Annotated in this window: 102 protein-coding genes and 1 pseudogene (2 of these 103 cut by a window edge); 57 read left to right on the top strand and 46 right to left on the bottom strand. The window is 62.9% G+C overall.

The genetic code is table 11. The features are described from left to right. On the bottom strand, positions 1-764 hold the 5' portion of the coding sequence (gene bioB, locus INS93_RS13415) for a biotin synthase BioB (RefSeq protein WP_192982715.1). Its footprint begins 295 nt before the window's first position; only the first 764 of its 1059 coding nucleotides appear in the window; its start codon is at positions 762-764; its stop codon lies off the left edge, out of view. Positions 765-960: 196 nt separating this feature from the next. On the opposite strand from bioB, the gene INS93_RS13410 reads away from it, so the two are divergent. The 5 genes from INS93_RS13410 (at position 961) to rarD (ending at position 5102) form a co-directional block, all read left to right on the top strand. Beyond that, positions 961-1254: a hypothetical protein gene (locus INS93_RS13410; protein WP_192982711.1), complete on the top strand. Its 294-nt coding sequence runs from the start codon at positions 961-963 to the stop codon at positions 1252-1254. A gap of 43 nt (positions 1255-1297) precedes the next feature. Further along, positions 1298-2038, top strand: a complete 741-nt coding sequence (locus tag INS93_RS13405) for a ComF family protein (protein ID WP_192982708.1) — start codon at positions 1298-1300, stop codon at positions 2036-2038. Between the two features lie 61 nt (positions 2039-2099). Beyond that, a complete protein-coding gene (locus tag INS93_RS13400) occupies positions 2100-2864 on the top strand; it encodes a TOBE domain-containing protein (protein ID WP_192982705.1) in 765 nt (254 codons plus the stop codon). A gap of 98 nt (positions 2865-2962) precedes the next feature. Then, entirely contained in the window at positions 2963-3937 is a 975-nt protein-coding gene (locus tag INS93_RS13395; protein ID WP_192982702.1) for a serine/threonine protein kinase, read from the top strand. A 271-nt stretch (positions 3938-4208) separates the two neighbouring features. Beyond that, positions 4209-5102, top strand: a complete 894-nt coding sequence (gene rarD / locus INS93_RS13390) for an EamA family transporter RarD (protein WP_160019992.1) — start codon at positions 4209-4211, stop codon at positions 5100-5102. A gap of 313 nt (positions 5103-5415) precedes the next feature. Here rarD and INS93_RS13385 read toward each other — a convergent pair whose 3' ends face one another. Further along, a complete protein-coding gene (locus tag INS93_RS13385) occupies positions 5416-5934 on the bottom strand; it encodes a glycine cleavage system protein R (RefSeq protein ID WP_192982700.1) in 519 nt (172 codons plus the stop codon). A 33-nt stretch (positions 5935-5967) separates the two neighbouring features. Then, positions 5968-6417 (bottom strand): GNAT family N-acetyltransferase, encoded by a 450-nt coding sequence (locus tag INS93_RS13380; protein WP_160019993.1) that lies wholly within the window; start codon positions 6415-6417, stop codon positions 5968-5970. 304 nt (positions 6418-6721) lie between these two features. Between INS93_RS13380 and INS93_RS13375 the strand changes: the two genes are divergently transcribed. The 3 genes from INS93_RS13375 (at position 6722) to INS93_RS13365 (ending at position 11811) form a co-directional block, all read left to right on the top strand. Beyond that, complete coding sequence (locus tag INS93_RS13375) at positions 6722-8899, top strand: malate synthase G (RefSeq protein ID WP_192982697.1); 2178 nt, start codon at positions 6722-6724, stop codon at positions 8897-8899. Between the two features lie 282 nt (positions 8900-9181). Next, positions 9182-11113: a putative nucleotidyltransferase substrate binding domain-containing protein gene (locus INS93_RS13370; RefSeq protein ID WP_192982695.1), complete on the top strand. Its 1932-nt coding sequence runs from the start codon at positions 9182-9184 to the stop codon at positions 11111-11113. After that, complete coding sequence (locus INS93_RS13365; protein WP_192982693.1) at positions 11110-11811, top strand: PolC-type DNA polymerase III; 702 nt, start codon at positions 11110-11112, stop codon at positions 11809-11811. Before INS93_RS13370 ends, INS93_RS13365 begins: the two co-directional genes overlap by 4 nt. A gap of 477 nt (positions 11812-12288) precedes the next feature. On the opposite strand, the gene yegQ is transcribed toward INS93_RS13365, so the two are convergent. The 4 genes from yegQ to INS93_RS13345 all read right to left on the bottom strand — a co-directional run bounded on the left by yegQ (position 12289) and on the right by INS93_RS13345 (position 16481). Then, entirely contained in the window at positions 12289-13596 is a 1308-nt protein-coding gene (yegQ, locus tag INS93_RS13360) for a tRNA 5-hydroxyuridine modification protein YegQ (protein WP_192982691.1), read from the bottom strand. A gap of 250 nt (positions 13597-13846) precedes the next feature. Beyond that, positions 13847-14353: a hypothetical protein gene (locus INS93_RS13355; RefSeq protein ID WP_099525892.1), complete on the bottom strand. Its 507-nt coding sequence runs from the start codon at positions 14351-14353 to the stop codon at positions 13847-13849. A gap of 91 nt (positions 14354-14444) precedes the next feature. Continuing rightward, on the bottom strand, positions 14445-16214 hold the full coding sequence (locus INS93_RS13350; protein ID WP_192982689.1) for a sodium:solute symporter family protein: 1770 nt from the start codon (positions 16212-16214) through the stop codon (positions 14445-14447). 6 nt (positions 16215-16220) lie between these two features. Further along, complete coding sequence (locus tag INS93_RS13345) at positions 16221-16481, bottom strand: DUF4212 domain-containing protein (protein ID WP_192982687.1); 261 nt, start codon at positions 16479-16481, stop codon at positions 16221-16223. Positions 16482-16727: 246 nt separating this feature from the next. Between INS93_RS13345 and INS93_RS13340 the strand changes: the two genes are divergently transcribed. Then, the gene (locus tag INS93_RS13340; protein ID WP_192982685.1) at positions 16728-18860 is read left to right on the top strand and encodes a TonB-dependent siderophore receptor; all 2133 of its coding nucleotides are present in this window, start codon (positions 16728-16730) and stop codon (positions 18858-18860) included. 110 nt (positions 18861-18970) lie between these two features. Here INS93_RS13340 and INS93_RS13335 read toward each other — a convergent pair whose 3' ends face one another. From INS93_RS13335 to INS93_RS13320, 4 genes are all read right to left on the bottom strand, one after another. Further along, positions 18971-19759: a hypothetical protein gene (locus tag INS93_RS13335; protein WP_192982683.1), complete on the bottom strand. Its 789-nt coding sequence runs from the start codon at positions 19757-19759 to the stop codon at positions 18971-18973. Between the two features lie 144 nt (positions 19760-19903). Further along, positions 19904-20206 (bottom strand): hypothetical protein, encoded by a 303-nt coding sequence (locus INS93_RS13330; RefSeq protein WP_192982679.1) that lies wholly within the window; start codon positions 20204-20206, stop codon positions 19904-19906. Positions 20207-20254: 48 nt separating this feature from the next. Further along, a complete protein-coding gene (gene creD / locus INS93_RS13325) occupies positions 20255-21598 on the bottom strand; it encodes a cell envelope integrity protein CreD (RefSeq protein ID WP_192982676.1) in 1344 nt (447 codons plus the stop codon). 179 nt (positions 21599-21777) lie between these two features. Next, a complete protein-coding gene (locus INS93_RS13320) occupies positions 21778-22353 on the bottom strand; it encodes a phage infection protein (protein ID WP_192982673.1) in 576 nt (191 codons plus the stop codon). Positions 22354-22601: 248 nt separating this feature from the next. On the opposite strand from INS93_RS13320, the gene INS93_RS13315 reads away from it, so the two are divergent. Both INS93_RS13315 and INS93_RS13310 read left to right on the top strand, forming a co-directional pair. Beyond that, positions 22602-24233 (top strand): VRR-NUC domain-containing protein, encoded by a 1632-nt coding sequence (locus INS93_RS13315; protein WP_192982670.1) that lies wholly within the window; start codon positions 22602-22604, stop codon positions 24231-24233. Continuing rightward, a complete protein-coding gene (locus INS93_RS13310) occupies positions 24230-26518 on the top strand; it encodes an ATP-dependent DNA helicase (RefSeq protein ID WP_192982667.1) in 2289 nt (762 codons plus the stop codon). Before INS93_RS13315 ends, INS93_RS13310 begins: the two co-directional genes overlap by 4 nt. Positions 26519-26589: 71 nt before the next feature. Here the strand turns inward: INS93_RS13310 and creC are convergent, their stop codons facing one another. The 6 genes from creC to INS93_RS13280 form a co-directional block, all read right to left on the bottom strand. Then, the gene (creC, locus tag INS93_RS13305; RefSeq protein WP_192982665.1) at positions 26590-28014 is read right to left on the bottom strand and encodes a two-component system sensor histidine kinase CreC; all 1425 of its coding nucleotides are present in this window, start codon (positions 28012-28014) and stop codon (positions 26590-26592) included. Positions 28015-28017: 3 nt separating this feature from the next. Continuing rightward, entirely contained in the window at positions 28018-28698 is a 681-nt protein-coding gene (creB, locus tag INS93_RS13300; protein WP_192982662.1) for a two-component system response regulator CreB, read from the bottom strand. A 282-nt stretch (positions 28699-28980) separates the two neighbouring features. After that, entirely contained in the window at positions 28981-29421 is a 441-nt protein-coding gene (locus tag INS93_RS13295) for a CBS domain-containing protein (protein WP_017675802.1), read from the bottom strand. A 58-nt stretch (positions 29422-29479) separates the two neighbouring features. Continuing rightward, a complete protein-coding gene (locus INS93_RS13290; RefSeq protein WP_192982659.1) occupies positions 29480-31510 on the bottom strand; it encodes a methyl-accepting chemotaxis protein in 2031 nt (676 codons plus the stop codon). 162 nt (positions 31511-31672) lie between these two features. Next, positions 31673-32182, bottom strand: coding sequence for an ATP-dependent zinc protease (locus INS93_RS13285; RefSeq protein WP_192982657.1), 510 nt, complete (start codon positions 32180-32182; stop codon positions 31673-31675). An 88-nt stretch (positions 32183-32270) separates the two neighbouring features. Then, on the bottom strand, positions 32271-33509 hold the full coding sequence (locus INS93_RS13280) for an HD-GYP domain-containing protein (protein WP_192982654.1): 1239 nt from the start codon (positions 33507-33509) through the stop codon (positions 32271-32273). A 162-nt stretch (positions 33510-33671) separates the two neighbouring features. Here INS93_RS13280 and INS93_RS13275 point away from each other — a divergent pair, with 162 nt between their 5' ends. The 7 genes from INS93_RS13275 to INS93_RS13245 all read left to right on the top strand — a co-directional run bounded on the left by INS93_RS13275 (position 33672) and on the right by INS93_RS13245 (position 41602). Then, on the top strand, positions 33672-34565 hold the full coding sequence (locus INS93_RS13275) for an acyltransferase (RefSeq protein WP_192982652.1): 894 nt from the start codon (positions 33672-33674) through the stop codon (positions 34563-34565). A 283-nt stretch (positions 34566-34848) separates the two neighbouring features. After that, a complete protein-coding gene (locus tag INS93_RS13270; protein WP_192982649.1) occupies positions 34849-35757 on the top strand; it encodes a glutamate/aspartate ABC transporter substrate-binding protein in 909 nt (302 codons plus the stop codon). A gap of 406 nt (positions 35758-36163) precedes the next feature. Next, on the top strand, positions 36164-36910 hold the full coding sequence (locus tag INS93_RS13265; RefSeq protein WP_079782594.1) for an amino acid ABC transporter permease: 747 nt from the start codon (positions 36164-36166) through the stop codon (positions 36908-36910). After that, positions 36907-37575 carry an amino acid ABC transporter permease gene (locus tag INS93_RS13260; RefSeq protein ID WP_192982646.1) on the top strand — a complete coding sequence of 223 codons (669 nt, stop codon included), beginning with the start codon at positions 36907-36909 and terminating at the stop codon, positions 37573-37575. The genes INS93_RS13265 and INS93_RS13260 overlap by 4 nt, the downstream gene beginning before the upstream one ends. Then, on the top strand, positions 37572-38306 hold the full coding sequence (locus INS93_RS13255; protein WP_017675811.1) for an amino acid ABC transporter ATP-binding protein: 735 nt from the start codon (positions 37572-37574) through the stop codon (positions 38304-38306). The genes INS93_RS13260 and INS93_RS13255 overlap by 4 nt, the downstream gene beginning before the upstream one ends. 108 nt (positions 38307-38414) lie before the next feature. Next, on the top strand, positions 38415-40283 hold the full coding sequence (locus INS93_RS13250; protein ID WP_192982643.1) for an ATP-binding protein: 1869 nt from the start codon (positions 38415-38417) through the stop codon (positions 40281-40283). Continuing rightward, complete coding sequence (locus INS93_RS13245) at positions 40280-41602, top strand: sigma-54-dependent transcriptional regulator (protein ID WP_192982641.1); 1323 nt, start codon at positions 40280-40282, stop codon at positions 41600-41602. The genes INS93_RS13250 and INS93_RS13245 overlap by 4 nt, the downstream gene beginning before the upstream one ends. 328 nt (positions 41603-41930) lie before the next feature. Here INS93_RS13245 and fdhA read toward each other — a convergent pair whose 3' ends face one another. The 8 genes from fdhA to INS93_RS13205 form a co-directional block, all read right to left on the bottom strand. Then, positions 41931-43130: a formaldehyde dehydrogenase, glutathione-independent gene (fdhA, locus tag INS93_RS13240; protein ID WP_160020018.1), complete on the bottom strand. Its 1200-nt coding sequence runs from the start codon at positions 43128-43130 to the stop codon at positions 41931-41933. 261 nt (positions 43131-43391) lie between these two features. Then, a complete protein-coding gene (gene purU, locus INS93_RS13235) occupies positions 43392-44255 on the bottom strand; it encodes a formyltetrahydrofolate deformylase (RefSeq protein WP_192982638.1) in 864 nt (287 codons plus the stop codon). 393 nt (positions 44256-44648) lie between these two features. Further along, positions 44649-45278 carry a sarcosine oxidase subunit gamma gene (locus INS93_RS13230; RefSeq protein ID WP_192982635.1) on the bottom strand — a complete coding sequence of 210 codons (630 nt, stop codon included), beginning with the start codon at positions 45276-45278 and terminating at the stop codon, positions 44649-44651. Beyond that, complete coding sequence (locus INS93_RS13225; protein ID WP_192982633.1) at positions 45271-48294, bottom strand: sarcosine oxidase subunit alpha; 3024 nt, start codon at positions 48292-48294, stop codon at positions 45271-45273. Before INS93_RS13225 ends, INS93_RS13230 begins: the two co-directional genes overlap by 8 nt. Next, entirely contained in the window at positions 48291-48617 is a 327-nt protein-coding gene (locus INS93_RS13220) for a sarcosine oxidase subunit delta (RefSeq protein ID WP_160020022.1), read from the bottom strand. Before INS93_RS13220 ends, INS93_RS13225 begins: the two co-directional genes overlap by 4 nt. A gap of 196 nt (positions 48618-48813) precedes the next feature. After that, positions 48814-50064, bottom strand: a complete 1251-nt coding sequence (locus tag INS93_RS13215) for a sarcosine oxidase subunit beta family protein (protein WP_021490391.1) — start codon at positions 50062-50064, stop codon at positions 48814-48816. A gap of 60 nt (positions 50065-50124) precedes the next feature. Continuing rightward, positions 50125-51378 carry a serine hydroxymethyltransferase gene (glyA, locus tag INS93_RS13210; protein WP_192982631.1) on the bottom strand — a complete coding sequence of 418 codons (1254 nt, stop codon included), beginning with the start codon at positions 51376-51378 and terminating at the stop codon, positions 50125-50127. 693 nt (positions 51379-52071) lie between these two features. Next, entirely contained in the window at positions 52072-52371 is a 300-nt protein-coding gene (locus INS93_RS13205) for a hypothetical protein (RefSeq protein ID WP_192982629.1), read from the bottom strand. Between the two features lie 238 nt (positions 52372-52609). On the opposite strand from INS93_RS13205, the gene INS93_RS13200 reads away from it, so the two are divergent. After that, positions 52610-53650 (top strand): low specificity L-threonine aldolase, encoded by a 1041-nt coding sequence (locus INS93_RS13200; RefSeq protein ID WP_192982627.1) that lies wholly within the window; start codon positions 52610-52612, stop codon positions 53648-53650. Positions 53651-53743: 93 nt separating this feature from the next. Here the strand turns inward: INS93_RS13200 and gbcB are convergent, their stop codons facing one another. Then, positions 53744-54847: a glycine-betaine demethylase subunit GbcB gene (gbcB, locus tag INS93_RS13195; RefSeq protein ID WP_074679901.1), complete on the bottom strand. Its 1104-nt coding sequence runs from the start codon at positions 54845-54847 to the stop codon at positions 53744-53746. Between the two features lie 313 nt (positions 54848-55160). On the opposite strand from gbcB, the gene gbcA reads away from it, so the two are divergent. The 5 genes from gbcA (at position 55161) to INS93_RS13170 (ending at position 62565) form a co-directional block, all read left to right on the top strand. Beyond that, positions 55161-56453 carry a glycine-betaine demethylase subunit GbcA gene (gene gbcA / locus INS93_RS13190; protein ID WP_192982625.1) on the top strand — a complete coding sequence of 431 codons (1293 nt, stop codon included), beginning with the start codon at positions 55161-55163 and terminating at the stop codon, positions 56451-56453. A 365-nt stretch (positions 56454-56818) separates the two neighbouring features. Then, positions 56819-57823, top strand: a complete 1005-nt coding sequence (locus tag INS93_RS13185) for a helix-turn-helix transcriptional regulator (RefSeq protein ID WP_192982623.1) — start codon at positions 56819-56821, stop codon at positions 57821-57823. Between the two features lie 146 nt (positions 57824-57969). Beyond that, positions 57970-60087, top strand: coding sequence for a hypothetical protein (locus INS93_RS13180; RefSeq protein ID WP_160020029.1), 2118 nt, complete (start codon positions 57970-57972; stop codon positions 60085-60087). Next, positions 60062-61930, top strand: a complete 1869-nt coding sequence (locus INS93_RS13175) for a dynamin family protein (protein ID WP_192982621.1) — start codon at positions 60062-60064, stop codon at positions 61928-61930. Before INS93_RS13180 ends, INS93_RS13175 begins: the two co-directional genes overlap by 26 nt. Then, entirely contained in the window at positions 61930-62565 is a 636-nt protein-coding gene (locus tag INS93_RS13170) for a hypothetical protein (RefSeq protein WP_192982619.1), read from the top strand. The genes INS93_RS13175 and INS93_RS13170 overlap by 1 nt, the downstream gene beginning before the upstream one ends. A gap of 280 nt (positions 62566-62845) precedes the next feature. Here the strand turns inward: INS93_RS13170 and INS93_RS13165 are convergent, their stop codons facing one another. Continuing rightward, the gene (locus INS93_RS13165) at positions 62846-63496 is read right to left on the bottom strand and encodes a HEPN domain-containing protein (RefSeq protein ID WP_192982616.1); all 651 of its coding nucleotides are present in this window, start codon (positions 63494-63496) and stop codon (positions 62846-62848) included. A 380-nt stretch (positions 63497-63876) separates the two neighbouring features. Here INS93_RS13165 and INS93_RS13160 point away from each other — a divergent pair, with 380 nt between their 5' ends. After that, on the top strand, positions 63877-64338 hold the full coding sequence (locus INS93_RS13160) for a hypothetical protein (protein ID WP_192982613.1): 462 nt from the start codon (positions 63877-63879) through the stop codon (positions 64336-64338). A gap of 67 nt (positions 64339-64405) precedes the next feature. Then, positions 64406-64528 carry a hypothetical protein gene (locus INS93_RS24810; protein ID WP_264294427.1) on the top strand — a complete coding sequence of 41 codons (123 nt, stop codon included), beginning with the start codon at positions 64406-64408 and terminating at the stop codon, positions 64526-64528. Between the two features lie 188 nt (positions 64529-64716). Here the strand turns inward: INS93_RS24810 and typA are convergent, their stop codons facing one another. Both typA and thiI read right to left on the bottom strand, forming a co-directional pair. Next, the gene (gene typA / locus INS93_RS13155; RefSeq protein WP_192982608.1) at positions 64717-66540 is read right to left on the bottom strand and encodes a translational GTPase TypA; all 1824 of its coding nucleotides are present in this window, start codon (positions 66538-66540) and stop codon (positions 64717-64719) included. A 284-nt stretch (positions 66541-66824) separates the two neighbouring features. After that, entirely contained in the window at positions 66825-68279 is a 1455-nt protein-coding gene (thiI, locus tag INS93_RS13150; protein ID WP_192982605.1) for a tRNA uracil 4-sulfurtransferase ThiI, read from the bottom strand. 328 nt (positions 68280-68607) lie between these two features. Here thiI and glnA point away from each other — a divergent pair, with 328 nt between their 5' ends. The 5 genes from glnA to ntrC all read left to right on the top strand — a co-directional run bounded on the left by glnA (position 68608) and on the right by ntrC (position 74266). Further along, on the top strand, positions 68608-70014 hold the full coding sequence (gene glnA / locus INS93_RS13145; RefSeq protein ID WP_037005283.1) for a glutamate--ammonia ligase: 1407 nt from the start codon (positions 68608-68610) through the stop codon (positions 70012-70014). Between the two features lie 281 nt (positions 70015-70295). Next, the gene (locus tag INS93_RS13140; protein ID WP_192982602.1) at positions 70296-70862 is read left to right on the top strand and encodes a DUF4124 domain-containing protein; all 567 of its coding nucleotides are present in this window, start codon (positions 70296-70298) and stop codon (positions 70860-70862) included. A 5-nt stretch (positions 70863-70867) separates the two neighbouring features. After that, positions 70868-71485 carry a DUF4124 domain-containing protein gene (locus tag INS93_RS13135; protein WP_192982953.1) on the top strand — a complete coding sequence of 206 codons (618 nt, stop codon included), beginning with the start codon at positions 70868-70870 and terminating at the stop codon, positions 71483-71485. Between the two features lie 262 nt (positions 71486-71747). After that, on the top strand, positions 71748-72836 hold the full coding sequence (glnL, locus tag INS93_RS13130) for a nitrogen regulation protein NR(II) (RefSeq protein WP_017675830.1): 1089 nt from the start codon (positions 71748-71750) through the stop codon (positions 72834-72836). Then, positions 72833-74266 carry a nitrogen regulation protein NR(I) gene (gene ntrC, locus INS93_RS13125; protein ID WP_003463926.1) on the top strand — a complete coding sequence of 478 codons (1434 nt, stop codon included), beginning with the start codon at positions 72833-72835 and terminating at the stop codon, positions 74264-74266. Before glnL ends, ntrC begins: the two co-directional genes overlap by 4 nt. 123 nt (positions 74267-74389) lie before the next feature. Here ntrC and INS93_RS13120 read toward each other — a convergent pair whose 3' ends face one another. Next, the gene (locus INS93_RS13120; RefSeq protein ID WP_021490398.1) at positions 74390-74788 is read right to left on the bottom strand and encodes an NINE protein; all 399 of its coding nucleotides are present in this window, start codon (positions 74786-74788) and stop codon (positions 74390-74392) included. A gap of 147 nt (positions 74789-74935) precedes the next feature. Between INS93_RS13120 and INS93_RS13115 the strand changes: the two genes are divergently transcribed. Beyond that, positions 74936-76147, top strand: coding sequence for a putative DNA modification/repair radical SAM protein (locus tag INS93_RS13115; protein WP_192982599.1), 1212 nt, complete (start codon positions 74936-74938; stop codon positions 76145-76147). After that, positions 76147-77034, top strand: a complete 888-nt coding sequence (locus INS93_RS13110) for a TIGR03915 family putative DNA repair protein (protein ID WP_192982597.1) — start codon at positions 76147-76149, stop codon at positions 77032-77034. The genes INS93_RS13115 and INS93_RS13110 overlap by 1 nt, the downstream gene beginning before the upstream one ends. On the opposite strand, the gene INS93_RS13105 is transcribed toward INS93_RS13110, so the two are convergent. Both INS93_RS13105 and INS93_RS13100 read right to left on the bottom strand, forming a co-directional pair. After that, positions 77000-78145 carry a PilT/PilU family type 4a pilus ATPase gene (locus tag INS93_RS13105; protein WP_160020041.1) on the bottom strand — a complete coding sequence of 382 codons (1146 nt, stop codon included), beginning with the start codon at positions 78143-78145 and terminating at the stop codon, positions 77000-77002. The two genes, INS93_RS13110 and INS93_RS13105, sit on opposite strands and share 35 nt — an antisense overlap. 115 nt (positions 78146-78260) lie before the next feature. Next, positions 78261-79295, bottom strand: coding sequence for a type IV pilus twitching motility protein PilT (locus tag INS93_RS13100; RefSeq protein WP_160020042.1), 1035 nt, complete (start codon positions 79293-79295; stop codon positions 78261-78263). A gap of 217 nt (positions 79296-79512) precedes the next feature. On the opposite strand from INS93_RS13100, the gene INS93_RS13095 reads away from it, so the two are divergent. The 11 genes from INS93_RS13095 to INS93_RS13045 all read left to right on the top strand — a co-directional run bounded on the left by INS93_RS13095 (position 79513) and on the right by INS93_RS13045 (position 88761). Further along, positions 79513-80205 (top strand): YggS family pyridoxal phosphate-dependent enzyme, encoded by a 693-nt coding sequence (locus INS93_RS13095; RefSeq protein WP_192982594.1) that lies wholly within the window; start codon positions 79513-79515, stop codon positions 80203-80205. Positions 80206-80222: 17 nt separating this feature from the next. Next, complete coding sequence (gene proC, locus INS93_RS13090; protein WP_192982591.1) at positions 80223-81041, top strand: pyrroline-5-carboxylate reductase; 819 nt, start codon at positions 80223-80225, stop codon at positions 81039-81041. Positions 81042-81052: 11 nt separating this feature from the next. After that, positions 81053-81646, top strand: coding sequence for a YggT family protein (locus INS93_RS13085; RefSeq protein ID WP_192982589.1), 594 nt, complete (start codon positions 81053-81055; stop codon positions 81644-81646). Positions 81647-81724: 78 nt separating this feature from the next. Continuing rightward, complete coding sequence (locus tag INS93_RS13080; protein ID WP_160020046.1) at positions 81725-82030, top strand: DUF167 domain-containing protein; 306 nt, start codon at positions 81725-81727, stop codon at positions 82028-82030. A 181-nt stretch (positions 82031-82211) separates the two neighbouring features. After that, the gene (locus INS93_RS13075; protein ID WP_192982586.1) at positions 82212-84188 is read left to right on the top strand and encodes a dynamin-like GTPase family protein; all 1977 of its coding nucleotides are present in this window, start codon (positions 82212-82214) and stop codon (positions 84186-84188) included. A gap of 85 nt (positions 84189-84273) precedes the next feature. Beyond that, positions 84274-85413, top strand: coding sequence for a homoserine O-succinyltransferase MetX (gene metX, locus INS93_RS13070; RefSeq protein ID WP_192982583.1), 1140 nt, complete (start codon positions 84274-84276; stop codon positions 85411-85413). Between the two features lie 2 nt (positions 85414-85415). Then, positions 85416-86036 carry a methionine biosynthesis protein MetW gene (gene metW / locus INS93_RS13065; RefSeq protein ID WP_160020049.1) on the top strand — a complete coding sequence of 207 codons (621 nt, stop codon included), beginning with the start codon at positions 85416-85418 and terminating at the stop codon, positions 86034-86036. A 14-nt stretch (positions 86037-86050) separates the two neighbouring features. Beyond that, positions 86051-86467 (top strand): DUF4426 domain-containing protein, encoded by a 417-nt coding sequence (locus tag INS93_RS13060; protein ID WP_192982580.1) that lies wholly within the window; start codon positions 86051-86053, stop codon positions 86465-86467. Positions 86468-86585: 118 nt separating this feature from the next. After that, positions 86586-87182, top strand: coding sequence for an RdgB/HAM1 family non-canonical purine NTP pyrophosphatase (gene rdgB / locus INS93_RS13055; protein ID WP_192982577.1), 597 nt, complete (start codon positions 86586-86588; stop codon positions 87180-87182). After that, positions 87179-88339, top strand: coding sequence for a radical SAM family heme chaperone HemW (gene hemW, locus INS93_RS13050; protein WP_192982574.1), 1161 nt, complete (start codon positions 87179-87181; stop codon positions 88337-88339). Before rdgB ends, hemW begins: the two co-directional genes overlap by 4 nt. Positions 88340-88437: 98 nt before the next feature. Continuing rightward, a complete protein-coding gene (locus INS93_RS13045) occupies positions 88438-88761 on the top strand; it encodes a DUF3392 domain-containing protein (protein WP_017675845.1) in 324 nt (107 codons plus the stop codon). Positions 88762-88903: 142 nt separating this feature from the next. Here the strand turns inward: INS93_RS13045 and INS93_RS25115 are convergent, their stop codons facing one another. The 7 genes and pseudogenes from INS93_RS25115 to INS93_RS13015 form a co-directional block, all read right to left on the bottom strand. Further along, positions 88904-89629, bottom strand: coding sequence for a methyl-accepting chemotaxis protein (locus tag INS93_RS25115; protein ID WP_371929168.1), 726 nt, complete (start codon positions 89627-89629; stop codon positions 88904-88906). A 132-nt stretch (positions 89630-89761) separates the two neighbouring features. Continuing rightward, positions 89762-90730: pseudogene (locus tag INS93_RS25110) on the bottom strand (cache domain-containing protein); the annotation flags it as partial. 539 nt (positions 90731-91269) lie between these two features. Further along, entirely contained in the window at positions 91270-92613 is a 1344-nt protein-coding gene (locus INS93_RS13035; RefSeq protein ID WP_192982568.1) for a DUF1329 domain-containing protein, read from the bottom strand. A 398-nt stretch (positions 92614-93011) separates the two neighbouring features. Next, positions 93012-93728 carry a tRNA (guanosine(46)-N7)-methyltransferase TrmB gene (gene trmB / locus INS93_RS13030; protein ID WP_192982566.1) on the bottom strand — a complete coding sequence of 239 codons (717 nt, stop codon included), beginning with the start codon at positions 93726-93728 and terminating at the stop codon, positions 93012-93014. Between the two features lie 88 nt (positions 93729-93816). Beyond that, positions 93817-94611, bottom strand: coding sequence for a thiazole synthase (locus tag INS93_RS13025; RefSeq protein ID WP_192982564.1), 795 nt, complete (start codon positions 94609-94611; stop codon positions 93817-93819). Between the two features lie 18 nt (positions 94612-94629). Beyond that, positions 94630-94830 (bottom strand): sulfur carrier protein ThiS, encoded by a 201-nt coding sequence (gene thiS, locus INS93_RS13020; protein ID WP_061240208.1) that lies wholly within the window; start codon positions 94828-94830, stop codon positions 94630-94632. Between the two features lie 180 nt (positions 94831-95010). Next, the gene (locus INS93_RS13015) at positions 95011-95382 is read right to left on the bottom strand and encodes a DUF423 domain-containing protein (protein WP_192982562.1); all 372 of its coding nucleotides are present in this window, start codon (positions 95380-95382) and stop codon (positions 95011-95013) included. A 234-nt stretch (positions 95383-95616) separates the two neighbouring features. On the opposite strand from INS93_RS13015, the gene mtgA reads away from it, so the two are divergent. Then, entirely contained in the window at positions 95617-96345 is a 729-nt protein-coding gene (mtgA, locus tag INS93_RS13010) for a monofunctional biosynthetic peptidoglycan transglycosylase (protein WP_160020058.1), read from the top strand. 102 nt (positions 96346-96447) lie between these two features. Here mtgA and INS93_RS13005 read toward each other — a convergent pair whose 3' ends face one another. From INS93_RS13005 to ftsY, 5 genes are all read right to left on the bottom strand, one after another. Next, positions 96448-97059, bottom strand: a complete 612-nt coding sequence (locus INS93_RS13005) for a hypothetical protein (RefSeq protein WP_192982560.1) — start codon at positions 97057-97059, stop codon at positions 96448-96450. 61 nt (positions 97060-97120) lie between these two features. Beyond that, positions 97121-97975: an RNA polymerase sigma factor RpoH gene (rpoH, locus tag INS93_RS13000; RefSeq protein WP_192982558.1), complete on the bottom strand. Its 855-nt coding sequence runs from the start codon at positions 97973-97975 to the stop codon at positions 97121-97123. Positions 97976-98118: 143 nt separating this feature from the next. Beyond that, positions 98119-99135 carry a permease-like cell division protein FtsX gene (gene ftsX / locus INS93_RS12995; RefSeq protein ID WP_160020061.1) on the bottom strand — a complete coding sequence of 339 codons (1017 nt, stop codon included), beginning with the start codon at positions 99133-99135 and terminating at the stop codon, positions 98119-98121. Beyond that, on the bottom strand, positions 99135-99803 hold the full coding sequence (gene ftsE, locus INS93_RS12990) for a cell division ATP-binding protein FtsE (RefSeq protein WP_017675858.1): 669 nt from the start codon (positions 99801-99803) through the stop codon (positions 99135-99137). Before ftsE ends, ftsX begins: the two co-directional genes overlap by 1 nt. Beyond that, positions 99800-101134 carry a signal recognition particle-docking protein FtsY gene (gene ftsY / locus INS93_RS12985; protein ID WP_192982557.1) on the bottom strand — a complete coding sequence of 445 codons (1335 nt, stop codon included), beginning with the start codon at positions 101132-101134 and terminating at the stop codon, positions 99800-99802. Before ftsY ends, ftsE begins: the two co-directional genes overlap by 4 nt. Before the next feature lie 340 nt (positions 101135-101474). On the opposite strand from ftsY, the gene INS93_RS12980 reads away from it, so the two are divergent. From INS93_RS12980 to INS93_RS12955, 6 genes are all read left to right on the top strand, one after another. Next, entirely contained in the window at positions 101475-101909 is a 435-nt protein-coding gene (locus INS93_RS12980; protein ID WP_160020063.1) for a BLUF domain-containing protein, read from the top strand. Positions 101910-102053: 144 nt separating this feature from the next. Beyond that, positions 102054-103421, top strand: coding sequence for a M16 family metallopeptidase (locus INS93_RS12975; RefSeq protein ID WP_192982555.1), 1368 nt, complete (start codon positions 102054-102056; stop codon positions 103419-103421). After that, entirely contained in the window at positions 103418-104878 is a 1461-nt protein-coding gene (locus INS93_RS12970) for a M16 family metallopeptidase (RefSeq protein ID WP_192982553.1), read from the top strand. The genes INS93_RS12975 and INS93_RS12970 overlap by 4 nt, the downstream gene beginning before the upstream one ends. Continuing rightward, entirely contained in the window at positions 104878-105477 is a 600-nt protein-coding gene (gene rsmD / locus INS93_RS12965; RefSeq protein WP_192982551.1) for a 16S rRNA (guanine(966)-N(2))-methyltransferase RsmD, read from the top strand. The genes INS93_RS12970 and rsmD overlap by 1 nt, the downstream gene beginning before the upstream one ends. Next, on the top strand, positions 105474-105692 hold the full coding sequence (locus tag INS93_RS12960; RefSeq protein ID WP_192982549.1) for a hypothetical protein: 219 nt from the start codon (positions 105474-105476) through the stop codon (positions 105690-105692). Before rsmD ends, INS93_RS12960 begins: the two co-directional genes overlap by 4 nt. A 218-nt stretch (positions 105693-105910) precedes the next feature. Then, the gene (locus tag INS93_RS12955; RefSeq protein ID WP_192982547.1) at positions 105911-106894 is read left to right on the top strand and encodes a hydrolase; all 984 of its coding nucleotides are present in this window, start codon (positions 105911-105913) and stop codon (positions 106892-106894) included. Between the two features lie 164 nt (positions 106895-107058). Here the strand turns inward: INS93_RS12955 and INS93_RS12950 are convergent, their stop codons facing one another. Further along, positions 107059-107718 carry a TetR/AcrR family transcriptional regulator gene (locus INS93_RS12950; protein WP_192982545.1) on the bottom strand — a complete coding sequence of 220 codons (660 nt, stop codon included), beginning with the start codon at positions 107716-107718 and terminating at the stop codon, positions 107059-107061. Between the two features lie 210 nt (positions 107719-107928). Here INS93_RS12950 and INS93_RS12945 point away from each other — a divergent pair, with 210 nt between their 5' ends. The 6 genes from INS93_RS12945 to ggt all read left to right on the top strand — a co-directional run bounded on the left by INS93_RS12945 (position 107929) and on the right by ggt (position 114401). Further along, positions 107929-109359, top strand: a complete 1431-nt coding sequence (locus INS93_RS12945) for a coniferyl aldehyde dehydrogenase (RefSeq protein ID WP_192982542.1) — start codon at positions 107929-107931, stop codon at positions 109357-109359. A 42-nt stretch (positions 109360-109401) separates the two neighbouring features. Beyond that, positions 109402-109947, top strand: a complete 546-nt coding sequence (locus INS93_RS12940; protein WP_192982539.1) for a twin-arginine translocation pathway signal protein — start codon at positions 109402-109404, stop codon at positions 109945-109947. 106 nt (positions 109948-110053) lie between these two features. Further along, positions 110054-111652 carry a GMC family oxidoreductase gene (locus INS93_RS12935; RefSeq protein WP_192982537.1) on the top strand — a complete coding sequence of 533 codons (1599 nt, stop codon included), beginning with the start codon at positions 110054-110056 and terminating at the stop codon, positions 111650-111652. Positions 111653-111756: 104 nt separating this feature from the next. Continuing rightward, a complete protein-coding gene (gene coaD / locus INS93_RS12930) occupies positions 111757-112239 on the top strand; it encodes a pantetheine-phosphate adenylyltransferase (RefSeq protein ID WP_160020073.1) in 483 nt (160 codons plus the stop codon). 143 nt (positions 112240-112382) lie between these two features. Next, on the top strand, positions 112383-112634 hold the full coding sequence (locus tag INS93_RS12925; protein WP_192982534.1) for a YfhL family 4Fe-4S dicluster ferredoxin: 252 nt from the start codon (positions 112383-112385) through the stop codon (positions 112632-112634). Positions 112635-112742: 108 nt separating this feature from the next. Further along, positions 112743-114401, top strand: a complete 1659-nt coding sequence (gene ggt, locus INS93_RS12920; protein WP_192982531.1) for a gamma-glutamyltransferase — start codon at positions 112743-112745, stop codon at positions 114399-114401. An 89-nt stretch (positions 114402-114490) separates the two neighbouring features. Here the strand turns inward: ggt and INS93_RS12915 are convergent, their stop codons facing one another. Continuing rightward, positions 114491-114836: the final stretch of a Na/Pi cotransporter family protein gene (locus tag INS93_RS12915; RefSeq protein WP_192982528.1), read on the bottom strand. 1490 nt of this gene lie beyond the right edge of the window; the window shows 346 of its 1836 coding nt (coding positions 1491-1836); the start codon falls outside the window, past its right edge; its stop codon occupies positions 114491-114493.

Below are 114836 nucleotides of genomic sequence, written 5' to 3'. Positions count from 1 at the left end.
ACGGCCAGGGTGCGGATGAAGTCGAACGGATCGACGTCCTTCTCCTCGGCCAGCGGCGTGCCCTTGACCTTGACCAGCATGTTGATCGGCACGCTTTCCGGGTGCTCCGGCAGATTCGCCAGCTGGATCAGCAGCCCAGCGCGGTCGTCAACCGACTCGCCCATGCCGAGGATGCCGCCGGAACAGATCTTCATCCCCGCCTCGCGCACGTAGGCCAGGGTCTGCAGGCGCTCGCCGTAGGTGCGGGTGGTGATGATGTTGCCGTAGAACTCCGGCGAGGTATCGAGGTTGTGGTTGTAGTAGTCCAGCCCTGCTTCGGCCAGCGCCTGGGTCTGCTCCTGATCGAGTCGACCGAGGGTCATGCAGGTTTCCAGGCCGAGCTTCTTCACGCCCTTCACCATCTCCAACACGTAGGGCATGTCCTTGGCGGATGGATGTTTCCACGCCGCGCCCATGCAGAAGCGCGTGGAACCGATGGCCTTGGCCTCGGCGGCGGCCTCCAGCACCTTCTGCACTTCCATCAGCTTTTCCTTGTCCAGGCCGGTGTTGTAGTGGCCGGACTGCGGGCAGTACTTGCAGTCTTCCGGGCAGGCGCCGGTCTTGATCGACAGCAGGGTCGAGACCTGTACGCGGTTGGCATCGAAGTGCTGGCGGTGGACGCTTTGCGCCTGGAACAGCAGGTCGTTGAAAGGCTGCTCGAACAGCGCGCGAACCTCGGCGAGGCTCCAGTCGTGGCGGGTGGTGATTGCAGCGGTTGCGCTCATCTGAGAAGTCCTTCGACGCTTGGTGGCATCTGTTGTCAGGCCCACACGGGGCATTCAGGCTTTGGCCATCATAAGTGGCGATTGGATGCTGTCAACCACAACAAAGACACAGGTTTACGTATGATCAATTATTGACCAATAGAACTTATATCATGGCACAAGGCCAAATGCTTACCCCTCCCACAGGATGTTCTGCATGCAGGTTGAAGGTTTCTTCGAAGGGCTCGGCGAAGCGCTGGGTCGCGCCATCCGTTTCATCGTCGACATGCTGTCCGGCGTGTTGGGTGCCATGGCCGATGCCATCGACGACTTTCTCCATGGCCTGGCCAGGGCCATTGGCATGGACGTGTCGATCTTCAGCATCATCCTGCTGATCATCGGCCTGCTGCTTTTGTTCAGCGGCGCTCGTTCGCTATTACGTGGCTCGATCATCGGCGGTGTGATCTGGCTATTTCTCGGTCTGGTCGTGATGGGCTGGCTCATCCGCTGACGCTGACTAAACTCCAGGCACCACTGCTCATGGACGAGCTGCCATGTCGCCATTCGATCTCGCCTCACTGTCACGCCTTGCCTGGCTACGCCAACGGCGTCATTGCCAGCTTTGCGACGAAGCCACCGACCACCCCACGCACAACATCTGCACCGCCTGCGAGACCGAGTTGCCCTGGCTCGGAGCGCAATGTCAGATCTGTGCGGTGCCATTGCCGGCACACGGCATGATCTGCGGCACCTGCCAGAACAAGCCGCCGAGTTTCAGCCGTGTGGAAGCGCCCTGGCGCTATGCCTTTCCCGTCGACAACCTGATCACCCGCTTCAAGCACCAGGCGCAATGGCCATACGGCCGTCTGCTCGTCGAACTACTGGCCGAACACCTGCGCCATGCCTTCGATGAAGGGCTGCCCCGCCCCCAGGCGCTGCTGCCGGTGCCGCTGGCCCGCAAGCGCCAGCGACGACGCGGCTTCAATCAGGCACAGATGCTCGCCGACTGGCTGGGTGCCAGCCTAAAGCTGCCGGTGCAAAATGACTGGCTCCAGCGCCGCGTCGATACACCCGCACAGCAAGGGTTGGATGCCGCAACGCGCAAGCGCAATCTGCGTCAGGCCTTCAGCCTGGAACTGCAAGCCAAGGTCGCCGGCGCTCATCTGGCGCTGGTCGACGACGTGCTCACCACAGGCGCCACGGCGGGCGTGCTCGCCCACCTGCTGCGTCGCGCCGGCGCCCTGCGCGTCGATGTGTATTGCCTGGCACGTACGCCACGGCCGGGCGATGGCTGACTTGACGCGCCTGGCACAGTCACGCACCGTGCCCGACATCCTCCCTGGCAACGCCTGAACCATGTCGCAGCTCGATTCCATCGCCCAATTGCTCAGCCGCCGCCCGAAACGCCTGGCCCTGCTCGAGCAGATCGCCGAACAAGGCTCCATCACCCGCGCCGCCAAAGCCGTCGGGCTGAGCTACAAGGCGGCCTGGGATGCCATCGACGAGCTGAACAACCTGTCCGAGCAGCCCCTGGTCAGCCGCAGCGTCGGAGGCAAGGGCGGCGGTGGTGCGCGCCTGACACCCGCTGGCGAACACCTGCTGGCGCTGCAGCAACGCCTGCAGGTATTGCAGACGCAATACCTGCAGGCCGCCGGTGACGATGCCGATCTGGAGCTACTCGGCCGCCTGATGCTGCGCACCAGTGCGCGCAACCAACTGACCGGTCGTGTACGCGCGATTCACGCCCACGGGCACAACGACCTGATCGATATCGAACTGCCAGGCGGCGACCACCTGCAGGCGCAGATCACCCATGACAGCACGGAAAACCTGCAACTGAGCGAAGGCAGTAACGTGGTAGCCCTGATCAAGGCCGGCTGGCTGGAATTGCAGCCACTACAGGCTCCTCGTGCCGAACAACACAACGCACTCGAAGGCCGCATCGAACAGATTCTGCCGGCCAACGACGGCCCCAGCGACGTGCGCATCAGTCTACCCGGCGGCCAGACCCTGTGCGCCCTGATCGAATCCGCTCGGCTGGCCGAGCTGGGCCTGCGCGTCGGCGATCCGGTGCTCGCGCAGTTCGCCGCCAGCCAGGTGCTGCTGGGTACGCAACTGTAGGCCGGCTGCAACTCGCTAATAACGCCAACGGCGGGTTACACCCGCCCTACGTCGAGCGCAAGCCGGTAGACTGGGCGCCCACTCACGCGGAGCCGCTCATGAGCCATCCTTTTTCCACCCTCACCCCGGATCTGGTACTCGATGCAGTGGAGAGCATCGGCTACCTCAGCGACGCCCGCGTATTGGCACTCAACAGCTACGAGAACCGCGTCTATCAGGTAGGCATTGAGGGCGAAACGCCGCTGATCGCCAAGTTCTATCGCCCGGATCGCTGGAGCGATGCGGCGATCCGCGAGGAGCACAGTTTCAGTGCCGAGCTGGCCGAGCATGAGGTCCCGGTGGTGGCGCCACTCACGCGCAACGGCGAGACGCTGTTCGAACACGGCGGCTTCCGCTTCGCCCTGTTTCCCCGCCGTGGTGGCCGCGCACCGGAGCCGGGCAATCTCGAGCAGCTGTATCGCCTCGGCCAGTTGCTCGGACGCATGCACGCCATCGGCGCCAGCCGTCCTTTCGCTCATCGTGAAACCCTGGCAGTGGACAACTTCGGCCATGCAGCCCTGGCCTCCCTGCTCGACGGCGGCTTCGTGCCGCGCAGCCTGCTGCCCGCGTACGAGTCGGTAGCGCGCGACCTGCTCGCCCGCCTCGATGAACTGTTCTCCCGCGTGCGTTACACGCCGATTCGCCTGCATGGCGACTGCCACCCCGGCAACCTGCTACACCGCGATGACGCCTTCCATGTCGTCGACCTCGATGACTGCCGCATGGGCCCGGCTGTGCAGGACCTGTGGATGATGCTGGCCGGCGAGCGTCATGAGCGCCTCGGCCAGCTGGCCGAACTGGTCGACGGCTACCAGGAATTCCACGACTTCGCCGCCCGCGAGCTGCCGTTGATCGAAGGCCTGCGCGCCCTGCGCCTGATGCATCACAGCGCCTGGATCGCCCGACGCTGGGACGACCCGGCGTTCCCTCTGGCCTTCCCCTGGTTTGCCGGCGAGCGCTACTGGGGCGACCAGATTCTCTCTCTGCGCGAACAGATGGCCGCACTGGATGAAGAGCCACTGCGACTGTTCTAAGGCGCTATCTCGATGCCGTCAGGTAGGGTGCGCCGCGCGCACCGCGGACTGCCCGAGCGGCGGCAAGGGTCAGCCAACGCCCAGATCATCGCGGGACTGATCATCAGCCCGCACAGCGCGCAGACCGATACAGTTGCACACGCCGCGTAAAGTTTGCCTTACGACTTTGCCGACGCGGCGGTGTACGGAAAAAACTGAACGAACAGACAAGGCAGAGGCCAGAGCGCTAGAATTTCGCGGCAACCGTTAGTTGCCTAACCAAGGATTCTCGATGGCCACCGCCAATCCGCAACGCGGGTACATTCTGGGTCTCACCGCCTACATCATCTGGGGCCTGTTCCCGCTCTACTTCAAAGCCCTGCAAAGCGTGCCGGCGATGGAGATCATCGTGCACCGCGTGCTCTGGTCCGCGCTGTTCGGCGGCCTGCTGCTGCTCGTCTGGAAGCACCCTGGCTGGTGGCGCGAGCTGCGCGACAATCCCAAACGCCTGGCAGTGCTGGCCGGCTGCGGCCTGCTGATCGCCACCAACTGGCTGGTGTACGTGTGGGCGGTGAACAACGACCGCATGATCGAAGCCAGCCTGGGCTACTACATCAACCCGTTGATCAACGTGTTGCTCGGTCTGCTGATTCTCGGCGAGCGCCTGCGTCGCCTGCAGTGGCTGGCCGTCGCACTGGCCGCACTGGGCGTGCTGCAGCAGCTATGGCAGGTCGGCAGCCTGCCCTGGGTGTCGCTGGTGCTGGCGCTGACCTTCGGTTTCTATGGATTGATCCGCAAACAAGCGCCCGTGGCGGCACTGCCCGGGCTGGTGGTGGAAACCTGGCTGCTGGTGCCGGTGGCGCTGGCCTGGTTGGTTCTGCACCCTACAGCGATGAGCAGCCAGGCCAGCTTCTGGACCAGCAGCGAGGCACTCTGGCTGGCCGCCGCCGGGCCGATCACACTGGTGCCGCTGGTGTGCTTCAACGCCGCGGCGCGGCATCTGCCTTACACCACGCTAGGCTTCCTGCAATATCTGGCTCCGACCCTGGTGCTGCTGCAGGCCATCCTGCTGTTCGATGAGCACTTCTCGCCGAGCACCCTGCTGGCGTTCGCCTGCATCTGGGCCGGACTTTTTGTATACAGCCTGGACATCTGGCTGAACCTGCGCAAGCGCTCGAACGCTTAACCCGGCGGTGCGCACGGCGCACCCTACGGGGGTTCGCGAACACCGTAGGGTGTCGCGGGCCCACCTAGGCCGTGTGCACCGGTTTTCCTGCTAGCGCTCGCTGAACAGAAAACATCCACCCAGCGCCAAGCCTCGCCAGCCCTGGCGCGGCGCCTTTCACCCCCGGCTTATCCACAGATCCATCCCCGATATTTGTGCACAAGCCATTGATCCTGCTGATTTTTTAGCCAGCCAATGAAAAGCCCCGGGGCACTAGGTAGTGCGCCGGGGCTCCCCAGTTTATCCACAGGCTGATCCACCTATGCCGTGGATATCAATCCTCGGCGCGCAGATTCAGCTCCACCATCAGGTCATCGGCCAGGGTTTCCAGGCGTGCCTGCAATTGCTCCAGCGCCAGCGTCTCCGGCACGGCCAGCAGCGCTTCGGCGGTGAACAGCAGCTCGCCGCTCATTGGCGCTGGCGCCACCTCGGTCAGCAGGCTCTCCAGGTTGACGCCCTGCTCGGCCAGCACACGGGTGATATCGCGGACGATACCGGGCCGGTCGTTACCCACCAATTCCAGACGAATCGCGGTGAAGCGCCCGCCCGGTTCGCTGCCGCTCGCTGCCAGTTGCACACGAATGCCCTGTGCACCGAGGGCTTCGAGCTCCTTGATCAGGCCACCATGGGCCTCGGCCGGCACATCCACCCGCACGATTCCGGCGAACTGCCCGGCCATGCGCGCCATGCGGCTCTCCAGCCAGTTGCCGCCATGGTTGGCCACGCAGCCGGCCAGACGCTCGACCAGACCCGGTTGATCCTCGGCAATCACCGTCAGTACCAGATGGTCCATGTACTACCTCACTCGTTCACAGGATTAGGAAGGTCAGCCGCGTAGCGACAACCAATAGGTGAAGAACTGCTCGTCACGCACATAGCCAAGCCGCTGGTAAAGGCTCTGACCGGCCAGATTGGTCTTCGCCGTCTCCAGTTGCAGACCGCAGGCGCCGGTCGCCTCGGCATGCGCGCGAGCGGCATTCATCAGCGCCTCGCCAACACCCGAACGGCGCGCGCTTTCGTCGACATACAGATCGCTGAGCAACCAGGCCGGTTCCAGCGCCAACGAAGAATGAAAGGGATAAAGCTGCACGAAGCCCTGCGCGGCGCCCTGCTCGTCGCGGGCGATGAACAACTGTGAATCCCCACGCTGCAGGCGCAGGTCAAGGAAAGCGGCGATCTCCGCCTCGTCGCGCGGCACTTGATAGAAGCGCAGATAGCCAGCAAACAGACGGGTGAGATCGCCAAGGTCGGCAGCAACAGCAGCAGATACCGTCATGGCGGGCTCCAGGATGCTCGAAAAAACAGTATAGGCGAGGAGGCGTAGGCCATATTGGCGCTGTTGTCAGTAGTCAGCCCAATTAATCGTGTACGGTTTTGATTATTTTATGGAACAATAGCGCACTTTTTTGCACACATAGCGTATTGATCGTGACCATAAATAGTCTTTTGGTCGCAGACTGACGCTACCCCGCTGCATTTACCCAGGTTCTTGATGTAGTATGCCGCGCTTTGGACTACAAGACGGAAAACCCGTCGCCAAAGCGGCTATTGAGTAGAGCTCAGAGAGAGTGAGGCAAGTGATGACTGAACGCGTTCAAGTCGGCGGCCTGCAGGTCGCCAAAGCCCTGTACGACTTCGTGAACAACGAAGCCATTCCCGGTACCGGCATCGCTGCCGACAAGTTCTGGGCCGGTGCCGCTGCGGTCATCAAGGACCTGGCGCCGAAGAACCGTGCCCTGCTGGCCAAGCGCGACGAACTGCAGGCGCAGATCGATGCCTGGCACCAGGCGCGCAAGGGTCAGGCCCATGACGCCGCTGCTTACAAGGCCTTCCTCCAGGAAATCGGCTATCTGCTGCCGGAGCCGGAAGACTTCCACGCCACCACCACCAACGTCGACGAAGAAATCGCCCGCCTGGCCGGCCCACAGCTGGTGGTACCGGTGATGAACGCGCGCTTCGCCCTGAACGCCTCCAACGCCCGCTGGGGCTCGCTGTACGACGCGCTGTACGGCACCGACGTGATCAGCGAAGAAGGTGGCGCCGAGAAAGGCAAGGGCTACAACAAGGTCCGCGGCGACAAGGTCATCGCCTTCGCCCGCGCCTTCCTCGACGAGGCCGCACCGCTGGCTGCCGGCTCGCATGTCGACTCCACTGGCTACGCCATCGTCGACGGCAAACTGGTCGTCGCCCTCAAGGGTGGTAGCAACAGCGGCCTGCGTGACGACGCGCAACTGGTCGGTTTCCAGGGCGAGGCCAGCGCGCCGATCGCCGTGCTGCTCAAGCACAACGGCCTGCACTTCGAGATCCAGATCGACGCCTCCAGCCCCATCGGCAGCACCGACGCCGCTGGCGTGAAAGATGTACTGATGGAAGCGGCGCTGACCACCATCATGGACTGCGAAGACTCCGTCGCGGCCGTCGATGCCGATGACAAGGTGGTGGTCTACAAGAACTGGCTGGGCCTGATGAAGGGCGACCTGGCCGAGCAAGTATCCAAGGGCGGCCAGACCTTCACCCGCACCATGAACCCGGATCGCGTCTACACCCAGCCGGACGGCTCCGAGCTGACCCTGCACGGCCGTTCGCTGCTGTTCGTGCGCAACGTCGGTCACCTGATGACCAACCCGGCCATCCTCGACGCCGAAGGCAACGAGATCCCGGAGGGAATCCAGGACGCGCTGTTCACCAGCCTGATCGCGGTGCACAACCTGATCGGCAACACCAGCCGCAAGAACACCCGCACCGGCAGCGTGTACATCGTCAAACCGAAGATGCACGGCCCGGAAGAAGTCGCCTTCACCAGCGAGATCTTCGCCCGCGTCGAGGATGTGCTGGGCCTGGCCCGCAACACCCTGAAAGTCGGCATCATGGACGAAGAGCGCCGCACCACCGTCAACCTCAAGGCGTGCATCAAGGCCGCCAGCGAGCGCGTGGTGTTCATCAACACCGGCTTCCTCGACCGTACCGGTGACGAGATCCACACCTCCATGGAAGCCGGCGCCGTGGTGCGCAAGGCCGCCATGAAGAGCGAAGCCTGGATCGGCGCCTACGAGAACAACAACGTCGACGTCGGTCTGGCCACCGGCCTGCAGGGTCGTGCACAGATCGGTAAGGGCATGTGGGCCATGCCGGACCTGATGGCGGCTATGCTCGAGCAGAAAGTCGCGCACCCGCTGTCCGGCGCCAACACCGCCTGGGTTCCGTCGCCGACCGCCGCTGCCCTGCACGCACTGCATTACCACAAGGTCGACGTGTTCGCCCGTCAGGCCGAACTGGCCAAGCGCGCCCCGGCTTCGGTTGACGACATCCTGACCATTCCACTGGCCAAGGACACCAACTGGAGCGCAGAGGAAATCCGTAACGAGCTGGACAACAACTCGCAAGGCATCCTCGGCTACGTGGTGCGCTGGATCGACCAGGGCGTCGGCTGCTCCAAGGTGCCGGACATCAACGACGTTGGCCTGATGGAAGACCGCGCCACCCTGCGCATTTCCAGCCAGCTGCTAGCCAACTGGCTGCGCCACGGCATCGTCAGCGAAGCGCAGGTGGTGGAAAGCCTCAAGCGCATGGCGCCGGTGGTGGATCGTCAGAACGCCAATGACCCGCTGTATCGCCCGATGGCCCCGGACTTCGACAACAACGTCGCCTTCCAGGCCGCGCTGGAGCTGGTGATCGAAGGCACCAAGCAGCCCAACGGCTACACCGAGCCGGTGCTGCACCGCCGCCGTCGCGAGTTCAAGGCCAAGAACGGCCTTTAAGTCGCGCATCCTGTAGGAGCGGATTTATCCGCGAAAGCTGCACCTACGAGCCAAYAAAAAACCGCCTGCGAGGGCGGTTTTTTATTGGTTGCGGCGCCGCCTTGTGGGAGGCGCTTTAGCGGCGACTTTGGTGTACAACGTCGCGGCTAAAGCCCCTCCCACAGCCCCGTAGCCCGGATGCAATCCGGGGATGCCCGCCTCCTCCCCCTACTTAGGTGCAATGGGCAAGCCGACCAGCCAGGGCCACACTGACAACATCCCGAAACTGCGAGGCGCACGCCCATGAGCAAGGCCGACGCGATGGCCGATGCGGGCAAGACAGCGGTGCTGCAGAACATCCACGGCACCATGGAGTTCCTGCAGAAGTTCCCGCCTTTCAACCAGATGGACACCGCCCATCTGGCGTTTCTGGTCGAGCACTGTCAGCTGCGCTTCTATGCCGAGGGCGATTCGATCATCAAACCCAGCGATGGCCCGGTCGAGCACTTCTACATCGTCAAGCAAGGCCGTGTGCATGGCGAGCGCCCGCACAGCGCCCGGCGTGGCACGGAAACCACTTTCGAGATCACCGCCGGCGAGTGCTTCCCGCTGGCTGCGCTGATCGGCGAGCGCGCCACGCGCACCGAGCACCTGGCCGCCGAAGATACCTTCTGTTTGCTGCTGTCCAAGCTTGCCTTCGTCAAACTCTTCGCCGTTTCCAACCCGCTGCGCGACTTCGCCCTGCGTGGGGTCAGCAGTCTGCTCGATCAGGTCAACCAGCAGGTGCAGTTGCGCGCGGTGGAAACCCTCGGCGCACAGTATTCGCTGGATACCCGCCTGGGCGAACTGGCCATGCGCCAACCCATCGGCTGCGCCCCTGACACGCCGCTGCGTGATGCCGTGCGAATGATGCACGAGCAGCATGTGGGCAGCATCGTGGTGCTCGACCCAGCCGACAAACCGCTGGGTATTTTCACCCTGCGTGACCTGCGCAGGGTGGTGGCCGATGGTGTCGACCTGGCCCAGCCCATCGACAACCTGATGACGCCCAACCCTTTTCACCTGGCGCCTGATGCCAGCGCCTTCGACGCCGCTATCGCCATGACCGAGCGGCATATTGCCCATGTCTGCCTGGTGGAGCACGAAAAGCTGTGCGGGGTGATTTCCGAGCGCGATCTGTTCAGCCTGCAGCGTGTCGACCTGGTGCACCTGGCACGCACCATCCGCCATGCCGGCAAGGTCGAGACCCTGGCCGGACTGCGCAGCGACATCCGCCTGCTGGTCGACCGCATGCTCGCCCACGGCGCCAGCTCGACGCAGATCACCCATATCGTCACCCTGCTCAACGACCACACCGTATGCCGAGTGATCGAGCTGACCCTCGAGGACATGGGCGATCCAGGCATACCCTTCACCTGGCTGTGCTTCGGCAGCGAAGGCCGCCGCGAGCAGACCCTGCACACAGATCAGGACAACGGCATTCTCTTCGAGGCCGAAAATGCCAGCGAGGCCGCCGCCACCCGTGAGCGCCTGCTGCCGATCGCCCGCGAGATCAACCAGCGCCTGGCGCAGTGCGGCTTTACCCTGTGCAAGGGCAACATCATGGCCGGCAACCCCGAGCTGTGCCTGTCGCGCGAGGAGTGGTCGCGGCGCTTCGCCGGCTTCGTCCTCGAAGCCACGCCGGAAAATCTGCTGGGCTCGACCATCTATTTCGACCTGCGCGCGATCTGGGGCCCGGACGAAGGCTGCGAACAGCTACGCGAGGAGCTGCTCGGACGCATCGCCAACAACAGCCTGTTCCAGCGCATGATGGCGGAGAACGCCCTGCGCCACCGCCCGCCGGTTGGACGCTTCCGCGACTTCGTGGTGGCCCGTTCGGGCGCCGACAAGGACACCCTCGACCTCAAGGTGCAGGGCCTTACGCCATTCGTCGACGGAGCCCGTTTGCTCGCGTTGGCCAACGGCATCAGCGCGGTCGGCACCCTGGAGCGCCTGCGCGCGCTGATCACCAAGGGCGTGATCGAGGCCCTGGACGGCGCCGCCTATGAAGAGGCCTACCACTTCATTCAGCAGACGCGCATGCAGCAGCATCAACTGCAGGCACGCGACGAGCTGCCCTACTCCAACCGGGTCGACCCCGACCACCTCAACCACCTGGACCGGCGCATTCTGCGCGAGTCGTTCCGCCAGGCGCAGCGCCTGCAGAGCAGCCTGGCCATGAGGTATCAGCTATGAGCAAGTTCACCTGGTTCACCGGCCGTGGTCCGGCCCTGCCCCAGCAGCAGCTGCAACGCCGCGTTGCTCTGAGTGCGCCGGCGCCGCTCGACGAACGCCCGCTGCACCAGCAGCGCTTCGTCGTCCTCGATCTGGAAACCACCGGCCTGAATATGCGCCGCGATCAGGTACTGGCCATCGGCGCAGTGGTGATCGATAACGGCGCCATCGACTTCGCTGAGCAGTTCGAATGCACGCTGCACCGCGCCGATCACCAGGCCAGCGCCAGCACCCTGATCCACGGCATCGCCCCCAGCGAAGTGGCCCGCGGCGTGGAACCGGCAGAGGCACTGCTGGATTTCATGGAGTTCGTCGGCAGCAGTCCGCTGCTGGCGTTTCATGCCGAGTTCGACCAGCGTATGCTGGCCCGCGCACTGCGCCAGAGCTTGGGCTATCGCCTGCAGCACAGCTTCTTCGATGTCGCCGAAATCGCTCCGCTGCTATGCCCACAATCGCGCATTCGCCAAGGCGGGCTCGATGAATGGGTCGCCGAATTCGGCCTGCAGGTGCACCAGCGTCACAACGCCAGCGCCGACGCCCTGGTCACCGCCGAGCTGGCACTGATGCTGTTTAGCAAGGCGCGCCGTCAGGGCATCGACAGCCTCTGCGAACTGGAGCGCCAACTGGCCAGCCAGCGTCGGCGCCAGCACGCCATGTGACCACCATGCACCACGGCGCAATCGCAACGTTTCCTCGGCCCTGACCTCTTCTGCAGCAAAACAGTTCACCAGCCCCAGGTGCGCACCGCGCACCCTACGGATTGGCGTCACGTAGGGTGCGCCGCGCGCACCAAGACTTTCGGCACCGTCCCTCCTGGTGGATGGGTGAAGCGTCATCCACCCTGAGAAAAGCCTACAGGCCGCGTCTCGGCACGTAGGGTGGATGGCGCTCTTTCATCCACCATGGGCACTCCGGCAATACTGGCCAGCCGGCACACCATGTGACCACCGTGCACCACGGCGCAATCGCAATGCATCCTTGGCCCTGATCTCTCCTGCAGCAAAGCAGTTCACCAACCCCAGGTGCGCACGGCGCACCCTACGGATTGGCGTCCACGTAGGGTGCCCGCGCGCACCGACACTTCGGTACCGTCCCTCCTGGTGGATGGGGGAAGCGTCATCCACCCTGCGAAAAGCCTAAAGATCCCGCATCAGCAGCCCGTACTCCAATTGCACATCTGCCGGCAACGGCAGGTACAGCACATGGCCGTCGCCCGGCGCCACTTGCTGCGCCTGCCCCTGTGCGCTCTCCAGTTGCTTCAGGGTGAAGTGCAGGTTGCCCTGCGGCGTCATCAACTCCAGCTCATCACCCACAGTGAAGCGATTCTTCACCCTGACCTCGACCAGTTCGCCACGGCGCTCGCCGGTCAGCTCACCGACGAATTGCTGACGCTCCGCAAGCGAGCTGCCGCGCTCGTAGTTCTGGTATTCGTCATGTACGTGGCGACGCAGGAAGCCCTCGGTGTATCCACGATGCGCCAATGACTCCAGGCTCCCAAGCAGGCTCGGATCGAAAGGCTTGCCCGCCAGTGCATCGTCGATAGCGCGGCGATAGACCTGCGCGGTGCGTGCCACGTAGAAGTGGCTCTTGGTGCGCCCCTCGATTTTCAGTGAATGCACGCCCATGCGCACCAGCCGCTCGACGTGCTGCACCGCGCGCAGGTCCTTGGAGTTCATGATGTAGGTGCCGTGCTCGTCTTCGAAGGCAGCCATCTCCTCGCCCGGACGACCGGCCTCTTCCAGCACGAAAGCCTGGGTCGTCGGTGCGCCCTGACCGAGGGTTGGGTCAACCACACGGACGATCTCGCCCAACTCGTTCTCGGCCGCAGGCGTGGCCTGGTACTGCCAGCGGCAAGCGTTGGTGCAGGTTCCCTGGTTAGGGTCGCGGCGATTGATGTAGCCCGACAGCAGGCAGCGCCCGGAATAGGCCATGCACAGCGCGCCGTGGACGAATACCTCCAGCTCCATGCCTGGCACCTGCCTACGGATCTCCTCGATCTCTTCCAACGACAGCTCACGCGACAGGATCACCCGCGTCAGCCCCTGCTGGCGCCAGAACTCGACACTGGCCCAGTTCACCGCATTGGCCTGCACCGAGAGGTGAATCGGCATCTGCGGGAAGTGCTGGCGTACCAGCATGATCAGGCCCGGATCGGACATGATCAGCGCATCCGGCGCCATCTCGATCACCGGCGCCAGGTCCTTGAGGAAGGTCTTCAGCTTGGCGTTGTGCGGGGCGATGTTGACCACCACGTAAAACTGCTTGCCCTGGGCGTGCGCCTCATCGATGCCGAGCGCCAGGTTGGCATGGTCGAATTCGTTGTTGCGTACCCGCAGGCTGTAACGCGGCTGCCCGGCATACACCGCGTCGGCGCCGTAGGCGAAGGCGTAGCGCATGTTCTTCAGGGTGCCGGCTGGCGACAACAGTTCGGGGAAACGGGGCATGACCGCAAGCTCGAAAAATCAGGGGCTGGCGATTCTATGCAGGTGGCAGGCGTGAATATTGATCTGAGTCTATCGGACCCGGAAAAGCGCCCGAGTCCGGCACCATCGGTGGAGGGTCGGTGCGCACGGCGCACCCTAAAGTGAGAGGAATCCGCAAATAGGGGCTGGTCGCCCAGGTCGCGTGCACCGATGCTGCGCTTTCGGGTAGGGTGCGCCGTGCGCACCGCTGCCGCGACGCAAGAATGGCGCGCTAGCGACACACCTGACGATACAGCGCGTCATCCTTGTCGATTCGCTTGAGCTGTGCCAGCTGAGGCTGTTTCTTCTCGTCCAGCGGCAACAACTCGCCGGTTGCGCAATTGAGCAGGTGGGCGCGGTGCGAAACGTGGTCGATGTGCTGCTTCTCGAAGCGATAGAGCATGAACTCGGCCACTTGGGCGTCCGCCACCTGCTCGCGCACAACGCTCTTGCTGTCGAGTACGGTGAAGGCGGTGACCATCGGTACGAAGTAGCTCCACGGGCGCCAGAACACGTGGCCCGCTTCTGTCGCGACCACGACTGACTCCTTGGGCTGGCGCGCCTGCTGATGCTCGAACCAGGAATACTCGTAGAACACCTGATAACCCAGCATCCCCAGACCACCGAACAGCGGCACGATCCACTTCGGCAGTTTGTTACGCGTCAGTTTGCGCAGCAGCAGAGCGATACCGGCAGCGCCGAGCCCCGCCACCACGATGGCAAGCAAAGTCCACAACATATGGTTGTTCCCGAAAAAAGACGGGCCTCCAGTGGAGGCCCGTCTGTCAGACCCTGGACCATCGACAGATGGCGTCAGGCCAGGATTATGCTTAGTGGCTCAGAGCGGCACCAGCACCTTTGGGGGTACGTACGCTTTCCACCAGATCCTGGATCTCCTGCGGCGGTGCGGCGGTGACCATCGATACGCCGTAGGCCACGGCGAAGTTGATCAGGGCGCCGACGGTACCGAAGGAAGCCGGGGAGATACCCATGAACCACTGGTCCGGGGTATTGGGCAGCATGTTGGTCTCCGGAATGAAGAACCAGCCCAGGTAGGTGAAGATGTACAGCAGGGTGATCACCAGGCCGGCGACCATACCGCAGATCGCACCCTTGTCGTTCATGCGCTTGGAGAAGATCCCCATCATCAGCACCGGGAACAGGGTCGCCGCGGCGATACCGAAGGCCAACGCCACCACCTGCGCGGCGAACCCTGGTGGATTCAAGCCCAGATAGGTCGCCAGCAGAATCGCTGCAGCCATCGATATCCGCGCCGCCATCATCTCGTTCTTCTCGCTGATCTTCGGGTTGATCAGGGTCTTGATCAGGTCATGACTGATCGCCGAAGAAATCGCCAGCAACAATCCCGCCGCCGTCGACAGTGCCGCCGCAATGGCGCCCGCCGCGATCAGACCGACCACCCATGCAGGCAGGTTGGCGATCTCCGGGTTGGCCAGAACCAGGATGTCGTTGTTCACGGTCAGCTCGTTACCGTTCCAGCCACGCTCTTGAGCAGTTGCGGTAAAGGCCGGTGCGGCATCGTTGTACATCTGGATGCGGCCGTCGCCGTTCTTGTCTTCCCACTTGATCAGGCCGGTCTGTTCCCAGTTTTTGACCCACTCAGGACGCTCTTCGTAGGACAGGGCCGGGGCCGAAGCGCCTTCCGGATAGATGGTGGTCATCAGGTTCAGACGTGCCATGGAGGCCACGGCCGGAGCAGTCAGGTAGAGCATGGCGATGAAGATCAGAGTCCAGCCAGCCGACCAACGTGCATCGGAAACCTTCGGCACAGTGAAGAAACGGATGATCACGTGCGGCAGACCGGCAGTACCAATCATCAGCGACATGGTGAACAGCACCATGTTCAGCTTGTTGTCGACATCGGCGGTATAAGCAGCGAAGCCCAGGTCACGCACCACTTCATCGAGCTTCTGCAGCAGTGGCAAGCCAGACTCGACATGGTCACCGAACAGGCCCAGCGGCGGGATCGGGTTACCGGTCAGCTGCAGGGAGATGAAGATAGCCGGGATGGTGTAGGCCACGATCAGTACCACGTACTGCGCGACCTGGGTGTAGGTGATGCCCTTCATGCCGCCGAATACGGCGTAGGCGAACACCACGGCCGCAGCGATCCAGATACCGGTGGAGTTGCTCACTTCGAGGAAGCGCGAGAAGGCAACGCCGGCACCGGCCATCTGACCGATCACGTAGGTCACGGAGATGATCACTAGGCAGATCACTGCAGTCAGGCGCGCGCCACGACTGTAGAAGCGATCACCGATGAAGTCCGGTACGGTGAACTTGCCGAACTTGCGCAGGTAGGGCGCCAGCAGCATCGCCAGCAGCACGTAGCCACCGGTCCAGCCCATGAGGAAGGTGGAGTTGGCATAACCGCCGGCGGCAATCAGGCCCGCCATGGAGATGAAGGATGCAGCGGACATCCAGTCAGCGGCAGTCGCCATGCCGTTGGTGACCGGATGCACACCACCGCCAGCGACGTAGAACTCTTTGGTGGAGCCGGCACGCGCCCAAATGGCGATGCCGATGTAGAGCGCGAAGGACGCGCCTACGAACAACATGTTGATGACGAATTGGCTCATGACCACTTACTCCTCGACGCCATATTCTTTATCGAGTTTGTTCAGTCTCCACGCGTAGTGAAAAATGAGCCCGATGAAGAAGAGGATGGAGCCTTGCTGTGCAAACCAGAATCCGAGGTCGGAACCGCCGACGGAGATTCCCGCGACCATCGGACGCAGAATCATGGCGAATCCGTAGGAAACCAGCGCCCAGATAATCAGGCTCCAGGTGATGAGCCGCACATTGGCCTTCCAATAGGCCGCAGCATTTGTTTGTTCAGAAGTCATAGACGCCTCCGGTTATTGTTATTCTGATGCAGCTTCAAGCTAGCAGCAGGCCAGTACCGGCCGACAGATAGACATTGGTATTAGCCGCATCGCGACGTTTCGTGGATTCATTGCAAACGCTAAAAACGCTAGTAGAGAAGCGGCATCTTTCAAGTGATTCACTGCGACAAAACCGCATTTGATAATGATTCTCTAAGGCAATAGAATCCCGGGCCCTCCCCCTCCCCCGCCCCAAGGATTCACACCATGCGACGCCTGGTCGTACCGCTGCTCGCCCTTCCCGTCCTCGCCTGTCACAACGCCTTCGCCAGCTCGGACAACGACACGCCACTGGCGCTTGAAGAAATGCAGATCACCGCCCCCAGCGAGCGGGCCGACGGCCCGGTGGATGGTTACCGTGCCAGCCGCTCGGCCAGTGCCACCCGAACCGACACGCCAATCCACGAGATCCCACAGTCGATCAGCGTCGTCCCCGCGCAGGTGGTGCAGGACATCGGCGCGGTGCGCCTGGAAGATGCGCTGGACTATGCCGGCGGCGTGGAGCGCGGCAACAACTTCGGCGGCCAGGGTCTGACCGAATTTCTGATTCGCGGCTTCAACAGCCAGGAGTTCTACCGCAACGGTTTCGCCGTCAACCGTGGCTACCCGAACATGCCCGACGCCAGCACCATCGAGCGCATCGAAGTGCTACGCGGCCCGGCCGCCATGCTCTATGGCCGCAGCGATCCGGGCGGCACCTTCAACATCGTCAGCAAGCAGCCGCAGGCCGAGCGCCGCACCGTGCTCGGTAGCCAGGGCAACAGCGAGGGCCTGCGCCGTGGCACCCTCGACACCACCGGTGCGCTGGATGAGCAAACCGCCTTCACCTACCGCCTGAATTTGGTGGCCGAGGGCGGCGACAGCTTCCGCGATGACGTCGAGAGCGAGCGCTACAACGTCGCCCCGGTACTGCGCTGGCAGCTCAATGAAGACAGCGCTGTCACCCTCGAGGGCGACTACCTGCACAACCGCCACCCGCTCGACCGTGGCGTCACCCGCTACGCCAACCAGCAGGGCAAGCTGCCGCGCGACCGCTTCCTCGGCGAAGAAGCCGCCGGCAAGCTGACCAACGAGAACGCCAGCACGCAACTGCGCATCGAGCATCTGCTCAACGACAGCTGGACCCTGCGCGGCGGCGTACAGTACCTCGATGGCAAGATCTACGGCGGCGCCGTGGAGAACAACAGCAACGCCTACACCGGCTTGGCAGCAGGTGCCAGCACCATCGGGCGCAACTACAACGAGCGCTGGCTGAACTGGAACGACGTCAACGCCCAGGCCAACGCCGAAGGCAACTTCGATCTCGCCGGCTTCGCTCACACCCTGCTGGTGGGCGTGGAGTACGACAAGTTCAACTACAACTCGCTGATCATCCGCTCGCCGGGCGGCGGCGCTTACCCCATCGACCTGTACAACCCGGTGCATGGCCAACCGCTGCCGGCGCTGACCCGCACCACCACCCACGACGCCGAAACGCTGAAGTCCTACGCCTTCTACCTGCAGGACCAGATCGCCCTGACCGAACGCCTCAAGGCGCAGGTGGGTGCGCGTATCGAGCGCTTCGAGCAGAGTTATGCGGACAAGCTCAACGCTGGCGGCAACTGGGATCAGGCGCATAACGCCGTCACCCCGCGCTTCGGCCTGATCTACGACCTCACCGACGAACTGGCGGTGTTCGCCAACACCTCGCGCTCGTTCAAGCCCAACCGCGGCGCGGACCGCTTCGGCAACGCCTTCGATCCGGAAAAAGGAATCGCCCATGAAGTCGGCATCAAGTACGACATGGCCGACCGCGACCTCAGCCTGACCGCCGCCCTGTTCCATATCGTCAAGGAAAACGTGCTGACCAGCGATCCGCTCGACAGCACCCGCAGCATCGCCGCCGGCGAAGTGCGCAGCCGTGGTTTCGACATCAACCTGGCCGGCAACATCACCCCACAATGGCGTGTGATCGGCGGCTATGCCTACGTCGACGCCGAAGTCAGCGAAAGCACCAGCACCACCATGCCGGTGGGCTCGCGCCTGGCCAACGTGCCACGCCACAGCTTCAACCTGCTCGACACCTACGAGTTCGACAGCGGAGCCCTGACCGGCCTGGGCCTGGGCGTTGGCCTGAAATACGTCAGCGAGCGTCAGGGCCAGACCAGCAATAACACCTTCGACATGGACGGCTATGGCCTGGTCGACCTGTTGGCCTACTACCCGCTGACCGAGAACGTGCGCCTGAACCTCAACCTGAACAACGTCTTCGACAAGCACTACGAAGAACGCGCCTGGAACGTCTGGAGTTATCCGGGTGAGCCGCGCACGCTGCAGGCGGGGATTTCGGTCAGCCTGTAACCATGAGCGCCAGGTGGGCGGCGCTCACCTGGCGCTCAGCGTTGTAGCCCGGATGCAATCCGGGGATGGTCTGTTGCGCTGTTCTCGGACTGCACCCGGGCTACGGGCCTTCAGAGCGGGTCGGAGGCCAGTTCGATCGGCAGCAGATAGCGCTCCTCGTCGTACTCGATGGGCAACTGGTAGCGGTGCGTGCTCTCTTCGACGGTCTGGCATTGACCATCGACCAGCGCCATGCGTCGTTCGACACGGGTGTCCTTGAGCCACAGATCGCGATAGCCCTCGTTACCGATACGCTCGGTGATGATGACCACCCCCTTGGTTTCGCTGAACTCTCCCGTGCAATTGGTATCCCACTCGCCCCATGACAGCGCGACCGGCAACTCCCCGAGCAGCGGTCGAAGGCGCTGTGCCTCCAGCTCATACAGATGCAGCTGCGTTTCACTGAAGGGATTTGCCCGCGAACTGTTCTCGCGCGAGATTCGCAGACCAAAAGCCAGATCATCTCCACGCAGACGATAAGGCGCGGTATCGAAGGCCAACCTGGTCACGTAGATCGCATCCCAGTCCAGCCGATTGGGCTCCACCAGCCGTGCCACGACATGGTGCTTGACGCTATCGAGCAGCAGCACTTCAAGATCCGTCTCGCCATGACTTTCGTGCTCTGCGCGCACCAGTGGCATCGCGATCAGGGTCAGCTCAGGCCGCGCCGGCCAGACCTTGCAAATGCTCTGTTCGGCATCCACCCGATAGCGCCCGCGCTCATCCTCGAGCACCTGACTGGCTGTATGGCCCGGGTGGGCAATCTCGATCCAGGTGGGCAACTGCTGCCGACAATCATCGGCCTGTGCCAGGCTCGCCAACAGCAGACAACCAAGCGCGGTGGTCAGTCTCTTTTTCATCCTTGAAGCACTCCCGTTCAACGAACCGCGAGTCTACGCGGCTGCCCGCCCACTGCCCATGATGAACATCGCGAAACAACCAGGCGATACGCAGCGCCAAGAGATGCCCGGCGCGCGCCTCCTCGCGCAAACCGACATGCCCACTCATGCCCGATACCACAGGCGCATGAAGCCCAGCGCGAGCAGCAGGCCGACCTGACCCAGCGCCGCACACAGCGACAGGAAAGAGCGCAGCGTGCTGTTTTGCGCCGCGTCCTGTATGCCGGTCAGAGCACTCCAGAGGCTCTCTGGCAGCACCATCAGACTCAGACTTGCCAGCGGTTTGCCAGTCAGCAGCAGGCCGTCGATCAGGTTGAACCAGCCGCAGAACATCAGGCCGATGAGGATCATCACCGCCACCACCAGGCCGAGGCCCAGGCAGGCGGAAAACTGCATGAGAAGACGCATGGGATTCCCTCCAGAGACAGGGCGCGGCCTGCACCGCGCCGATCAGGTTCAGGCTTGCGGAGCGCTGCGGGCGACGCCGTACCAGTCCAGTTTCCGGGTCAGTACCATCACGCTGCCGAGTACGCCGAACACCAGCAGCGAGCCCATCAGCAGGGCGTAGTCCTCGGCGTTGAGCAGGCCGTAGAGCATGGCGTACAGGGCTGCCAGCAAGGCGCCGAAGCCCATGCCACGCCGCCAGCTGTGCAACACGAAGCTGACGTAGAAGCCGATCAGGCCGACGCAGGCGCTGGCGGACAGGCCGTAGGCCAGGGCGAACTCCAGATGCTCGGAGAGCGACAAGAGCAGCAGGTAGAACAGCGCCAGCGACAGGCCGACCAAGGCGTACTGCACCGGGTGCACGGCCAGGCGCTTGAGCACCTCGAAGAGGAAGAAGGTGGCGAAGGTCAGGGCGATGAACAGCAGCGCATATTTGATCGCACGGTCGGTCTTCAGGTACTGATCCACCGGGTCGACGAAACTCACCCCGAAGTTGCGGCCGAACAGCCCCTGGCAACGATCACCGCCTACGCAGTCGCGCAATGCTTCTTCCAGGTTGGTGGCGAAGAAACTGGTCTGCCACTCGGCGATAAAGCCTGCAGCGCTGATCTCGCGGCGGCTCGGCAGGTATTCACCGACAAAGCTCGGATGCGGCCAGTCGGAGCTCAGCTTGACCCGGCTATCGCGCCCGACCGGCACCACCGAGAGCTGCTCGGTGCCCTGCAGCTTGAGGTCGAAGGCGAACTCGAGGGTTTGCCCGCCCTGCGCATCCAGGGCCGGGATCGGTGCATGCACGCCGGCGCCGAAGTTATCGTCAGCACTGCCTGGCGCGAAGCTCAGGGTCTGGCCATTGAGGCGCAGTTGCAGGTCGTTGCTGATGCCGCGGATATCGCTGATACCGACCGAGAGGAAGGGTTTCTCGAAGCGGTAGAAGCCCAGCTCGTCACCCAGTCCCAGGCGCGCCGGCAGGCGGAATTGGCCGCTGACCTGACTGTCGCTGCGGTACAGGCGCGCCTCGTAGATGCCACGGGCACGCAGCTCGGTGCCAACTGTCCCTTCGAGCACGAAGCGCTCCGGCAGGAAGTACAGGCGACCACGCCGCTGACGCTCTTCGCTGTAGCGCTCGCCAGTCTTCTCGTTGGTCTTCCACTCGTGGGTGGTCTTGATATAGGGCAGCACCAGGATCGGCCCGGTGATCTGCTGGCGGTAGCTGGAACTGCGCGCGATATCCTGCAGCACCTCATGGCGCAGGCCTTGGCGCTCGTCGACCAGGCCATCGATCATCAGCAGGGGAATCATCAGCAGCAGAATCAGCAGGGCGATGGCGCCCAGCTTGAAGCCCAGGGAACGGCTCATGGTACGGCTCTCCGTAGCGAGTGAAGGTACGGCAGAGTCTGGGCAACGGCGGTGGGAGGCGTATGGGGCGAGCGTGGAGATTGTGTGGAGAATGGGTGAAAGAGAAAGGGCGCCGATTCAGGGCGCCCTTTCTAACTGCAATGCGGCATGAGACTGCTCCCGCGTGATGGATATCCGGATCAGCTGATACGGCCGGCACCTACGCGGTCGGCACCATCTTCGGCTACGCGGTTCAGGCCCACGCGGTCAGCACCACCTTCGGCTACGCGGTTCAGGCCAACACGATCAGCGCCACCTTCAGCTACACGGTTCAGGCCAACGCGGTCAGCACCACCTTCAGCTACGCGGTTCAGGCCTACGCGGTCAGCGCCACCTTCGGCTACGCGGTTCAGCCCCACGCGGTCGGCACCACCTTCGGCTACACGGTTCAGGCCCACGCGGTCAGCACCACCTTCGGCTACACGGTTCAGGCCTACGCGGTCAGCGCCACCTTCGGCTACACGGTCCAGGCCCACGCGGTCAGCACCACCTTCGGCTACACGGTTCAGGCCCACGCGGTCAGCACCACCTTCGGCTACACGGTTCAGGCCCACGCGGTCAGCACCACCTTCGGCGACACGGTTCAGGCCTACGCGGTCAGCGCCACCTTCAGCGACTACAGGGGCTGCGGACTGTTGAGCGTTGATCTGCGGCAGGGCGAAAGCACTGGCGGACAGGGCGGCGATAACGAAGCTGGCGAGGATTTGCTTTTTCATGTTCGTTCTCCTGAGAGGGGGTGATTAACTGGCTACGGTTGCCATGTTACGCACGCCCCAGAACGGCAAAAGGCACATCTCGGGATAGTGACAATCGACGCCATCGATACCTGAGAAATCGCTTATCGATCAGACAGATAGTTGCCACGAACAGTAGCCCAGCGCCGTCCTCGCCTTCAGTCCTATTCGGCACGGCAGCGGGTGAACGGCACTGGCATCTGTATAAAAAACCAGTAAAACTTCGCACCATGCTCAGCCTCGACGCCCCCGAACTCTATTACCTGGCCAACTTCCGCAAGGCCCTCGCCTGGCTCGATACCCATCACCGCGACCTGATGGATGACGCCGAGCGCGCTTTCGTAGCGGATTTCCCCCAGTTGTCACTGCCAGCCCAGGCGCTGCTGGTGCGCCTGGTGATGCGCAAAGGCGTGCACTTTCGTGTCAGCAAACTGCGCTATGCCGAGATCGGCGATATTCCGACCGCTGCCGCTCCCTTGCTGGAACTGGGCTGGCTGATCGACTGCGCCGCACTGAGCTTCGACGAACTCGGCACCCTGCTGCTCAAGGACGAGCTGGCCGCACATTTCGCCAGCGACCTGCCAGGCGGCAACCTGAAGAAAAGCGCAGTGCTCGACCATCTGCGCGAGCGACACACAGAGCCGCGCAGCCTGGCCGACTGGTGCCCGCAGTTGGACGAGCGCCTGCTGAGCCTGGCCATCGGGCCGCTGTGCGACCGCCTGCGCCTGATGTTCTTCGGCAACCTGGCGCAGGACTGGTCGGAATTCGTACTCGCCGACCTGGGGATATTCCGCTACGAGCAGGTGCCGATCACCCCAGGTTCGCGCGGTTTTCGCCACCGCCAGGACGTCGACGACTACTTGCACTTGCGCGCCTGCCGCGAGGCTTTCGAGGCCGGCATGGCGGTAAACGAGGTACTGCAGCAGCTCGGCGATTTCAGCAGCGACAGCGCCCACATCGGCGAACGCCACCAGCGCCTGCTGCTGCAACTGGCGCAGCATCTAGAGCGCACTGGCGAGCTGGACTCGGCGCTTGCGCTGTACCGCGACACCCGCGCGGTGGGCTCGCGGCAACGGCAGATCCGCGTGCTGGAGCGTCTGGGTCAGGATGCCGAAGCCCTGGCGCTGGCCGAACAGGTAATTGCAGCGCCGCATAATGCCGAAGAAGCGCAACTGGCCGAGCGAGCACGCACACGACTGAGCAAACGCCTCGGCCTGCCGCCGGCGGCCAAGGTGGCGAAACTCATCGAGGATCGCCTCGACCTGCGCCTGCCGCGCGCCGCCAGCGTCGAGCTGGCCGTGGCCATGCACCTGGCCGAGCCGGACGCGCCGGTGCATTACGTGGAGAACACGCTGATCTGTGGGCTGTTCGGCCTGCTCTGCTGGGAGGCGATTTTCGCCCCGCTGCCCGGCGCCTTCTTCCACCCCTTCCACACCGGTCCGGTGGACCTGCACCGCGCCGATTTCCATACACGCCGTAGCGAGCTGTTCGCCGCCTGCCTGGCGCGCCTGGAGGATGGAAGTTACATCGAGGCCATGCGTCGCACCCACGCCGAGAAGTTCGGTATCCAGTCGCCCTTCGTGTTCTGGGAGCTGCTCGGCGCCGAGCGCCTGGAACAGGCGCTGGTCTGCCTGCCGCCGGCGCACCTGGCCGCCTGGTTCCGCCGCCTGCTGGCCGACATCCGCGAGAACCGTGCCGGCATGCCCGACCTGATCCAGTTCTGGCCGGCCGAGGGGCGCTACCGAATGATCGAGGTAAAAGGCCCCGGTGACCGCCTGCAGGACAACCAGAAACGCTGGCTGGCCTTCTGCGCCGAGCACGGCATGCCGGTCAGCGTCTGCTACGTGGAGTGGAGCGATTGAGCCTGCGCATCGCCGTGCGCGAGCTGTGCGAGTTCACCGCCAAGGAAGGTGACCTCGACCTGCGCTTCACCCCCTCGCCCACTGCCGCCGAAGGCATGGCCGGGCACGCCACGGTGGTGGCCCGGCGCGGCCCGGATTACGTCTCCGAGCTGCCGCTGATCGGCGCGTTCGAGGGACTGACGGTCAGTGGCCGCGCCGATGGCTTCGACCCCGAGTTTCGCCTGCTGGAAGAGATCAAGACCCATCGCGGCGACATCTCACGCATCCCCGCCAACCACCGTTTGCTGCACTGGGCGCAGGTCAAGATCTACGGCTGGCTGCTGTGCCAGGAACTGGGCTTCGAGGAACTGGATCTGGCGGTGGTCTACTTCAACGTCATGACCCAACAGGAAACGGTGTTCCGCGAGCGCCATAGCGCCGCCTCACTGGGCGAGTTCTTCGCCCTGCACTGCCGCCGTTACATCCACTGGGCGCGCCAGGAACAGGCCCACCAGCATGCGCGTAACCAGGCGCTAGACACTCTCAGCTTCCCCTATGACGAGTTTCGCCATGGCCAACGGCAACTGGCCGAAGCGGTGTACCGCGCCGCGCGCGACGGCCACTACCTGCTGGCACAGGCCACCACCGGCATCGGCAAGACCCTCGGCACCCTGTTCCCGCAGCTCAAGGCCATGCCCGGCCAGCAGCTCGACCGCCTGTTTTTCTTGAGCGCCAAGACACCCGGCCGACGCCTGGCACTGGATGCCCTGCAGCGCCTGCACGAGCCGGACACACCGCTGCGCGTGCTCGAACACGTGGCCCGTGACAAGGCCTGTGAACACCCGAGCAAAGCCTGCCATGGCGACTCCTGTCCGTTGGCCAAGGGCTTCTACGACCGTCTGCCGGCGGCACGCAGCGCGGCGCTGAAGGAGCGCTGGCTGGATCAGAAGGCCGTGCGCAACATCGCCATCGCCCACGGCGTATGCCCCTACTACCTGAGCCAGGAGCTGTGCCGTTGGAGCGACGTGGTGGTGTGCGACTACAACTACTACTTCGACCTCGGCGCCCTGCTGCACAGCCTGACCCAGATCAACCAGTGGCGCATCTGCCTGCTGGTGGACGAGGCGCACAATCTGGTGGAGCGCGGGCGCGGCATGTACAGCGCCGAGCTGGATCAGGCGCGCTTCAAGGCCCTGTGCCGCGACGCGCCGAAGCGACTGAAGAGCGTGCTGGAACGGGTCGACCGCCACTGGGATCAGCTGCACCGCGAGCAAGAGGTGCCCTATCAGGTCTACCCGCTGGCGCCGGACTTGCTGCTGGCCGCGCTGGGCAAAGCCGTTAGCGCCATCACCGACCTGCTCACCGACCAGCCGGAGGGCAATGCCGGCGAACTGCTCAGCTTCTATCTCGATGCAATGCTGTTCTGCCGCCTGGCGGAAAGCTTCGGCTCGCACTCGCTGTTCGACATCAACCGCGTCGAGGCCGGCAATGGCCGCAGCTACTCGACCCTGTGCATCCGCAATATCCTGCCTGCACCCTTCCTCGGCCCGCGCTTCGAAGACGCCCACAGCGCCACGCTGTTCTCCGCCACCCTCAGCCCCAGCCACTACTACCTCGACCTGCTCGGCCTACCGGAAGAGACCCAGTGCCTGGACGTCGCCTCGCCGTTCAGCGCCGAGCAACTGCACGTGCAGGTAGTGCGCAACCTGTCGACCCGCTACCAGCACCGCGACGCGTCGCTGGCACCGATCTGCCAATTGATGGCGCGCCAGTACGCCGAACGCCCCGGCAACTACCTGGCCTTCTTCAGCAGCTATCAGTACCTGGAACAGGTGCTGCAACAGCTGCGCCGTGATCACCCGCAGATCCCGCTATGGACGCAATCACGGCAGATGGACGAGGCGGCGCGCCAGGGCTTTATCGAACGCTTCCAGATCGGCGGGCGCGGCATCGGCTTCGCCGTGCTTGGCGGTGTGTTCGGCGAGGGCGTCGACCTGCCCGGCGAACGCCTGATCGGCGCCTTCGTCGCCACCCTCGGCCTGGCCCAACTCAACCCGATCAATGAAGAAATCCGCCAGCGCATGGACGCCCTGTTCGGCAATGGCTACGACTACACCTACCTCTACCCCGGCTTGCAGAAAGTGGTGCAGGCCGCCGGCCGAGTGATCCGCACCCCGGAAGACCAGGGCGTGCTCTACCTGATCGACGACCGCTTCGCCCGCCCGGAAGTCCGCCGCCTGCTGCCGACCTGGTGGCAGGTGGAGCTGCTGCGCTTGCCCGTCACGCTGCCCTTGCTGGAAAGCTGAAAAAGCGCGGTGCGCGCGGCGCACCCTACGGGAATGGCGGCGCTTTTGCAGGATGCGCTGCGCGCACCGAATCAGGCGCCCGGCAACTGCAGTATGACTTCCACGCCGCCCTCGATATTGCCGATGCGCAACTCACCACCATGCAGCTCGGCCACTTCCTGGACGAAGTTCAGGCCCAGGCCGGTGCTCTTGCGGCCGCCGTTGGGGCGCGGTAGGGAGTAGAAGCGTTCGGTCAGGCGCGCCAGCGCGTAGTCGGGGATGGCTTCGCCCTGGTTGAACAGGCGCAGCGCGATGCGCTCGCCATCGCGCTCGGCGGCGATGCGGATATGCCCGCCGGGCGGAGTGAAGTCCAGGGCGTTGTCCAGCATGTTGGCCAGTGCCTGGCGCAGCAGGAAGCGCTCGCCGCGCAGGCTGAGGCCTGCTGGCACAACCTGTTCGATCTGCAGGTTGGCGGCGGTGATACGCGCCTGTTGAGCCTGCAGCAGTTCCTCCACCAATGGCGCCAAAGGCACCGGCACGCGCTCCTCCAGACCCTGGCGTTGCTCCACCTGTGCCAGGTGCAGCAGGCGTTCGATAAGGTTCTGCAGGCGCGCGCTTTCCTGCTGGATATTGGCCACGAAACGCTGGCGCTGCTCGGCCGGCATGTCGCCGTCAAGCAGTTCGGCGGCGCCACGGATGGCCGCCAGCGGGCTTTTCAGCTCGTGGGTCAGGGTGTGCACGTAGCGCTCGACGTAGGCCTTGCCCTCCAGCTCGGTGCGCATGCGCTCCACCGCCTTGGCCAACTGACCCAGTTCGCCGCCACGCACAGTGGGCATCTCGGCGCGTTGGCCCTCGCTGACGGCCTGGGCGTAGCGAGTGAGCTTGCCCAGCGCCGCGCTGAGCCACCAGGACAGCCCCGCGCCGATCAACAGGCCGAGGCCGATCAGCCCTGCGCCGAGCCAGCCAAGGCGCGTTTGCGAGCGCTCGATATAGGGCTGCAGGGTGCGGTTGGGTTTGGCCACCGAGACCACGCCGATGATCTGCTCGCCATCCCTGATCGGCGCGGCGACGTACATCACCGAGGAGTCAGGATCTTCCGGGTCTTCACGGGTCGAGCGCGCGCCGTACTGGCCGCGCAGGGTCAGCAGCACATCGTTCCAGCGCGAATAATCCTGGCCGACCGCCAGGCCGGTGGAGTCGAGCAGGACGATGCCCTTGTCGTCGGTGACATAGATGCGGTGGTTGACCTCGGCCTTGGTCAGCCCCCAGATGCTCGCCTGCGGCTGGCGCCGGCCATAGGCTTCCAGCGCTTGGTGCAGACGGCCTTGGCCGAGGGTGCCGGCCTTGACCTCGTCGCGCAATATCTCGGCCAGCAGGTTGGCGGTATCGACCAGGGTTTCCTCGGTGCTCTGGCGCACGCCGGGGCGAATCTCGTCCATCACCGTGCTCAGCACGAACCAGCCGGCCAGGCCAACGAAGAGGAAGTAGACGAGGAAGATGCGCACGCCAAGTGGCATGACTCAGGCCTCCGGCTCGAAACTGTAGCCCAGGCCGCGATGGGTCTGGATCGGCTCTTCGCTCGGGGCGATGGCGCGCAGTTTGGCGCGTACGCTCTTGATATGGCTGTCGATGTTGCGCTCGTAGCCGGCCTCGCTGGCCACGCCGAGGGCATCGAGCAATTGCTCGCGCGAATAGACCCGGCATGGCTGACCGAGCAGCGTGCGCAGCAGGCGAAATTCGTGGCGGGTCAGGCTCAGGGCCTGGCCATGGTAGTGAATGCGAAAGGCGGCATCATCGATCTGGAAAACGCTCGGCGCGCTGGCTGCTGGTGCTTCACGCGGCGCCACGCGCTTGAGGATGGCCTTGACCCTGGCCGCGACTTCGCGCGGGCTGAAAGGCTTGACCACGTAGTCGTCGGCGCCGATTTCCAGGCCAACCACACGGTCGATCTCCTCGCTGCGGGCAGTGAGGAAGATCACCGGCAGCTCGGAGAAACGGCGCAGGCGCTTGCACACCTCGAAGCCGCTGATATCGGGTAGGCCGACATCGAGAATGGCCAGGTCGAAGGTGCCGTTTTCCAGCAGCGTCAGCGCCTCGCCACCCAGGCTCGACCACTGCGTGGCGAAGCCTTCGGCCTGCAGGGCATAGACCAGCGTATCGGCAATCGCGGCTTCATCTTCGACTATGAGTATCTGCGGCATCGGGCGTCCTGCACCTGTGGGGCAACGGCGGCAGACTGCCGGGGGCCGGATCATGCGTCAAGCGGGCGATAGCGTAGGACTGGGGCAAGCCGTCAAAGGTGGTTGGCGGGTTACACCCGCCCTACGTGACAAGCGCCGCTGCGACTGCATGGATGCAGGAGGTAGAACGAAGCAGGACGCCAGAGCCGAAAGCGCCTCCCACGAGGTTTCGCTCACCCGTAGCCCGGATGCAATCCGGGAAATCGTGCCATTCGTTCCCCGGATTGCATCCGGGCTACGCGCTCAGGGAATCTCACCGCGGATGTACTGCTCCAGCTGACGGATCAGGTCGGCCTGTTCGGCAATGGTTTCCTTGACCAGGTCACCGATGGACAGCAGGCCGATCAACTCGCCCTCGGCCAGCACCGGCAGGTGACGCAGACGGCGCTCGGTCATCAGCTCCATGCAGTACTGCACGCTGTCACGTGGACCGACGCTGATGACGTCGCTGGTCATGATTTCACTGATCTTGGTGTTGAGCAGCGAACGCTCGGCCAGCGCTACCTTGCGCACGTAGTCACGCTCGCTGACGATGCCTACCAGGCGCCCGCCGGAGAGCACCACCAGTGCCCCGACACCCTTTTCGGCCAGCACACGCAAACCGTCGAGCAGCGAATCCTCACGGTCGACGCTGTAAACGTAGGCATGGGCTTTATTGCGAAGAACTTCTGCGGCGGTTTTCATGCTGGCGACTCCTTTTGTTGTTATCCGTTTTTAGCAGAGTTGGCCGCCGCGGTCAGCCTCACTGGAGGCTGAATCGTCCAGTATTCTGCGCCAGCCCTTCGCTGCCTCTGCGCAGTTGCTCGGCGGCGCTGCTCACGGCCTGGGCGCCATCGAGTAGTTGTCCGGCGGCCTGATCGACCTGCTGGATATTGCCACTGACCTCATCGGCGGTGGCCGCCTGCTGCTCGGCAGCCGTGGCGATCTGCGCCAGGCGGTCGCTGACGCGCTGCACCGAGTCGACGATGTTCTGCAGTTCATCGCCCATGGCCAGCACGCTGCCGATATCGCCGTCGGCCTGGCTGCAGGCTTCTTCCATCAGAGTGACCGACTGACCAACCACGCGCTGCAGGTTGTCCACGGTCTGGGCGATTTCCTGGGTCGAGTCCTGGGTGCGCTTGGACAGCGAGCGCACTTCGTCGGCGACCACGGCGAAGCCTCGACCAGCCTCACCCGCGCGCGCCGCCTCGATAGCGGCATTGAGCGCCAGCAGGTTGGTCTGCTCGGCAATACCCTTGATCACCTCGACCACACGGTTGATCTGCTGGGTCTGATCGCGCAGTTGCTGCAACGCTGCAGCGCTGTCACCGAGACGGCTGCTGAGATGGCGCATGCTGGCGCTGGTGCGCTCACTGCGCTGGTTGCTGCTCAGCGCCACTTCACGGGTCTGCTGCGCTTCCACTGCGGCCTGCTCGCAGCTTTGCGCCACGCTCTGTGCGGTGGCGGCCATCTGCGTTGCCGCGGTGGCGATCTGACTCATCTGCGCCTGCTGCTGCTCGACGGCATCCAGAGCATCACGCGCCTGGCCACCGAGCAGTTGCACCGTGCTGTCCAGTTGCTGGCTTTCGCGGTTGACGCCTTGCAGCGAGTCGCGCATCTGTTCGACTGCGGTATTCAGCGCCTGGGCGATGGCGGCCAGGTCGTCACGACCGTTGACCTCCATGCGCACGCGCAGGTCGCCGTCACGCAAACTACGCGCGGCCTCGATGATGTTGCTGGTGCTGATGCGGATCGAGGCGTTCAGGCACATCAGCACGTACATCGCCAGCAGGGTCAGCACGCTGAAGGCGCCGATCACCTCGATCATCGAGTGCAGCGCCTGCTGCCGGTAATGGCCGAGGCTGGCGGTGAACTGCTGATAGAGCGCTTGCTGCAGGCCCTGCAGCTGGGTTTCCAGCGTTTCGACACGCTGCACGAACTGCTCGGGCGTGAGCGCCATGGGGCTGGCCTCGAACATGTCGCGGTCGATCTGGGTGAGGAAGTCGTCGAACGCCTTGAGCGAGGCGTCAAAGGGCGCGCTCAGTTGGCGCATGGCCTGCGGCGCCTCGCGCGACAGGGTGATCTGCGCCTTGACCAGTTGCGCCCGTTGCTCGTCCAGGCTGCGGCGCAGATCGCGGATCAGCACCCGGCTCTGCAGGGTGAAATGCTGGGAGACCACAGCGCCATGGCCCTGAGCGGCAAAGGTGCCGAGCTGCTCGAGCAGTCGCGGCATGATGTAGGTGATCTGCTCCATCATCAGGTAGGTGTCGAGGCGTGGATCGAGAATCAGGGTACTGTCCGTCGCCACCTGCTCACGCAAGGCGATCAGCGACAAAAGTGCCTTCTGGTAGCGTTCCAGCGCATCGGGCAGGGCAACCTTGGTCAGCCCTGCAGCTCGCAAACCATCGCGTTCGCCCTGCAGGGCCTGGAAATGCTCGCGCGCCTGATCGCTGATCAGGTCGCTCTGCAGCGGTTCAGCAGCCTGCTGCAGGGCCTCGTCGAGCTTGGCCTCGCGCTGCTGCAGCAGCCCCTGCGCAGCATTCTCGGTGCCCTTCCAACGCGCCAGCAGGGTGCGCTGGGCAATCAGCTCATGCTGCACCTGCGCCATGCGTTCCAATGCTTGCGCGCCTTCCACCTCGAAATCAATGGACTGCAGGCGTGACTGGTAGTCACTGCTGATGATCCACAGCGCGTAACCGAGCGGAAGCGCGAACAACAGGAACACCAGCTGAAACTTGTGGGCAAAACTGAAACGCTGCAGAAGCCGTACACCCGGCTTGAGTACTCCCGTCATAGCGACACCTCAACGACCTAAAGGGCCTACAGGCCTGGCAAAGAATTGCATATAGCAAAAAGCAGGCCCGCCGCCCCTTGGGGCAAGGAAGTCGATACTGGGCACTCTCGACGAGTGTAATGGCCAATGACTATCAGCCTTTTCCGAAATGCGACAATTAACTCAGCATTGGGGACGATCGCGGGTATATCGCTCGGCCGGGTCCACCGCTGCACCAAGATCGCGCATGGCGCTGGCACCGATCAGCAACGGATAGCTGAAGGTGCTGCGATCCGTCAGGTTGACCTCGATGGTGCGCTCTTCTTCGCCCAGGCAGATCGGCATCTCGATCACCGGGCGCTGCGAGTAGGCGACTTCCTTGATCTCGGCGTCACCCTCTTCGGCGCGCTTCTTGATCTCGGCGATGCGCACCAGCGGGTGTTCGTAAATCGTATCTTCGGCGCCATCGACAGCCAGGCGGAAGCGTACCCAGTCTTCGCCGTCGCGCTTGAAGGGTTCGATGTCCTTGGCCGACAGCGAGGCAGTCATCGCGCCGGTATCCATTTTGGCCTTGAGGGTCTGGCCCAGAGCAGGGAGCTTGATCAGTTCGTAGCGGCCGTAAAGGTCCGGTTGTTCATCGGCCATGGTCGGCAGACTGATGGCGGCGGCCAGCAGGAGCAGAGCGTATTTCAAGGTTGAGTCCTCTCGTTTGCGGTGACCGAACCTAGGACTGCCCTGCACCCGGCATGTTCCCTCTGAAAGCGTTACAACGTGCTGCAAACTAGCGTCCGCGCCCCTCCAGATCCATCCCACTCCACAGCTCGTCAAGCCGCTCGAAACCCCAGTCTTCAGCCGACTCACGGCCGACGATGCGGTCCTGATCGGTGATCTTGCTCAGATCGACAACGCTCTGCGGCAACGGCAAACGCGACTTGGCCGAGAAGAACACCTTGACTCTGGGCGCCAGCAGCGCCTTGGGATTCTGCTCCATGACTACCGCCAGGCGTCCACTCTGCAAACGCACCAGCGCGCCGACCGGGTAAATGCCGACGGTCTTGACGAAGGACTGGAACACCAGCTCGTCGAAATGCCCCTTCCACTCGGCCATCTTGCGGATCGACTCGGCCGGGTCCCAGCCCTGCTTGTACGGACGGTTGGACGTGATGGCATCGTACACGTCGCAGACCGCGCCCATCTTCGCCATCAGGCTAATCTGCTCGCCCTGCAGACGGTGTGGATAACCGCTGCCATCGACCTTCTCGTGGTGATGCAGGCACACATCAAGGACCAACGCACTGACCTGCTTGCTGGCGATCAGAATGCCGCCACCCTCCTCCGGATGCTTGCGCACCTTGGCGAACTCGTTGTCGGTGAGCTTGCCGGGCTTGTCCAGCAGCTCCTGCGGTACGGCCATCTTGCCGATATCGTGCAGCAAACCGGCCAGCCCGGCCTCGCGCACGGCCGCTTCGGGCAGACCGAGCTGGCGCGCCAGAGCGATCATCAGCGCACACACGGCGACCGAGTGCATGTAGGTGTATTCATTGCTGTGCTTGAGCCGCGCCAGGCTGATCAGGGCGTTGGGGTGGCGCATCACCGACTCCGAAATTTCCTCGACCAGTGATTCGGCCTGCTCGAACTGCAGCGCCTGGCCCATGCGCGCATCGCTGAACATGTCCATCACCGCCTGCTTGGAGCGCGCGCAGAGCTTCACGGCCTGCTCCAGTTCCTGCTCCATCGACAGCATCTTGACCTTGGGCGGCTCGATAGCGGCGAGCAACCGCGCCTCGGCTTCGCACTGGACCTCGGCCTCTGTCGCGGCTCTCACACCAACGGCGACATCGGCGCCCTTGCTGACGTCGATCCACAACTCGGTGATCGCACTGTCGCGAATACGAGCGAGGTCTTTTTCGGAGTTGAGGACAAACTTGGACTTCCAGAAGGGATGATCCATCCAGGAACCACAGAACTCCTGGATGAACATTCCGACGCGTAGATCAGCGACGGCGATCCGTTTGAGCATGATGCATACCGGCAGGTTGAAGCGCCTTCCGTGGGCGGGATGTCCCTTGGTGACGATCATTGGTTTATAGACGCTGACCTGGCAATAGGCCAGTGGGTGATGCTTTGAGCAAAATGCCGGGCTTGCATAAGATGGCCGCTCACTGCACGCCATGGAGTCGACATGCGCCCTCTGCTGACCGGCCTCGCCAACATCGTCCTGCTGCTCGCCAATACCCTGACCCTGATCGGCCCACTGCTGCTGATCGCCCTGGCCAAGTTCGTCTTGCCCGGGCAAAGCGCCCGCGATACCTGTTCGCGAGGGGTGATGTGGGTGGCCGAATTCTGGGCAGAGAACTGCAAACGCATCTTCGCCCTGCTGACACCGACGCACTGGGACATTCGCGGCAATGCGGAGCTGCGCAGAGACCGCTCCTACCTGGTGATCAGCAATCACCAATCCTGGGTCGACATTCCCGCCCTGGTGCAGGCGTTCAACCGCAGAACGCCCTACTTCAAGTTCTTCCTCAAGCAGCAACTGATCTGGGTGCCCTTCCTCGGCCTGGCGTTCTGGGCGCTCGATTACCCCTTCATGAAGCGCTACTCCAAGGCATTTCTGGACAAGAACCCGCATATGAAGGGCAAGGATCTGGAGATCACCAAGGCCGCTTGCGAGAAGTTCAAGCGCCTGCCGGTGACCGTGGTCAACTACCTGGAAGGCACCCGATTCACGCCGGCCAAGCAGGCCCAGCAGCAGTCGCCCTACCGCTACCTGCTCAAGCCCAAGGCCGGCGGCGTAGCGTTCGTCCTCGCCACCCTCGGCGAGCAGATCGATGCCGTGTTGGACGTGACGCTGGTGTATCCCGGCCAGCAGGTTCCGGGCTTCTGGGCCTTACTCAGCGGCCAGGTGCCGAAGGTGATCATCGATATCCAGACCCTCGAACTGGACCCGGCGCTGTACCAGGGCGATTACGAGAACGACGCCGAATTCCGCCAGTACCTGCAGGAGTGGGTGAGCCAGCTGTGGCGGGACAAGGATGCCCGTATCGAGCGCCTGCGCGAGCGCGACACATCGTAGGGTGCGCCGTGCGCACCGATCTTCCAAAGCCATTGGTGCGCGCGACCTCAGCAGCCCCTCGACGCCCTGTCGTTCGGCTTTCCGAACGAGCCACCCCGACTTATTCGCCAAGCCGAACGCATTACGTCATCGAATAAAAATAAAAACCTTTAAATTCAAGCAGTTACTTGATTAACAGGCACTGGCACATATCCTGCTCCGTCCTCCTCAGGAATGCGATAGACCTTCCCTGAGCAAAGTGGCGTACCGCGCCATCACAACAACAACATCGAGGACTCGATTCATGCGTACCTTCCACCGTGTACTGAGCGTGGCCATTGCCGCCGCCGTCCTTTCCATCCCGGTGACCGCTGCGGAACTGACCGGCACCCTGAAGAAAATCAAGGACAGCGGCACCATCACCCTGGGCCACCGCGACTCGTCCATTCCCTTCTCCTACTTCGGCGACAACTCGCGCCAGCCGATCGGCTACTCTCATGACCTGCAGCTGCAAGTGGTCGAGGCGATCAAGCAGGAACTGGGCATGCCGGACCTGAAGGTACGCTACAACCTGGTCACTTCGCAGACCCGCATCCCGCTGGTGCAGAACGGCACCGTCGACCTGGAGTGCGGCTCCACCACCAACAACATCGAACGTCAGCAGCAGGTCGACTTCTCCGTCGGCATCTTCGAGGTGGGCACCCGCCTGCTGGCCAAGAAGACCAGCGGCATCAACGATTTCGAAGACCTCAAGGGCAAGAACGTGGTGACCACCGCCGGTACCACCTCCGAGCGCCTGATCAAGTCGATGAATGCCGAGAAGAAGATGGGCATGAACGTGATTTCCGCCAAGGATCACGGCGAGTCCTTCCTGATGCTCGAATCCAACCGCGCCGTCGCCTTCATGATGGACGACGCCCTGCTCGCCGGCGAAATGGCCAAGGCCAAGAAGCCGGACGACTGGGCCGTGGTCGGCACCCCGCAATCCTTCGAGATCTACGGCTGCATGGTGCGCAAGGGTGACGCTGGCTTCAAGCAAGTGGTCGACAAGGCCATCAGCGACACCTTCGCCTCCGGCGAGATCAACGACATCTACGCCAAATGGTTCCTCCAGCCGGTGCCGCCGAAGGGTCTGAACCTGAATTTCCCCATGAGCGACGAGCTGAAGAAGCTGATCGCCAACCCGACCGACAAGTCTGCAGAACAGATCTGACGGTGATGCGCCGCAACGCTCACAAGGCGTGACGGCGCGGGGACTCCGGGGAAGCCAGCGGCTTCCCCAACCTAATTCCTGACGAAGCCGAGACCGTCCGCCCAGGCGGATACGGGCAACTCTTGCCTTCGTCAAAGTAGAAACATATCCACGATCTCGCGAGCTAGAGCTATGCAAGGCGCAACGACCAACGGGAGTAACAGCCAAAGGCTGGCCCGAAGGGCGAGCGCCAGCGAGTAAAACAGATGAGGAAGCGGAGTGTGCTGTAGCACATGAGCATGACTCACTTCGTTCGCCCCTTCGGGGCCGCACTGAAGTGCGTTAGTCGCAAGCGACTTCCGAATCTGCTTTTAACGCAGCAGAGCCGACGCGCAGCAGATCGTTTCCTCACAAGAGGGAATCTGCAATGAATTACAACTGGGACTGGGGCATCTACTTCAAGTCCACCGGCATTGGCAGCGAGACCTACCTGGACTGGTTCATCACCGGTCTGGGCTGGACCATCGCCATCGCCCTGGCCGGCTGGATCATCGCCCTGGCGCTGGGCTCTCTGCTCGGCGTGATGCGTACCCTGCCAAACCGCTGGCTGTCCGGCCTGGCCACTGCGTACGTGGAAATTTTCCGCAACGTGCCGCTGCTGGTGCAGCTGTTCCTCTGGTACTTCCTGGTGCCGGACCTGCTACCCGAGCCGCTGGAGCTGTGGTTCAAGCAGGACCTCAACCCTGCCACCTCGGCCTACCTCTCGGTGGTGGTGTGCCTCGGCCTGTTTACCGCCGCGCGGGTCTGCGAACAGGTACGCACCGGCATCGAGGCGCTGCCCAAGGGCCAGACCGCCGCAGCCTACGCCATGGGTTTTCGCCTGCCGCAGATCTACCGCAACGTGCTGCTGCCGCAGGCCTACCGCATCATCATTCCGCCGCTCACCAGCGAGTTTCTCAACATCTTCAAGAACTCCTCGGTGGCGTCGCTGATCGGCCTGATGGAGCTGCTGGCACAGACCAAGCAGACCGCCGAATTCAGCGCCAACCTGTTCGAAGCCTTCACCCTGGCCACGCTGATCTACTTCACCCTGAACATGAGTCTGATGATGATCATGCGCATGATCGAGAAGAAAGTTGCCGTGCCTGGCCTGATCTCCGTAGGGGGTAAATGATGGATTTCAGCGAAATCATCCCCGCCCTGCCAGGCCTGTGGGATGGCATGGCGATGACCCTGCAACTGATGGCCCTGGGCATCATTGGCGGGGTGGCACTTGGCACTCTGCTGGCCCTGATGCGCTTGTCGCACAACAAGCTGCTGGCGAATATCGCTGCCACCTACGTCAACTACTTCCGCTCGATCCCGCTGCTGCTGGTGATCACCTGGTTCTACTTCGCGGTGCCGTTCATCCTGCGCTGGATCACCGGCGAAGATACCCCGATAGGTGCGTTCAGCTCGTGCCTGGTGGCCTTCGTGATGTTCGAGGCCGCGTACTTCTGCGAGATCGTGCGTGCCGGTATCCAGGCCATTCCCAAGGGTCAGATGGGTGCCTCCCAGGCGCTCGGCATGAGCTACGGCCAGAGCATGCGCCTGATCATCCTGCCGCAGGCCTTCCGCAAGATGACGCCGCTGCTGCTGCAGCAGAGCATCATCCTCTTTCAGGACACCTCGCTGGTGTACACCGTGGGCCTGATGGACTTCCTCAACGCCGCTCGTTCGCGTGGCGACATCATTGGCCAGCCCCATGAGTTCCTGATCTTCGCCGGCCTGGTCTACTTCACCATCAGCTTCGCCGCCTCGCGCCTGGTCAAGCTTCTGCAAAAAAGGTTAGCCGTATGATTTCCATCCAGAACGTCAACAAGTGGTACGGGGACTTCCAGGTGCTGACCGATTGCAGCACCGAGGTGAAGAAGGGCGAAGTGGTTGTGGTGTGCGGGCCGTCCGGCTCGGGCAAGTCGACACTGATCAAGTGCGTCAACGCGCTGGAGCCGTTCCAGAAGGGTGACATCAACGTCGACGGCACCTCCATCGCCGACAAGAAGACCAACCTGCCCAAGCTACGCTCGCGCGTCGGCATGGTGTTCCAGCATTTCGAGCTGTTCCCGCACCTGACCATCACCGAGAACCTGACCATCGCGCAGATCAAGGTGCTCGGCCGCAGCAAGGAGGAAGCCACCAAGAAGGGGCTGGCCCTGCTCGATCGTGTCGGTCTGGCTGCCCATGCGCACAAGCATCCTGGTCAGCTCTCCGGTGGCCAGCAACAGCGCGTGGCCATTGCCCGTGCCCTGGCCATGGACCCGGTGGTGATGTTGTTCGACGAGCCGACCTCGGCGCTCGACCCGGAGATGGTCAACGAGGTGCTGGATGTGATGGTGCAACTGGCCCAGGAAGGCATGACCATGATGTGCGTGACCCACGAGATGGGCTTCGCACGCAAGGTCGCCGACCGGGTGATCTTCATGGACGCTGGGCAGATCGTCGAGGATTGCCCGAAGGAGGAGTTCTTCGGCGACATCAACGCCCGCTCCGAGCGCGCCCAGCAGTTTCTGGCGAAAATCCTTCAGCACTGACCTGTCGCGCCTGACGTAGCCCGGATGCAATCCGGGGATGACCGTTCACGGCTTCCCGGATTGCATCCGGGCTACACATCCACATATCTGGCCAGTCTGGGGAGGACTATGATGCAATGCCTGCCCGCCCTTACTCGCGCCGATCTGACCGTGAAACCGCGCCTGATCCGTCACCTGTCGCTGATTCTGCTGTTCCTGCTGCTGGTGCTCGGCTGCGGCTACGCCGCCTATCACATCAGCGACCGTGCCGGCATCCGCGCGCTGGCCGAAGACGGCGAGCGCCAGCTGGAACTCAACGCCCGCGCGGTGGAAAGCGAAATCACCAAATACACCTACCTGCCCAGCCTGCTGGAACTGGAAGGCAACGTCTCGCGCCTGCTGCTGGCGCCTACGGCCTATCGCCGTCATCACGTCAACATGTACCTGCAGGGCCTCAACGAACGTAGCGGCAGCCTGGCCATCTACGTGCTCGACCCGGACGGCCGGGTGATCGCCACCAGCAACTGGGACGAGGCCGACAGCTACCTCGGTGAGGACCTGTCGTTCCGTGCCTACTACCAGGACGCCATCAAAGGCCGCCCCGGCCGCTTCTACGGCATCGGCAGCACCACCGGTGAGCCTGGTTACTACCTGGCCCATGGCCTGCGCGAGGGCAATCGCATCATCGGCGTGGCGGTGGTCAAGGTGCGCCTCGACACCCTCGAAGAGCGCTGGCAACGCGCGCTGCTGGAAGCCTACGTCAGCGACGAGAACGGCATCATCATCCTCGCCAGTGATCCGATGGTGCGCCTGAAGTCCGTACGCCCGCTCGACGAAGCCACCAAGGAGCGCCTGGCGCGCAGCCTGCAATATCACTGGGCGGCGCTGGAAGAACTGCAGCTATTCAACCGTTCGCCTCTGGACGAAGGCATCGAACAGGTCAGCTTCGCCACCGCCGGCACGCCCGCCAACTACCTGCTGCAGACGCGTCGTCTGGAAGATACGCCGTGGCACCTGACACTGCTCAGCCCACTTCAGGAGCAACGCAGCGCGGCCATGAGCCACGGCATGCTGGCGGCCGTGGCGGCGGCTCTGCTGGCCTTTCTGCTGATCGCCTGGAACGAGCGGCGCAAGGTCATCGCCACGCGTTTGGCTGCTCGCGAGGCATTGCAGGCAGCCAACGACGAACTGGAACGCAAGATCACCGAACGCACCGCCGACCTGCAGGCCAGTAATGAACGCCTGCAAGCCGAGGTGCGTGAACGCCAGCAGGCCGAGACCACCCTGCGCCAGGCCCAGGACGAACTGGTGCAGGCCGGCAAGCTGGCGGTGATCGGGCAGATGTCCACCAGCATCGCCCACGAACTGAACCAGCCGCTGGCAGCGCTGCGCACCCTGTCCGCCAATGCAGTGCGCTTTCTCCAGCGCGGCGCGCTGGATGTCGCCAGCAGCAACCTGCAGAACATCGCCGAGCTGGTCGATCGCATGGGCAAGATCACCGCCAGCCTGCGCGCCTTCGCCCGTCGTACCGGCGACCAGGGCGAGGCTTCGCTGCAACAGGCAGTGGACGCCGCGCTGCTGCTGTTGCACCCGCGCCTGCAGCGCACCCGTGTACAGATCCACCACGCGTTCACCGAGACGCGCCTGAACATCGAGCAGATTCGCCTGGAGCAGATTCTGGTCAACCTGATCAGCAACGCCCTCGATGCCCTGCAGCCACAGACCGACAGGCAGATCTGGCTGAGCGGCGCCAGCGAGGCCGGGCATTATCAGTTGGAAGTGCGCGACAATGGCCCCGGCATCGCTCCGGAAGCCCGCGCGCACCTGTTCGAGCCCTTCTTCACCACCAAACCCGGCGAGCTGGGCCTGGGCCTCGGCTTGACTCTTTCCGCCAGCCTCGCCGCCGCTGCCGGCGGCAGCCTCAGCGTGCGCCACCCCGAAGAGGGCGGCACCGCCTTCGTCCTCAGCCTGCCCTACCCGCGAGAGCCACAAGCATGAGCGACCGCCTGACCGTCCTGATCGTCGAAGACGATCCCCATGTGCTGCTCGGCTGCCAGCAGGCCCTGGCGCTGGAAGATATCCCCAGCATCGGCGTTAGCAGCGCCGAAGAAGCGCTGGCGCAGGTCGACGCGGACTTCGCCGGCATCGTCGTCAGTGACATTCGCCTGCCCGGTATCGATGGCCTGGAACTGCTCACCCGCCTCAAGCAGCGTGACCCGAGCCTGCCGGTGGTGCTGATCACCGGCCACGGCGATATCGGTATGGCGGTCAGCGCGATGCGCGACGGCGCCTATGACTTCGTCGAAAAACCTTTCTCCCCCGAGCGCCTGGTAGACGTCGCCCGCCGCGCTCTGGAGCAGCGCAGCCTGGCCCGCGAGGTCAGCGCCCTTCGCCGCCAGTTGGCCGGGCGCCAGGCGCTGGAGCAGCGCATCATCGGCCGCTCGCCAGCCATACAGCAGTTGCGCGAACTGATCGCCAACGTCGCCGACACCAACGCCAACGTGCTGATCGAGGGTGAGACCGGCACCGGCAAGGAGCTGATCGCCCGCTGCCTGCACGACTTCAGCCGACGCCAGCACAAGCAGTTCGTCGCGCTCAATTGCGGCGGCCTGCCGGAAAGCCTGTTCGAGAGCGAGATTTTCGGTCACGAAGCGCATGCCTTCACCGGCGCCGGCAAGCGCCGCATCGGCAAGATCGAGCACGCCGACGGCGGCAGCCTGTTCCTCGACGAGATCGAGAGCATGCCGATCAACCTGCAGATCAAGCTGCTGCGCGTGCTGCAGGAGCACAGCCTGGAGCGGCTTGGCTCGAACCAGTCGATCAGGGTCGACTGTCGGGTGATCGCCGCGACCAAGGCGGATCTCGGCGAGCTGGGCAAGCGCGGCGAGTTTCGCAGTGACCTGTATTACCGCCTCAACGTGGTGACCCTGGAGCTGCCACCGCTACGCGAGCGGCGTGAGGACATCGCCTTGCTGTTCGAACACTTCCTGCAACTGGCGGCGCTGCGCTTCGACCGCGGCGTGCCGGAGCTGGATCGACACACCCTGGCGGCGCTGACCGCCCACGACTGGCCGGGCAACGTGCGCGAACTGCGTAACGTTGCCGAGCGCTTCGCCCTCGGCCTGCCCGTGTTCAAGAAAAGCGGCCTGGCCGACAGCAACGCGCTGGGCTTCAACGAAGCCGTGGAAGCCTTCGAACGCAACCTGCTGGCCGGCGCGCTGGAGCGCCACGCCGGCAACCTCAGCCAGGCGGCACAGGCACTCGGCCTGGCCAAGACCACGCTGTTCGACAAGGTGAAAAAATACGGGCTGCAATAATTAAAAAAGGAGCCCGCAGGCTAATGCCTGTCAGTTAAGCCGTTGCCCTGGATCTTTGTAGGAGCCGGCTTGCCGGCGATTCGCCATAAAAAGCATCGCCAGCAAGCTGGCTCCTACAAAAACGCCCCTTCTACTGCACGTAAGAGAGGGTAATAAAAACTTATCTGACCAGCATCAGCTCATAGGCTCCCAAAGGAAGGCGCAGGCCTATGCGCCTTGGCCGTGAAAACAGCTGGGTGGCGCCATGCGCAGCACCACCCCACGTAGCCCGGATGCAATCCGGGACAACGCGTGTTACTCCCTCCCGAATTGCATCCGGGCTACGCCATCACGCCGCGCTGAAGCTCTTGTGCGGATCGATGACGAATTTCTTCGGCACGCCGGCATCGAACTCGCCGTAGCCACGCGGCGCATCGTCCAGGCTGATGACCTGCACACCGACCACTTCAGCGATGTTGATGCGATCCCACATGATCGCCTGCATCAGCGCGCGGTTGTACTTCATCACCGGCGTCTGACCGGTGTGGAAGCTGTGCGACTTGGCCCAACCGAGGCCGAAGCGAATGCTTAAGGAGCCGATCTTCGCCGCGGCATCCACCGCGCCCGGATCCTCGGTGACGTAGAGGCCGGGGATGCCGATCTTGCCGGCTACACGCACGACCCCCATCAGCGAGTTGAGCACAGTGGCCGGCGCCTCCTGCTGAGCGCCCGCATGGCCATGGCCACGCGCTTCGAAGCCCACGGCATCGACCGCGCAATCCACTTCCGGCTCGCCCAGCAGATCGGCGATCTGTTCATGCAACGGCGTGTCCTTGGACAGGTCGGCGATTTCGAATCCCTGGGCCTTGGCATGCGCCAGGCGCGTTGGGTTGACGTCACCGACGATGACGACGGCAGCACCCAGCAGCCGAGCCGAAGCGGCAGCGGCCAAACCGACCGGGCCGGCCCCCGCGACGTAAACGGTGGAGCCCGGGCCAACGCCCGCAGTGACCGCGCCGTGGTAGCCGGTGGGCAGGATGTCGGATAGGCAGGTCAGGTCGCGGATCTTCTCCATGGCCTTGTCGCGATCCGGCAACTTGAGCAGGTTGAAGTCGGCGTAAGGCACCAGCACGTACTCGGCCTGACCGCCGGTCCAATCGCCCATGTCGACGTAGCCGTAGGCGCCGCCGGCACGCGCCGGGTTGACGGTCAGGCACACGCCGGTGTGCTGCTCCTTGCAGGAGCGGCAACGGCCGCAAGCGACGTTGAAGGGCACGGACACCAGATCACCGATCTGCAAACGCTCGACGTCGCGGCCCTTCTCGATCACCTCGCCGGTGATCTCGTGGCCCAGCACCAGGCCGACCTGGGCAGTGGTACGGCCACGCACCATGTGCTGGTCGGAGCCGCAGATGTTGGTGGAAACGACTTTGAGGATGACCCCGTGCTCGATCTTCTTGCCGCGCGGGTCCTGCATTTTCGGGTAGTCGATCTTCTGTACTTCGACCTTGCCCGTACCGAGATAAACCACACCACGATTACCAGACATGCGTAACTCTCCTTTCTTGTTGTGGACACAAGACGCGACCGACGGGTCGCGCGGCCTTGCACTGGAGCTTGTTGCGTCTGTTGCCGGTCACCGCCGGTAAAGCCTGGCAGGGCGGATTCCGTAGGGTGGGCCGAGCGGCGATCCGCTTTAGCCCACCAATAACTTTCTTCGTTGCGCCTGGTGGGCTAAAGCCCACCCTACAAGTGGCATCGTTACCGTAGGGTGGGCTTTAGCTCACCAATATTCGGGTTGGCGATGCGTTCAGGCGTTGAGCACCACCGTACGGTTGGCGTTGAGGAACACACGGCGGTCGATGTGATAACCGACGGCGCGGGCCAGGGTCAGGCATTCGATGTCGCGGCCCTTGGCGATGAGGTCTTCCGGGTAATGCGCGTGATCCACCGCCTCTACGCCCTGGGCGATGATCGGCCCCTCGTCGAGGTCGTTGTTGATGTAGTGCGCCGTGGCGCCGACCAGCTTGACGCCCTTCTGGTAGGCCTGGTGGTAGGGCTTGGCGCCCTTGAAACCCGGCAGCAGCGAGTGGTGAATGTTGATCGCCCAGCCGTCCAGCTTGCGACACAGCTCGGGCGACAGCACCTGCATGTAGCGGGCGAGCACCACCAGCTCCGCACCGGTGTCCTCGATCACCTTCATTACCTTGCGCTCTTGCGCCGGCTTGTCGGCTGGATCGAGCGGGAAATGGTGATAGGGAATGTCATGCCAACGCGCCAGCGGTTCCAGGTCGGGATGGTTGGAAACCACCGCCACCACGTCCATGGCCAACTGACCGATGCGCTGGCGATAGAGCAGATCGTTGAGGCAGTGGTCGGCCTTGGACACCATCAGCAGCACCTTGGCCCGGTAGCCCGGCGGAGTCAGCTCTACCTGCATGCCGAAGGGCGCCAGACGCTCGGCTACACCGGCGCGAAAGGCAGCCTCGTCGAAATCCTGCGGCTGGCGGAACTCGACGCGAATGAAGAAGCGCGACGACAGTCGATCATCGAAGCTGTGATGCTCGGTGACGTAGCAGCGCTGCTCGAAGAGAAAGCGCGTCACCGCGTCCACGGTGCCGAGCACGCTCGGACAATGGGCGGTGAGAATCCAGGTGTCAGGGGTGCGACTCATAACAAACTCCTATGATTTTCACCCCTCTCCCTTGGGAGAGGGGCCGGGGGTGAGGGCTATCCGACACAACGCGGTCTGCCTTCCCCTCACCCCTCTCCCCCGGGAGAGGGAGCCGTTCGTGGCTACATCTGATCCTGCCGTCAGTCCCGCGGTGGACGAAAAAAGCGTCGTCCACCCTACGAAAAAACTCCATTGCTGTTCACCCCTCTCCCTCCGGGAGAGGGGGCTGTTCGTGGCTGCTTGTGAGACCGACGCCAAGCACGCGGCGTAGCGACCTACCCTTCCCTCACTCCAACCCTCGGCTTTGGCATCCTGCTTCGCCCTACCTCCTGCATCCATGCAGTCGTCTCCCGGAGGGAGAGGGGGCTGTCCGCGTATGCCTCAGGTTCAGCTTCAGGCCTCGACCGCCAACCCATACTCGGCGCTGGCGTCCTGCAGCCACAGCCAGAAGTAGTCGGCGAAGCTGCGGCGGATCACCAGCTCCCAGGTTTCCTCGCCGGTGTGGCGGATCACCAGCTGAGACTTGGCGAAAACCGTGCCTACCGCCTTGCCGACCGGGAAGTTGCTCGGATGCACGTCGTAGCTGGTGGACTTCATCAGCAGCTCGCGCACCTTGGGCCCGGACAGCTCCAGCAGGGTCTGCCCGCCGCTCACGTTAACCACCGAGAAATGCTGACCGTCCAGCGCCGTGCGCAGCTTGCGCTCGACCTCGAACTCGCTGCCGCCAGGCACGATCAGCAGCCACTCGTCCGGGCCCAGCCACTGCAGCGAGGTGTCGCCGTCGGCGACCAGGGTCAGCGCCACCGGCAGCTCCAGGCCCAGGGCCTTGTGCACACCGCCGGAGAAACCGGCGTCCTTGGCATCCCCACGAATGACCAGATGCCCACGCAGTTTCTTCTCGCGCAGAGTGATGCCGGCGTTCTTGCGGCCCTTGCCGACCAGCTCATGCAGGCCGGCGTGATGCAGCGGCGACTGCCCGGCGATGTCGGCGGGACGTTGTTGGTAGACGTTGACGTTAGACATTCTGGCGATCCCCTTTCGGGTCATAGAACACGGAGCTGCAGATTTCGGCTTCGATCAGACTGCCATCGGCCAGCGGCGCGAATACGCGCTCGCCCATGCGCTTGAGGCCACCCTTGACCACCGCCATGGCGAAGCTGTAGCCCATGGCCGCGCTCATGTAGCTGGAGGTGACGTGGCCGACCATCTGCATCGGGATCGACTGTTTCGGGTCGAACACCAGTTGCGCACCTTCCGGCAGCACCTGATTCGGATCGACCGGTTTCAGCCCGACCAGTTGCTTGCGGTCTTCGCGCAAGCAGTCGTCACGGTTCATGCCGCGCTTGCCGATCCAGGAGAACGGTTTAGTGCGGCCGACGCACCAGCCCATGTTGAGATCGTCCGGGGTTACCGAGGCGTCGGTGTCCTGACCGACGATGATGAAGCCCTTCTCCGCACGCAGCACGTGCATGGTCTCGGTGCCGTAAGGGGTCAGGTCGAATTCCTTGCCCGCCTCGATGATCTGTTCCCACACGCCCAGGGCGTAGTCGGCCTGCACGTTGACTTCGTAGCTCAGCTCACCGGTGAAGGAGATGCGGAACACCCGCGCCGGCACGCCGCCGACCAGGCCTTCCTTCCAGCTCATGAAGGGGAAGGCGTCCTTGTCCAGGTCGATGTCGGTGACCTTGGCCAGCAGCTTGCGGCTGTTGGGGCCGGACAGGGTCATGGTCGCCCAGTGGTCGGTGACCGAGGTGAAGTACACCTTCAGCTCCGGCCATTCGGTCTGGTGGTAGATCTCCAGCCACTCCATCACCCGCGCCGCGCCGCCAGTGGTGGTGGTCATGACGAAATGGTTGTCGGCCAGGCAGGCGGTAACGCCGTCATCGAAGACCATGCCGTCTTCTTTGCACATCAGACCGTAGCGCGCCTTGCCCACGTCCAGCTTGGTCCAGGCGTTGGTGTAGACGCGGTTGAGGAACTCGCGCGCGTCCGGGCCCTGGATGTCGATCTTGCCCAGGGTGGAGGCATCGAGGATGCCCACGCTGTTGCGCACAGCCAGGCACTCACGGGCCACGGCGGCGTGCAGATCCTCGCCATTTTTCGGGAAGTACCAGGGGCGCTTCCACTGGCCGACGTCCTCGAACTCGGCGCCGCTCTTCACGTGCCAGGCCTGCATCGCGGTGTAGCGCTTGGCATCGAACAGTTCGCCACAATGACGACCTGCCACGGCGCCGAAAGTCACCGGCGTGTAGTTCGGGCGGAACATGGTGGTGCCCATCTGCACGATGCTGATGCCCATCGAACGCGCGGCGATGGCCAGGCCGTTGATGTTGCCCAGCTTGCCCTGGTCAGTGCCGAAGCCCAGTGCGGTGTAGCGCTTGACGTGCTCGACCGACTCGAAGCCTTCACGCGTCGCCAGCTCGATACCGGCCGCGGTGACGTCGTTCTGCAGGTCGACGAACTGCTTGGGGGCACGTGCCGTGGACTTGTCGTGCGGCACCTGGAACAGCGCCAGCATCGGTTCTTCCTGACGCACCTCGGCCTGTGGCAGGCTGCCACTGACGGCCTTGTAGCCGGTATCGGCAGCCGCCTTGGCGCCCGCCTCGAAGCCATTGGCAAGCACGTCGCCGAGGGCGAACACGCCATTCACCGCACCGGCGTCGATGCGCTGCTGGATGCCGTTGCCCGGCCCCGGCACGAAGCCGAGGATGTCTTCGCGCCACTCGGGACGACCGCCCAGGTGCGAGGCCAGGTGCACCACCGGGCTGTAGCCGCCGGAGCTGACGATCAGGTCGCAGTCCAGTACTTCGCCGGGGCTGGTGACCTTGTGCGCCTTCGCATCGATGGCGCAGATACGCGCACCGGTCACCCGCTTGCTACCGCGTGCCTCGACCACTGCGCTGCCGGTGAGGATGCGCACACCACGCGCACGCGCTTCCTCGACCCAGCTGCCACGCGGGTTGCTGCGCGCATCGGCCACCGCCACGACCTTGCGCCCGGCATCGAGCCAGTCGAGCACCACGCGGTAGGCGTAATCGTTGTTGGTCGACAGCACCAGTTCCTGCCCTGGCGCCACGCCGTAACGACGCACGTAGGTGGACACGGCGCCGGCCAGCATGTTGCCGGGCACATCGTTATTGGCGTACACCAGCGGCCGCTCATGGGCACCACTGGCCAGCACCACGCGCTTGGCACGCACGCGGTGCATGCGCTGACGGGCCTGCCCCATCGGCGCGATTTCACCGAGGTGATCGGTCAGGCGCTGATGGATGGTGAGGAAGTTGTGGTCGTGATAGCCGTTGACCGTGGCGCGTGGCAGCAAGGTCACTTCCGGCATTGCCTGCAACTCGGCGATGGCCTGCGCCACCCAGTCGGCGGCGGGCTTGCCGTCGAGGGTTTCGCGGGTGTCGAGCAGGCTGCCGCCGAACTCTTCCTGTTCATCGGCGAGGATCACCCGCGCGCCGCTACGGCCAGCAGACAGCGCGGCGGCGAGACCGGCAGGGCCGGCGCCGACGATCAGCACATCGCAGTGCTGGTTGAGCTGGTCGTAGATGTCCGGGTCGACTTCGGTGGGCGAGCGACCTAAGCCTGCGGCCTTGCGGATGTACTTCTCATAGGTCATCCACAGGTTCTGCGGATACATGAAGGTCTTGTAGTAGAACCCGGGCGGCATCATGCCGCCGCCGACCTTGCCGAGGATGCCCATCAGATCGGTATTGACGCTCGGCCAGCCGTTGGTGCTGTTGGCCACCAGACCGCTGTACAGCGCCTGCTGGGTGGCGCGCACGTTGGGGATCTGCGCGGCCTCGGTGGAGCCGATCTGCAGCACGGCGTTGGGCTCTTCCGCGCCCGCAGCGACGATGCCGCGTGGGCGCGAGTACTTGAAGCTGCGGCCGACGATGTCGACGCCGTTGGCCAGCAGCGCGGCGGCCAGGCTGTCGCCAGCGTAGCCCTGGTAGTCCTGGCCATTGAAGGTGAAGCTCAGCGCCTGGCTACGGTCGATGCGACCACCCTTGGCAAGACGATTGACCTGGCTCATGCCGTTACTCCTTCTGCCACGGCTTGCTTGTCGGTGGCCCCGGTTGCGGTGACCGAAGGCTTCTCGCCGACCTTGTAGGTCTCGAGGATCTCGTAGGTCACGGTGTGGCGGGTGACGTTGAAATACTTGCGGCAACCGGCCGCGTGCACCCACAGCTCGTGGTGGATACCGCGCGGGTTGTCACGGAAGAACATGTATTCGCCCCACTCTGCATCCGTGCAGGCATCAGGATCGAGAGGGCGGGCGATGTGCGCCTGGCCCTTGGCATGGAATTCCTCTTCGGAGCGCAGTTCGCCACAGTAAGGGCAGAAGATGTGCAGCATGCTCGGTACCTCCAGAAAATCTTCAAACCCGCTCGTATAACCATGCGGGACAAGCTTGTCTCCCCTCTCCCCCTGGGAGAGGGGCCGGGGGTGAGGGAGTGAGGGGACCGCGATCAGTCGAACCACCCTCTCCCGCCCTTCGGGCACCCTCTCCCGGAGGGAGAGGGTCATCAGATGTCGCGCTGCGCGCGAACTTTTAATGAGCCACGGCAGCAGCGCCGTGCTCGTCGATCAGTGCGCCGGTATGGAAACGGTCGATGGAGAACGGCTTGGCCAGCGGGTGCATTTCGCCCTTGGCCAGGCTGGCGGCGAACACGTGACCCGAACCCGGCGTGGCCTTGAAGCCACCGGTACCCCAACCGCAGTTGAAGAACAGGTTGTCCACCGGAGTCTTGGAGATGATCGGGCAGGCATCGGGGCTGGTATCGACGATGCCGCCCCACTGACGGTTCATGCGCACGCGCGAGAGCACCGGGAACATCTCGACGATGGCCTGCAGGGTGTGTTCGATGGTGCCGTAGGAGCCGCGCTGGCCGTAGCCGTTGTAACCGTCGATGCCGGCACCGATGACCAGGTCGCCCTTGTCCGACTGACTGATGTAACCGTGCACGGCGTTGGACATGATCACGCTGTCGATGATCGGCTTGATCGGCTCGGATACCAGCGCCTGCAGCGGGTGCGATTCCAGCGGCAGACGGAAGCCAGCGAGCCCCGCCATGTGCCCCGAATTGCCGGCGGTGACCACACCGACACGCTTGGCACCAATGAAGCCCTTGTTGGTCTCGACGCCGATCACCGCACCGTTCTGCTTGCGGAAACCGGTCACCTCGGTGTTCTGGATCAGGTCAACGCCCAGGGCATCGGCGGCACGCGCGTAGCCCCAGGCCACGGCGTCATGACGGGCGACGCCGCCGCGACGCTGCACGGTGGAGCCCATCACCGGATAACGGGTGTTCTTGCTGCAGTCGAGGTAGGGAATCTCCTCGGCCACCTGCTTGGCATCCAGCAACTCGCCATCCACGCCGTTGAGGCGGTTGGCGCTGACGCGGCGCTCGGCGTCGCGCATGTCCTGCAGGGTGTGGCAGAGGTTGTAGACGCCACGCTGGGAGAACATGACGTTGTAGTTGATGTCCTGCGACAGCCCTTCCCACAGCTTCATGGCGTGCTCGTAGAGCTGCGCGGACTCGTCCCACAGGTAGTTGGACCGCACGATGGTGGTGTTGCGCGCGGTGTTGCCGCCACCGAGCCAGCCCTTCTCGACCACGGCGACGTTCTTCACGCCAAATTCCTTGGCCAGGTAATAGGCCGTGGCCAGGCCGTGGCCGCCACCGCCGACGATGACCACGTCGTACACCGGCTTGGGCGTCGGGTTGCGCCACATGCGCTGCCAGTTCTCATGGTGGCTGAACGAGTGCTTGAACAGGCCGAAGCCGGAATAACGTTGCATGAAGATGCTCCTTGAATCTGTTCTCGAACGCCTGACCTGTAGGAGCCAGCGCAGAAGGCTTTAGCGATAAACCGGGTAATCCGCGCACAGCCCGGCCACCAGTTTGGCCACCTGCGCCTCGACGTCGGCATCGCCGAGGTGATCGAGGATGTCGCAGATCCAACCGGCCAGCGCCTCGCACTGGGCGACCTTGAAGCCACGGGTGGTGACCGCCGGCGTACCGATGCGGATGCCCGAGGTGACGAAGGGCGATTGCGGATCGTTGGGCACGGCGTTCTTGTTCACGGTGATGCCGGCACGGCCGAGGGCGGCGTCGGCCTCCTTGCCGGTCAGGCCCTGTTTGATCAGGCTGAGCAGGAACAGATGGTTGTCGGTGCCGCCGGAGACCACCTCGTAGCCGCGCTCGATGAACACCCGCGCCATGGCCTGGGCGTTGTCGATGACCTGCTGCTGGTAGGCCTTGAACTCGGGCTCCATGGCTTCCTTGAAGCACACCGCCTTGGCCGCAATGACGTGCATCAGCGGCCCACCCTGGGCACCCGGGAACACCGCAGAGTTGAGTTTCTTCTCGATTTCTTCGTTCTTGCGCGCCAGGATCAGGCCGCCACGCGGACCGCGCAGGGTCTTGTGCGTAGTGGTGGTGACCACGTCGGCGAAGGGAATCGGGTTCGGGTACAGACCGGCGGCGACCAGACCGGCAACGTGGGCCATGTCGACGAACAGCAGCGCCCCGACCTTGTCGGCGATGGCGCGAAAACGCGGGAAATCCAGGGTCTTGGAATAGGCGGAGAAGCCGGCGACGATGATCTTCGGCTTGTGCTCGACGGCCAGGCGCTCGACCTCGTGATAGTCGATCAACCCGGTGGCGGTATCCAGACCGTATTGCACAGCGTTGTACAGTTTGCCCGAGGACGACACCTTGGCGCCGTGGGTCAGGTGGCCGCCGTGGGCCAGGCTCATGCCAAGGATGGTGTCGCCAGCGTTGAGCAACGCCAGGTAGACAGCGCTGTTGGCCGAGGAACCGGAGTGCGGCTGGACGTTGGCGTAGTCGGCGCCGAACAGGGCCTTGGCGCGGTCGATGGCGAGCTGCTCGACCTTGTCGACGTACTCGCAGCCACCGTAATAGCGCTTGCCCGGATAACCTTCGGCGTACTTGTTGGTCAGGCCGCTGCCCTGCGCTTCCATCACACGCTGGCTGCAGTAGTTTTCCGAGGCGATCAGCTCGATGTGCTCTTCCTGACGGCGTTCTTCCTGATCGATCGCCGCGAGCAACTCGTCGTCGTAACCCTGAATCTGATCCTGCTTGCTGAACATCTCGACTCTCCTGCGGCGCCTGTGGGCGGCGGTCGTGGACGGGCGGGCCGGCAAGGCCCTGTGCAGCGATGGTAGGGCCGCCCCTGCCCCCTCAAATGCCTGCCAACGCCGCGAGAGCATTCGTTTGCGACATGCCCTTGTCGCAATCAGGCGCGTCGGGATCAGTTCGTTGTTTTGCGCACAAATAACGGGGATCAAGCTGTGGATAAACCGTGCATAGCACGCGTCGCCTCAGCACCCGCAAGGGTTTCCGGGCAAAGGTCATTTCCTGATCGATATCAAGCAGTTAACAACGCAGAGCATGCACAGAAAGCGTGGACTAGCCTGTGGAAAAGCTGTCAGCAGATGCCTGCAGGCCCTGTACGCGCTGAGTTCTGGAGCGCTGCTCGCTATCCGTACGCCCAGGCAGGCAGCCTGGCTTATCCACCAGCGACAGAGGCGAGAGAGGGGGAACGACTGGGGATATGCACAGAAGATGTGGATGAAACTGTGCATAGGCTGTTCGACCAGGGCTCGCGGCCAGCGCTGCCGCGGCCTGCCGGAAACGGATAAAAAACGAACAGGATCAAGGAGATAGATCAGGCTTGTGCACAAATACTGTGGGCGCTGCTGTGCACTGCCTGTGGACACTCGGCGCCAGGCCAGAGCCTGCGGGGCTCCGGCGCCAGCGCGCGCTATTTGCTCAACAAAGCATCATGGCTTGAGCTTGCCACTGCAGCTGCTGGACGCATTCACCAGGCGCTGCTGCATGGCAGGGTCGGGTGGAGATTGGCGGCTCATGGCCTGCAATTCAGCTTCGCTGAATTCCTGACTGACCTTGGTCGCAGCGCAGTCGCAATACGCTCGCAGCTGTGGCTCCTCGTAGCCTGCCGGTGCGCCAGCGATGCACTGCTGAACGAACTCGGTCTTGGCGTTATCCGACCACTCGGCGGCGGAAACGGGCAGCGCCACGGCCAGCGGCAGGGCAAGGGCGAGCAGGTGACGATAAGTCATAGGAAACTCCTTCTCTTGATTGCGGAGGGCGGATCGACTGCCGCCCTCTGGTAGGTGTGAACCCTGCAGCAAGCCTCAAGTTCCATCCCCGAGCCGAACGGTGGGCCACGAACCGACTCAGCAGTACGCTTCAGCGCAACAACTCGTCGCCGCGACGGACGCCTGACAAACATCCTCAGGGTAAAGTGAGCGCTTTGTCGGCAGACCCGCCGGCAGGTTTTTCAGAAGGAACGCGCCAATGCCCGACAATGCCCAGCAATTCGCCAGTGACAACTACTCCGGCATCTGTCCCGAAGCCTGGGCCGCCATGGCCGAGGCCAACCAGGGCCACCAGCGCGCCTATGGCGATGACGAGTGGACCGCGCGCGCTGCCGACCACTTCCGCCGTCTGTTCGAGACCGACTGCGAAGTGTTCTTTGCCTTCAACGGCACCGCCGCCAACTCCCTGGCCCTGGCTTCGTTGTGCCAGAGCTATCACAGCGTGATCTGCTCGGAAACCGCCCACGTCGAGACCGACGAATGCGGCGCGCCGGAGTTCTTCTCCAACGGCTCCAAGCTGCTGCTGGCCAACACCGACAATGGCAAGCTGACGCCGCAAGCGATCCGCGAAATCGCCCTCAAGCGCCAGGACATCCACTACCCGAAGCCGCGCGTGGTCACCCTCACCCAGGCCACCGAAGTCGGCACCGTGTACCGCCCGGAAGAAGTCCGCGCCATCAGCCAGACCTGCAAGGAGCTGAATCTCAACCTGCACATGGACGGCGCGCGCTTCTCCAATGCCTGCGCCTTCCTTGGCTGCAGCCCGGCGGAGCTGACCTGGAAGGCTGGCGTCGATGTGTTGTGCTTCGGCGGCACCAAGAATGGCATGGCGGTGGGTGAAGCCATTGTCTTCTTCAACAAGGATCTGGCCGAAGACTTCGACTACCGCTGCAAGCAGGCCGGCCAGTTGGCCTCGAAGATGCGCTACCTGTCGGCCCCCTGGGTCGGCATCCTGCAGGACGATGCCTGGCTGAAATACGCCAACCATGCCAACCGCTGCGCGCAGTTGCTCGCCGAACTGGTGGCCGATGTACCCGGCGTCAGCCTGATGTTCCCCGTGGAAGCCAACGGCGTGTTCCTGCAACTGTCGGAGCCGGCCATCGCCGCTCTCACCGCCCGCGGCTGGCGTTTCTACACCTTCATCGGCGCCGGTGGCGCGCGCTTCATGTGCAGTTGGGATACCGACGAAGCCCGCGTGCGCCAGCTGGCCGCCGATATCCGTGAAGTGATGAGCGCCTGAGTCCGGCAGCCCTGAAGTAGCCCGGATTTCATCCGGGCTACAGACCCGTAGGGTGCGCTGCGCGCACCAGCGCCCTGCGAGCCAACGTGACGATCAATAGTCGATCGCCACATCCCCTTTCGGCACGCTGCAGCACGACAGGATGTAGCCCTCGGCCACATCCTCGTCGGTGATGCCGCCGTTGTGCTCCATCTCCACTTCGCCTGCCGTCTTCATCACCTTGCAGGTGCCGCAAATGCCCATGCCGCAGGCCTTGGGAATGTGCAGGCCGAGCTTGGCGGCGGCGGCGTGAACGGTCTCGCCGGGAGCAACGCGGATGCTCTTGCCGGTGCTGACGAACTCCACCTGGTGCAGATCGGCAAGTGGCACATCCGGCGCGTCGGCGGCTTCGGCCGCCAACTCCTTGACCTCGGCGCGAATCTCCGGCGGTGTCGGGCCGAAGGCCTCTTCGTGGTAACGGCTCATATCGTAGCCGTTGCCTTGCAGCAGGTGCTTGATGGCACTCATGTAGGGCGTCGGACCGCAGCAGAAGATCTCGCGCTCGAGGTAATCCGGGGCGATCAGTTCCAGCATCGGCTTGTTCAGATAACCGCGATAACCGGCCCAGGATTCGCCCAGGCCGTGTTTCTCGCAGATAACGTGCAGGCTGAAGTTGTTGATGCGCGCCGCCATGTGCTCCAGCTCGCGCTGATAGATGATGTCCTTCGGCGAACGGGCGCTGTGCACGAAGACCATGTCGACATTGGCGTTGGTGTCGTAGAACCAGCGCGCCATCGACATCACCGGGGTGATGCCGACACCGCCGGAAAGAAACAGCACCCTTTCGGTGGGAAAATCGATGGCGTTGAACAGGCCCACCGGCCCATGCACCGGCACTTCGTCGCCTTCCTTGAGGTTGTCGTGCAGCCAGTTCGACACCTTGCCGCCCGGCACCCGCTTGATGGTGATGGAGAAGCTGTAAGGCACCGAAGGCGAGCTGGAGATGGTGTAGGAACGCATGATCGGCTGGCCGTCGATCTCCAGTTCGAGGGTGACGAACTGCCCCGGCTTGAAGAAGAACAGCACTGGCTGATCAGCCATGAAGCAGAAGGTGCGTACGTCCCAGGTTTCCTGGATCACCTTGACGCAACGCACCAGATGGCGGCCGTTGGTCCAGGTCTGCGTCGTAACTGGATTGAGGAAGGCGTTGGTGCTCATGAACGGCTCTCCACGCGACCGGATATCGGCCCATATGCGGCGGATTGTGCGAAAGGCCGCTGGCCGTCATTTATCTGCCAGCGACATCCGCATGCTTATCGCGACCTGGCCGATAGCACGGGGCCTGGCGCGTCGGAAACAAATCCGGCCATGTCGCCCATGGATAAGGTTTTACCTGTTGCCGGCTCCACACTCCGCCTCACCAGCATGCACGCCCATCGCAGGCAGCAGCGATTGATCGAGACCTTGCGGCACACACCGTATCAGCCACTATTTCCGGCAGGCGCAAAGCGCCCGCCAATGAGGAGCCACCATGGACTGCACCCAAAATCTGAGCCTGGGCGACCCGCTGGAGCCCGTCCGCAAGGCCACCGCACAGATGCTGAACGAGCGCGACCACAGTTTCTCCCTGCCGCAGCCGTTCTACAGCGACGAACGCCTGTTCCAGGTCGACATGCAGGAGATCTTCCACAAGGAATGGCTGATCGCCGGTATGACCTGCGAAATCCCGGCCAAGGGCAACTTCCTGACCCTGCAGATCGGCGACAACCCGATCCTGGTCATCCGCGGTGCTGAAGGACAGATCCATGCCTTCCACAACGTCTGCCGTCACCGTGGCTCGCGTCTGTGCGTATCGGACAAGGGCAAGGTCGCCAAGCTCGTGTGTCCCTACCACCAGTGGACCTACGAGCTGGATGGCCGCCTGCTGTTCGCCGGCAGCGAAATGGGCGCCGACTTCGACCTCAAGGACTACAGCCTGAAACCGGTGCAGTGCAAGACCGCCGGCGGCTACATCTTCATCTCCCTGGCGGAAAACCCGCCGGCCATCGACGAGTTCCTCGCCACCCTGGCGCACTACATGGAACCCTACGACATGGAGAACGCCAAGGTGGCCGTGCAGACCACCCTGATGGAAAAAGCCAACTGGAAACTGGTGCTCGAGAACAACCGCGAGTGCTACCACTGCAATGGCTCGCACCCGGAACTGCTCAACACCCTGCTGGAATGGGATGACGTCACCGACCCGCGCGCCAGCCAGGCGTTCAAGGATCAGGTCGCCGAATGCACCGCTCGCTGGGACAAGGACAACATCCCCTACGCCCACGCCAGCTTCGGCCTGCGCAACCGCATCGTGCGCATGCCCCTGCTCAAGGGCACCGTGTCCATGACCATGGATGGCAAGCAGGGCTGCAAGAAACTGATGGGCCGCATCACCGACCCGGACCTGGGCTCCATGCGCATCCTGCACCTGCCGCATTCGTGGAACCACTGCATGGGCGACCACATGATCGTCTTCACCGTGTGGCCGATCAGCGCGCAGCAAACCATGGTCACCACCAAGTGGCTGGTGCACAAGGACGCCGTAGAAGGTGTCGACTACGACGTCGCCCGCCTGCGCCAGGTGTGGGACGCCACCAACGACCAGGATCGCCGCCTGGCCGAGGAAAACCAGCGCGGCATCAACTCCACTGCCTACCAGCCGGGCCCGTACTCCAAGACCTACGAGTTCGGCGTGATCAACTTCATCGACTGGTACAGCGAGCGCATGCTCAACAACCTCGGCGACACCCCAGCGCAATCGCTGCGCCAGGTAGCGGGCGAGTGATGACGCTCAGCCTGCTGCTGGTGATCGGGCTGGCAGCCTATAGCCTGCTGGCCTGTCGGCCAGAGCACGACTGATTTTGCATGCCCCCGGCATCCTCGCGGATGCCGGGTCTTACATGCCACTGCAAACTGCAGGAGCGGCTTTAGCCGCGAAACTTACCGCCCTTCCAGTAGAACTCGAATCATTCTCTCGGAATGTTCATTCAGCACGACACAGCTTGTCGCGCCCCTGTCACAGACTCAGCCCTGACTATCCACCGATCCAGTGCCGATTTTAGCTAGCACAAAGCCATCAAAGATGGTTAAAGTGCCATCAGCATGACGCCGGTAAACCGGCGAAAGGATCAACGAGACAAGGCTGTTGTCATGCCCGAAGCGAAAGACACATTGCTCAGGCTTTTTAGTCTGCTGCGCCTGATACCTGAGTACCCTCGCTACAGCACCACCCCAACGCTTCACGAAAAACTTCGTGACCGCGGCTTCTACGTTGATCTACGCACCGTACAGCGCGACCTGCAGCGGCTCTCCGGGCCGTTCTCGCTGATCGACGAGGAAGAAGGCGGCCGCAAACAGTGGAGCCACGCCAAGAACGCCCCGCTGGATCTGCGCGACATGGAGCCGGCCACTGCCCTGGCGCTCTACCTCGCCGAAGGGCACCTGAAGAACCTGCTGCCGCAAAGCGTACTCGACCTGCTCGGTCCGCAGTTCAACAAGGCGCGCAGCTACCTGGGCGAACTTGGCGAGAACAGCCTGGCGCAGTGGGCGCAATGCGTACGCACGCTACCCAACGGCAAGGCCCTACAGCCCGCAGAAGTGAGCCCGGCGGTGTGGCAAGAAACCTCCACCGCCCTGCTCGAACGCAAGCAATTGCTCGTCAGCTACCTGAGCCGCAGCAAAGCCGAAGCCAAACAACTGCTCATTCACCCTGCTGGCATGGTTTCGCGTCATTCAATCAGCTACCTGATCGCAAGCGTCGACGGCTACCAAGACCTGCGCCAGTTCGCCTTGCACCGAATCCAACAAGCCGAATGCCTGAGCAAACCCGCCCGCGAACGCCCCGACTTCGAGATCAACAACTACATCCGCCAGGACCTCAACACCGCAGCCCCCATCGAACAGGTGGAACTGGTCGCCGACGTCGCTCCCCAAATCGCCTGGCTACTCGGCGAAACCCCGCTGAGCCCGGAGCAAAGCTTGGAACCGCTGCCCGATAGCGACTGGCAACGCCTGCGCGCCAAGGTTCCAGATGATCAGGAGACGCTGTGGTGGGTGTTTGGGTTGGGGGAGAACGTGAGGGTGCTGGAACCTTCGCACTGGGCCACGAACGTTCAGAGCAGGGCCGCCAAAGTGAAGGCGCTATATGCACGCTAAGGCCCCCGACAAACAAACTGGACAGCAGAAACATCATAAAGACGACTTGAACCAATAGCATCGCGGCAGCGGTTAAGTAATCAAAAGATCCATTCCCAGACCAATATATCAGCCAGACATTGAGCAAATTCCGGTAGGAGTAGTTAATGAAAGCCCCTCTAATCAAAGACATGGAAAACGCTGTAGCAGGCGTGCTCAAGATCTCAGCCGAGCTGAAAACCCGTAGCAATCCCCGTCCAGCCTTGGTCTCGATACTCCGCAAACTGCGAATCGCTCGCGAGCTCTCTTCGGTGTACTACATCTGCGTAGCGGGCAGCCAAAGTGCCGGCAAAACCCGCCTGATCCGCGAACTCTACGAACTGGGCGAAGGCTGGCTCGCAGACAACCAAGGCCGCGGCGAGCGCATCCCAGTGTTCATCCTCGAAAAGGACTGCGACACCCCCTACGCCGTAGTCGTCAAATACGATACCCAAGGCAACGAACAGGAAGAAAAGATCTCCCAGGACGCGTTCCGAGCGCTGATCAGCGGCTACGACAGCTCCGGTGACCTCGACTGTCTGTTCCCCAAACTCTACGTTCCACGCCGCTACTTCGACGGCCAGCGCTGCGGCTTCGTTCTGCTCCCAGGCTACGAAATGTTGAACCCGGACAACGTTGAGTGGCAGGGTCTAATGAGACACACCCTGGTTCACTCCCTGGGTAGCATCCTGGTCACCGACCGCACCCGTGTCGCCGACAACAGCCAGAAGCAGATCCTCAACGACCTGGTTGCCCGCTACTTCCCCGATCGCAAACCTGCCATCGCCGTTACCAAGACCGAAACGCTCACCCCAGGGCAGATGGATGAACTGGCAGGCACCGTGACTGAAGTCTTCCAGATCCGCTCCGATGAGCAAGATCGTATAATCTTCACTGGCGTCGGCGACAAAGCCTACCGCTCCGCCTGGACCAGCCAACTCATTCAGGTCATCAACAAATACGCGCTGTCCGCCGGTGGCTCGGACGCAGGCCGTCTGCGTGAACTGGAAAGGCTGCTGGACACGGAATTGGCAACGGTCAAGGCAGCTCTGGAAGTCGAACTGGACGCACAGAGCATCAGTGAACACCTGACCGAGCGCCAGGCCGAGCGCATGCGAGAGGCGTTCACCAAGGCGTCAGAGCGCTATCGGAACCGTTATGCCAAACGGCTTCGCGAGCACACCTATAGCTATCTTGGTCAGGTCAAGGACATCGCAGAGAAGAAGTACAACGACGAAGAAGAGGGCTTTACCAACAAACTCAAGCACGCAGCGAATTTCCTCACGCTGCAGTCCGGTGAAAACGAGACCCGCTTCAGGTCGCGAATCATCGACTGCTGGTGCAACGGCACAAGCACTCTGCAATCCCCACTGGAATCCGACTACCTAGCCATCTCCGACATGTCCGCGAAAGAGCTTGGCATTCAAGAGATCAAGCCCTCGGAGCTCGCCGCGATCAAACATGAGGGCTTGGACAAACTGCTGGGTTACGAGGGGGCTTCTCTCGAGGTGCCTGCGGTGGTGCCCGAGGAACTGCAACACGATCTGCGCCTGCTGCTTTCCAAGGGTGTTGCTACCACCAATGACGTATCGCGGTTCAAGGCGGAGCATGTCGAGGAGGTGCTCAAAGCACTGCCCGCAATGACCATGGAATACTTTCGCCTCAATCAGGCAGTTGCTATTCGCACCCCTGAATTGGCCCGCACCGAACTAGAAACCTTCGACTTCGGCAAGCTGGCCTCGTCGATCCAGCAAGACCTACCCAAGGTAACCGCCTCAGCCAAACCGCTGCTCAGTACCCTGGCGGCGATCCTGGCAGTGGACGTGGCTATCGACGGTTCCATCGATACCATTCCGGCCATCGCGGGCACGCTGACGGGCGGCCAGACCGCCGCTGCTTCACTGGGTGCTTCGTTGTCGATGGCAGCAGCCGGCGCAATCACCCTGGGCTTCATTGCCTATCGCGGTGCCACCGAAATTCAGCGCTACGACGCCGCCCGCAAAGGTTTCATCGCCGAGAGCCTCAATCAATTCGCCGAAGCCCACATTCAGAAAGGCCTGGAGCTCTACGACGATCTGATGGAAACCCTCGAAGAGCGCCTGGTACGCAACCTGCGAGTGGCCTATGGCCTCGGTGCCGACCTAACGGTAAAAGACGCGCTGGCGCGGGGATTGACGCGCCTAGAGCACGCTCGGGTGAACCTGGTCAAAGCCATCGACGATGCGCAAAGTCGCCATGTGGCTTGAGAAATACGGCAACCGCTATCGCTGGGCCTATGACGCGTATCAGCGCTTTATCGACGAGGTGGATCCAAGCCTGGCTGGCGACTTCAACCGCTCCAGCCATGTGACGGTCGCCGTCTATGGCGCCACCCAGGTCGGCAAGACCACGCTGATTCTGGACTTGCTAGGCGTGACCGGTGAGGCACTGGAGCGCGCTTCCAGCGTTTTGCGGGGCGATCAACGCATGGGCAAGTCTTCGACGGCCTGTGCGATTCGTTATGGTCGATCCAAGGATGATTACTGGTACATCGGCGACAATAGCAACGCACTGGATGACAAGGCCGCAAGGGCACAGTTTTCCACGATACGAACAGAGCTGGAGAAAGGCCGGGCGCACTCCGTGGACGTATTGTCCGTGCGGCTGCCGTCGATGTTCTTCGAGCAAGTGGGAGGGGATGCGCTGAGCCTGGATCTGCGCATTCTCGACATCCCGGGCATCAATGCGGTCAACGAGGCTGAACAGGCCCAGGTTGCGCGAGTGGCTGAGAAGTATGTGGCCACGGCTGATCTGATCTTGTTGGTCGGGCGTGCGGATGACCTGGGTTTCCTTCATCCCAACAAGCTGAAGTTAACGGCACTGGGTGACTGGATGTTGCAGCCCAACCGCTTCCGGGTGGTGCTCTCCTATACGTTCTCGCCTGCCAGCTTCAAGGCCTGGTTCGACCAGGACGAGCGCACTCTGGAGCAGGTCCGGGCGAAGCTCTACCAGGAGCTGAGCACCCATGACTACAAGCCGCCGAAGTCCGTCGAAACCATGTTGTACCCACTGGAGTTCGGCGACTCGTTGCACAGCCTTGGCGCGGACACTGAGTACCATGGTGCTGCCGTCGATCTGATCCGTACCTTGCGGCGCGAGCTGCTGGCAAGCATCACCGAATCGGCCAGCCCCTACGGTCGACTCACCTCTGCGTTCAAGATGAAAACCTTGATCGATGCCAGGCTCGAGCGAGAGCAGGCTGATTACCTCGAACAGCGCAAGGTACTCGAGCTAGACCTGACGCATGCGCAGGGCGCGCTAAAACAGGCTAACCAGCTTCTGGCCGAGTGTGTAGAGGAACGCGGCCTGCTCAGCCATCAGGCGCGTCGCTTGCACCGCTACATCAAACTGCACGATCGTAGTGACATTCGCCGCTTCTTTACCCAGCCTTTGCGTCCTACCAAGGAATCTGTCAGCGAACTGAAGTCGGCAGCCGTGGAGTTCGAGAAAGGTATCCAGGCAAAGTGGCGGGCGCTTTGCGAGCGGCACGCCCATCGCTTGACCAGCTCCCGGTTGGCTGAGCTGGCGCCACCGAAAACCAGCGCGCTGAACAGCGTCTATCAAAAGCTGAACGGCTACCTCACTGATGGCTATTGGTGGTCCAGTGAGAACTACCGCAACGATCGCAGCATGTTGTATCAGGCTGCCGAAAAAATCGTCGACGCCTACAGCGACGCCGCCACCGTTACAATCCACAAGTATCTGGAAGAGCAGGCCGATAGCTTCAAACGCAATCACCGCGGCTTACAACAGCGGCTCAGTGTGATGCAGGCAACGGTTGCCGAGCGTCAGCAGACCTTGCTGGACGCGAAAGCTAAGTGCAACGACCTTGAACGCGCCCATGAGCAATTCGAGAAGCGCATGCATTCCAGCATGGAGCACTCGCACAAGTTCGAACAATATATCCTCGAAGCTTTCAAGGCCGAGCTCAATCGTGTCAGGGAAGCCATCCGCCGTCCGGTCAGAGCGGTAGAACAGGTCTACGACATGTTCTACCTCCACGTGCTGCTGGGCGAACTCGACAAAATGCTGGAAGGGAAGAAGTTCTGATGGAACGATCCGATTTGGATGCCGAAATCACTGCCGCTAATCAAGAGCTGTCAGCGCTGCTGGAAAAGCACATCAATGTGCCGATGAAAAGAAGCATTGAAGAGGTGAGCGGTGGCCTATCGCTCACACTTAAGGGCGACTTCGAGTCCAGCGTACTCAGCCTGCGGTCGGAGCTGAAAAAGCTGAACAACACATTCGAGGAACTGGGTGAAGATCTTGGCAGTGTCCTTCAGGTGTCCAAGCGAATCGAGACAATGGTTCAGCAGGCTGAGTCTGCACTGGATGGTCGGTTCGGGAAGGCTGGTGCGCAGGTTGTCGAAAGCGCTCGTCTGGTTTCAGAAGGGATCGCCGGTATCGAGGAGCGCCTGAGCAAGCTTGGCGCCGCCCAACTGCAGCACCTGAACTCAGCGTTAAAAGCGCTGGCTGCGGACATTCAAGTTCAGCGCACGGAAAGCCGCGATGACCACCAAAAGTCATTGGCCAAACTGGATGAAATCGCCTCCGTAGTTGCAACGCAGCAGGCCCAGGCACAGGCGATACAACATTTGTCCAAGCGGCGCTTTATCTGGGGGGCTGTGGCACTAGGCGTGAATTTTGGTGTTCTCGCAGGCCTGCTGGTCAAAGCATTCCTGTAGAGGCTTTTCCAGGATCCCGGCACTATTGTGGCACCTGAACATTGCCATCGGATCATCACGTTTCTTTTTGGAACCGCCCCAGAACAGCTCGTCTGTGCCCCCTTCAAAGGCACTTTCCTCCCCTGATAACACCGTAAAACGCTGCACCTCATTCAAGCAGGCCAAGTTCCGGTGCTCGGCAATCAAACCGAACGGACCAGAGCCACCGAAAAAATCGACCCAAACGTTCTGAGCGAACTGCTGGATATTTCGCGGGAACATAGATGCAGAAAACCGTCCATCACACCCTCACCACCGGATAACAAGCATCCCCCCACAAGGTATCCGCGCTATCCATCATCAACTCGATAATCAGCGGTACGAGCTTGCCTAGCAAGCTCGTACAGTCGCGTAGCTGCTCACGATTGACTGAACCGTTCCAGGTGGCGCCACCGTGGATAAGCTGGTTACGCAGGGTGTAAAGGCGGTTGAATAGCACGCCGAGCAGTGCCGGTGTGTTGCCGCTGGCCAGTGCCTGTTGCGCTGCACGTTTGCCGGTTGCGAAACGGTTCTTCCAGGTAGCCTCATCGATCTTGCCGCTCTGGTGCTCCCAAAAGCTCTGGAACACGTAGGGGTTGTCCAGCAACACGCGGATGCTGCCGGAAAACTCCTGCCAGACCAGATCGTCGATGCGCTTGGCCTTGTCCAGCGTGCAAAGCTTCTGCAGGAAGACCTTGAAGGTTTCCTGCTCGGAGAGTCGCAGGTGATCATCGATCTCAGTGGCGTAAGCCGCGTTAAAGGCGATCCACAGGAAGATGAAGCGGCCATCGAGATCGTCAGCCTGTTCGGCGCGGTCGAGCCAACTCAAGGCACGATGTACGCGCAGACGCAGGTTGGAATGTTGAGCGTCACGCTCCTGGCGATGGCGCTTTTTAAGCTCCTGAAACGACATGTTGCCTCCTTTGACTGATGGCCAAACCATATCAAAGGAAGCCATGCAGGCGGCACTGATTTCAGCGAGGCGACAACAGCGACACAATCTGTCGCGCCCCTCCCGCAAAGTACCTGCATACCGAGCAAGGGAGATCTCGTTCATGCCAATACCACCTCAGCCACGCACATTCCGTTGCCCAGCCTGCAACTGGCAAGGCACCACGATTCCATTGAGCGATTGCCTCATGATCGGCATCGACTGGCACAGCACCTGCCCCCAGTGCCATAGCGACGCTCTGGACTGCCGGCTCGCGACACGCAGCGAAGTCATGAAGAAGCGCCTGAGCGATTTTCTGCGTCCCCGCCACACCTGACACCAGCACAATGGAGAGAACCATCATGCAAGGGAAGATCACATGGCTGCTATGCAGCCTACTCGCCTGCAGCACTGCCAGCGCCGGCACCTATGAATGGACCAGCGGCTGGGGCATGGGCGTCAGCGAGCACCTGGTCGATGACGGCAATGGCAACGAGCTGAACATTTCCTGCCCGGACCATGAGGAAGATGGCGCCGTGCGCGCCTATGCCACCATCGCCGGCAAACAGTACAGTTCGGAAGAAGGTGTGATGTCAGGTGAGCGCAGCTTCGACGTGATCGTCGACGGCGAGCATTTCAGCAATCCGTTTTTCACCGATTGCCGCGCTTGTGGCGCCAACTTTCCCGCGTTCTGGCAAGCGCTGCGCCAGGCCAACCGCCTGCAACTGGTGGCTGGCGGACACACGATCAATCTGCCGACAACCAATATCAGCAACGTTCTAGCGCCACTCGGCCCGGAAAACAGCTGTCGTTCGGCATGGTAGGAACAGCAATGGAAAAGGCATGGGATGGAAATAAGCCCATCCTGCCTGACGATAACTGGAGAGTCTTATGCTGAAAAACATCCTCGCCACCATTGGCCTCGTGGTCGTGACCAAAGCTGCCTATGAACACTATTGCGAATATCGCGAGCTGAAGCGCGAACGGGAGGAACGCGAGGGCAGACCGGCATAGCAGATGTAGTTGTTGTGGGGGCTAGATCTATCGCCTTTCCGGGTATCGATACGCTCAGCCCATGCTACGGCCTATCAGCATCGCACCGGCAGGATCGCCCGCAAGCGGGCTCCTACACGAAACAAAAAAGCCCCGCCAGATCGCTCTGGCGGGGCTTTTCATTTACAGCCGAGGCTAGTCGCTAAGCGTCAGGCCTTGTTGGCTTTCTTGGCAGCGCGGGTGCGCTCGCCTTCGTCGAGGATCTYCTTGCGCAGACGGATCGACTTCGGCGTCACTTCGCAGAGCTCGTCGTCCTGGATGAACTCCAGAGCCTGCTCCAGGGTGAAGCGAACCGGCGGTACCAGGGCGATGGTTTCGTCCTTGCCCGAAGCACGCATGTTGTCGAGCTTCTTGCCCTTGGTCGGGTTGACGCCCAGGTCGTTGTCGCGGCTGTTCAGGCCGACGATCTGACCGTTGTAGATTTCCTGGCCGTGCTCGACGAACAGCTTGCCGCGCGCCTGCAGGGTTTCCAGGGAGTAGGTCAGCGCCTTGCCGGTGTCGATCGACACCAGTACGCCGTTCTGACGGCCAGACATGGTGCCAGCCTTCACGGTGTCGTAACGGTCGAAGATCGAGGTCAGGATGCCGGCGCCGTTGGTCAGGGTCAGGAACTGGTTACGGAAACCGATCAGACCGCGAGCCGGGATGTTGTATTCCAGACGCACGCGACCTTTTCCGTCCGGCGACATGTTGGTCAGGTCGCCCTTACGCAGGCCCATTTCTTCCATGACCTTGCCCTGGGATTCTTCAGGGATGTCGATGGTGACGTTCTCGAACGGCTCCTGCTTGACGCCGTTGACTTCACGGATGATCACTTCCGGACGGCCAACGCCCATTTCGAAGCCTTCGCGACGCATGGTTTCGATCAGTACCGAGAGGTGCAGCTCACCACGGCCGGAGACCTTGAACTTGTCGGCGCTGTCGCCTTCTTCAACGCGCAGGGCCACGTTGTACAGCAGCTCCTTGTCCAGACGCTCTTTGATGTTGCGGCTGGTGACGAACTTGCCTTCTTTACCGCAGAACGGCGAGTCGTTGACCTGGAAGGTCATCGAGACGGTCGGCTCGTCAACGGTCAGCGGCTTCATCGCCTCGACGTGGTTGATGTCGCACAGGGTGTCGGAGATGAACAGCTGATCCATACCGCTGACGCAGACGATGTCACCGGCGGTGGCTTCTTCAACGTCTACGCGGTGCAGGCCGTGGTGGCCCATCAGCTTGAGGACACGGCCGTTACGCTTCTTACCGTCGACGTCGATGGCGACGACCGGGGTGTTCGGCTTGATCTTGCCACGGGCAATACGGCCAACACCGATGATGCCGAGGAAGCTGTTGTAGTCCAGAGCGGAAATCTGCATCTGGAACGGGCCGTCGAGGTCGACGTTCGGCGCCGGCACGTGGTCGACGATGGCCTGGTACAGCGGGGTCAGGTCTTCAGCCATGTCAGCGTGGTCGAGACCGGCGATGCCGTTCAGGGCGCTGGCGTAAACGACCTGGAAGTCGAGCTGCTCATCGGTGGCGCCGAGGTTGTCGAACAGGTCGAAAATCTGGTCCATGACCCAATCCGGACGCGCGCCCGGACGGTCGATCTTGTTGATCACGACGATCGGCTTGAGGCCGGCTTCGAAGGCCTTCTTGGTCACGAAGCGGGTTTGCGGCATCGGGCCGTCCTGGGCGTCAACGACCAGCAGCACGGAGTCGACCATGGACATCACGCGCTCGACTTCACCACCGAAGTCGGCGTGGCCGGGGGTGTCGACGATGTTGATGCGGTAGTCGTTCCACTTGATGGCGGTGTTCTTGGCCAGAATGGTGATGCCGCGCTCTTTTTCCTGGTCATTGCTGTCCATCACGCGCTCGTCGTTGAGCTCGTTGCGTTCCAGGGTGCCGGACTGACGCAGCAGGGCGTCGACGAGGGTGGTTTTGCCATGGTCGACGTGGGCGATGATGGCGATGTTGCGCAGATTTTCGATCACTGTGTGTATCTCGATCAGAGGATTCGGTGTGTCGCCCAGCCTGGACGACGAATATGAAGAAAAAGGGATCAGCGAGCTGATCGGGGTACCTCTAAAAACGTAGGCGAGGCAGTCAGTACAAGGCAGAAACAAGCGAAAAACGGTCGGAGTCGCGCTCGACTTTACGAGCTATGTGAGCATTTTGAGCTTGTTTTTAACGCAGCAATGACAACGCAGGTAGTTTTTAGAGGTGCCCCGGGTCGGGAGGGCGATGGCGGATACTTCCGCCATTAAGCCCCGGCGTTCTATGCCGGACGATAAACGCGCACATTGGCATGTCCCTCGCTCAGCAGATGGTGGGCGTGCAGGCGACTCATGACGCCCTTGTCGCAATACAGCAGGTACTGGCGGTTCTCATCCAGCTCCTTGAATTTGTTGTTCAGCGCATAGAATGGCAGCGCCTGCACTTCGATGCCCGGCACGTCCAGCGGCTCGTCTTCGGCGGCGTCGGGATGGCGGATGTCGATGACGATCTGTCCGGCCAGCGCTTCACCGACCTCCTCGACTTGCACGTCCTTGCCCAACTCGTCGATCACGCGGTCGATGGGCAACTGGGTGGCGCGTTCGAGGGCGCGCTCGAGGATGGCCATGTCGAACTGGGCCTCCTCGTGCTCGATGCGGTAACCACGGGCCTTGGTGGTCGGGTTGACCGAGATCACGCCGCAATACTCGGGCATGTTCTTGGCGAACTCGGCGGTGCCGATCTGCGTGGCGGTATTGATGATGTCCTGCTTGTGGCTGGCGATCAGCGGGCGCATGACCAGCATGTCGGTGGCCGAATCGATCACTGCAAGGTTGGTCAGGGTCTGGCTGGAGACCTGACTGATCGCCTCGCCGGTGACCAGCGCCTCGATCTGCAGGTTCTCGGCGATACGGGTGGCAGCACGCAGCATCATGCGCTTGAGGATAACGCCCATCTGGCTGTTGTCGACCTTGCCGAGAATCTCGCCGACCACTTCCTCGAACGGCACACTGATGAACAGCACGCGCTGCGAGCGGCCGAACTTCTGCCAGATGTAGTGCGCCACTTCCATCACGCCCAACTCGTGGGCACGCCCGCCGAGATTGAAGAAGCAGAAGTGGCTGACCAGGCCGCGCCGCATCATCTGGTAGGCCGCCACGGTGGAGTCGAAACCGCCACTCATCAGCACCAGGGTCTGCTCCAGCGAACCCAGCGGGTAACCACCGAGACCTTCGTGGCGGTTGTGCACCACGAACAGGCGCTGGTCGCGAATCTCCATGCGCACTTCGACTTCCGGCTTTTTCAGGTCGATGCCAGCCGCATCGCACTCACGACGCAGGCGCGAACCGACATGCCGCTCGACATCGATGGAAGAAAACTCATGCTTGCCGCCGCGCTTGCAACGCACCGCGAAGATCTTGCCCGGCAACTGATCGGCATAGTGACGCTTGCAATGCTCGGTGATGTCGTCGAGATCGCCCAGCGGGTATTCATTGACCTCGAGGAACAGGCCGATGCCCGGCGTATTGCGCAGGCGTTCGGTCATCTCGGCGAGCAGCTTGGGATCGTCCAGATCGGTTTCGACTTCGAGGTTGTCCCAGACACCGGTCACCCGCAGTTCGGGGTCAAGATCGCGCAGCACGGAGCGAATGTTCTTCCCCAACTGGCGGATGAACTGCTTGCGCACCGGGCGGCTCTTGATGGTGATTTCCGGGAAAACTTTGACGATGAGCTTCATGAATAGGCCGCCCGCTTGGGGGACGAAAAAACAGGGGCGCGGATTATAGCGGAAATTGTTCAAGCTTTGACCAAAAATACTGCATCACTCACGCAGCGCACCAAAATGGATCTTTCTTGAAATTAAAGGCCCTTAAATGGTGCAAATATTTCTGGCGAATTAGCGCGCAGACGGCGCGGTACCTGAGTTTCGTGGCTTCTGCCCAATAAAGGGCACTGGCATGCAATTTGCTCCCTTGTGAGGCAGGTCGCCCTGGAGGACTATCCCGCCGGGCTTCACCGCATCTTCAAGGCTTATCGATAAGAGCCTTTTCCACCTGGAGGACAACATGTCTAAGGCTGTTCAACTGATCAAAGAACACGACGTGAAGTGGGTAGACCTGCGCTTCACCGACACCAAGGGCAAGCAGCACCACGTGACCATGCCGGCCCGTGACGCCCTGGACGAAGATTTCTTCGAGCACGGCAAAATGTTCGACGGCTCGTCCATCCATGGCTGGAAAGGCATCGAAGCCTCCGACATGATCCTGATGCCGGTCGATGACACCGCTGTTCTGGACCCGTTCACCGAAGAGCCGACCCTGATCCTGGTCTGCGACATCATCGAGCCGAGCACCATGCAAGGCTACGATCGCGACCCGCGCTCCATCGCCAAGCGCGCTGAAGAGTTCCTCAAAGGCACCGGCATCGGTGACACCGTATTCGTTGGCCCGGAGCCCGAGTTCTTCATCTTCGACGAAGTGAAGTTCAAGTCCGACATCTCCGGTTCGATGTTCAAGATCTACTCCGAACAAGGCTCCTGGATGACCGACCAGGACGTGGAAGGCGGCAACAAAGGCCACCGTCCAGCCGTCAAAGGCGGTTACTTCCCGGTTCCGCCGTGCGACCACGACCACGAAATCCGTACTGCCATGTGTAATGCCATGGAAGAAATGGGCCTGGTCATCGAAGTTCACCACCACGAAGTGGCGACTGCCGGTCAGAACGAAATCGGCGTGAAGTTCAACACCCTGGTAGCCAAGGCTGACGAAGTTCAGACCCTGAAGTACTGCGTGCACAACGTAGCCGACGCCTACGGCAAAACCGCTACCTTCATGCCGAAGCCCCTGTACGGCGACAACGGCTCGGGTATGCACGTGCACATGTCCATCTCCAAAGATGGCAAGAACACCTTCTCCGGCGAAGGCTATGCCGGCCTGTCCGATACCGCTCTGTACTTCATCGGCGGCATCATCAAGCACGGCAAGGCTCTGAACGGCTTCACCAACCCGTCGACCAACTCCTACAAGCGTCTGGTCCCAGGTTTCGAAGCTCCGGTAATGCTGGCCTACTCGGCGCGTAACCGCTCGGCCTCGATCCGTATTCCTTACGTTTCCAGCCCGAAAGCCCGCCGTATCGAAGCGCGCTTCCCGGACCCGGCTGCCAACCCGTACCTGGCCTTCGCAGCTCTGCTGATGGCCGGTATCGACGGTATCCAGAACAAGATCCACCCTGGCGATGCGGCCGACAAGAACCTGTACGACCTGCCACCAGAAGAAGGCAAGCTGATCCCGCAAGTCTGCGGCAGCCTGAAAGAAGCCCTGGAAGAGCTGGACAAGGGCCGCGCGTTCCTGACCAAGGGCGGCGTGTTCTCCGACGACTTCATCGATGCCTACATCGAGCTGAAATCCGAAGAAGAAATCAAGGTGCGTACCTTCGTACACCCGCTGGAATACGACCTGTACTACAGCGTCTAAACCAGTCTCGCGCCGCCTCGTGCAGCGCGCTCGAAAGCCCCGCCCGGCTCTGCCTGGCGGGGCTTTTTCATTTTCCACCGGCAGGGTGCGCCGCGCGCACCGAAAGCCCGAGACTATGCAGCAGATGCTGCGCACAGCTCAGTACTCCACGACGCCCTAAGTAATCCGCGCCCACGGCCCGCGTCGATTTGTAGCCAAACATCACAGCCATGGCGCCCTGCGCTTGCCAGGAACCGCCAGCAGTGCAAGGCTTAGCGCATCATCCGTGGAAGGATCGGCCCATGCGCCCATTACTCGCCTGCCTGCTGCTTGCCCTGGCCTTGCCGGCCAGTGCGCAGATCTACAAATACATCGACGCCAACGGCAACACGGTTTTCACCAATCAGCCGCCCGATGGCGCAGCAGCCGAGAGCGTCAACCTGCCACCAACCAATACGGTAGAGACGCAGAAACCCAGCATTCCCGCAGACATCAGCGGCGACACCTCAGCACAGAGTGCGGCACCCTATTCCACACTGAGCCTGACCGGTATCCCTGATGATGAAGCCATGCGCGCCAACAACGGCACCTTCGTCGTTGGAGTGGACATCCAGCCACGTCTGCAGCCCGGCCACCAACTCCGACTGATTCTCGATGGCAAGCCATACGGTCAGGCCGGCAACGTGCCGAGCCTGCAGCTGACCGATGTCGAGCGCGGCGAACACAGCCTGGCGGTAGCGGTCGTCGCTGGCGAACGCATCGTCCAGCAGAGCGCCACCGAAACTTTCACCGTGCAGCGCATCAGCACCAACAGCCCTGCCCGTCCACCTGTAACGCCACCGCGCCCGACTCCGAGACCTACGAACTGATCATGATGCGTACACTGCTGCTCTGCCTGTTGCTCATCAGCCAGGCAGCCTCGGCTCAGGTCTATACCTACGTCGATGCTGAAGGTAACCGCGTATTCACTGACAAGCCGCGCAGCAGCACTGCCGAACGGGTGATGCTGGCGCCGTCCAACAGCGCGGAAATGAGCCAACCCCAAGCCACGGTGCGCATGGCCCCGCCACCTGCGGTAAGCAAACCGACCGTGCACTATCAGGTGCTGCGCATTCTCGTGCCTGAACCGGACGCCTCGATCCACAACGGTTCCGGCGACATGATCGTCACCCTCACCAGCGAGCCAGGCCTGCTGCCCGGCCACAGCTACCGGTTGCGGCTCGACGGCGAACCCCAGGGCGAGACAAGCCGCAGCCCGGTGTTCTCCCTGCAGCACGTCGACCGTGGTACGCACCAACTGGTGGCAGAAATCATCGATTCCGCCGGACTCATCGTCGAGCGCACACCGGCGCAGCCCTTCCACATGCACCGCATGACCCTGGCACAGAAGCGCAAGATCAATCCGTGCAAGAAGGATGAATACGGCGTTCGCCCCGAATGCCCACTCAAAGACAAGCCCAAGGAAGAGGCCAGCATCCTTCCCTTCTTCTGAATTCGATTGCACCTTAATAGTGCAATCGAACGCACCACCTCCTAAGCTCTCCCTGTTTTGGGTCGTTTTTCTCAACCCAACCTCGCTACCACGCCACCAGACCTCGGGTGGATCGCACAAAAATTGCCGGAAGCCATTTTTGACCTCGCTTGCGACGGCCCAAATGGGGGCCACCAGGGATGGCAGGCCATAAAAAATGCGTCTTTTCGGGGCCTTGGTTTGCTTCTTGCATTTTCCTGCCCATTGCCGGAATGCGCTGCCTATGACCATCAACGACGCTCTGCACCGACTGCTACTCGATAACCTGACAACCGCCACCCTGTTGCTCAACAGCCAGCTGTGCCTTGAGTACATGAACCCGGCGGCGGAGATGCTCCTGGCCGTCAGCGGCCAGCGCAGTCATGGTCAATTCATCAGCGACCTGTTCACCGAATCGCCAGAGGCGCTGTCATCGCTGCGCCAGGCGGTGGAACAGGCTCATCCGTTCAACAAGCGTGAAGCCGTGCTGACCTCGGTCACTGGCCAGACCCTGACCGTGGACTACGCCGTCACCCCGCTGTTCAGCAAGGGCGAAACCCTTCTGTTGCTGGAAGTGCACCCGCGCGACCGACTGCTGCGTATCACCAAGGAAGAGGCGCAGCTGTCCAAGCAGGAGACCACCAAACTGCTGGTGCGCGGCCTCGCCCACGAAATCAAGAATCCGCTCGGCGGCATTCGCGGTGCAGCGCAACTGCTGTCGCGCGAACTGCCCAACGAAGAGCTCAAGGACTACACCAACGTCATCATCGAAGAGGCCGACCGCCTGCGTAACCTGGTCGACCGCATGCTCGGCTCGAACAAGTTGCCGTCGCTGGCGATGACCAACGTGCACGAGGTGCTGGAGCGCGTCGCCAACCTGATCGAAGCGGAAAGCCAGGGCAGCATCACCTTGGTGCGCGACTACGACCCGAGCATTCCGGACCTGCTGATTGACCGCGAGCAGATGATCCAGGCCGTGCTCAATATCGTGCGCAATGCCATGCAGGCCATCGCCGGACAGAAACACGACATGGGTCTCGGGCGCATCAGCCTGCGTACCCGCACCCTGCGCCAGTTCACCATCGGCCACACGCGCCACCGCCTGGTGGTCAAGGTCGAGATCATCGACAACGGCCCAGGCATCCCGCCTGAGCTGCAGGAAACCATCTTCTATCCCATGGTCAGCGGGCGTGCCGACGGCACCGGCCTGGGCCTGGCCATCACCCAGAACATCATCAGTCAGCACCAGGGTCTGATCGAGTGCGAGAGCTATCCCGGCCACACCGTATTCTCGATCTTCCTACCGCTGGAACAAGGAGCGCCCACGCCATGAGCCGCAGTGAAACCGTCTGGATTGTCGACGACGATCGTTCCATCCGCTGGGTACTGGAAAAGGCCCTGCAACAGGAAGGCATGACCACCCAGAGTTTCGACAGTGCCGACGGTGTACTCGCCCGCCTGACCCGCCAGCAGCCGGACGTGATCATCTCCGATATCCGCATGCCCGGCGCCAGCGGCCTCGACCTGCTGGCCCGCATCCGCGAGCTGTACCCGCGCCTGCCGGTGATCATCATGACCGCGCATTCCGACCTGGACAGCGCGGTGGCCAGCTATCAGGGCGGCGCCTTCGAATACCTGCCCAAACCGTTCGACGTCGACGAGGCCGTGTCGCTGGTCAAGCGCGCCTTCCAGCACGCTCAGGAACAACAAAGCCTGGCCGCGCCCGCAGCGCAGGCACGCACCCCGGAAATCATCGGCGAGGCGCCGGCGATGCAGGAGGTGTTCCGCGCTATCGGCCGCCTCAGCCATTCCAATATCACCGTGCTGATCAATGGTGAATCCGGTACCGGCAAGGAGCTGGTGGCCCACGCCCTGCACCGCCACAGCCCACGCGCGGCAGCGCCGTTCATTGCGCTGAACATGGCGGCGATCCCCAAGGATCTGATGGAGTCCGAGCTGTTCGGCCACGAGAAAGGTGCCTTCACCGGTGCAGCCAACCAGCGTCGCGGCCGCTTCGAACAGGCCGATGGCGGCACCCTGTTCCTCGACGAGATTGGCGACATGCCGGCCGACACCCAGACACGTTTGCTGCGCGTATTGGCCGATGGCGAGTTCTACCGTGTCGGCGGCCACACCCCGGTGAAGGTGGACGTGCGCATCATCGCCGCCACCCACCAGAACCTGGAAACCCTGGTACAGGCCGGCAAGTTCCGTGAAGACCTGTTCCACCGCCTCAACGTCATCCGCATCCATATCCCACGTCTGGCTGATCGCCGCGAAGATATCCCGACCCTCGCTCACCACTTCCTCGCCCGTGCTGCGCAGGAGCTGGCGGTGGAGCCGAAGCTGCTCAAGAGCGAAACCGAGGATTACCTCAAGCACCTGCCCTGGCCGGGCAACGTGCGCCAGCTGGAGAACACCTGCCGCTGGATCACCGTCATGGCCTCGGGCCGTGAGGTCCATGTCGACGACCTGCCGCCGGAGCTGCTGACTCAGCCGCAGGACGCCGCACCGGTGACCAACTGGGAGCAGGCGCTGCGCCTGTGGGCCGACCAAGCCCTGGCGCGTGGCCAGTCCAACCTGCTCGACAGCGCCGTGCCGGCTTTCGAGCGCATCATGATCGAGACCGCACTCAAGCACACCGCCGGCCGCCGCCGCGACGCCGCCCTGCTGCTGGGTTGGGGTCGCAACACCCTGACGCGCAAGATCAAGGAACTGGGCATGAAGGTCGACGGCGGGGATGACGACGACAGCGACGACTGATCCCGCCAGCATTACGAAAAAGGGCATCCCATGGGATGCCCTTTTCATTTTCCCCGGATTGCATCCGGGCTACGACACGAAGATCGTAGGGTGCGCCGCGCACCGCCAATTGTCGCCGCCCGCTCAACCGCGCTGCGCGTTCTTGATCGAGATCTGCGTGTTCAGGGTCCAGAAGTCATAGAGCACACCGATCAGGAACAGGCCGCCGGTGAACAGGTAGATGATCCCGGTGATCCACTTGCCCTGATACATGCGGTGCACACCGAACACACCCAGGAAGGTCAGCAGGATCCACGCCACGTTGTAGTCCGTATCCCCCGCGGTAAAGCGCAGGTCGGCCTCGCGATCCATCGAGGGAATCAGGAACAGGTCGATGATCCAGCCGATGAAGAACAATCCCAGGGTGAAGAACCAGATGGTGCCGGTGACCGGCTTGCCATAGTAGAAGCGATGGGAACCGAGAAAACCGAAAATCCACAGCAGATAGCCGATCAGCTTGCTGTGCGTATCCTGTCGTTGCATGACGAACTCCTTGTACGAGGTGCAGCTATGACGCTGCGCGCCGAGTGAAGGTTTCATTTTCGCAGAAACGATGCAACACAACGAATGACTTGATAGCTGTACGACGCCCATATACTGTATAAAAAAACAGTATATATATCGCCTGCCATGCAACTGATCGAAAAGCTCACCATCCTCGCCGACGCAGCCAAGTACGACGCTTCCTGCGCCAGCAGTGGCGCGCCAAAGCGCAGCTCCAAGGGCAAGGACGGCGTCGGTTCGACCAACGGCATGGGCATCTGCCACAGCTACACGCCGGATGGTCGCTGCGTGGCGCTGCTCAAAGTCCTGCTGACCAACTTCTGCCTGTACGACTGCCAGTACTGCATCAACCGACGCTCCAGCGACGTGCCGCGTGCGCGCTTCACCCCCGAAGAAGTGGTGACGCTGACCTTGGACTTCTACAAGCGCAACTGCATCAGCGGCCTGTTCCTCAGCTCCGGCATCATCCGCTCGGCCGACTACACCATGGAGCAGTTGATCCGAGTCGCCAAGCTGTTGCGCCAGGAGCACCAGTTTCGCGGCTACATCCACCTCAAGACTATCCCCGATGCCGCACCAGAGCTGATCGCCGAAGCCGGCCTGTACGCCGATCGCCTCAGCGTCAACATCGAACTGCCCACCGAGACCAGCCTGGTGCGCCTGGCGCCGGAAAAGAACGTCGGCAGCATCCACAAGGCCATGCACAACATTCATCTCGGCGAACGCGAGGCCAAGGAAGAGCGCCGCGCGCCGCGCTTTGCACCGGCCGGACAAAGCACGCAGATGATCGTCGGCGCCGATGCCACCGATGACAGCACCATCCTGCACAACGCCCAGAGCCTGTATCACGACTATCGCCTGCGCCGTGTCTACTACTCGGCGTTCAGCCCGATTCCGCAGAGCCCGAAGACCGTGCCCTTCGAGGCGCCGCCGCTGCTGCGCGAGCACCGCCTGTACCAGGCCGACTTCCTCATGCGCGGCTACGGTTTCAGCGCCACGGAGCTGTTGGCCGGCCCTGGCAACCTGGCACTGGACATCGACCCCAAGCTGGCCTGGGCGCTGGCCAATCGCGAGCAGTTTCCGGTGGACCTCAATCGCGCCGACGAGTCGCTGATTGCCCGCGTGCCCGGCATCGGCGTGCTCAGCGCGCGGCGCCTGGGTGCGCTGCGGCGGGAACGACGCATCCGCTACGAGGATCTGACCCGCCTGCGCTGCGTACTGGAAAAGGCCAAGCCCTTCATCATCACTCAGGATTACCGGCCGCCACGTGCCGAACATGAGTCAGTGGTACTGCGCCAGCAACTGCGCGACACACCGGCACAGATGGCGTTGTGGTGATGCACAGCCTGCGCTTCGACGGCACCTTCGCCACCTGGCGCCAGGCCGCGCGCCGTGCACTGCTGCAAGGCTTGGCACCACACCAGTTGCAATGGCTGGACGAAGAAGCGGCGCCTGGCCTGTTCGACCAGCCCGCCGAACAAACGCCGGAGCCCAATGGCCGCCTGCGGGTATCGCCCGAACTGCTCGATTTGCTGGAAAGCGCCGCACAGTACCGGGGCGACGAGCGCTGGAGCCTGCTTTACCGTGTGCTCTGGCGTTTCGTGCAAGGCGAACGCAGCGCCGTACTGGCCGGTGACCCCGACGGCAGTGAGCTGCATCGTCGGCTCAAGGCCGTGCGCCGTGAGGCCCATCACTTGCACGCCTTCGTGCGCTTTCAGCCGAGCAAGGCTGCGGGCGCGCCGGACTTCGTCGCCTGGTTCGAACCGGCGCACGACATTCTCGCCTCGGCCAGCGGCCACTTCGCCGAGCGTCTGGGCAAACATAGCTGGCTGATCGCAACGTCGCGTGATGGCGTTTACTGGGATGGCCAACGCCTGCAGCATGAGCGCCGCTGCCCAGTGCAGTGGCAAGCCTGGGCGCAGCAGCCCGAGGATGACGGCCAGGCCCTGTGGCGTGCCTACTACGGCAGCACCTTCAATCCGGCACGGCTCAACCGCACGGTGATGCAGCAGCATCTGCCGCTGAGATTCTGGAAACACCTGCCGGAAGGCCCGCTGATTCCGCAACTGATGAGCGAGGCACGCGCCGGCGCGCAGCGCGATGGCCAGGCATTGGTGCTGGCAGGCAGGAAGGGCAAACGCATTGCTCGGATAAACGAAGGGGACGCTTCGCGTCCCCTGTCTGCTGGCCTCAGCGGAAGCGACGCCCCGGATCTTCCTCGCTGACCTCCAGCGCCAGGCCCTGGGCCATGCTGGTCAGGTGATCGCCGTCGGTTTCCGAACCGAGCTTGATCATCAGACGCAGGTCGTTGGCCGAGTCGGCGTAGAGCAACGCATCTTCGTAAGTGATCTCGCCCTGGGTGTAGAGGTTGTACAGCGCCTGATCGAAGGTCTGCATGCCCTGCTCGGTCGAGCGTTTCATCAGCCCCTTGAGTTCGTGCACCTCGCCCTTGCGGATCAGGTCAGCAGCCAATGGGGTGTTGATCAGCACCTCGATGACCGCGCGGCGACCCTTGCCATCCGGGGTCGGTATCAGTTGCTGGGCAACGATGGCCTTGAGGTTGAGCGACAGATCCATCCACACCTGGTTCTGCCTGTCCGCCGGGAAGAAGTTGATGATGCGGTCCAGCGCCTGGTTGGCGTTGTTGGCGTGCAGGGTGGCCAGGCACAGGTGGCCGGTTTCGGCGAAGGCCACGGCATGATCCATGGTCTCGCGGGTCCGCACCTCACCGATGAGAATCACGTCCGGCGCCTGACGCAGGGTGTTCTTCAGCGCCACTTCGAACGACTCGGTGTCGATGCCCACTTCACGCTGCGTGACGATGCAGCTCTGGTGCTGGTGGATGTACTCGATCGGGTCTTCGATGGAGATGATGTGGCCGCTGCTGTTTTTGTTGCGGTAACCGATCATCGCCGCCAGCGAGGTGGACTTACCGGTACCGGTGGCACCGACGAACAGCACCAGGCCGCGCTTGGTCAGCGCCAGCTTCTTTAGGATTTCCGGCAGTTTGAGGTCGTCGAGGGTGGGGATATTGGTCTCGATCCGGCGCAGCACCATGCCCACCAGGTTGCGCTGGTAGAAGGCACTGACGCGGAAACGACCGATACCACGGGCACTGATGGCGAAATTGCACTCATGGTTCTCGGCAAAATCGCGGCGTTGCGCCTCGTTCATCACGCCCAGCACGGTCTCGCGAGTCTGCTCCGGCGACATGGCGTTCTTGGTCACCGGCATGATCTTGCCATTGACCTTCATCGACGGCGGCACGCCAGCGGTGATGAACAGGTCGGAGCCGCCTTTTTCGACCATCAGGCGCAGTAGTTTTTCGAATTCCATCGTCGTTCTCGCAGCTTCGTGAGCAATGCCGTGCGGCAGCCATCTGCCGAATCGTAGGAGCGAACTCTGTTCGCGAACAAAACTTCGCTCGCGATGCCCGCTCCTACACCAGTTCCTAGAAGTTTTCCGGGCTCTTGGCCTTCTCGCGCGCACTGTCGCGGCTGACCAGGCCTTTGGACACCAGCGTCTTCAGGCAGGCATCGAGGGTCTGCATGCCCAGCGCGCCACCGGTCTGGATAGACGAGTACATCTGCGCAACCTTGTCCTCACGGATCAGGTTACGAATGGCTGGGGTGCCGATCATGATTTCATGGGCGGCGACACGACCGCCGCCGATCTTCTTCAGCAGGGTCTGCGAGATCACCGCCTGTAGCGATTCCGACAGCATCGAACGGACCATCGACTTTTCCTCGGCAGGGAACACGTCGACCACGCGGTCGATGGTCTTGGCGGCGGAGGTGGTGTGCAGAGTGCCGAATACCAGGTGGCCGGTTTCTGCGGCGGTCAGCGCCAGACGGATGGTTTCCAGGTCGCGCATCTCGCCCACCAGGATGATGTCCGGGTCTTCCCGTAGTGCCGAGCGCAGGGCTTCGGAGAAGCCATGGGTGTCGCGGTGCACCTCACGCTGGTTGACCAGGCACTTCTTCGACTCGTGGACGAATTCGATGGGGTCTTCAATGGTGAGAATGTGGTGGTACTTGTTGCTGTTGAGGTAGTCGAGCATCGCCGCCAGGGTGGTCGACTTGCCCGAACCCGTGGGACCGGTGACCAGCACCAGGCCGCGCGGCACGTCAGTGATCTTGCGGAACACGTCGCCCATGCCCAGGTCTTCCATGGTCAGCACCTTGGACGGAATGGTACGGAACACCGCACCAGCGCCACGGTTCTGATTGAAGGCGTTGACCCGGAAACGCGCCACGCCCGGCACTTCGAAGGAGAAGTCGGTCTCGAGGAACTCTTCGAAGTCCTTGCGCTGCTTGTCATTCATGATGTCGTAGATCAGCGCGTGTACCTGCTTGTGATCCAGCGGCGGCAGGTTGATGCGGCGTACATCGCCGTCGACGCGGATCATCGGCGGTAGACCCGCCGAGAGGTGCAAATCCGACGCGCCTTGCTTGGCGCTGAAGGCAAGCAGCTCAGTGATATCCATGGGACTCCCCAATTACAAGCAAGCAGGTAGAATGCCGCAAACCCTGAGAAGGTGTTTACAAAGCAGCGAGCGAAGGTCAGGCAAAACGAAGTCAGGCGAAAAAGCGCAGTGTACGAGCTGTACATGAGCATTTTGAGGGTGACTTCAACGCAGCATGGCCGAGCGCAGCAATTTGTAGACGCCCTCTCTAGAGGTAGGGCTTTATAGAGCGCAATTAATGTCCACGATAGCAGAGAATATTGCAAAGGTCGGAGCGCGCATCCGTGAGGCGGCGCAAGCCTCGCAGCACAATTTGGCGGATATCGGCCTGCTCGCGGTGAGCAAGACCAAACCAGCAGCGGCCATACGCGAAGCATACGCAGCCGGGCTTCGCGATTTTGGCGAAAACTACCTGCAGGAAGCGCTGGAAAAACAGGCCGAATTGAGCGACCTGCCCTTGATCTGGCACTTCATCGGCCCCATTCAGTCGAACAAGACCCGGCCTATCGCCGAGCATTTCGACTGGGTACATTCGGTGGATCGACTGAAAATCGCCCAACGCCTGTCCGAGCAGCGCCCCGCGCACCTGCCGCCGCTGAATATCTGCCTGCAGGTCAATGTCAGCGCTGAGGACAGCAAATCCGGCTGCAGCCCAGAAACGCTGCCAGAGCTGGCCAAGGCCGTCGCCGCCCTGCCCAACCTGCGCCTGCGTGGGCTGATGGCAATTCCCGAACCTACTGACGATGTCGCCGCGCAGCATGCCGCCTTCGCCCACTTGCGCCAATTGCGGGATGACCTGGCGTTGAACCTCGACACCCTGTCCATGGGCATGAGCCATGACCTGGAAGCCGCCATCGCCGAAGGCGCCACCTGGGTGCGCATCGGCACCGCCCTGTTCGGCGCCCGCGATTACGGCCAGCCCACCCATTGAATGAAGGAACTCCCGTAATGAGCAACCCGATCATCGCCTTCATCGGCGCCGGCAACATGGCCGCCAGCCTGATTGGCGGTTTGCGTGCGCAGGGCGTGGCAGCCAGCGCCATCCGCGCCAGCGAGCCCGGCAGCGAACAGCGCGCCCGCCTGCAGCAGGAGCATGGCATCGTCACCTTCGCGGATAACGGTAAAGCCATCAAAGGCGCCGACCTGATCGTGCTGGCGGTCAAGCCGCAGATCATGAAGGCGGTATGCCTGGATCTGGCTCCGCACCTCGCGCCGAATCAGGTGATCATCTCCATCGCCGCCGGCATCAGTTGTGCCAGCCTGGAAAGCTGGCTGGGCCAGCGTCCCGTCGTACGCTGCATGCCCAATACGCCGGCACTGCTGCGCCAGGGTGTTTCCGGCCTGTTCGCCAACCCGCGCGTCAGCGCCGAGCAGAAAGCCCAGGCCGAGCAGGTACTGAGCGCCGTCGGTCTGGCCCTGTGGCTGGAAAATGAAGCGCAAATCGACGCAGTCACTGCCGTATCCGGCAGCGGCCCGGCTTATTTCTTCCTGCTGATCGAAGCCATGACGAAGGCTGGCGAGCAGCTTGGCCTGCCGCGCGAAACTGCTGCACGCCTGAGCATCCAGACTGCGCTGGGTGCCGCGCGCATGGCCAGCGAGAGCGATGTCGAAGCCAGTGAACTGCGTCGCCGCGTCACCTCGCCGAACGGAACTACCGAAGCAGCAATCAACACCTTCCAGGCCGGCGGCTTCGAAGCGCTGGTACAACAGGCACTGAATGCCGCCGCCAATCGCTCGGCCGAACTGGCCGAACAACTGGGTCAATAAGGGAAGCAAACATGTCCGGACTCATCGAAGCCCTGATCTACATCATTCAGACCCTCGGCAGCCTGTATCTGCTGATCGTCCTGCTGCGTTTCATCCTGCAACTGGTACGCGCCGACTTCTACAACCCGCTGAGCCAGTTCATCGTCAAGGCCACGCAGCCGCTGGTGACGCCTCTGCGCCGAGTCATTCCGGGATTCGCCGGGCTGGATCTGGCCTCGCTGGTGCTGGCCATCCTGGTGCAGCTACTGCTCATGGTCATCACCCTGACGCTGATGGGCTACAACGTCGGCGGTTTCATCCTGCAGCTGCTGGTGTGGTCACTGATCGGTGTGACCTCGCTGTTTCTCAAGGTGTTCTTCTTCGCCATGATCATCAGCGTGATCCTCTCCTGGGTCGCTCCAGGCAGCTACAACCCCGGTGCACAGCTGGTCAATCAGATCTGCGAGCCGCTGCTGGCGCCGTTCCGCAAGTTGCTGCCGAACCTCGGTGGCCTGGATATCTCGCCGATCTTCGCCTTCATCGCGATCAATCTTGCAGACCGCTTCATCATCGGCGGCCTGGCGGCATACACGGGCCTGCCACCAATGCTCAGCCCCTTCCTCTAGCATGAGAGTCGTGCAGCGACACCTTCCTTGCTGACCTTCTCCCTCCGGGAGAAGGTCAGCAAGCGCCGGATGAGGGGTATGCCGATCAAGACCGCAAGTTTCTACCGCTGGGACGGCGAGGACCTGATCCTCGACTGTCACCTGCAACCCAAGGCGAGCAAGGATGAGTTCGCCGGGCTGCATGGTGATCGGCTGAAGATCCGCCTCACCGCCCCACCGATCGAGGGCAAGGCCAACGCGCATCTGCTGGCCTTTCTGGCCAAGGCTTTTGGCGTGGCCAAGAGCCAGGTTAACCTGGAAAGCGGCGAACTCAATCGACAAAAGCGCCTGCGCATTCGCTCTCCGAAAAACCTGCCGCCGATTCCCGGCCTGCAGCGTGCCTGATGACCATTCAGCCACCAGACCCGACCACAAGGCGGGACTGTATCAGCAGCCAATTGACGGCCGCCCTGTACCTCGCATAATGCAGTTTATTCCCGCGATTGCCGTGCTTCCTGGCGGTAACGCCAACCGAACAGTCACGCAGCCCCAGCAAGTGGATGAACTTGCCGAGAGGAGAGCCAGGATGAGCATGGAACGTCTCAGCCAGCAGGTTGACGCTTACGTCGCCTGGAAACGCGAACTGATGCGCGAGATCACGCGTTATCGCAGCTGGCTGGAACATAACCGGCTCAACTCCGAGGCAGTTCAGGCCAAACTCGAACGCGCCCTGAAAATCCTGCGTACCGACCACATAACCCTGGCCTTCGTCGGCGAGTTCTCGCGCGGCAAGACCGAGCTGATCAACAGCCTGTTCTTTTCCGAATACGGCCAACGCATGCTGCCTTCGCATGCCGGGCGCACCACCATGTGCCCGACCGAACTGTTTTTCGACCCGCGCTCGGAACGCCCCTACATTCGCCTGTTGCCCATCGAGACGCGCACGGCCTCGGCCAGCGTTGCCCAGTTCAAGCGCATTCCCCGGCACTGGGTGAACATCCCACTGGACACCAGCGACCCGGCCAACATGGCACTGGCTTTCAGCCAGGTGGCCAAGACCAAGCCGATGCCGGTCGAACAGGCGATCCAGCTCGGCTTCCACCCGGATATGCTCGAAGGCACCGGCAAGCGCGGTCAGGTACTGGTGCCGGCCTGGCGCCACGCCATGGTCAACTTCGACCACCCTCTGCTGCGTCAAGGCCTGCGTATTCTCGACACCCCCGGCCTCAACGCCCTGGGCAGCGAGCCGGAGCTGACCCTGTCGATGCTGCCCAATGCCCAGGCGATCATCTTCCTGCTGTCCGCCGATACCGGCGTCACCGCCAGCGACATGAGCATCTGGCAGCAACACATCCGCCAGCTCGACGAAGACACCCAGACCAGCTTGTTCGCCGTACTGAACAAGATCGACGTGCTGTGGGACGACCTGGCAGGCGAGACCTTCGTGCAGAACGCCATTGGCCAGATCCAGAGCGCCACCGCCAAGCAGTTGGGCATCGCCAAGCAGGACGTACTGCCACTGTCGGCCAAGCAGGCGCTGCTGGCCAAGGTGCGCAAGGACGAAGAACTGCTGGCACGCAGCCAGATGGCTGGCCTGGAGAACCTGCTATGCGAGCGCATCGTCGCGCAGAAGGAGCGCCTGATCGAAGATAACGTGGTACGTCAGGTGCTGGCGCTGCTCAATAACAGTCAGCACGTGCTCAGTCTGCGCCTGGAGAAAGTCAGCGAACAGCTGGCTCTGCTCGGAAGCCATCAGCAGGACAATGGCCAGTTGCTTTTCGAGCTGACCGCCAAGACCAAGGAAGATCACAGCAGGCATCACAAGCGCCTGCTCGGCCTGAAGACCAATCAACGCCTGCTGCAACGCCAGGGTCAGCTGCTGCGTCACGCCGCACGCGCCGAACGCCTGGAAGAACACCTGAGCGAGGTGCGCCGCAATCTGACCGGCAGCTGGACCACCCTGGGCATCAACCAGGCCATCCTGCATTTCTTCCGCGCCGTCGAGCAGGATCTGCACAACCTGCAGCACGAAGCCGACATGGCCAACAAGATGGTTGCAGCCATCTATCGCCGACATAACGAAGACAACCCACTCGGCGGTGTCGACGCGCCGCAGTTCAACACCCAGCGTTATCTGCGTGAGCTGAAGAAACTGCAGGAAAAGGGCGACCAGTTCCGCCTGCACCTGAAGACCCTGCTCACCGAGCAGCGCAGCCTGACCCGACGCTTCTTCGCCACCCTGGCTCAGGAAGTTATAGGCCTGCACCAGCGCCTGCGCCTGGATGCCGAGCAATGGGCCGCCGATGCGCTAATGCCGCTGATGCAACACACCCTGGAACACAAGCAGATGCTGGAAAGCCACATGCTGCGCCTCAAGGCCCTGGCTCAGGAAACCCAGCAGACGCGCAAACGCAGCCTGCAACTGGCGCGCTACCGGGAAGAGCTCGAACAGCAACTGGCCCAGGCCAGCGACATGTTGCGCGTGCTGCGCCGCCCGGCACCGGTGCAGCGCCAGGGCAAGGTGGTCAGCCTGCCGACAGCGGCGCGCCCGCAAAGCCTATAGAGCGGAGCGGGCGCCCAGCTCGCTTGCCGCTCGGGTCGGTGCTCTTTAGACTGGCGCCCTCCTCCGATTCATTAGCAGCACCTTCATGCCCACTGCATTTCCCGAAGATTCCGTCGGTCTGGTCAGTCCCCAGGTATTCCGTTTCAGCGAACCCCTGGCACTGGCCTGCGGGCGCAGCCTGGCCGAGTACGAACTGGTCGTCGAAACCTATGGCGAACTGAACGCCGCACACAGCAATGCCGTGCTGATCTGCCACGCGCTGTCCGGCCATCATCACGCCGCCGGCTATCACAGCCCGGACGATCGCAAACCCGGCTGGTGGGACAGTTGCATCGGCCCCGGCAAACCTATCGACACCAACAAGTTCTTCGTCGTCAGCCTCAACAACCTGGGCGGCTGTAATGGTTCCACCGGCCCAAGCAGCGCCAACCCGGCCACTGGCAAGCCCTATGGCGCCGACTTCCCGGTGATGACGGTGGAAGACTGGGTGCACAGTCAGGCACGCCTTGCCGATGTGCTCGGCATCGGCCAATGGGCGGCGGTGATCGGCGGCAGTCTCGGCGGCATGCAGGCCATGCAGTGGACCATCAGCTACCCCGAGCGCGTACGCCACTGCCTGGCGATTGCCTCGGCGCCCAAGCTGTCGGCGCAGAACATCGCCTTCAACGAAGTGGCGCGCCAGGCGATCCTCACTGACCCGGAGTTTCACGGCGGGCATTTCCAGGAACAGGGCGTGATCCCCAAGCGCGGGCTGATGCTGGCGCGCATGGTCGGGCACATTACCTACCTGTCCGATGACGCCATGGGCGAGAAATTCGGCCGTGGCCTGAAGAGCGAGAAGCTCAACTACGACTTCCACAGTGTCGAGTTCCAGGTGGAAAGCTATCTGCGCTATCAGGGCGAGGAGTTCTCCGGCCGCTTCGATGCCAACACCTACCTGCTGATGACCAAGGCGCTGGACTACTTCGACCCGGCCGCCGCCAACGACGGCGACCTGGCCAAGACCCTGGCCGCCGCCAAAGCGGACTTCTGCGTGATGTCCTTCACCACCGACTGGCGCTTCTCCCCCGCCCGCTCGCGGGAGATCGTCGACGCCCTGACGGCGGCGAAGAAAAACGTCTGCTACCTGGAAATCGACGCACCGCAGGGCCATGACGCCTTCCTCATGCCGATCCCACGTTACCTGCAGGCGTTCGACAGCTACATGAAGCGAATCGAGGTATGAGCATGCGAGCGGATCTGGACATCATCCAGGAATGGATCGCCCCGGGCAGCCGTGTGCTCGACCTGGGCTGTGGTGACGGCGAGTTGCTGGCCTGGCTGCGCGACAACAAGCAGGTGGCCGGCTATGGCCTGGAGATCGACCCGGACAAGATCGCCCTGTGCATCGAGCGCGGCGTCAACGTCATCGAGCAAAACCTCGACCTCGGCCTGGGCAACTTCGCCAGCAACAGCTTCGATGTAGTGGTCATGACCCAGTCGCTGCAGGCGCTGCATTACCCGGACAAGGTGCTGGCCGAGATGCTGCGTGTCGGCAGGACCTGCATCATCACCTTCCCCAATTTCGGCCACTGGCGCTGCCGCTGGTACCTGACGACGAAAGGTCGCATGCCGGTATCGGACTTCTTGCCCTATACCTGGTACAACACCCCGAACATCCACTTCTGCACCTTCGAGGACTTCGAGCGTCTCTGTCACGCCCAGGGTGCCCGTGTGGAAGAACGCCTGGCAGTGGACCGTGACCACCGCCATGGCCTGGCAAGCCGCATCTGGCCCAACCTGCTGGGCGAGATCGGCATCTACCGCATCAGCGGCGCGGACCTGTCCGCCCACCGCGTCGCGGTCTGAACGAGGAGAACATCATGAGCCGCATCATCCCCTTCCTGATCGCCCTGTGCCTGGCCCTGCCGGCCGCCGCCGAGCGCAAGCAGAGCTTCGGCGATCTCGACGTGCACTACAGCGTGTTCAACTCCAGCTTCATCCAGCCAGAGATTGCCGTGGCGGCGGGACTGACTCGTAGCAAGACCCTGGGCGTGATCAACGTCGCCGTGCTCAAAGCCGGCAAACCCAGTACCGCCGTGGTCGGTGGCGAGGTGAAGAACCTGCTGGGGCAGAGCACCGCGTTGACCTTCAGGCAGGTCACCGAGAGCGGCGCCATCTATTACCTGGCACAGTTCCCCTTCTCCAGCCGCGAGATTCTCAGCTTCACCCTCGACGTGCGCCAGGGCGACAATACGCACCGCATCACCTTCAACCAGGAAATGTTCCCGGATGACTGATGCTGAAGGCGCTGCCAGCGCCTTTGCGTAGGAGCCCTGCCACGGAACGAAGCTTTCGCGGCGAGGCGCGCTCCTGCAGGTTCTGTAATTCAACGTTCAACTGACAGGCAACATCCGCATGATCGACCTCAAGGAACTGGTACTGGCCAGCCATAACGCCGGCAAGCTCAAAGAGTTGCAGGCCATGCTCGGCGATGCGGTGCGCGTGCGTTCCATCGGTGAGTTCAGCCAGGTCGAACCGGAAGAGACCGGCCTGTCGTTCGTCGAGAACGCCATCCTCAAGGCACGCAACGCCGCGCGCATCTCCGGCCTGCCGGCGCTGGCCGACGACTCCGGCCTGGCGGTGGATTTCCTCGGCGGCGCGCCCGGCATCTACTCGGCGCGCTATGCCGATGGCCAGGGCGACGCGGCGAACAACGCCAAGCTGCTAGAAGCCCTGAAAGACGTGCCGGAAGCCGAGCGCAGCGCACAGTTCGTCTGCGCCCTGGCACTGGTGCGCCACGCCGACGATCCGCTGCCAATCCTCTGTGAAGGCCTGTGGCACGGCAGCATCCTGCATGAAGCCCGTGGTGAGCATGGCTTCGGCTACGACCCGCTGTTCTGGGTGCCGGAAGCCAACTGCTCCAGTGCCGAACTGCCTGCCGAGCAGAAGAACCGCCTCAGCCACCGCGCCCGCGCCATGGCCCTGCTCAAGCAGCGCCTGGGGCTGGCATGAGCGATTCCGCTGGCGGGAGTTTCCTGCTCCCGCCCCTGGCGCTCTATATCCACATCCCGTGGTGCGTGCGCAAATGCCCTTACTGCGACTTCAACTCCCATGCTGCCGGGCCGACGCTGCCTGAAGAAGAGTACGTCGACGCGCTGCTCGCCGACCTCGACATCGACGTGCAGCACGCCCACAGCCGGCCGCTGAGCTCGATCTTCTTCGGTGGCGGCACGCCCAGCCTGTTCTCCGACCGTGCCCTGGGGCGCCTGCTGGAAGGTGTCGAGCGACGCATCGCCTTCGCGCCGGACATCGAAATCACCCTGGAAGCCAACCCCGGCACCTTCGAGCAGGCCAAGTTCAAGGGCTACCGTGCACTGGGCATCAATCGTCTATCCATCGGCGTGCAAAGTTTCCAGGAAGCCAAGCTCAAGGCGCTCGGACGCATCCACAATGGCGACGAGGCCATCCGTGCTGCTGATATGGCGCGTGCTGCCGGCTTCGACAACTTCAACCTCGATCTGATGCACGGCCTGCCGGAGCAGAGCATCGAGGACGCCCTGTTCGACCTGCGCACCGCCATCGCCCAGGCCCCCACGCACCTGTCCTGGTACCAACTGACGATGGAGCCGAACACGGTGTTCTGGAGCCAGCCGCCCGAGCTGCCCGAGGATGATCTGCTGTGGGACATCCAGGAGGCCGGCCAGGCGCTGCTCGCCGCCGAGGGCTACGCGCAGTACGAGGTGTCCGCCTACGCCCAGCCCGGCAAACAGGCGCGGCACAACCTCAACTACTGGACCTTCGGCGACTTTCTCGGTATCGGCGCCGGCGCCCACGCCAAGCTGAGCACACCCGCAGGGCGCATCCAGCGCACCTGGAAAACCCGGCTGCCGAAGGACTACCTCGACCCGGCCAAGGCATTCCAGGCCGGTGAACGCCTGCTGGCAGCCGACGAGCTGCCCTTCGAGTTCCTGATGAACGTGCTGCGCCTGACCGAAGGCGCGCCGGCCGAGCTGTTCAGCCAGCGCACCGGCCTGCCGTTGCAGCAGCTCGAACAGGCACGCCGCGAAGCCGAGCGCCTGGGCCTGCTGCAAGCCGACGAAACTCGGCTGGTCGCCACGGCAAAGGGTCAGCTGTTTCTCAACGATCTGCTGCAGCAGTTCCTGGCCTAGTTCCGCCACAGCGTCACGACAATCCGTTAGTCTTGGGCGCTTCGCTTGCGCAGCCCTGATGCCGCTGCACTGACCGTTAAGCCTGCCAAGGAGCCTGAATGGATCTGCTACTGGACCTGATCGTCACCCTCTCGCGCTGGAGCCGCAGCCACCTCGGCGATATCTCCCTGGCCATCATGGCCACTCTGCTGGTGCTGTTCGGCCCAGCCATCAACGCCTGGGTTCAACGCACCATCGGCAACCTCAATTTCGTCCTGCGCACCCTGCTGTTCGTGGTGTTCTGCGCGGTCGGCTACGGCCTGGCGATCGTCTTCCTCACACCCTGGTTGGCCAAGGGCCTGGCGCACTTCAACAACTACACACTGGCGCCGGTGCTGATCCTGATCTTCGTGGTGATCGGCATATTGGCCGACAGGAATTAGGTCGACAACGAAGCGCGATCGCATTCGCTGCAAGAAGAACACCGCCCGACTGGATGCGATTTCCCCTGCGGAGCGGTGTCAGCCACGGACAGTGGCCTTCGCGGCTGAAGCCGCTCCTACGGCGAGGGGCGAACCGCTGTTTCTACAGCACGAACTTGGACACTTCGCTACCGATCTGCCGGCCTAGCGCCTGCAGGTTGGAGGCAGCTGCCGAGGCAGCATGGCTGCTCTGCGACATCTGATCGCCCATGGCGCGGATGTTCTCGGTGTTGCGGTTGACCTCCACGGTGACACAGGCCTGCTCTTCCGCCGCCGAGGCGATCTGCGCGGCCATGTCGTTGATCTGCCCGACCGCATCGGTGATCTGCTGCAACAGGTCACTGGCCGCCTGGGCATCAGTCACACTCTGCGAAGCCTTGGCAGCGGCGTTGTCCATCACCCCGACTGCCTGGCGGGTGGCGTCCTGCAGTACCTGGATCATCGCCTCGATCTCGCGGGTCGACTCATGGGTGCGCTTGGACAGCACGCGCACCTCGTCGGCCACCACCGAAAAACCACGACCGTGCTCGCCGGCACGCGCCGCCTCGATGGCCGCGTTTAGGGCCAGCAGGTTGGTCTGGTCAGCAATGCTGGCGATGGTGGAGAGAATCGAGCTGATCTCGTTGGAGTGGCGGTGCAATTCATCGATGATGCGCCCGGCCCCTTCGACTTCTTCAGCCAGCAGTGCGATGGACTGCTGGCTGCGCTCCACCTGGCGGCGCCCTTCCACACTCAGGCTGACCGAATCCACGGCCTGACCGGAGGCGGTCTCGGCATTGTGCGAGATTTCCTGTGTGGCAGAAGCCATCTGCGTCACCGCAGTGGCCACCAGGTGCAGCTCGGACTGGTGCTGCTGCACGTGCTGGTTCTGCGCTTGAGCATCCTGCGCCACCTGTCCGGACTCACTACTCAGCGCCACGGCGACATCGCGCAGACGGGAAATGATGCCGTGCAGTTGCTCGATGAAGCGGTTGAAGCTGCTCGATAGCTGGCCAATCTCGTCATTGGAGTTGACCGGCAGGCGCTGGGTCAGGTCACCATTGCCTTCGGCGATGGCGTTGAGGTTGTGACGGATCTGCTCGAGATCACGGAACAGCACACGGCCCAGCAGAGCCAGCACCAGAATGGCGACGGCCAGCATGCCGATACCGATGATCAACTGCACAGCGAGCTGCTTACGCACAGGCGCGAGTACTTTTGCCTCATCCATGACCATCACGAACGTCCACCGGGTATTGGGGATCTCGACGGCGTACAGCAGGCTATCGGTGCCCGCCACCTCAGCCTCAGTGAGACGACGCTGCTGCACCAGGGCCTTGAGCTGCTCGCCACCCAGCGTTGGCGAAAAGTCGGAAGCCGACTTGGTGCGCCACTCCTTGTCGGGGTGCGCGATCATCTGCCCGCTCTGGTCGATCAACAGTGCGTAGCCGTCACCGGGGATACTCAGTTGGCCGATTGTCTCGGTCAGCGTATCGAGCGTCAGGTTGGCGCCGACCACGCCAATCAGCGTGCCGTTGCGGCGTGCCGGGTAGGCGATGGTCACCACGTAGGCACCATCGGTGAGCGAAACGTAAGGGTCGCTGATGAACACATCGTTGTTCTTCTCAGCGCCCTGATACCAGCCGCGCTGGCGCGGATCGTAGTTCTGCAGGATCACCGTCGGGTCATTCTGCAGCATCTGTCCATCGACGGTGCCGATGTAGGTGATATTGAAGGCGAAGGTCGCCCAGGTCTGCTGCAGCAGGATGTGCGGGGCGATCTGCGGCTGCTGCACCAGGCTGCCCGCAGTGGTCTTCACGGCGTTGATACGGTCGTGCATCCAGTTGCCCAGGTTGACCGATATCGACTGAGCGAAGCCGTCGATATCCCGCCGCAGGGTGTCATTGACGGTCCGATCCAGGGACGAAACGCTCTGCCAGATCAGCACCATGCTGACCAGCGATAACAGCGCCGCCGCCGTCAGAGTGATTTTCAGGCGCAGCGGCCAATCCTTGATATTCATGCACAGGACTCCATCGATGCCAGGCTCGAGCAGACACCTGTCGTTGAAAGCCAGATCCATGACAAAGCGACGCAGCGCAGGAGCACGAGCCTCTGGCGGGCGTTCAGCGCAGAGCGTTATCAGCGGGATCTGGAAGCGGTTATGGGTTGCCCGGGAACCTGGGTAGCCTTGACGGGCACACGCAGGTAATAAGCGACCGTACGACGGAGAACGTGAAGCCGAGAATGTGCAAAACCGCTGAAAAACACTGAAATAGAGCGGCCCCATACTTCCAGCGAGGGATCTGCTGAGCACCTCGCTCAGGGCTGCAGCCAGCTCAGCACGCGCTCAGTCAGTTGTTCGGGCGTGCGCCGAGCGGGCAACTCAAGTGGCGGGCCATCCAGGCTTCGTGAGAATGGACGAGACGCGCGACCCGCAGACCGACCAGCCGGAGCTGACGATGCGCTGGTCGCGCCAGTGAGGACGGTTCAGTTACCTTCGCGACGCAACGCCTGCGGGGTGAAGTCGCGCGGGCTCAGTCGGGCGTTGAAGTCGTACATCTTCTCGTTGTTATCCAGGCCGTCAGCGAAGTAGCGGCCACCCTTGAGGTCGTAAATAGTCTCCAGGGTCGAGCCGAACATCGGCACGTCGTAGTAGCTGATCGGGTGGGCTTCCTGCAGGCCGATCAGGTTGCCGTTGCGGTCATACAGGTCGACGGCGAGGATCTGCCAGCTGTCCTCGTCCAGATAGAAACGGCGCTTGCCGTAAGGATGGCTGAAGCCGGTACGCAGATCCGCCTCGACCACCCAGACGCGGTGCAGCTCGTAACGCAACAGCTCGGGGTTGACGTGCTTGGCCTGCAGGATATCGGCATAGGGAATGCCGCGCTGGTGCACGGCATAGCTGTTGTAGGGCACCAGCATCTCGCGCTTGCCCAACAACTGCCACTCGTAGCGATCCGGGGCGCCATTGTAGGAATCCACCTGGTCGGCGGTGGCCATGCCGTTGGTGTCAGGCTGCAGGGTATCGTAGGCAAGCATCGGCAGACGGCGCACACGGCGCTCGCCACGGTTGAAACGCCAGGCCTTTCGGATCGCCAGCACCTGATCGAGGGTTTCCTGCACCACCAGCGCCGAGCCAGCCAGCTTGGCCGGGGCCACGACCTTGTACTTGTAGTGGAACAGGGTGTTGTCCAGGTCCTGCGGGGCCACGCCGTCACGGCCGTAGACGAAGTAGATGTCGCGCTCGAGCTTGAGCAGGTTGTAACTACCGTTGCTGAGCACCGCCGCCTGATTGGTGGCCATGCTGATCTGGTCGCCGCGATAACGCATGACGTGGTTCCAGATCGCCTCCTGGCCGTTCGCCGGCAGCGGGAACGGCACGCCGGAAGCAGCCCCCTGAACGCCATTGCCACCGGCAATCAGCTCGGCATTGAGGGCGTTGAAGCGAGTGGCATCGTAGATGCGTTGTGGTGCGGCTGCACTGCGGCGGGTCGGGAATATGCGCAGGTAGAAGCTGGGGTTCTGCTGCAGCAGGGTCTTGAGGCCGACCGGCAGCTGCTGTTCGTACTGCGCCAGGTTCTGGCTATCGACCCGGTACAGCAGTTTGTCGTCAGCATAGGGATCAGGATGATGCATGCCCGGCTGGTAATTGGCCGGCGGCGTGGCCAGGCCACCCGTCCAGGCCGGAATGGTGCCACTGGCATTGCCGGCACGCTCGCCGCCAAGCGGCGTCAGTTCCTGACCCAGGCGCGCGGCCTGGCTGGCATCGACCTTGGCCTGGGCCTGAAACGCCAGGGCAGTCAGCAGAAGAAGGGAAACCGATCTCAACACAATGCTCTCCTCGCGGCGCCTAGAAGCGGGGCCGCTATTGTCCGCGCCCCTTGTAGGTGCGCTTGTCTTTGTTGTGTTCTGAGAGCCTGCTCACGATCTCGCGAGCTAAAGCGATACAACACCGATGGCGGCCCCGCAAAAACAAGCGAGGAACGGTCGGAGTCGCGCTCGACTTTACGATTGGTAAATGAGCATGACTCGCTTCGCTCGCCCCTTCGGGACCGCACCAGAGGCGCGTTAGCCGCAAGCGGCTTTCCAAGCTTGTTTTTAACGCAGTAGCGCCGACGCGCAGCAGATCGTGAGCAGGTTCTGAGGTGAGGCGCCATCCTGGCTGTCGGGTTATCCCGATCTGATCGTGCATCCTGCCGGTTCTAATCGAATGCTTGTCGCTGGGTGGATTATTCCTGACGCTGGAATTTCAGATCCCACACGCCATGGCCGAGACGCTCGCCACGACGTTCGAACTTGGTCACCGGGCGCTCCTCGGGACGCGGCACGTAGGTGCCATCGGCCGCCAGGTTGCGATAGCCCGGCGCTGCATTCATCACTTCGAGCATATGCTCGGCGTAGTTCTCCCAATCGGTAGCCATGTGTAGTACACCACCGATCTTCAACTTGCTACGCACCAGCTCGGCGAAAGCCGGCTGGACGATGCGGCGCTTGTGGTGCCGCGATTTGTGCCAGGGGTCGGGGAAGAACAGCAGCACGCGATCGAGGCTGGCATCGGCGACGCAGTCGCGCAGCACTTCCAGCGCATCGCAGCTGTACACGCGAATGTTGCGCAGATTCTGCACCATCGCGCCGCTCAGCAACGCACCGACGCCGGGTTTGTGTACCTCGACGCCAATGAAATCCTGCTCGGGCGCGGCAGCGGCCATCTCCAGGGTGGAGTGGCCCATACCGAAGCCGATCTCGAAGGTGCGCGGCGCGCTGCGGCCGAATACCTGATCGAAATCGCGCAGGCCATCTTCCAGCTCCAGGCCGAACAGCGGCCAGCCCTTGTCGATGCCGCGCTGCTGGCCTTCGGTCATGCGCCCGGCGCGCATCACGAAGCTCTTGATGGTACGGCGCTGGCGACCGTCTTCGGTCAGTTCGGGCTGTTGGGTATCGGTCATGCTGGGCTCTTGTCGAGTGTTTTACGACTCTGCGGGCTGAAGCCCTGCATTCAACGCAGCAGGGCCAACGCGCAGCAAATCGTCATCCTTAGTTGATCAGGCCAGTCAGCGGCGACGACGCACTGGCATAAAGTTTCTTCGGCATGCGGCCGGCCAGGTAGGCCAGGCGGCCCGCCTCGACGGCATGCTGCATGGCGCGCGCCATGAGCACCGGATTCTGCGCTTCGGCAATGGCGCTGTTCATCAGCACCGCCTCGCAGCCCAGCTCCATGGCGATGGTGGCGTCGGAGGCCGTGCCCACGCCGGCATCGACCAGCACCGGCACCTTCGATTCCTCGAGAATGATGCGCAGGTTGTACGGGTTGCAGATGCCCAGGCCCGAGCCGATCAGGCCGGCCAGCGGCATCACCGCGATGCAGCCGATTTCGCCCAGTTGGCGGGCGATGATCGGATCGTCACTGGTGTACACCATGACGTCGAAACCGTCCTTGACCAGCACTTCGGCGGCCTTGATGGTTTCAATGACGTTGGGGAACAGGGTTTTCTGATCGGCCAGCACTTCCAGCTTGACCAGGTTGTGGCCATCGAGCAGCTCGCGAGCCAGGCGGCAGGTGCGTACGGCCTCGACGGCGTCATAGCAGCCAGCGGTATTGGGCAGGATGGTGTATTTGTCCGGGCTGATCACGTCGAGCAGGTTCGGCTCACCGGGGTTCTGGCCGATATTGGTACGGCGCACCGCCACGGTGACGATCTCGGCCCCGGAGGCGGCGATGGCGTCGCGGGTCTCATCCATATCCTTGTACTTGCCGGTACCGACCAGCAGGCGCGACTGGAACGTACGACCGGCCAGGGTGAAGGGCTTGTCGCTGCGAACTTGGCTCATGGAATACTCCTCGTGAGGTCAACCGCCGCCGATGGCGTGCACCACTTCCACCTGATCGCCCTCGGCGAGCTGGGTGCTGTCGTGCTGGCTGCGTGGAACGATGTCCTGATTGAGCTCGACCGCCACACGGCGCCCGGTCAGATCGAGGCGAACCAATAGGTCGGCGACGCTCTGGTTATCCGGCAGTTCGAAGGGTTCACCATTCAACTGGATACGCATGACGACTCGGTCACAACTGGAAAGAGGGCCGGCATTCTAGCCCGTTAACTGGCCACTACCAAGGTTAAAAGGCGCCATTCGTCCTCATTTCTGACGCCAGGGTCAGGTCTGCCAACGTAGGGTGCGCCGTGCGCACCGCTGGCCGCCGGCCGCCCCTGAGGCTCGATCGAGACGCAGGGCTTACGTCAGCCTCCAGGCCGCCAGCCCCAGGCACAGCCAGCCAACGAGGAAGGCGACGCCGCCGAAAGGCGTGATCATGCCCAGCTTGCCGATCCCGCTGAGGGTCAGCAGATAGAGGCTGCCGGAGAACAGCACGATGCCTAGCGCGAAGGCGCCACCCGCCAGGTTCACCAGCCGGCCGGGCGCATGCATCGCCAGCAGGCCGACGCCGAACAGGGCCAGCGCGTGGATCAGTTGGTAATGCGTACCGGTCTGGAACACTGCCAGATACTCCGGGGTCAGCCTGTGCTTCAGACCATGGGCCGCGAACGCGCCCAGAGCGACACCGGTGAAGCCGGTAAATGCGGACAACAGTAGCCAGAGACGCGCCATGGAAACTCCTGATGAGATCGACCTGAACGCAGTTTAACCATTGAGCCTTAAGACGAAATGATCGTTATTGTCACACCGGTACTCAATCCTGCGGTTTCACGGGAACTTACTCGGCACTTTTTGTTGCCCGCCATCCTTGGCGGCAACCCTTCGGGCCTTCGCAAAGCGACGTCAAAAATCGCTTCCGGCGATTTTTTGTTTTAATAGCGCCACATCCGATCAATGCGAGACCTCATGCTCCGAGCCCTGACCCGCCGCCTGCTGAAACTGCTGCTCTGGCTGATCCTGGCCAGCGTGCTGCTGGTACTTGCCCTGCGCTGGGTACCGCCGCCCGGTACGGCGCTGATGATCGAGCGCAAGATCGAATCCTGGGGCAGCGAACAGCCCATTGAACTGAAGCGCCAGTGGCGTCCCTGGAAAGAACTACCGGACCACCTGAAGATGGCGGTGATCGCCGCTGAAGACCAGAAGTTCGCCGAGCATTGGGGTTTCGATGTCGGCGCGATTCAGGCAGCCCTGGCACACAACCAGAGCGGCGGCTCACTCAGGGGCGCCAGCACCCTCAGCCAGCAGGTGGCGAAGAACCTGTTTCTCTGGTCCGGCCGTAGTTGGCTGCGCAAGGGCCTGGAAGCCTGGTTCACCGCGCTGATCGAACTGCTCTGGCCGAAGGAGCGCATCCTCGAGGTCTATCTCAACAGCGTCGAGTGGGGCGATGGCATCTTCGGCGCCGAAGCCGCCGCACAACATCATTTTGGCGTCGGCGCGCCCTATCTGAATCGCCAGCAGGCCAGCCAGTTGGCAGCGGTGCTACCCAATCCGCTGCGCTGGAGCGCCGGTCGACCCGACGCCTACGTCAATCGCCGCGCCGCCTGGATTCGTCAGCAGATGTCGCAGCTCGGTGGCAGTCATTACCTCAATCAGCTCAAGCCGCAGCGCCCCGATTGGTGGCCGCGCTGGCTGTAGAAACCGCCGGATGACGCTGCTCGGTGCGCGCGGCGCACCCTACGGTCGGAACGCCGGACGGCGTAGGGTGCGCCGTGCGCACCAGGGATCTCAATCGGCGCGCTAGCGGTGAGGCGCGAACGCGCCTTTGGGCAACGCATGCAGCAACGCGACGTCCTCGCCACGCAAGTGTACGGTGAGCCCCCATTGCGGATAGACCCAGGCCTGGCCATCAGCCAGTTCCAGGGTCAGCCGTGGTTGCCCGAGACTGGCGGCCAGGCGCTCGCTGGCCAGCGCTTGCGGGGCACTCAGATTGAGGCTGGCAATGGAAAAACCAGCCATCTGGTCGATCAGTGACTGACCAAGGGCCAGCTCGGCATCACCGGCCTGGAGGCCCTGCGCCGCCATCAGGCTGTCGCGCTGCTCCAGGCTCAACCTCAGCTCCGCCTCGAGCAACCAGCCGCCCTCTTCCCCCTCGAGCGACGCACGATAGAAAAGCCGTGCACCGTCCAGGCGCGGTTCCAGCCACAGCTCTCCCGGAGCCACTGCCTGCACATCACCTAGCGTCAGTTCGTCTTCGGCCAACGGCTGCAACAATACATCACGCCACTGCTGCAGATTGGCTAGCGGATGCACCTCACCGCTGCGCATCAGCCAGGCACCCCAGGCGAAAAACAGCACGGCCACGACCACGAATACCAGCCAGTGCTGTGCTTTCAGAGGGGCTTTGTTCACGGCAATTGCTCCAGACAGAAAAAAGCCGCACCTGAGTGCGGCTTTTGGGGTAACGACAGACTCAGGCGGCAATACAACCCTTGAGTTTGTTCATCGCGTTCTTCTCGAGCTGGCGAATACGCTCGGCGGACACGTTGTACTTGGCAGCCAGGTCGTGCAGCGTCGCCTTCTCCTCGGCCAACCAACGCTGGTGGAGAATGTCGCGACTGCGCTCGTCCAGGCTTTCCAGCGCTTCGTGCAGGTTGCTGCTGGAACTGTCGCTCCAGTCGGCATCTTCGAGCTGACGAGCCGGGTCGTAGCGGTGGTCTTCCAGATAATGTGCAGGCGACTGGAAGGCGCTGTCATCGTCGGCATCGGCTGCCGGGTCAAAGGCCATGTCCTGGCCGGTCAGACGACTTTCCATTTCGCGCACTTCGTGCGGCTCGACGCCCAGGCTTGCGGCCACGGCAGTGACTTCATCGTTGTTCAGCCAAGCCAGACGCTTCTTCTGGCTACGCAGGTTGAAGAACAGTTTGCGCTGGGCCTTGGTGGTGGCCACTTTGACGATGCGCCAGTTCTTCAGGATGAACTCGTGGATTTCCGCGCGAATCCAGTGCACGGCGAACGACACCAGACGCACACCCATTTCCGGGTTGAAGCGCTTGACCGCCTTCATCAGGCCGACGTTGCCTTCCTGGATCAGGTCGGCCTGGGCCAGACCATAACCGGAGTAGCTGCGGGCGATATGCACCACGAAACGCAGGTGGGCCAACACCATCTGGCGGGCGGCCTCGAGATCCTGCTGGTAAAAGAGATTTTCGGCCAGTTCACGCTCCTGCTCGGGCGTCAGCAGCGGAATGCTGTTGACCGCATGCACGTACGCTTCCAGGTTGGCGCCTGGAACCAGAGCATGAACAGGTTGCAAGGAAGTGGACATTCGAATCCTCCGATTCATAAAACTCGTGCAGTGTAGCACTGCGCTATCTGATACAGAGCCTGTGGATAAGTTCCCTGACAGATAGTCAATATCAACCAAAACAATGACTTGCCAGCTTTCGTTCAGCCTCTCCGAACAGCGCCCTAACGGGGCGCAAGTTCGTTCAGATGCCGTGCCACTGCCAGCCAGGCGCCAATATAGCCCAACAGCACGGCGCCGAGCAGCAGCGAAAAACCGTCGGAAGAAGGTACGCCACCCAGCGCGAAATCGCTACCGTAAAGGCCGGCCAAACGTACTACAGCATCGTTCAGCCAATCCAGCCCGAAGGCCAGCAGCAGCCAGGCGAAGATGCCGGCGCCAAAACCGTACAACGCGCCCATATAAAGGAAGGGACGACGCACGTAGCCATCGGTTCCACCAACCAGCTTGATCACCTCGATCTCGGCGCGGCGGTTCTCGATGTGCAGGCGGATGGTGTTGCCGATCACCAGCAGCAGCGCCAGGATCAGCAGCAGGCTGAGGCCGAAGACAAAGCGATCACCCAGCTTGAGGATCGCAGTCAAACGCTCGACCCAGACCAGATCGAGCTGCGCCTGCTCCACCTTGGGCAGCTCCGCCAGGCGCTGGCGCAGGGCTTCGAGTTTGGTTTTGTCGACCTCCTTCGGCGTCACCAGTACCACGCCCGGCAGCGGGTTCTCCGGCAGCTCCTTCAGCGCCTGGCCCAGCCCCGAGAGTTGCTGGAATTCCTCCAGCGCCTGCTCGCGACTGATCCACTCGGCGTCGGAGACGTCATCCATCGCCGCGATCTGCTCGCGCAGCGCCTGGCCGTCACGCTCGCCAGCGGACATGTCGAGAAACAGGGAAATCTGCGCCGCACGTTGCCAGGAACCGCCGAGTTTCTCGACGTTATCCAACAGCAGCGACAGGCCCATGGGCAGGCTCAGTGCCACGGCCATCACCAGGCAGGTGAAGAAACTGCCGATGGGTTGGCGCGCCAGGCGGCGCAGGCTGTCGACCAGGCTGGCGCGGTGGCTTTCCAGCCAGGCATTGAGCAACGTGCGAAAATCCGGCTCATCCGCCGGGCCGTCGACCACCTTGTTGCGCGGCGCCGCGCCGACCCGTTCGGCCGGTTGTGGTGTGGGCATCTTCGATGCGCTCATCAAGCAGCCTCCCCGTCACCGATCAGGCGACCGCGTTGCAGGGTCAACATGCGCTGGCGCATGCGCGCGATCAGCGCCAGGTCGTGGCTGGCGATCAGCACCGTGGTGCCCAACTGGTTGATGTCTTCGAACACGCCCATGATCTCGGCGGCCAGACGTGGGTCGAGGTTACCGGTGGGTTCGTCCGCCAGCAGCAGGGCTGGCCGGTGGACGATGGCGCGGGCGATGCCGACGCGCTGTTGCTGACCGGTGGACAGGTCGCCAGGCGACTGCGCCGCCTTGTCGCTGAGGCTGACCCGTTCCAGCGCGGCGCCGACGCGCTTGCCGATTTCCGGCTTGGACAGGCCGAGAATCTGCAGCGGCAGGGCAACGTTGTCATACACGGTGCGATCGAACAGCAGCTGATGGTTCTGGAACACCACACCGATCTGCCGACGCAGGAAAGGAATCTGCGCATTGGTGATGGTCGACAGATCCTGCCCGGCCAGCAGCAATTTGCCGCTGGTGGGTCGCTCCATCGCCAGCAGCAAACGCAACAGCGTGCTCTTGCCGGCACCGGAGTGACCGGTGACGAAAAGAAATTCGCCGGGGCGAACGCGGAAGCTCAGCTCGTGCAGCCCGACATGGCCATTAGGGTAACGCTTGGCGACCTGCTCGAATCGGATCATCCGCGTTCACGCTCCTCGAAGAGTGCCTGGACGAAGGCCTGCGCCTGGAACGGGCGCAGATCATCAATGCCTTCACCCACGCCGATATAACGAATCGGCAGGCCGAACTGCTTGGCCAGGGCGAAGATGACGCCGCCCTTGGCGGTGCCGTCGAGCTTGGTCAGCGCCAGGCCGGTGAGGTTCACGGTCTGGTTGAACTGCTTGGCCTGGTTGATGGCGTTCTGCCCGGTGCCGGCGTCGAGCACCAGCAGCACTTCGTGCGGCGCCGTCTCATCCAGCTTGCCGATCACGCGGCGGACCTTCTTCAGCTCTTCCATCAGGTTGTCTTTGGTGTGCAGGCGCCCGGCGGTATCGGCGATCAGCACATCGATGCCGCGCGACTTGGCGGCCTGCACCGCATCGAAGATCACCGAGGCAGAATCGGCGCCGGTGTGCTGGGCGATCACCGCGATGTTGTTGCGCTCGCCCCAGACCTGCAGCTGCTCCACCGCAGCGGCGCGGAAGGTATCGCCAGCGGCGAGCATGACCTTCTTGCCTTCTAGCTGCAGCTTCTTGGCCAGCTTGCCGATGGTGGTGGTCTTGCCCACGCCATTTACACCCACGACGAGAATCACGTAAGGCTGTTTGGCAGTGTCGATGACCAGCGGCTGCTCGACCGGCTTGAGCAGGGTCACCAACTCCTCCTGCAGCGCCTTGTACAAGGCGCCGCTGTCGGCCAGTTCCTTGCGCGCCACACGCTTGGTCAGGTTACCGATAATCGCGGTGGTCGCCTCGACGCCAACATCGGCAGTCAGCAGGCGGGTTTCCAGGTCGTCGAGCAGGTCATCGTCGATGGCCTTCTTGCCGAGGAACAGGCTGGCCATGCCCTCGCCGAGACTGGCGCTGGTCTTCGATAGGCCTTGCTTGAGGCGGGCAAAGAAACTCGGCTTTTCCTGCGTGACTGGCGCAGCGACGGTAGCCGGCGCAACAACTTCGGGCAGGGCTTCGACGACAGGCTCAGGCACGACCGGCGGCTGTTCAGCGACAACAGGAGTGGCGGCCGGGGGTTCGGCAACGAGCGGCTCAGGCTGTAGCGCTGATGCAGGCGCGACCTCAGCCACTTCAGGCTCTACTGCCGGCAAGGCTTCGGGCGCGGGCTCAGGGGGCGACGGCTCGGCAGGTATCTGATCAGACACCAGTTGTTCGACGGGCGCGGGCTGAGCCGGCTCGGCAGCAGTCTCTGCGGGCTTCTTGCGCCACCAGCTGAACAGGGATTTCTTCTCTTCATTCACAGGCTGAGCCTGAGTACCGACCTCGGCCGGTGGATTCTTGTCGTCTTTGGAACCAAACATGGGTCATCTCAAAGGGGCGAGCAGTCGTCGCAGGCAGCCTGCGCCGCGGACCGCATCCAGAAAAATTCGCTTGCCAGGCATGTCCCGGGGCAATAGCCCGCACGGGCACATCAGAAGGGCTTGCGCTGCCAGAAACAACCCGAGACTTTACCACTTTAGAGCGCTACCGCGCAGCGTTGCTGGCTGCCCGTTGCCAGCCGCTGATCAGTCGCTTGCCGCCACCGCCTTCGCCAACGAGAGCGTCAGGAGCGGTAACGCCAAAACCTATACAAAACCTGTACAAACCATGCACAATTGTCGAGCATTTTTCTAAGCTCAGTCTTTTTGCGGGGTCGCCAACATGCTCGTTCGCCTAACCTATGCCAGCCGCGCCAGCCATGGCATTTCTTCGCAGCTGATCCGCGAGATTCTGGAAAGCTCGCAACGCAACAACCCGGCACGCGGCCTCACCGGCATTCTGTGCTGCAACGCCGATACTTTTCTTCAGGCATTGGAGGGACCGCGGACGGCCATCAACGCCTTGTACAACCGCCTGACCGAGGACAATCGCCACAAGGACCTGACGATTCTCGACTACGAAGAGATCAGCGTACGCCGCTACGCCAACTGGAGCATGGGCTGGGCCGGCGCCAAGCAGGCCAACCGGGAGCTGTTTCTGAAGTACTCCTGCAGCGACCGCCTGGACCCTTTCAGCATGAGCGCAGCGCAGGTCAATGGCCTGTTGCTGGAACTGTCGGCAAGCGTGAGCACTATCAGCGCCCCAATCATCGACTGAATCCAACTCACTGCCACGCAGAACCTAATTGCCTGCGCCGATGTCGGAACGGCGGGCGATGCCTCGCCGTATGGATGGGGTATCCTGACGCCCTCTCGTCAACGGCGGTTCGACCGCCCCGGCCATCCAACAGGACGACACCTGATGATTGTCTCTGCACACCGTACCCTCGGTCTGATCATGGGGGTGCTCTGCCTGCCGCTGGCTGCGTTCGCCGCCGCGCCGCAGCCTACCCACGAATTCAAACTGGACAACGGCCTCAAGGTCATCGTCCGTGAAGATCACCGCGCCCCCGTGGTGGTTTCGCAGATCTGGTACAAGGTCGGCTCCAGTTACGAGACGCCCGGTTCCACCGGCCTGTCCCATGCACTGGAACACATGATGTTCAAGGGCAGCGGCAAGTTCGGCCCCGGCGAAGCCTCGCGCATCCTGCGTGAACTGGGCGCCGAGGAAAATGCCTTCACCAGCGACGACTACACCGCCTACTACCAGGTACTGGCCAGTGACCGCCTGGGCGTGGCCCTGGAGCTGGAGGCCGATCGCCTCGCCAGCCTGACGCTGCCAGCTGCCGAGTTCGCCAAGGAGATCGAAGTAATCAAGGAAGAGCGCCGCCTGCGCACCGACGACCGTCCGTCTTCGCTGGCCTATGAGCGTTTCAAGGCCATGGCCTATCCGGCCAGCGGCTACAGCATCCCCACCATCGGCTGGATGGCCGACCTCGACCGCATGCACATCGACGAGCTGCGTGCCTGGCACCAGAAGTGGTACGCACCGAACAACGCCACCCTGGTGGTGGTCGGTGACGTGACCGCGGATGAGGTCAAGAGCCAGGTGCAGCGCTACTTCGGCGACATTCCGCGCGGTGAGGTGCCAACCGCCAAACTGCCGCTGGAACTGGCTGCGCCGGGCGAACGCCGCACCACGCTGTACCTCAAGACGCAGTTGCCGAGCCTGATCATGGGCTTCAACGTGCCAGGCCTGGCCACCGCCGAAACGCCACGACAGGTCTATGCCCTGCGCCTGGCCGCTGCCCTGCTTGACGGCGGTTACAGCGCTCGTCTGTCCACCCGCCTGGAGCGTGGCGAAGAACTCGTCTCCGGCGCCAGCGCCTGGTACAACGCCTTCACCCGCGGCGACAGCCTGTTCATTCTCTCGGCCACGCCCAACGTGCAAAAAGGCAAGACCCTGGAGCAGGCCGAAACCGGCCTGTGGCGCGAGCTGGAAGAATTGAAGAAAGCTCCGCCGTCCGCTGACGAATTGGCGCGGGTGCGCGCCCAGGTCATCGCCGGCCTGGTGTTCGAGCGCGACTCGATCACCAGCCAGGCGACCAGCATCGGCCAACTGGAAACCGTCGGCCTGTCCTGGCAACTGATCGACCAGGAGCTGGCCGAGCTGGAGGCCGTAACCCCGGCCGACATCCAGCAGGCCGCGCGCACCTTCTTCGTCCGCGACCGCCTGAGCGTCGCCCACGTACTGCCCGAAGAGTCCCGCAATGAGGAGTCCCGCCCATGAAGACTGAGCAACGCCGCCTGGGCCTGCTCGGCCTGATCCTGTCCAGTGCCCTGGCGCTGGGCGCCTGCGCCAACCTGTCCGATAGCACCGTGACTGGCGATGCCGCCAAGCTGCAGTCGCTGGCTGCGCTCGACGGTAAAGCGCCAACGCGCCGCACCCTGGATATCCAGACTTGGAACACCGCGCAAGGCGCCAAGGTGTTGTTCGTCGAAGCGCACGAGCTGCCGATGTTCGACCTGCGCCTGACCTTCGCCGCCGGCAGCAGTCAGGACGGCAGCTTGCCGGGCCTGGCCACCCTGACCAACGCCATGCTCAAAGAAGGTGTGCCGGGCAAGGACGTCGGCGCCATCGCCGCCGGTTTCGAGGGCCTTGGTGCCGAGTTTGGCAACGGCGCCTATCGCGACATGGCGGTGGCCAGCCTGCGCAGCCTCAGCGCACAGGAGCAACGCGCGCCCGCCCTGGCACTGTTCGCCGATGTACTGGGCAAGCCCACTTTCCCCGCCGACTCGCTGGCACGGATCAAGAACCAGTTGCTCGCCGGCTTCGAGTTCCAGAAGCAGAACCCCGGCAAGCTGGCCAGCCTGGAGCTGTTCGAGCGCCTGTACGGCCAGCACCCCTACGCTCACCCGAGCGACGGCACCGCGCAGTCGATCCCGGCCATCACTCGCCAGCAGTTGCAGGCTTTCCATGCCCGCGCCTATGCCGCCGGCAATGCGGTGATCGCGCTGGTTGGTGATCTGTCGCGCAGCGAAGCCGAGGCCATCGCCAATCAGGTGTCCGTAGCACTGCCGCAAGGCCCGGCACTGGCCAAGATCACCCAGCCGCAAGCGCCCAAGCCGGGCGTCAGCCATATCGAGTACCCGTCCAACCAGACCCATCTGATGATCGCCCAGCTCGGCATCGACCGCCGCGACCCGGACTATGCCGCGCTGTACCTGGGTAACCAGATCTTTGGCGGCGGCGGTTTCGGTACGCGCCTGATGAGCGAAGTGCGCGAGAAACGCGGCCTGACCTATGGCGTCTACTCCGGGTTCAGCGCCATGCAGGCGCGTGGCCCGTTCATGATCAATCTGCAGACCCGTGCCGAGCTCAGCGAAGGCACTCTGGCTCTGGTCAAGCAACTGCTCGCCGACTACCTGCGTGACGGTCCGACCCAGCAGGAACTGGACAACGCCAAGCGCGAACTGGCCGGCAGCTTCCCGCTGTCCACAGCCAGCAATGCCGACATCGTCGGCCAGTTGGCGTCGATGGGCTTCTACGACCTGCCGCTGACCTATCTGGACGACTTCATGCGTGACGTGCAAAACCTGAGCACCGAACAAGTGAAAGCGGCGATGGCCAAACACCTCGACTCCGAGGCACTGGTGGTGGTCACCGCTGGCCCGACGGTGGCGCAGAAGGAATTGCCTCCGCCCACCGAACGGCCGGCCGAACTGCCCAGCGCGGTGCCACACTGATGCGCGGTCGCACACCGCAAAATCCTGCCGCCAAGGTTCACGGCGGCCAGGGCCAGTTACGCATCATCGGCGGGCAGTGGCGTTCGCGGCGCTTCGCCTTCCCCGACGGGCCAGGCCTGCGCCCGACCCCGGATCGGGTGCGTGAGACGCTGTTCAACTGGCTGGCGCCTTATGTCGAGGGCGCCCACGTGCTCGATCCCTTCGCCGGCAGTGGTGCACTGCTGCTCGAAGCGCTGTCGCGCGGCGCCGCCAGCGGCCTGGCCTGCGACCTCAACCCGGCGTCGGTGGCCGCGCTGCGCGGCCACCTGACGACACTGCAGTGCAGCGACGGTGAGATCCAGCAGGGCGACGCCCTGCAGATGCTGGCCCGCCCGGCGCCGCGCTGCTTCGATATCGTCCTGCTCGACCCGCCCTTCCACAAGGATCTGCTACAGGACGCCTGCAACCTGCTGGAAGCACAGGGCTGGTTGGCAGATGACGCCTGGGTCTATACCGAAAGCGAAACGGCGCCCTCGACCCTCGGCTTGCCCGGCAACTGGCGCCTGCACCGCGAGAAGCACACAGGCCAGGTGCATTACGCACTGTGGCAGCGTGGATGAAAGACTTCATCTACGACCACCTGCCCTACCTGCTGCTGATCGCCCTGGCGCTGCCGGTATTGTTCAGCCAGCAGGAAATTGCACTGAACCTGCAGCGCGCGATACCGCACAATCCCAACGCAGGCATTACCATCGGCCTAGCCAACCAGCGTATCGCCGCCCTGCTGGTTTTGGCCTGGTGCGCCTGGCGCATACTGCGCAAGCGCCGCCGCTGATGGCGTAGGGCGGATCGGAACGCCGACCGCTCGTAGCACCAGTGCGTAGGGCGGACTCAGGAGCGCCAGCGAACAGTCCGCCACTCCTTGATGCTGGCAAAAACCTATGGCGTACTACTTCGCGACGCCTGCATGGATGCAGGAGGTAGAGGACGCAGGAAGCCAAAGCCAAGTACGCCCTACCCCAGAATAAGCTCCAAGCAACGACCGACCACCCGATGAACACTGACTTTCGACCCGCCTGGTGGCTCCCCGGCCCGCATCTGCAGACGCTGTGGAACCCCTTCTGTCGCAAGCCGCCGCTGCTCGAACGCCAGCGCGAGCGGTTGTGGCTGGACGATGGCGATTTCCTCGATCTCGACTGGCACGGCCCGCATGACGCCCATGCGCCGTTGGTGCTAGTGCTGCATGGCCTGACCGGCAGCTCCAACTCGCTCTACGTGCTCGGCCTGCAGCAGGTTCTGGCCGCGCGCGGCTGGGCCAGCGTGGCGCTGAACTGGCGTGGCTGCTCCGGTGAGCCCAACCTGCTACCGCGCGGCTACCACTCCGGCGCCAGCGAGGATCTGGCGTCGGCCGTGGCTCACCTGCGCGCGCAACGGCCGATGGCGCCGCTGTACGCCGTCGGTTATTCGCTGGGTGGCAACGTGCTGCTCAAGTACCTGGGTGAAAGTGGCACGCAGAGCCAACTGCAAGGCGCCGTGGCCGTGTCGGTACCGTTTCGTCTGGACCAGTGCGCCGACCGCATAGGTCTGGGCTTCTCACGAGTGTATCAGGCGCATTTCATGCGTGAGATGGTCGCCTACGTGAACAACAAGCAGCGCCTGTTCGCCGAGAGCGGCCAGGGAGAACGCCTGTCGGTGCTGCAGCGCCTGGGCCCGCTGGATGGCATGCGCACCTTCTGGGACTTCGACGGACGTATCACCGCGCCGCTGCACGGTTTTGCCGATGCCCAAGACTACTACCGGCGCGCGTCCAGCCGTTTCTATCTGGGTGAGATTCGCACGCGCACGCTGATCATCCAGGCCGAGGACGACCCCTTCATCTTCCGCCACAGCCTGCCCGAGGCCAGCGAGCTTGCCCTGGGAACCGAGTTAGAGTTGCACGCCAAAGGCGGCCATGTCGGTTTCGTCGAGGGCAGCCCGCGCCGGCCTGGTTATTACCTGGAACGACGCATTCCACAGTGGTTGGATAATCGCGGCTGAAGCCGCTCCTACGCGGATCGCAGAAACCGTAGCCCGGATGAAATCCGGAAGAACGCGCCGGACTGCAACCGAGCACGGCATTCGCTACCGATTGCGGGAGGCGCTTTAGCGGCGAAAAGCTCGCGGCTAAAGCCCCTCCCACAAAGACCGTGTGTGCGAGGTAATCACCCCAGCACCTGCTCCAACGGCACATGCAGGCGGCCATACAGCGCCTCGACCGCATCACGGGCTGAAGGGGCAACGTAGCCACTTTCCAGCGCCAGCACCTGGTAGATGCCACGGCGCAGCATGTCCTGGCTGAGATTGTCCGGGTTGGCCCCGGCGGTGCAGAGAAAGCGCACCCAGGAGGTCATGATGATCCAGGCGTTGAGCGTCAGCGCCTCGATCTGCGCCGGCGTCATCAACAGAATGCCGGCCTCGACGAATCCCTGATAGACCGACTGCGCACCTATCAGACAGCGCCGGGCGAAAGCACGGTAGCGCTCGGCCAACTCGGCGTCGGATTCCAGCAGATGCTCCAGATCACGGTGCAGGAAGCGGTAGTGCCACATCGCAGCCAGCAGCGCCTCCAGATAGAAGGTCTTGTCCGCCACCGTCAGCGCGCGCCCCTCAGGCAGGCGCAGGAAGCTGTCGACCTGCACTTCGTACTGGGCGAACAGCTCGGCGATGATCATCTGCTTGTTGCGAAAGTGGTAGTACAGGTTGCCCGGCGAAATCCCCAGGTGCGCGGCGATATGGTTGGTGGTGACAGTGCGCTCGCCCTGGCTGTTGAACAGGGCCAGGCTCTCGGCAACGATGCGGTCGCGGGTCTTGGGTGGCGCCATGAGGCAGCTCGATCTCGACTTCAAAAGTAGCAAAGGTACAGGCGAAACAGCCGAAGTGTTACCCCCTGATGCACCCCGCAAGCCTTGGCAGGCCTTTGGTTAGGGTGCGGCGAGGGAGGCATCGCGGCATCCTGTTTGACACATTAGAGTAATTGCTCTAAAAATCCAGCTCAGCCCCAAGCAGCCCGCTGGAACGTCGAGGAGAAACCCATGGTCGCCGACATCGCCTACCTGCAGCACAGCCAGCAGCAGATCAACCAGCTGGACGGCACCTTCGCCCTGCAGCGCTCTGCCTTTGCCGCCAACCCGATGCCTTCGGCCGACCAACGCATCCAATGGCTGAAATCCCTCAGCGAACTGCTCACTCAGCAACAGGACGCACTGGCGGCAGCAATCTCCGAAGACTTCAGCAACCGTTCGGCTGACGAGACCCTGCTCGCCGAACTGATGCCCAGCCTGCATGGCATCCATTACGCGAGCAAACGCATCAAGAAGTGGATGAAACCGTCACGCCGCAGCGTCGGCATGCAGTTCATGCCGGCTTCGGCCAAGGTCATCTACCAGCCGCTGGGCGTGGTCGGCATCATCGTGCCGTGGAACTACCCGCTGTTTCTCGCCATCGGCCCGCTGACCGGCGCGCTTGCAGCCGGCAACCGGGTGATGATCAAGATGAGCGAGTCCACCCCGGCCACCTCACAGTTGGTCAAGGACCTGCTGGCACGCGTCTTTCCCGAGGATCTGGTCAGTGTCGTCCTGGGCGAGGCGGAAGTCGGCATGGCCTTCTCCAAACTGCCGTTCGACCACCTGCTGTTCACCGGCGCCACCAGCATCGGCAAGCACGTGATGCGCGCCGCCGCAGAGAACCTCACCCCGGTGACCCTGGAGTTGGGCGGCAAGTCGCCGGCCATCGTGTCTGCCGATGTGCCACTGGCGGACGCTGCCGAACGCATCGCCTTCGGCAAGACCCTCAACGCCGGGCAGACCTGCGTGGCGCCGGACTATGTGCTGGTACCGCGTGACCGTATCGACGGTTTCGTCGCCGCCTATCGCGACGTGGTGCAGCGCTTTTACCCAGTGCTCAAGAACAACCCCGACTATACGGCGATCATCAACGAGCGCCAGTTGGTACGCCTCAACGGCTACCTGCAGGACGCCGAGGCCAAGGGGGCACGCATCGTCTCGCTGTACCCCGAAGCGCAGGGGCGACGCCTGCCGCAGAGCCTGGTGCTCGACGTCAACGACGATATGAAGCTGATGCAGGATGAAATCTTCGGCCCACTGCTGCCGGTGGTGCCCTATGACCGCCTAGAAGATGCCTTTGCCTACGTCAACGCACGGCCACGCCCACTGGCGCTTTACTACTTCGGCTACGACAAGCACGAGCAGCAGCGCGTGCTTCACGAGACCCACTCCGGTGGCGTGTGCCTCAACGACACCCTGCTGCACGTGGCCCAGGATGACATGCCGTTCGGTGGCGTCGGCCCGTCCGGCATGGGCCATTACCACGGCCACGAAGGCTTCCTGACCTTCAGCAAGGCCAAGGGCGTGTTCATCAAGCAGCGCTTCAATGCCGCGCGGCTGATCTACCCGCCCTATGGCAAGTCGATCCAGAAGCTGGTCTACAAGCTGTTCGTGCGCTGATCCACGCGGGCCCGGCCCGTTCTACGCCTGGTGATAACAACAATGAACGACACCACCCTGAACGCGCCGCAACTGTCGCGGCGCAGCCTGCTCAAGGTCGGCTTGCTGGGCACGGCGCTGCTCGGCACCGCCGGGCTGACCGCAACGCTCAGCGGATGCTCGGCCAGCACGCCGGCCAATGGTTACTTGATCCTGCGCAGCAGCGACATGCCCTTTCTGCGCGCACTGATCCCGGTGATGCTCGATGGCGCCGTCAATGCCGAGCATATGCCGCTGGCCATCGACGGCACGCTGCAGAGCCTCGACAACAGCCTCGCGCACCTGTCGCCGGAAATGCTCAAACTCACTGTGCAACTGTTCGACGTGCTCGCCCTGCCCATCACCCGCGGCCCACTGACCGGCGTGTGGGGCAGCTGGGAAAACGCCAGCGCCGATGACGTGCGCAACTTTCTTGGCCGTTGGCAGAACAGCAGCCTGAGCCTGCTACGCATGGGCCACGCCTCGCTGCTGCAACTGGTGATGATGGCCTGGTATAGCCGCCAGGAGGCCTGGGCGCATTGCGGCTACCCGGGGCCGCCCACAGTCTGAAGACGTGTCGCGGATCCCGTAGGGTGCGCCGCGCGCACCAGGGCCTCCACCTCGCTTCATGGTGCGCACGGCGCACCCTACGGTCTGAATAATAAGAGAACTCGAAATGCCCGTACCCGATTTGTTCAAGCAAGGCCTGGCCAAGGGCTGGAAGACATACGACGGTTCGCGTCTGCAAAACGACCTGACCCTGGAGGCCGACGTCGCCATCGTCGGCAGCGGCGCTGGCGGCGGCACCACGGCGGAAATCCTCAGCGCCGCCGGCTACAAGGTGCTGCTGATCGAGGAAGGCCCGCTGAAGACCAGCGACGACTTCAAGATGCAGGAAGCCGACGCCTACCCGTCGCTCTATCAGGAAGGCATCGGGCGCATGAGCAAGGACGGCGCCATCACCATCCTGCAGGGCCGTGCGGTCGGCGGTACCACGCTGATCAACTGGACCAGCAGCTTTCGCACCCCGCCACAGACCCTGGCGCATTGGGCCGAGGTGCACGGTGTGGCAGGGCATGATGAAGCAGCCATGGCGCCCTGGTTCGAGAGAATGGAACAGCGCCTGGGCGTTGCGCCCTGGGCGGTGCCGCCCAATGCCAACAACGAGGTGCTGCGCAGCGGTTGCGACAAGCTCGGCTATCACTGGTCGCCGATCCCGCGCAACGTACGCGGCTGCTGGAACCTAGGCTATTGCGGCATGGGCTGCCCGACCAACGCCAAGCAGTCGATGCTGGTCACTACCATCCCCGCCACCCTCGACGCCGGCGGCGAACTGCTCTATCTGGCGCGCGCCGACAAGCTGCTGATCAAAGACGACCAGGTGGTCGGCATCGACTGCCTGGGCATGGACGAACGCTGCGTGGCGCCCAATGGTCGGCGCATCCGCGTCAAGGCGCGGCACTACGTGCTGGCCGGCGGCGGCATCAATACGCCCGGCATCCTGCTGCGCTCCGAAGCCCCCGACCCGCACCAGCGCGTCGGCCGCCGCACCTATCTGCACCTGGTGAATTTCTCTGCGGCGCAGTTCGAGCAGGTGATCAACCCCTTCTATGGTGCCCCGCAATCGGTCTACTCCGACCATTTCCAGTGGGACGACGGCACCAGCGGGCGGCTGTCCTACAAACTGGAAGTGCCGCCGCTGCAACCGGCGCTGACTGCCACCCTGCTCGGTGATTTCGGCCGTGAGAACGCCCTGCGCATGGAACAGTTGCCCCACACCAACGTGATGCTCGCCCTGCTGCGCGACGGTTTCCACGAGGACAGCGCCGAAGGCCGCGTGGAGCTGCGTAGCGATGGCAGCCCGGTACTCGACTACCAGATGACCGACTACACCTGGGATGGCGTGCGCCGGGCCTACCTGAGCATGGCGGAAATCCAGTTCGCCGCCAGCGCCAGGGCCGTGATGCCGACTCACACCGATGCGCGTTACGTCAGCACCTGGCGCGAAGCCAAGGACATGATCGAGAACCTCGACCTGGCGCTGTACCGCACCCGCCTGGGCAGTGCTCATGTGATGGGCGGCTGCGCCATGGGCGAGGATCCACAGCAGGCCGTGGTCGACAGCCTCGGCCGGCACCATCACCTGGCCAACCTGTCGATCCATGACGGCTCGCTGTTTCCCACCAGCATCGGCGCCAACCCGCAGCTGTCGATCTACGGCCTGACCGCCAAGCTTGCGACGCTGCTGGCCGAGCGACTGAAAAGCCCGAGCTAGACGCCACTGTCCTGGCACGGGAGAACGCAACGCAGGCCGTGGCTTGGCCGCTGGCATGCGCTGCGCTACCATCCGACTCCTTTTCGACCCGCCAGGACGTCCCGATGAATCGAGTGTTATACCCCGGCACCTTCGACCCCATCACCAAGGGCCACGGTGATCTGGTCGAACGCGCCGCGCGCCTGTTCGATCACGTCATCATCGCCGTCGCCGCCAGCCCCAAGAAGAACCCTCTGTTTTCCCTGGAGCAACGCGTCGAACTGGCCCGCGAGGTGACCAAGCACCTGCCCAACGTCGAAGTGGTGGGTTTTTCGTCGCTGCTCGCGCACTTCGTCAAGGAGCAGAACGCCAATGTCTTCCTGCGCGGCCTGCGCGCGGTGTCCGACTTCGAATATGAATTCCAGCTTGCCAACATGAACCGTCAGTTGGCGCCGGACGTGGAAAGCCTGTTCCTCACCCCGTCGGAAAAATATTCCTTCATCTCCTCTACTCTGGTGCGCGAGATCGCAGCCCTGGGCGGCGATATCACCAAGTTCGTCCACCCCGCCGTGGCCGACGCGCTGAACGAGCGTTTTCGCAAGAACTGAAGCCAACGCCGTAGGGTGCGCCATGCGCACCTGATGGCAGCAGCGATCTCACGCCTCATGGCGCCCCTGCCGGTAATCCGGCACAATTCGCAGCATCGTTGCCCGTAAAGTGTCGAAGCCTGCGCGTCGACAGGAGTTGCCCCATGTCCCTGATCATCACCGACGATTGCATCAACTGCGACGTCTGCGAACCCGAGTGCCCCAACGGCGCCATTTCCCAGGGTGAGGAGATCTACGTGATCGACCCCAACCTGTGCACCGAATGCGTTGGCCACTACGATGAGCCGCAATGCCAGCAGGTGTGCCCGGTGGACTGCATCCCGCTCGACGAGAACAACGTCGAGAGCAAGGATGAACTGATGCACAAATACCGCATCATCACTGGCAAGGTCTGACCTTTCCGGGAGGCTGCCGGCCTCCCGTTTCCTCCGTGCCCGTTCTGCCCTTCGCCAGAGCAAGGCTGTTAAGCTTCCAGCCTCTTTCAGCCGCCTCGGGTAGCTCGCATGTTGCGCACACTCCTGCTATCGACCCTGCTGCTCGGCGCCAGCCTTCTGGCCCAGGCCGCTCCGCAGCAATCCGCCATTGCCACCGCTCACCCCGCAGCCACTGCCGCTGCGCAGCAGATGCTCGACGCCGGCGGCAATGCCTTCGATGCCGCCGTCGCTGCCAGCGCGGCCCTGGCCGTGGTCGAACCCTACGGCTCGGGCCTTGGCGGCGGCGGCTTCTTCCTGCTGCGCAGCGCTGGCGAAACGCCGGGCTACGACTTCCTCGATGCCCGCGAACGCGCACCGCTGGAAGCCAAGCCGAACCTTTATGTCCGCGATGGCAAAGTACAGCGCGAGCTGTCGCTCAACGGCGCACTTGCTGCCGCCATTCCAGGGCTGCCGGCAGCATTGGTCGAGCTGGCGGAGAAGCACGGCCGCTTGCCGCTGAAAACCAGCCTGGCACCGGCGATTCGCCTGGCCAACGAAGGCTTCGCGGTCGATCGCGTCTACCGCGAGCGCGCAACCTGGCGCCTGGCAGCGCTGCGTGACGATGCCGAAACCGCCAAGCTCTTTCTCGATCAGGGTGAAATACCCGCCGAAGGCCATATGCTGCGCCAGCCCGACCTCGCCACCACCCTGCAGGCGTTGGCCGAACATGGCCGCGCGGGCTTCTATACCGGCCCGGTGGCCGAGCGTCTGGTCAGCGGCGTGCGCCATGCCGGTGGCATCTGGACGCTCGATGACCTGCGCGAGTACCGCATCGCCCGTCGCACGCCGCTGCGCTTCCCCATGGAAGACGGCCGCAAGCTGATCAGCGCGCCACCACCCTCGGCTGGCGGTATAGCGCTGGCGCAGAGCCTGGCCATACTCGAACAGCTGCCCTGGCGCGATGCCGAGCCCGTACAGCGCACGCATTACGTGGTCGAGGCCCTGCGTCGTGCCTACCGTGACCGTGGCCTGCTGGGCGATCCCGACTTCATCAAGAATCCTGTAGAGCAACTGTTGTCACCCGGGCATCTGGCCGTGCTCGCCGGCAGTATCGACCCCGAACGGGCCACGCCCAGCGCCAGCCTGCCGCCTGCCGGCACCTGGCACGAAGGCGACCACACCACCCACTTCGCCGTGCTCGATGCCGAGGGCAATGCCGTGGCGGCGACGCTGTCGATCAACCTGCCGTTCGGCGCGGCTTTCACCGTGCCCGGCACCGGCGTGCTGCTCAACGACGAGATGGACGACTTCGCCGCCGACGTACAGGGCGCCAACGCCTACGGCCTGACCGGCAGCCAGGCCAACGCGATTGCCGGAGGCAAGCGGCCGCTGTCATCGATGAGCCCGAGCTTTGTCGAAAGCAGCGACGAATTCACCGCCTTCGGCACGCCGGGTGGCAGCCGTATTCCGAGCATGGTGCTGCTGTCGATGCTCGAATACCTGGACGATAAGCCCATCGAGCGTTGGCCGGCGGTGGCGCGCTACCACCACCAGTTTCTGCCGGACGTGATCGAGCATGAGCCGGATACCTTCAGCGATGAGCAGATCGCCGAGCTGCAACGACGCGGCCATGAACTCAAGCGTCTGGATCGGCAGTACGGCAACCAGCAGGTGCTGTTCTGGGACAAGGTCAGCGGTGAAGTGCAGGCCGCAAGCGACCCGCGCGGGATTGGTACGGCGACGCCGTAAAGCGCACCGCTCGAGTGTGATCGTAGCCCGGATGAAATCCGGGGGTGTCGTGGTCCAAGAGCCCCGGACTTCATCCGGGCTACCAGGGCTCAGGAGAGCTGGATCAGGCTCTCCTGCTCCTCACCGAACTTGCGCAATTCGCGGAACAGTGCCTGCTCGCTGCCTAGCATCAGCACGTTGCGCAGGCTCTGGAAGATGCGGCTGACGTAGCCCAGGTCGTTCATCAGCGAGCTGGTCTGCAGGCCATCCAGGTGGCCGTCGCGTACCTCGGCGAACAGGCGCTGACGAAACCTCGCATCGAAGCTCGCCGCCTGCTCGTCGAGCCAGCGCAGGCGCGATTGCCACACCTCGTCCGGCAGATCGGCACGGGCCAACTCACGCACCTCATGCAGGGTGGTGAGCAAATGGCGACGCAGCTCCACATAGGCATCACGC

The organism is Pseudomonas sp. EggHat1 (assembly GCF_014892995.1).
Classification (GTDB): Bacteria; Pseudomonadota; Gammaproteobacteria; order Pseudomonadales; family Pseudomonadaceae; genus Aquipseudomonas; species Aquipseudomonas chaetocerotis.
Note: the sequence above shows the minus strand (reverse complement) of the source record. Positions and strands in the feature narration are given on the sequence as shown.

Bases quoted from the DNA above. Each gene is read 5' to 3' on its own strand.
- metX (WP_192982583.1), top strand. From the start codon at position 84,274: ATGCCCACTGCATTTCCCGAAGATTCCGTCGGTCTGGTCAGTCCCCAG.
- rsmD (WP_192982551.1), top strand. From the start codon at position 104,878: ATGCGCGGTCGCACACCGCAAAATCCTGCCGCCAAGGTTCACGGCGGC.
- INS93_RS12970 (WP_192982553.1), top strand. From the start codon at position 103,418: ATGAAGACTGAGCAACGCCGCCTGGGCCTGCTCGGCCTGATCCTGTCC.
- INS93_RS13385 (WP_192982700.1), bottom strand. From the start codon at position 5,934: ATGGACCATCTGGTACTGACGGTGATTGCCGAGGATCAACCGGGTCTG.
- INS93_RS12960 (WP_192982549.1), top strand. From the start codon at position 105,474: ATGAAAGACTTCATCTACGACCACCTGCCCTACCTGCTGCTGATCGCC.
- ftsX (WP_160020061.1), bottom strand. From the start codon at position 99,135: ATGAGCGCATCGAAGATGCCCACACCACAACCGGCCGAACGGGTCGGC.
- INS93_RS13110 (WP_192982597.1), top strand. From the start codon at position 76,147: ATGCACAGCCTGCGCTTCGACGGCACCTTCGCCACCTGGCGCCAGGCC.
- INS93_RS13255 (WP_017675811.1), top strand. From the start codon at position 37,572: ATGATTTCCATCCAGAACGTCAACAAGTGGTACGGGGACTTCCAGGTG.
- fdhA (WP_160020018.1), bottom strand. From the start codon at position 43,130: ATGTCTGGTAATCGTGGTGTGGTTTATCTCGGTACGGGCAAGGTCGAA.
- INS93_RS13395 (WP_192982702.1), top strand. From the start codon at position 2,963: ATGAGCCATCCTTTTTCCACCCTCACCCCGGATCTGGTACTCGATGCA.
- INS93_RS13320 (WP_192982673.1), bottom strand. From the start codon at position 22,353: ATGAAAAAGCAAATCCTCGCCAGCTTCGTTATCGCCGCCCTGTCCGCC.
- INS93_RS12925 (WP_192982534.1), top strand. From the start codon at position 112,383: ATGTCCCTGATCATCACCGACGATTGCATCAACTGCGACGTCTGCGAA.
- purU (WP_192982638.1), bottom strand. From the start codon at position 44,255: ATGAGTCGCACCCCTGACACCTGGATTCTCACCGCCCATTGTCCGAGC.
- INS93_RS13365 (WP_192982693.1), top strand. From the start codon at position 11,110: ATGAGCAAGTTCACCTGGTTCACCGGCCGTGGTCCGGCCCTGCCCCAG.
- glyA (WP_192982631.1), bottom strand. From the start codon at position 51,378: ATGTTCAGCAAGCAGGATCAGATTCAGGGTTACGACGACGAGTTGCTC.
- proC (WP_192982591.1), top strand. From the start codon at position 80,223: ATGAGCAACCCGATCATCGCCTTCATCGGCGCCGGCAACATGGCCGCC.
- INS93_RS13135 (WP_192982953.1), top strand. From the start codon at position 70,868: ATGCGTACACTGCTGCTCTGCCTGTTGCTCATCAGCCAGGCAGCCTCG.
- creD (WP_192982676.1), bottom strand. From the start codon at position 21,598: ATGAGCCGTTCCCTGGGCTTCAAGCTGGGCGCCATCGCCCTGCTGATT.
- gbcB (WP_074679901.1), bottom strand. From the start codon at position 54,847: ATGAGCACCAACGCCTTCCTCAATCCAGTTACGACGCAGACCTGGACC.
- INS93_RS24810 (WP_264294427.1), top strand. From the start codon at position 64,406: ATGCTGAAAAACATCCTCGCCACCATTGGCCTCGTGGTCGTGACCAAA.
- rdgB (WP_192982577.1), top strand. From the start codon at position 86,586: ATGATCGACCTCAAGGAACTGGTACTGGCCAGCCATAACGCCGGCAAG.
- INS93_RS13250 (WP_192982643.1), top strand. From the start codon at position 38,415: ATGATGCAATGCCTGCCCGCCCTTACTCGCGCCGATCTGACCGTGAAA.
- INS93_RS13225 (WP_192982633.1), bottom strand. From the start codon at position 48,294: ATGAGCCAGGTCAATCGTCTTGCCAAGGGTGGTCGCATCGACCGTAGC.
- INS93_RS13380 (WP_160019993.1), bottom strand. From the start codon at position 6,417: ATGACGGTATCTGCTGCTGTTGCTGCCGACCTTGGCGATCTCACCCGT.
- INS93_RS13345 (WP_192982687.1), bottom strand. From the start codon at position 16,481: ATGACTTCTGAACAAACAAATGCTGCGGCCTATTGGAAGGCCAATGTG.
- INS93_RS13260 (WP_192982646.1), top strand. From the start codon at position 36,907: ATGATGGATTTCAGCGAAATCATCCCCGCCCTGCCAGGCCTGTGGGAT.
- INS93_RS13280 (WP_192982654.1), bottom strand. From the start codon at position 33,509: ATGCTCAAACGGATCGCCGTCGCTGATCTACGCGTCGGAATGTTCATC.
- INS93_RS13370 (WP_192982695.1), top strand. From the start codon at position 9,182: ATGAGCAAGGCCGACGCGATGGCCGATGCGGGCAAGACAGCGGTGCTG.
- INS93_RS13185 (WP_192982623.1), top strand. From the start codon at position 56,819: ATGCCCGAAGCGAAAGACACATTGCTCAGGCTTTTTAGTCTGCTGCGC.
- INS93_RS13025 (WP_192982564.1), bottom strand. From the start codon at position 94,611: ATGAGCCAAGTTCGCAGCGACAAGCCCTTCACCCTGGCCGGTCGTACG.
- INS93_RS12980 (WP_160020063.1), top strand. From the start codon at position 101,475: ATGCTCGTTCGCCTAACCTATGCCAGCCGCGCCAGCCATGGCATTTCT.
- INS93_RS13275 (WP_192982652.1), top strand. From the start codon at position 33,672: ATGCGCCCTCTGCTGACCGGCCTCGCCAACATCGTCCTGCTGCTCGCC.
- INS93_RS13205 (WP_192982629.1), bottom strand. From the start codon at position 52,371: ATGACTTATCGTCACCTGCTCGCCCTTGCCCTGCCGCTGGCCGTGGCG.
- creB (WP_192982662.1), bottom strand. From the start codon at position 28,698: ATGCCGCAGATACTCATAGTCGAAGATGAAGCCGCGATTGCCGATACG.
- INS93_RS13270 (WP_192982649.1), top strand. From the start codon at position 34,849: ATGCGTACCTTCCACCGTGTACTGAGCGTGGCCATTGCCGCCGCCGTC.
- INS93_RS13045 (WP_017675845.1), top strand. From the start codon at position 88,438: ATGGATCTGCTACTGGACCTGATCGTCACCCTCTCGCGCTGGAGCCGC.
- INS93_RS13165 (WP_192982616.1), bottom strand. From the start codon at position 63,496: ATGTCGTTTCAGGAGCTTAAAAAGCGCCATCGCCAGGAGCGTGACGCT.
- yegQ (WP_192982691.1), bottom strand. From the start codon at position 13,596: ATGCCCCGTTTCCCCGAACTGTTGTCGCCAGCCGGCACCCTGAAGAAC.
- INS93_RS13095 (WP_192982594.1), top strand. From the start codon at position 79,513: ATGTCCACGATAGCAGAGAATATTGCAAAGGTCGGAGCGCGCATCCGT.
- INS93_RS13140 (WP_192982602.1), top strand. From the start codon at position 70,296: ATGCGCCCATTACTCGCCTGCCTGCTGCTTGCCCTGGCCTTGCCGGCC.
- INS93_RS13080 (WP_160020046.1), top strand. From the start codon at position 81,725: ATGCCGATCAAGACCGCAAGTTTCTACCGCTGGGACGGCGAGGACCTG.
- INS93_RS13335 (WP_192982683.1), bottom strand. From the start codon at position 19,759: ATGAAAAAGAGACTGACCACCGCGCTTGGTTGTCTGCTGTTGGCGAGC.
- metW (WP_160020049.1), top strand. From the start codon at position 85,416: ATGCGAGCGGATCTGGACATCATCCAGGAATGGATCGCCCCGGGCAGC.
- INS93_RS13295 (WP_017675802.1), bottom strand. From the start codon at position 29,421: ATGAAAACCGCCGCAGAAGTTCTTCGCAATAAAGCCCATGCCTACGTT.
- glnL (WP_017675830.1), top strand. From the start codon at position 71,748: ATGACCATCAACGACGCTCTGCACCGACTGCTACTCGATAACCTGACA.
- glnA (WP_037005283.1), top strand. From the start codon at position 68,608: ATGTCTAAGGCTGTTCAACTGATCAAAGAACACGACGTGAAGTGGGTA.
- INS93_RS12950 (WP_192982545.1), bottom strand. From the start codon at position 107,718: ATGGCGCCACCCAAGACCCGCGACCGCATCGTTGCCGAGAGCCTGGCC.
- INS93_RS12940 (WP_192982539.1), top strand. From the start codon at position 109,402: ATGAACGACACCACCCTGAACGCGCCGCAACTGTCGCGGCGCAGCCTG.
- INS93_RS13315 (WP_192982670.1), top strand. From the start codon at position 22,602: ATGCTCAGCCTCGACGCCCCCGAACTCTATTACCTGGCCAACTTCCGC.
- INS93_RS13355 (WP_099525892.1), bottom strand. From the start codon at position 14,353: ATGTTGTGGACTTTGCTTGCCATCGTGGTGGCGGGGCTCGGCGCTGCC.
- INS93_RS13115 (WP_192982599.1), top strand. From the start codon at position 74,936: ATGCAACTGATCGAAAAGCTCACCATCCTCGCCGACGCAGCCAAGTAC.
- INS93_RS13060 (WP_192982580.1), top strand. From the start codon at position 86,051: ATGAGCCGCATCATCCCCTTCCTGATCGCCCTGTGCCTGGCCCTGCCG.
- INS93_RS13200 (WP_192982627.1), top strand. From the start codon at position 52,610: ATGCCCGACAATGCCCAGCAATTCGCCAGTGACAACTACTCCGGCATC.
- INS93_RS13265 (WP_079782594.1), top strand. From the start codon at position 36,164: ATGAATTACAACTGGGACTGGGGCATCTACTTCAAGTCCACCGGCATT.
- coaD (WP_160020073.1), top strand. From the start codon at position 111,757: ATGAATCGAGTGTTATACCCCGGCACCTTCGACCCCATCACCAAGGGC.
- ftsY (WP_192982557.1), bottom strand. From the start codon at position 101,134: ATGTTTGGTTCCAAAGACGACAAGAATCCACCGGCCGAGGTCGGTACT.
- rpoH (WP_192982558.1), bottom strand. From the start codon at position 97,975: ATGTCCACTTCCTTGCAACCTGTTCATGCTCTGGTTCCAGGCGCCAAC.
- INS93_RS13245 (WP_192982641.1), top strand. From the start codon at position 40,280: ATGAGCGACCGCCTGACCGTCCTGATCGTCGAAGACGATCCCCATGTG.
- INS93_RS13120 (WP_021490398.1), bottom strand. From the start codon at position 74,788: ATGCAACGACAGGATACGCACAGCAAGCTGATCGGCTATCTGCTGTGG.
- gbcA (WP_192982625.1), top strand. From the start codon at position 55,161: ATGGACTGCACCCAAAATCTGAGCCTGGGCGACCCGCTGGAGCCCGTC.
- INS93_RS13175 (WP_192982621.1), top strand. From the start codon at position 60,062: ATGCGCAAAGTCGCCATGTGGCTTGAGAAATACGGCAACCGCTATCGC.
- INS93_RS13105 (WP_160020041.1), bottom strand. From the start codon at position 78,145: ATGGAATTCGAAAAACTACTGCGCCTGATGGTCGAAAAAGGCGGCTCC.
- INS93_RS13410 (WP_192982711.1), top strand. From the start codon at position 961: ATGCAGGTTGAAGGTTTCTTCGAAGGGCTCGGCGAAGCGCTGGGTCGC.
- INS93_RS13180 (WP_160020029.1), top strand. From the start codon at position 57,970: ATGAAAGCCCCTCTAATCAAAGACATGGAAAACGCTGTAGCAGGCGTG.
- INS93_RS13170 (WP_192982619.1), top strand. From the start codon at position 61,930: ATGGAACGATCCGATTTGGATGCCGAAATCACTGCCGCTAATCAAGAG.
- INS93_RS13230 (WP_192982635.1), bottom strand. From the start codon at position 45,278: ATGTCTAACGTCAACGTCTACCAACAACGTCCCGCCGACATCGCCGGG.
- thiI (WP_192982605.1), bottom strand. From the start codon at position 68,279: ATGAAGCTCATCGTCAAAGTTTTCCCGGAAATCACCATCAAGAGCCGC.
- ftsE (WP_017675858.1), bottom strand. From the start codon at position 99,803: ATGATCCGATTCGAGCAGGTCGCCAAGCGTTACCCTAATGGCCATGTC.
- INS93_RS12935 (WP_192982537.1), top strand. From the start codon at position 110,054: ATGCCCGTACCCGATTTGTTCAAGCAAGGCCTGGCCAAGGGCTGGAAG.
- INS93_RS13075 (WP_192982586.1), top strand. From the start codon at position 82,212: ATGAGCATGGAACGTCTCAGCCAGCAGGTTGACGCTTACGTCGCCTGG.
- INS93_RS13330 (WP_192982679.1), bottom strand. From the start codon at position 20,206: ATGCGTCTTCTCATGCAGTTTTCCGCCTGCCTGGGCCTCGGCCTGGTG.
- INS93_RS13375 (WP_192982697.1), top strand. From the start codon at position 6,722: ATGACTGAACGCGTTCAAGTCGGCGGCCTGCAGGTCGCCAAAGCCCTG.
- ggt (WP_192982531.1), top strand. From the start codon at position 112,743: ATGTTGCGCACACTCCTGCTATCGACCCTGCTGCTCGGCGCCAGCCTT.
- INS93_RS12955 (WP_192982547.1), top strand. From the start codon at position 105,911: ATGAACACTGACTTTCGACCCGCCTGGTGGCTCCCCGGCCCGCATCTG.
- INS93_RS12945 (WP_192982542.1), top strand. From the start codon at position 107,929: ATGGTCGCCGACATCGCCTACCTGCAGCACAGCCAGCAGCAGATCAAC.
- hemW (WP_192982574.1), top strand. From the start codon at position 87,179: ATGAGCGATTCCGCTGGCGGGAGTTTCCTGCTCCCGCCCCTGGCGCTC.
- INS93_RS13015 (WP_192982562.1), bottom strand. From the start codon at position 95,382: ATGGCGCGTCTCTGGCTACTGTTGTCCGCATTTACCGGCTTCACCGGT.
- creC (WP_192982665.1), bottom strand. From the start codon at position 28,014: ATGCCACTTGGCGTGCGCATCTTCCTCGTCTACTTCCTCTTCGTTGGC.
- INS93_RS12975 (WP_192982555.1), top strand. From the start codon at position 102,054: ATGATTGTCTCTGCACACCGTACCCTCGGTCTGATCATGGGGGTGCTC.
- INS93_RS13215 (WP_021490391.1), bottom strand. From the start codon at position 50,064: ATGCAACGTTATTCCGGCTTCGGCCTGTTCAAGCACTCGTTCAGCCAC.
- INS93_RS13340 (WP_192982685.1), top strand. From the start codon at position 16,728: ATGCGACGCCTGGTCGTACCGCTGCTCGCCCTTCCCGTCCTCGCCTGT.
- mtgA (WP_160020058.1), top strand. From the start codon at position 95,617: ATGCTCCGAGCCCTGACCCGCCGCCTGCTGAAACTGCTGCTCTGGCTG.
- INS93_RS13220 (WP_160020022.1), bottom strand. From the start codon at position 48,617: ATGCTGCACATCTTCTGCCCTTACTGTGGCGAACTGCGCTCCGAAGAG.
- trmB (WP_192982566.1), bottom strand. From the start codon at position 93,728: ATGACCGATACCCAACAGCCCGAACTGACCGAAGACGGTCGCCAGCGC.
- INS93_RS13160 (WP_192982613.1), top strand. From the start codon at position 63,877: ATGCAAGGGAAGATCACATGGCTGCTATGCAGCCTACTCGCCTGCAGC.
- ntrC (WP_003463926.1), top strand. From the start codon at position 72,833: ATGAGCCGCAGTGAAACCGTCTGGATTGTCGACGACGATCGTTCCATC.
- INS93_RS13100 (WP_160020042.1), bottom strand. From the start codon at position 79,295: ATGGATATCACTGAGCTGCTTGCCTTCAGCGCCAAGCAAGGCGCGTCG.
- INS93_RS13400 (WP_192982705.1), top strand. From the start codon at position 2,100: ATGTCGCAGCTCGATTCCATCGCCCAATTGCTCAGCCGCCGCCCGAAA.
- INS93_RS13405 (WP_192982708.1), top strand. From the start codon at position 1,298: ATGTCGCCATTCGATCTCGCCTCACTGTCACGCCTTGCCTGGCTACGC.
- INS93_RS13290 (WP_192982659.1), bottom strand. From the start codon at position 31,510: ATGACGGGAGTACTCAAGCCGGGTGTACGGCTTCTGCAGCGTTTCAGT.
- INS93_RS13085 (WP_192982589.1), top strand. From the start codon at position 81,053: ATGTCCGGACTCATCGAAGCCCTGATCTACATCATTCAGACCCTCGGC.
- thiS (WP_061240208.1), bottom strand. From the start codon at position 94,830: ATGCGTATCCAGTTGAATGGTGAACCCTTCGAACTGCCGGATAACCAG.
- INS93_RS13350 (WP_192982689.1), bottom strand. From the start codon at position 16,214: ATGAGCCAATTCGTCATCAACATGTTGTTCGTAGGCGCGTCCTTCGCG.
- rarD (WP_160019992.1), top strand. From the start codon at position 4,209: ATGGCCACCGCCAATCCGCAACGCGGGTACATTCTGGGTCTCACCGCC.